This window comes from Paenibacillus sp. J22P165 (assembly GCF_059692015.1).
Genome location: NZ_JCAUAP010000009.1, coordinates 173014 through 288356 on the forward strand (window position 1 = coordinate 173014; position 115343 = coordinate 288356).

Annotated in this window: 103 protein-coding genes and 1 riboswitch (1 of these 104 running past the window's edge); of the genes, 31 read left to right on the plus strand and 72 right to left on the minus strand. The window is 47.7% G+C overall.

Annotation, left to right across the window (positions count from 1 at the left end; translation table 11 throughout):
* Positions 1–128 precede the first annotated feature (128 nt).
* The 4 genes from AC58QM_RS23295 to AC58QM_RS23310 all read right to left on the minus strand — a co-directional run bounded on the left by AC58QM_RS23295 (position 129) and on the right by AC58QM_RS23310 (position 3210).
* Positions 129–716, minus strand: a complete 588-nt coding sequence (locus AC58QM_RS23295) for a TVP38/TMEM64 family protein (protein ID WP_310500063.1) — start codon at positions 714–716, stop codon at positions 129–131.
* A gap of 165 nt (positions 717–881) precedes the next feature.
* A complete protein-coding gene (locus tag AC58QM_RS23300) occupies positions 882–1535 on the minus strand; it encodes a glycosyltransferase (protein ID WP_497287246.1) in 654 nt (217 codons plus the stop codon).
* A gap of 99 nt (positions 1536–1634) precedes the next feature.
* Complete coding sequence (locus AC58QM_RS23305) at positions 1635–2264, minus strand: LysE family translocator (RefSeq protein ID WP_497287247.1); 630 nt, start codon at positions 2262–2264, stop codon at positions 1635–1637.
* A gap of 31 nt (positions 2265–2295) precedes the next feature.
* Positions 2296–3210 carry an ornithine carbamoyltransferase gene (locus tag AC58QM_RS23310; protein ID WP_497287248.1) on the minus strand — a complete coding sequence of 305 codons (915 nt, stop codon included), beginning with the start codon at positions 3208–3210 and terminating at the stop codon, positions 2296–2298.
* Between the two features lie 228 nt (positions 3211–3438).
* On the opposite strand from AC58QM_RS23310, the gene dgoD reads away from it, so the two are divergent.
* A complete protein-coding gene (dgoD, locus tag AC58QM_RS23315) occupies positions 3439–4587 on the plus strand; it encodes a galactonate dehydratase (protein ID WP_497287249.1) in 1149 nt (382 codons plus the stop codon).
* Positions 4588–4947: 360 nt separating this feature from the next.
* Here the strand turns inward: dgoD and AC58QM_RS23320 are convergent, their stop codons facing one another.
* The 4 genes from AC58QM_RS23320 to AC58QM_RS23335 form a co-directional block, all read right to left on the minus strand.
* Complete coding sequence (locus AC58QM_RS23320) at positions 4948–6651, minus strand: glycerol-3-phosphate dehydrogenase/oxidase (RefSeq protein WP_497287438.1); 1704 nt, start codon at positions 6649–6651, stop codon at positions 4948–4950.
* 149 nt (positions 6652–6800) lie between these two features.
* Positions 6801–8309: a glycerol kinase GlpK gene (gene glpK / locus AC58QM_RS23325; protein WP_497287250.1), complete on the minus strand. Its 1509-nt coding sequence runs from the start codon at positions 8307–8309 to the stop codon at positions 6801–6803.
* Entirely contained in the window at positions 8306–8887 is a 582-nt protein-coding gene (locus AC58QM_RS23330; RefSeq protein WP_497287251.1) for a glycerol-3-phosphate responsive antiterminator, read from the minus strand. The genes glpK and AC58QM_RS23330 overlap by 4 nt, the downstream gene beginning before the upstream one ends.
* A gap of 202 nt (positions 8888–9089) precedes the next feature.
* Positions 9090–11090 (minus strand): GTP-binding protein, encoded by a 2001-nt coding sequence (locus AC58QM_RS23335; protein WP_497287252.1) that lies wholly within the window; start codon positions 11088–11090, stop codon positions 9090–9092.
* Between the two features lie 150 nt (positions 11091–11240).
* On the opposite strand from AC58QM_RS23335, the gene AC58QM_RS23340 reads away from it, so the two are divergent.
* Positions 11241–11927: a DNA-3-methyladenine glycosylase family protein gene (locus tag AC58QM_RS23340; RefSeq protein ID WP_497287253.1), complete on the plus strand. Its 687-nt coding sequence runs from the start codon at positions 11241–11243 to the stop codon at positions 11925–11927.
* A gap of 435 nt (positions 11928–12362) precedes the next feature.
* Here AC58QM_RS23340 and AC58QM_RS23345 read toward each other — a convergent pair whose 3' ends face one another.
* Together AC58QM_RS23345 and AC58QM_RS23350 are read right to left on the minus strand one after the other, a co-directional pair.
* The gene (locus tag AC58QM_RS23345; protein WP_497287254.1) at positions 12363–12941 is read right to left on the minus strand and encodes a TetR/AcrR family transcriptional regulator; all 579 of its coding nucleotides are present in this window, start codon (positions 12939–12941) and stop codon (positions 12363–12365) included.
* Between the two features lie 21 nt (positions 12942–12962).
* The gene (locus AC58QM_RS23350) at positions 12963–13688 is read right to left on the minus strand and encodes an MBL fold metallo-hydrolase (RefSeq protein WP_497287255.1); all 726 of its coding nucleotides are present in this window, start codon (positions 13686–13688) and stop codon (positions 12963–12965) included.
* Between the two features lie 290 nt (positions 13689–13978).
* Here AC58QM_RS23350 and AC58QM_RS23355 point away from each other — a divergent pair, with 290 nt between their 5' ends.
* The 4 genes from AC58QM_RS23355 to AC58QM_RS23370 all read left to right on the plus strand — a co-directional run bounded on the left by AC58QM_RS23355 (position 13979) and on the right by AC58QM_RS23370 (position 16821).
* The gene (locus AC58QM_RS23355) at positions 13979–15055 is read left to right on the plus strand and encodes a M42 family metallopeptidase (protein ID WP_497287256.1); all 1077 of its coding nucleotides are present in this window, start codon (positions 13979–13981) and stop codon (positions 15053–15055) included.
* Positions 15056–15098: 43 nt separating this feature from the next.
* Complete coding sequence (locus AC58QM_RS23360; RefSeq protein ID WP_497287257.1) at positions 15099–15770, plus strand: DUF1961 family protein; 672 nt, start codon at positions 15099–15101, stop codon at positions 15768–15770.
* Between the two features lie 181 nt (positions 15771–15951).
* Positions 15952–16395: a hypothetical protein gene (locus AC58QM_RS23365; RefSeq protein WP_497287258.1), complete on the plus strand. Its 444-nt coding sequence runs from the start codon at positions 15952–15954 to the stop codon at positions 16393–16395.
* A 54-nt stretch (positions 16396–16449) separates the two neighbouring features.
* Positions 16450–16821, plus strand: coding sequence for a DUF2500 domain-containing protein (locus tag AC58QM_RS23370; RefSeq protein ID WP_497287259.1), 372 nt, complete (start codon positions 16450–16452; stop codon positions 16819–16821).
* Positions 16822–17372: 551 nt separating this feature from the next.
* Here the strand turns inward: AC58QM_RS23370 and AC58QM_RS23375 are convergent.
* From AC58QM_RS23375 to AC58QM_RS23385, 3 genes are read right to left on the minus strand one after another with little or no spacing between them, the layout of a single operon-like run.
* Positions 17373–18515 (minus strand): HAMP domain-containing sensor histidine kinase, encoded by a 1143-nt coding sequence (locus AC58QM_RS23375; protein WP_497287260.1) that lies wholly within the window; start codon positions 18513–18515, stop codon positions 17373–17375.
* Positions 18512–19186 (minus strand): response regulator transcription factor, encoded by a 675-nt coding sequence (locus tag AC58QM_RS23380; protein WP_497287261.1) that lies wholly within the window; start codon positions 19184–19186, stop codon positions 18512–18514. Before AC58QM_RS23380 ends, AC58QM_RS23375 begins: the two co-directional genes overlap by 4 nt.
* A gap of 52 nt (positions 19187–19238) precedes the next feature.
* Positions 19239–20819, minus strand: a complete 1581-nt coding sequence (locus AC58QM_RS23385) for an MDR family MFS transporter (RefSeq protein WP_497287262.1) — start codon at positions 20817–20819, stop codon at positions 19239–19241.
* 159 nt (positions 20820–20978) lie between these two features.
* On the opposite strand from AC58QM_RS23385, the gene AC58QM_RS23390 reads away from it, so the two are divergent.
* The gene (locus tag AC58QM_RS23390) at positions 20979–21464 is read left to right on the plus strand and encodes a hypothetical protein (protein ID WP_497287263.1); all 486 of its coding nucleotides are present in this window, start codon (positions 20979–20981) and stop codon (positions 21462–21464) included.
* A 10-nt stretch (positions 21465–21474) separates the two neighbouring features.
* Here AC58QM_RS23390 and AC58QM_RS23395 read toward each other — a convergent pair whose 3' ends face one another.
* The gene (locus AC58QM_RS23395) at positions 21475–22014 is read right to left on the minus strand and encodes a PadR family transcriptional regulator (RefSeq protein WP_497287264.1); all 540 of its coding nucleotides are present in this window, start codon (positions 22012–22014) and stop codon (positions 21475–21477) included.
* Positions 22015–22130: 116 nt separating this feature from the next.
* Between AC58QM_RS23395 and AC58QM_RS23400 the strand changes: the two genes are divergently transcribed.
* On the plus strand, positions 22131–23618 hold the full coding sequence (locus AC58QM_RS23400; RefSeq protein WP_497287265.1) for an MDR family MFS transporter: 1488 nt from the start codon (positions 22131–22133) through the stop codon (positions 23616–23618).
* Between the two features lie 57 nt (positions 23619–23675).
* On the opposite strand, the gene AC58QM_RS23405 is transcribed toward AC58QM_RS23400, so the two are convergent.
* Complete coding sequence (locus AC58QM_RS23405; RefSeq protein ID WP_497287266.1) at positions 23676–24653, minus strand: Gfo/Idh/MocA family protein; 978 nt, start codon at positions 24651–24653, stop codon at positions 23676–23678.
* Between the two features lie 160 nt (positions 24654–24813).
* Between AC58QM_RS23405 and AC58QM_RS23410 the strand changes: the two genes are divergently transcribed.
* Positions 24814–25425, plus strand: coding sequence for an FMN-binding negative transcriptional regulator (locus tag AC58QM_RS23410; RefSeq protein WP_497287267.1), 612 nt, complete (start codon positions 24814–24816; stop codon positions 25423–25425).
* Between the two features lie 71 nt (positions 25426–25496).
* Here AC58QM_RS23410 and AC58QM_RS23415 read toward each other — a convergent pair whose 3' ends face one another.
* From AC58QM_RS23415 to AC58QM_RS23440, 6 genes are read right to left on the minus strand one after another with little or no spacing between them, the layout of a single operon-like run.
* Positions 25497–26135 (minus strand): ThuA domain-containing protein, encoded by a 639-nt coding sequence (locus AC58QM_RS23415; RefSeq protein ID WP_497287268.1) that lies wholly within the window; start codon positions 26133–26135, stop codon positions 25497–25499.
* Between the two features lie 22 nt (positions 26136–26157).
* On the minus strand, positions 26158–26877 hold the full coding sequence (locus tag AC58QM_RS23420) for an SDR family NAD(P)-dependent oxidoreductase (RefSeq protein ID WP_497287269.1): 720 nt from the start codon (positions 26875–26877) through the stop codon (positions 26158–26160).
* A 22-nt stretch (positions 26878–26899) separates the two neighbouring features.
* The gene (locus AC58QM_RS23425; RefSeq protein ID WP_497287270.1) at positions 26900–28099 is read right to left on the minus strand and encodes an MFS transporter; all 1200 of its coding nucleotides are present in this window, start codon (positions 28097–28099) and stop codon (positions 26900–26902) included.
* Positions 28100–28120: 21 nt separating this feature from the next.
* Positions 28121–28984: a carbohydrate ABC transporter permease gene (locus AC58QM_RS23430; RefSeq protein WP_497287271.1), complete on the minus strand. Its 864-nt coding sequence runs from the start codon at positions 28982–28984 to the stop codon at positions 28121–28123.
* Between the two features lie 13 nt (positions 28985–28997).
* Complete coding sequence (locus AC58QM_RS23435) at positions 28998–29963, minus strand: ABC transporter permease (RefSeq protein ID WP_497287272.1); 966 nt, start codon at positions 29961–29963, stop codon at positions 28998–29000.
* Positions 29964–30010: 47 nt separating this feature from the next.
* A complete protein-coding gene (locus AC58QM_RS23440; RefSeq protein ID WP_497287273.1) occupies positions 30011–31537 on the minus strand; it encodes an extracellular solute-binding protein in 1527 nt (508 codons plus the stop codon).
* Between the two features lie 328 nt (positions 31538–31865).
* On the opposite strand from AC58QM_RS23440, the gene AC58QM_RS23445 reads away from it, so the two are divergent.
* A complete protein-coding gene (locus AC58QM_RS23445; RefSeq protein WP_497287274.1) occupies positions 31866–34151 on the plus strand; it encodes a helix-turn-helix domain-containing protein in 2286 nt (761 codons plus the stop codon).
* Positions 34152–34179: 28 nt separating this feature from the next.
* On the opposite strand, the gene AC58QM_RS23450 is transcribed toward AC58QM_RS23445, so the two are convergent.
* The 3 genes from AC58QM_RS23450 to AC58QM_RS23460 all read right to left on the minus strand — a co-directional run bounded on the left by AC58QM_RS23450 (position 34180) and on the right by AC58QM_RS23460 (position 37659).
* Positions 34180–35961, minus strand: a complete 1782-nt coding sequence (locus AC58QM_RS23450; protein WP_497287439.1) for an ABC transporter ATP-binding protein — start codon at positions 35959–35961, stop codon at positions 34180–34182.
* Positions 35962–36208: 247 nt separating this feature from the next.
* Positions 36209–36604 carry a VOC family protein gene (locus AC58QM_RS23455; protein ID WP_497287275.1) on the minus strand — a complete coding sequence of 132 codons (396 nt, stop codon included), beginning with the start codon at positions 36602–36604 and terminating at the stop codon, positions 36209–36211.
* Positions 36605–36606: 2 nt separating this feature from the next.
* The gene (locus AC58QM_RS23460; protein ID WP_497287276.1) at positions 36607–37659 is read right to left on the minus strand and encodes a GGDEF domain-containing protein; all 1053 of its coding nucleotides are present in this window, start codon (positions 37657–37659) and stop codon (positions 36607–36609) included.
* 193 nt (positions 37660–37852) lie between these two features.
* Between AC58QM_RS23460 and AC58QM_RS23465 the strand changes: the two genes are divergently transcribed.
* From AC58QM_RS23465 to AC58QM_RS23490, 6 genes are all read left to right on the plus strand, one after another.
* Positions 37853–40111, plus strand: coding sequence for a helix-turn-helix domain-containing protein (locus AC58QM_RS23465; RefSeq protein WP_497287277.1), 2259 nt, complete (start codon positions 37853–37855; stop codon positions 40109–40111).
* A gap of 237 nt (positions 40112–40348) precedes the next feature.
* Positions 40349–41305, plus strand: a complete 957-nt coding sequence (locus tag AC58QM_RS23470) for an ABC transporter permease (RefSeq protein WP_420794146.1) — start codon at positions 40349–40351, stop codon at positions 41303–41305.
* 17 nt (positions 41306–41322) lie between these two features.
* On the plus strand, positions 41323–42201 hold the full coding sequence (locus AC58QM_RS23475; RefSeq protein ID WP_173119701.1) for a carbohydrate ABC transporter permease: 879 nt from the start codon (positions 41323–41325) through the stop codon (positions 42199–42201).
* A gap of 71 nt (positions 42202–42272) precedes the next feature.
* Positions 42273–43805, plus strand: a complete 1533-nt coding sequence (locus tag AC58QM_RS23480; protein ID WP_497287278.1) for an extracellular solute-binding protein — start codon at positions 42273–42275, stop codon at positions 43803–43805.
* 55 nt (positions 43806–43860) lie between these two features.
* Positions 43861–44586, plus strand: a complete 726-nt coding sequence (locus AC58QM_RS23485) for an SDR family NAD(P)-dependent oxidoreductase (protein ID WP_497287279.1) — start codon at positions 43861–43863, stop codon at positions 44584–44586.
* A gap of 186 nt (positions 44587–44772) precedes the next feature.
* Positions 44773–45936: an iron-containing alcohol dehydrogenase gene (locus AC58QM_RS23490; protein ID WP_497287280.1), complete on the plus strand. Its 1164-nt coding sequence runs from the start codon at positions 44773–44775 to the stop codon at positions 45934–45936.
* Between the two features lie 68 nt (positions 45937–46004).
* Here AC58QM_RS23490 and AC58QM_RS23495 read toward each other — a convergent pair whose 3' ends face one another.
* The 5 genes from AC58QM_RS23495 to AC58QM_RS23515 form a co-directional block, all read right to left on the minus strand.
* Positions 46005–48332, minus strand: coding sequence for an ATP-dependent DNA helicase (locus tag AC58QM_RS23495; RefSeq protein ID WP_497287281.1), 2328 nt, complete (start codon positions 48330–48332; stop codon positions 46005–46007).
* 83 nt (positions 48333–48415) lie between these two features.
* Positions 48416–48547, minus strand: a complete 132-nt coding sequence (locus AC58QM_RS23500) for a hypothetical protein (RefSeq protein ID WP_497287282.1) — start codon at positions 48545–48547, stop codon at positions 48416–48418.
* A 548-nt stretch (positions 48548–49095) separates the two neighbouring features.
* Positions 49096–50505 carry a M23 family metallopeptidase gene (locus AC58QM_RS23505; RefSeq protein WP_497287283.1) on the minus strand — a complete coding sequence of 470 codons (1410 nt, stop codon included), beginning with the start codon at positions 50503–50505 and terminating at the stop codon, positions 49096–49098.
* Between the two features lie 126 nt (positions 50506–50631).
* Positions 50632–50859, minus strand: a complete 228-nt coding sequence (locus AC58QM_RS23510; RefSeq protein WP_028555205.1) for a cold-shock protein — start codon at positions 50857–50859, stop codon at positions 50632–50634.
* A gap of 90 nt (positions 50860–50949) precedes the next feature.
* Positions 50950–51150 (minus strand): cold-shock protein, encoded by a 201-nt coding sequence (locus AC58QM_RS23515; RefSeq protein ID WP_056622333.1) that lies wholly within the window; start codon positions 51148–51150, stop codon positions 50950–50952.
* A 307-nt stretch (positions 51151–51457) separates the two neighbouring features.
* On the opposite strand from AC58QM_RS23515, the gene AC58QM_RS23520 reads away from it, so the two are divergent.
* From AC58QM_RS23520 to AC58QM_RS23535, 4 genes are all read left to right on the plus strand, one after another.
* Complete coding sequence (locus AC58QM_RS23520) at positions 51458–53569, plus strand: multicopper oxidase family protein (protein ID WP_497287285.1); 2112 nt, start codon at positions 51458–51460, stop codon at positions 53567–53569.
* Positions 53570–53794: 225 nt separating this feature from the next.
* Positions 53795–54202, plus strand: coding sequence for a hypothetical protein (locus AC58QM_RS23525; protein ID WP_497287286.1), 408 nt, complete (start codon positions 53795–53797; stop codon positions 54200–54202).
* A 141-nt stretch (positions 54203–54343) separates the two neighbouring features.
* The gene (locus AC58QM_RS23530) at positions 54344–54511 is read left to right on the plus strand and encodes a hypothetical protein (RefSeq protein WP_497287287.1); all 168 of its coding nucleotides are present in this window, start codon (positions 54344–54346) and stop codon (positions 54509–54511) included.
* Between the two features lie 126 nt (positions 54512–54637).
* A riboswitch (purine riboswitch) is annotated at positions 54638–54737 on the plus strand.
* A gap of 69 nt (positions 54738–54806) precedes the next feature.
* A complete protein-coding gene (locus tag AC58QM_RS23535) occupies positions 54807–56141 on the plus strand; it encodes a 5'-deoxyadenosine deaminase (protein WP_497287288.1) in 1335 nt (444 codons plus the stop codon).
* Positions 56142–56493: 352 nt separating this feature from the next.
* On the opposite strand, the gene AC58QM_RS23540 is transcribed toward AC58QM_RS23535, so the two are convergent.
* The 28 genes from AC58QM_RS23540 to AC58QM_RS23675 form a co-directional block, all read right to left on the minus strand.
* Positions 56494–56694 carry a cold-shock protein gene (locus tag AC58QM_RS23540; protein ID WP_028555213.1) on the minus strand — a complete coding sequence of 67 codons (201 nt, stop codon included), beginning with the start codon at positions 56692–56694 and terminating at the stop codon, positions 56494–56496.
* 169 nt (positions 56695–56863) lie between these two features.
* Positions 56864–57082 (minus strand): helix-turn-helix domain-containing protein, encoded by a 219-nt coding sequence (locus AC58QM_RS23545; RefSeq protein WP_497287289.1) that lies wholly within the window; start codon positions 57080–57082, stop codon positions 56864–56866.
* A gap of 12 nt (positions 57083–57094) precedes the next feature.
* Entirely contained in the window at positions 57095–57493 is a 399-nt protein-coding gene (locus tag AC58QM_RS23550; RefSeq protein WP_497287290.1) for a pyrophosphohydrolase domain-containing protein, read from the minus strand.
* An 84-nt stretch (positions 57494–57577) separates the two neighbouring features.
* Positions 57578–58117 carry a C40 family peptidase gene (locus AC58QM_RS23555; RefSeq protein ID WP_497287291.1) on the minus strand — a complete coding sequence of 180 codons (540 nt, stop codon included), beginning with the start codon at positions 58115–58117 and terminating at the stop codon, positions 57578–57580.
* 157 nt (positions 58118–58274) lie between these two features.
* Positions 58275–59471, minus strand: coding sequence for a response regulator (locus tag AC58QM_RS23560; protein WP_497287292.1), 1197 nt, complete (start codon positions 59469–59471; stop codon positions 58275–58277).
* Between the two features lie 9 nt (positions 59472–59480).
* A complete protein-coding gene (locus AC58QM_RS23565; RefSeq protein WP_497287293.1) occupies positions 59481–61319 on the minus strand; it encodes a sensor histidine kinase in 1839 nt (612 codons plus the stop codon).
* Positions 61320–61401: 82 nt separating this feature from the next.
* The gene (locus tag AC58QM_RS23570) at positions 61402–62283 is read right to left on the minus strand and encodes a carbohydrate ABC transporter permease (RefSeq protein ID WP_497287294.1); all 882 of its coding nucleotides are present in this window, start codon (positions 62281–62283) and stop codon (positions 61402–61404) included.
* Positions 62284–62300: 17 nt separating this feature from the next.
* Positions 62301–63191 (minus strand): carbohydrate ABC transporter permease, encoded by an 891-nt coding sequence (locus AC58QM_RS23575; protein ID WP_497287295.1) that lies wholly within the window; start codon positions 63189–63191, stop codon positions 62301–62303.
* A 109-nt stretch (positions 63192–63300) separates the two neighbouring features.
* The gene (locus AC58QM_RS23580) at positions 63301–64641 is read right to left on the minus strand and encodes an extracellular solute-binding protein (RefSeq protein WP_497287296.1); all 1341 of its coding nucleotides are present in this window, start codon (positions 64639–64641) and stop codon (positions 63301–63303) included.
* Positions 64642–64894: 253 nt separating this feature from the next.
* The gene (locus AC58QM_RS23585; RefSeq protein WP_497287297.1) at positions 64895–67195 is read right to left on the minus strand and encodes a DUF4962 domain-containing protein; all 2301 of its coding nucleotides are present in this window, start codon (positions 67193–67195) and stop codon (positions 64895–64897) included.
* 30 nt (positions 67196–67225) lie between these two features.
* The gene (locus AC58QM_RS23590; RefSeq protein WP_497287298.1) at positions 67226–69286 is read right to left on the minus strand and encodes a heparinase II/III domain-containing protein; all 2061 of its coding nucleotides are present in this window, start codon (positions 69284–69286) and stop codon (positions 67226–67228) included.
* Positions 69283–70050: an SDR family NAD(P)-dependent oxidoreductase gene (locus tag AC58QM_RS23595; RefSeq protein WP_310500012.1), complete on the minus strand. Its 768-nt coding sequence runs from the start codon at positions 70048–70050 to the stop codon at positions 69283–69285. Before AC58QM_RS23595 ends, AC58QM_RS23590 begins: the two co-directional genes overlap by 4 nt.
* Before the next feature lie 72 nt (positions 70051–70122).
* A complete protein-coding gene (locus tag AC58QM_RS23600; RefSeq protein WP_497287299.1) occupies positions 70123–71979 on the minus strand; it encodes a cache domain-containing sensor histidine kinase in 1857 nt (618 codons plus the stop codon).
* Entirely contained in the window at positions 71979–73016 is a 1038-nt protein-coding gene (locus AC58QM_RS23605) for a response regulator (protein WP_497287300.1), read from the minus strand. Before AC58QM_RS23605 ends, AC58QM_RS23600 begins: the two co-directional genes overlap by 1 nt.
* A gap of 88 nt (positions 73017–73104) precedes the next feature.
* On the minus strand, positions 73105–74694 hold the full coding sequence (locus AC58QM_RS23610; RefSeq protein WP_497287301.1) for an extracellular solute-binding protein: 1590 nt from the start codon (positions 74692–74694) through the stop codon (positions 73105–73107).
* Between the two features lie 168 nt (positions 74695–74862).
* A complete protein-coding gene (locus AC58QM_RS23615) occupies positions 74863–75744 on the minus strand; it encodes a carbohydrate ABC transporter permease (protein ID WP_497287302.1) in 882 nt (293 codons plus the stop codon).
* 18 nt (positions 75745–75762) lie between these two features.
* On the minus strand, positions 75763–76695 hold the full coding sequence (locus AC58QM_RS23620) for an ABC transporter permease (RefSeq protein ID WP_497287440.1): 933 nt from the start codon (positions 76693–76695) through the stop codon (positions 75763–75765).
* A 209-nt stretch (positions 76696–76904) separates the two neighbouring features.
* Entirely contained in the window at positions 76905–78131 is a 1227-nt protein-coding gene (locus tag AC58QM_RS23625) for a Ger(x)C family spore germination protein (RefSeq protein WP_497287303.1), read from the minus strand.
* A complete protein-coding gene (locus AC58QM_RS23630; protein ID WP_497287304.1) occupies positions 78115–79215 on the minus strand; it encodes a GerAB/ArcD/ProY family transporter in 1101 nt (366 codons plus the stop codon). Before AC58QM_RS23630 ends, AC58QM_RS23625 begins: the two co-directional genes overlap by 17 nt.
* 18 nt (positions 79216–79233) lie before the next feature.
* The gene (locus AC58QM_RS23635; protein ID WP_497287305.1) at positions 79234–80775 is read right to left on the minus strand and encodes a spore germination protein; all 1542 of its coding nucleotides are present in this window, start codon (positions 80773–80775) and stop codon (positions 79234–79236) included.
* Between the two features lie 10 nt (positions 80776–80785).
* The gene (locus tag AC58QM_RS23640; protein ID WP_497287306.1) at positions 80786–80998 is read right to left on the minus strand and encodes a hypothetical protein; all 213 of its coding nucleotides are present in this window, start codon (positions 80996–80998) and stop codon (positions 80786–80788) included.
* A gap of 137 nt (positions 80999–81135) precedes the next feature.
* Positions 81136–84246, minus strand: a complete 3111-nt coding sequence (locus AC58QM_RS23645) for an MMPL family transporter (RefSeq protein WP_497287307.1) — start codon at positions 84244–84246, stop codon at positions 81136–81138.
* 61 nt (positions 84247–84307) lie between these two features.
* Complete coding sequence (locus tag AC58QM_RS23650; RefSeq protein WP_497287308.1) at positions 84308–84931, minus strand: TetR/AcrR family transcriptional regulator; 624 nt, start codon at positions 84929–84931, stop codon at positions 84308–84310.
* Positions 84932–85056: 125 nt separating this feature from the next.
* Positions 85057–86094: a Delta(5) desaturase DesA gene (gene desA / locus AC58QM_RS23655; RefSeq protein ID WP_497287309.1), complete on the minus strand. Its 1038-nt coding sequence runs from the start codon at positions 86092–86094 to the stop codon at positions 85057–85059.
* Positions 86095–86565: 471 nt separating this feature from the next.
* A complete protein-coding gene (locus tag AC58QM_RS23660) occupies positions 86566–87177 on the minus strand; it encodes a flavin reductase family protein (RefSeq protein ID WP_497287441.1) in 612 nt (203 codons plus the stop codon).
* Positions 87178–87204: 27 nt separating this feature from the next.
* Positions 87205–87813 (minus strand): alpha/beta hydrolase, encoded by a 609-nt coding sequence (locus AC58QM_RS23665; RefSeq protein WP_497287310.1) that lies wholly within the window; start codon positions 87811–87813, stop codon positions 87205–87207.
* The gene (locus AC58QM_RS23670) at positions 87810–88769 is read right to left on the minus strand and encodes a ring-cleaving dioxygenase (RefSeq protein ID WP_497287311.1); all 960 of its coding nucleotides are present in this window, start codon (positions 88767–88769) and stop codon (positions 87810–87812) included. Before AC58QM_RS23670 ends, AC58QM_RS23665 begins: the two co-directional genes overlap by 4 nt.
* An 87-nt stretch (positions 88770–88856) precedes the next feature.
* Complete coding sequence (locus AC58QM_RS23675; RefSeq protein WP_497287312.1) at positions 88857–89300, minus strand: MarR family winged helix-turn-helix transcriptional regulator; 444 nt, start codon at positions 89298–89300, stop codon at positions 88857–88859.
* A gap of 229 nt (positions 89301–89529) precedes the next feature.
* On the opposite strand from AC58QM_RS23675, the gene AC58QM_RS23680 reads away from it, so the two are divergent.
* The gene (locus tag AC58QM_RS23680) at positions 89530–90723 is read left to right on the plus strand and encodes an MFS transporter (protein WP_497287313.1); all 1194 of its coding nucleotides are present in this window, start codon (positions 89530–89532) and stop codon (positions 90721–90723) included.
* Positions 90724–90800: 77 nt separating this feature from the next.
* On the opposite strand, the gene AC58QM_RS23685 is transcribed toward AC58QM_RS23680, so the two are convergent.
* The 6 genes from AC58QM_RS23685 to AC58QM_RS23710 form a co-directional block, all read right to left on the minus strand.
* Positions 90801–91238, minus strand: coding sequence for a cupin domain-containing protein (locus AC58QM_RS23685; protein ID WP_497287314.1), 438 nt, complete (start codon positions 91236–91238; stop codon positions 90801–90803).
* Between the two features lie 11 nt (positions 91239–91249).
* A complete protein-coding gene (locus tag AC58QM_RS23690; RefSeq protein ID WP_497287315.1) occupies positions 91250–91693 on the minus strand; it encodes an SRPBCC family protein in 444 nt (147 codons plus the stop codon).
* Entirely contained in the window at positions 91686–92006 is a 321-nt protein-coding gene (locus AC58QM_RS23695) for an ArsR/SmtB family transcription factor (RefSeq protein ID WP_310499993.1), read from the minus strand. The genes AC58QM_RS23690 and AC58QM_RS23695 overlap by 8 nt, the downstream gene beginning before the upstream one ends.
* A gap of 232 nt (positions 92007–92238) precedes the next feature.
* Positions 92239–92565 carry a hypothetical protein gene (locus AC58QM_RS23700; protein ID WP_497287316.1) on the minus strand — a complete coding sequence of 109 codons (327 nt, stop codon included), beginning with the start codon at positions 92563–92565 and terminating at the stop codon, positions 92239–92241.
* Positions 92566–92601: 36 nt separating this feature from the next.
* Positions 92602–94350, minus strand: coding sequence for an ABC transporter ATP-binding protein (locus AC58QM_RS23705; RefSeq protein WP_497287317.1), 1749 nt, complete (start codon positions 94348–94350; stop codon positions 92602–92604).
* Between the two features lie 18 nt (positions 94351–94368).
* Positions 94369–96111: an ABC transporter ATP-binding protein gene (locus AC58QM_RS23710; protein WP_497287318.1), complete on the minus strand. Its 1743-nt coding sequence runs from the start codon at positions 96109–96111 to the stop codon at positions 94369–94371.
* A 184-nt stretch (positions 96112–96295) separates the two neighbouring features.
* Here AC58QM_RS23710 and AC58QM_RS23715 point away from each other — a divergent pair, with 184 nt between their 5' ends.
* The 3 genes from AC58QM_RS23715 to AC58QM_RS23725 all read left to right on the plus strand — a co-directional run bounded on the left by AC58QM_RS23715 (position 96296) and on the right by AC58QM_RS23725 (position 99712).
* Positions 96296–96976, plus strand: a complete 681-nt coding sequence (locus tag AC58QM_RS23715) for a hypothetical protein (protein ID WP_497287319.1) — start codon at positions 96296–96298, stop codon at positions 96974–96976.
* 142 nt (positions 96977–97118) lie between these two features.
* Positions 97119–98507 (plus strand): threonine synthase, encoded by a 1389-nt coding sequence (gene thrC, locus AC58QM_RS23720; protein ID WP_497287320.1) that lies wholly within the window; start codon positions 97119–97121, stop codon positions 98505–98507.
* Positions 98508–99205: 698 nt separating this feature from the next.
* Complete coding sequence (locus AC58QM_RS23725; RefSeq protein ID WP_497287442.1) at positions 99206–99712, plus strand: hypothetical protein; 507 nt, start codon at positions 99206–99208, stop codon at positions 99710–99712.
* A gap of 52 nt (positions 99713–99764) precedes the next feature.
* On the opposite strand, the gene AC58QM_RS23730 is transcribed toward AC58QM_RS23725, so the two are convergent.
* The 4 genes from AC58QM_RS23730 to AC58QM_RS23745 form a co-directional block, all read right to left on the minus strand.
* Positions 99765–100418, minus strand: a complete 654-nt coding sequence (locus tag AC58QM_RS23730; RefSeq protein WP_497287321.1) for a stalk domain-containing protein — start codon at positions 100416–100418, stop codon at positions 99765–99767.
* A 154-nt stretch (positions 100419–100572) separates the two neighbouring features.
* A complete protein-coding gene (gene rlmN, locus AC58QM_RS23735; RefSeq protein ID WP_497287322.1) occupies positions 100573–101655 on the minus strand; it encodes a dual-specificity RNA methyltransferase RlmN in 1083 nt (360 codons plus the stop codon).
* A 183-nt stretch (positions 101656–101838) separates the two neighbouring features.
* Positions 101839–102684: an ABC transporter ATP-binding protein gene (locus AC58QM_RS23740; RefSeq protein WP_497287323.1), complete on the minus strand. Its 846-nt coding sequence runs from the start codon at positions 102682–102684 to the stop codon at positions 101839–101841.
* A 160-nt stretch (positions 102685–102844) separates the two neighbouring features.
* Complete coding sequence (locus AC58QM_RS23745; protein WP_497287324.1) at positions 102845–104629, minus strand: methyl-accepting chemotaxis protein; 1785 nt, start codon at positions 104627–104629, stop codon at positions 102845–102847.
* A gap of 245 nt (positions 104630–104874) precedes the next feature.
* On the opposite strand from AC58QM_RS23745, the gene AC58QM_RS23750 reads away from it, so the two are divergent.
* Positions 104875–105552, plus strand: coding sequence for an HAD family hydrolase (locus AC58QM_RS23750; RefSeq protein WP_497287325.1), 678 nt, complete (start codon positions 104875–104877; stop codon positions 105550–105552).
* A 43-nt stretch (positions 105553–105595) separates the two neighbouring features.
* Positions 105596–105922: an antibiotic biosynthesis monooxygenase gene (locus AC58QM_RS23755; RefSeq protein WP_497287326.1), complete on the plus strand. Its 327-nt coding sequence runs from the start codon at positions 105596–105598 to the stop codon at positions 105920–105922.
* Positions 105923–106710: 788 nt separating this feature from the next.
* Here the strand turns inward: AC58QM_RS23755 and AC58QM_RS23760 are convergent.
* Both AC58QM_RS23760 and AC58QM_RS23765 read right to left on the minus strand, forming a co-directional pair.
* A complete protein-coding gene (locus AC58QM_RS23760) occupies positions 106711–107076 on the minus strand; it encodes a DUF4180 domain-containing protein (RefSeq protein WP_497287327.1) in 366 nt (121 codons plus the stop codon).
* Positions 107073–107489 (minus strand): winged helix-turn-helix transcriptional regulator, encoded by a 417-nt coding sequence (locus tag AC58QM_RS23765; RefSeq protein ID WP_497287328.1) that lies wholly within the window; start codon positions 107487–107489, stop codon positions 107073–107075. Before AC58QM_RS23765 ends, AC58QM_RS23760 begins: the two co-directional genes overlap by 4 nt.
* 138 nt (positions 107490–107627) lie before the next feature.
* Between AC58QM_RS23765 and AC58QM_RS23770 the strand changes: the two genes are divergently transcribed.
* From AC58QM_RS23770 to AC58QM_RS23785, 4 genes are all read left to right on the plus strand, one after another.
* Positions 107628–108851 (plus strand): MFS transporter, encoded by a 1224-nt coding sequence (locus AC58QM_RS23770; RefSeq protein WP_497287329.1) that lies wholly within the window; start codon positions 107628–107630, stop codon positions 108849–108851.
* Entirely contained in the window at positions 108848–109690 is an 843-nt protein-coding gene (locus tag AC58QM_RS23775; RefSeq protein WP_497287330.1) for an aldo/keto reductase, read from the plus strand. The genes AC58QM_RS23770 and AC58QM_RS23775 overlap by 4 nt, the downstream gene beginning before the upstream one ends.
* A gap of 145 nt (positions 109691–109835) precedes the next feature.
* Positions 109836–110411, plus strand: coding sequence for a GNAT family N-acetyltransferase (locus AC58QM_RS23780; protein ID WP_497287331.1), 576 nt, complete (start codon positions 109836–109838; stop codon positions 110409–110411).
* A gap of 90 nt (positions 110412–110501) precedes the next feature.
* Positions 110502–112094: a catalase gene (locus AC58QM_RS23785; RefSeq protein ID WP_497287332.1), complete on the plus strand. Its 1593-nt coding sequence runs from the start codon at positions 110502–110504 to the stop codon at positions 112092–112094.
* Positions 112095–112508: 414 nt separating this feature from the next.
* Here the strand turns inward: AC58QM_RS23785 and AC58QM_RS23790 are convergent, their stop codons facing one another.
* Positions 112509–113411 carry a ketopantoate reductase family protein gene (locus tag AC58QM_RS23790; protein WP_497287333.1) on the minus strand — a complete coding sequence of 301 codons (903 nt, stop codon included), beginning with the start codon at positions 113409–113411 and terminating at the stop codon, positions 112509–112511.
* A gap of 184 nt (positions 113412–113595) precedes the next feature.
* Here AC58QM_RS23790 and AC58QM_RS23795 point away from each other — a divergent pair, with 184 nt between their 5' ends.
* Entirely contained in the window at positions 113596–114183 is a 588-nt protein-coding gene (locus AC58QM_RS23795; RefSeq protein WP_497287334.1) for a TetR/AcrR family transcriptional regulator, read from the plus strand.
* Between the two features lie 50 nt (positions 114184–114233).
* On the opposite strand, the gene AC58QM_RS23800 is transcribed toward AC58QM_RS23795, so the two are convergent.
* Both AC58QM_RS23800 and AC58QM_RS23805 read right to left on the minus strand, forming a co-directional pair.
* A complete protein-coding gene (locus AC58QM_RS23800) occupies positions 114234–115250 on the minus strand; it encodes an SDR family oxidoreductase (protein ID WP_497287335.1) in 1017 nt (338 codons plus the stop codon).
* Positions 115251–115275: 25 nt separating this feature from the next.
* A protein-coding gene (locus tag AC58QM_RS23805; RefSeq protein WP_497287336.1) for an SRPBCC family protein crosses the window boundary here: on the minus strand, positions 115276–115343 show its end. It continues 424 nt past the right edge of the window; 68 of the gene's 492 nt are visible here — the last part of the coding sequence; its start codon lies beyond the right edge, outside the window; its stop codon occupies positions 115276–115278.

Here is a 115343-nt window from a genome sequence, read left to right on the forward strand (position 1 = left end):
CTGGGGGACGCGACAAAACATTTTATTGTACAAATGCCTAAATAAATAGAAATGACCCCGCCTCAAGCATCGGCATCACCCCAGATATGGGCACTGTCCTTTGCTGCCGGCGGGGTCATCATCAACCCTCACATAAACCGCTTTTCTACCCTTTTGCTAATAACCAAAGAAATCGCAATGAATAAGGCCACATAAATAAGCTCATACGGATTGTTCACGAACCTCTTCAAATCGTAACCTATAAAGCTTACGGACATAACCATCACCGCTTTGCCTGCAGCAACCGCCACGAGGAATGATCGAAACCGCATCCGGACCAGCCCCGCCGCCATATTAATGACCACGAAGGGTCCCAGTGGAAATAAGCTAAGGATAAAAACATAGTTGAACGCTTGGCGCCGCGCCCAGTTGAGGCTTTTTTGGACTTTCGGCTTCTGCGACCAGCGTACGAGATAGGGGTGGCCTGCCACCTTTTTCACAATCGCAAATGTCACCAAGCATCCGCACACAATTCCGATCCATGAGTAGAGAAAGCCAAGCCACAGCCCATACACTGTCGCGTTCACACTAATGATCACTAGCGTTGGAAGTGGGGGAATGAAGGATTTCATAAAGGGAAGCAAAAGTCCCGGCAGTGGACCTAATGAGCGGTACTTGTCCAAAATCAGCATGAGATTCTCTTCAGTTAAATAAGATAAGAGCTCTTTGATATCCATATGGCGTGAAAAGTCGACAATCTTCGACCTTCCCTCTCCTCTCGTTCATATGGCACGATTATAGCACGACGGCCCCATCCGCGCACGATGAAGCACAAAACAAGCTGACACCGGATGCACCCAGTATCAGCTTAAGATTTTGATCTTATTTGAACGTAGAGGAACTTATTTGAACTTATCAGGGAACTGCTTGATAATCCCATCCGATAACATATCGGCATACATGATCATATGATCTTCGCCTTTATCATAAGCAAGGATATCAGCGTTCCAATCCTTTTTAAGTCTTGCTGTCACCTGCTCGGTAAGAAATTGCAAATGTCCATAAAGCATGTCTTGCTGTTCCTTCTGTGACCAGTTCGGGTTAGCAGCGCTTAGAAACTTGGCAATATCATCCGCATTCCGGTACCATTCTTTGTTGAATTTCGCGAGTTCGGCCTGATTACCAGCTTTGGCCGCGTCTATGACACCGCCTGCTAATTGGATGTGTTCCCGCAAGAGGTCAGCCAGCTTATTACCCGCCGCATCTCCATAGAACGGCTTCACCGCATTGCCGATATCCTGCTGATTCTTCAGCAGTCTAGCCAATACGTCCTTCTGATCCTCCACCCCAGCAATCGCACTGATGAGATAGCTCCTTGTCCAACCTACATGATCGATCCATAGTCTCCTTAGATCTTCCTTGAGCTTCACCTTGGAAGGGTTCATGCAAAGCACAGAACCAGGCTCTTTCACAGCTGCCTGTGCGCCATTTGGCGTCAATGTAAAAGAGAGAACCATCGCTACGAGCAGCGTTACTACTAGGAACCTTCGTTTCATAAAAACCTTCTCCTCTGTAAACAATTCTCGAACATGGTTTATTTTGAGGAGATACCACCGTTTTTATACCCAATCTCTGCCGCTATAAACATAAAGACCCTATTGTCTTCGCTCGAAAGCGAGACGCACCGCCAACCCCGTTAACACGCTCCCCATCAGCCACCGTTGGAACTTTAACCACTGCGGACGTGTGCCGAACCAACTCGCAATGTGACTTGCCGTCAGCACGATAAGAAGGTTGACGGTAAAGCTCACCGTGATTTGCGTGAGTCCCAGCGCAGCGCTCTGCAGCAGTAACGACCCCCTTGCTGGATCCTCGAATTGAGGTAGAAGAGACACATACAGGACCGCAGCTTTCGGGTTGAGCAGATTCGTCATGAAGCCCATCAGAAATAGCTTCTTAGGTGGGTCAACGGGTAGATCCCGAGCTGTCAGTACCGACCTAGCGCCTGGCTTCACAGCCTGCCATGCAAGCCATAGCAAGTAGGCTGCTCCGGCAAGCTTTACTGCATCAAACACAAAGGGAGCCGCCAAAAACAATGCCGAGAGCCCTAACATCGTAATCACGATGTAGACGAGGAAGGCAAGTACAATACCTAATAGTGAAATGATTCCCGCCATCCGCCCCTGAGTGATTGAACGTGAAATCAAATAAATCATGTTAGGCCCAGGCGTGCACACCATGCCTAGTGAGACTAGGGCGAAGGCTAGTAGCGTTGTATATGTCATATCGCGGAAATCCTCCCTCCCTCTTTTTCGTTTATACGTTTAGCAAATGTAAAAGCAGACTCTTCTGAACATGCATCCGATTCTCCGCTTGCTGATAAATGATCGAATTCTCCGACTCAATCACCTCTTCAGCAATTTCAAAGCCTGGATGAATCGGCATATCATGCATGATATAGGGTGCATACTTCCCAAGGCTTCGCTTATTGATCTGAAAAGGCATCATAATATCTATTCGTCTATGTTTCTCTTCCTGATAAGCGTCATCCGAGAAACACTCCATATCGACCCACGTGTCGGTGTAAATAAAATCGGCCTTCTTCATTGCTGCCGACAAAACTTCAACTTCCTCCACATACCCGCTCTGATAAGCCCGCTGCATCAGTTCTACGTCCCACGAAGCCTCATTGACAATAGGTGTGACCAGTATCAGTTTAATCCCCAAGGTCATACAACCTGCAACTAAGGAATTAGCCACATTATTATGAATACCAACATAGGCCAACGTTACACCTTCAAAAGATCCTTTTACTTCGTACATCGTCATAAGATCAGCAAGCGCTTGGCAGGGGTGGTATTTCTCACAGCAGCCATTAATGACTGGCACTTGCGAATAGGCAGCTAATTCTAGTAAATCCGTATGTTTTTTGAGCCTGGCCATGATGATATCGCAGTTCCTAGACACATAACGGGCTTCGTATTGAATGGGAGAGATCCGAAAGTTACTAGAATCCCAATCCATATTCACTGCATAACCACCCATCTGATGAACTCCTGATTGAAAGGAAAGAGCCGTTCGCGTCGATGATTTTTGAAAAAGCATAAGCAACCCCTTACGCTCGCAGTGGTCGTAGTACGCCTTGGGATTGTTTTTTATCTCAATACCCCTCGTAATAATGGACAACAAGGTTGCTTTATCAAGCTCTTGTAGGGTTAAAAGGTGCTGCAACTTCGTCACCGCCTTTGTATATTTATACGTCATTTTGCATTTTAATACATTCTATGTTGAGGAGAGCCATATGTCAATAGTTGTATATAGCAGGAAGTCTGACAACGTGTCACGAAATTTAAAAGGGTACGATTTTATTGCGATTGCCAACTACGCCGGACAGCTTCGACTGCCGTTCCTGCAGTGAACTGTCGAACATTCTAGGTAACAAGGAGAGGACGTATTTCCGTGAAAATTACGAAATTAGAATTGTTTAAAGTGCCGCCAAGATGGTTGTTTTTGAAAATCGAAACGGATGAAGGTATTACAGGATGGGGAGAACCTGTCGTAGAGGGGAAAGCCGATACGGTCGCAGCAGCTGTGATGGAAATGAGCGACCAAATCATCGGGAAGGATCCGATGCGAATCGAAGATATGTTTCAAGTGCTGTACCGCGGAGGGTTTTATCGGGGAGGCCCCATCCTTTCCAGCGCGATTTCTGGGATTGAACAAGCTCTCTGGGACATTAAGGGCAAGTTCTACAACGCCCCTGTTTATGATTTATTAGGTGGAGCTTGCCGCGACCGTACGCGTGTCTATTCCTGGATTGGCGGCGACCGCCCAAGTGACGTAGGTGAATCTGCGAAGCAGCAAGTTAAAGCTGGCTTCACCGCGGTGAAAATGAACGCTACAGAAGAACTTCATTATATTGATTCAATCCGCAAAGTAGATGAAGCCATTGCCCGTATAGCGGCCGTTCGTGAAGCCGTCGGAAAAGACATCGGTATCGGCATCGACTTTCACGGTCGTGTACATAAATCAATGGCCAAAATCATCGTGAAAGAACTCGAGCCTTATCGCCCGATGTTCATAGAAGAGCCTGTTTTGCCTGAAAACAATGAGGCATTGAAGGAAATCGCTCGCTATACCTCATGTCCCATTGCCACGGGAGAGCGTATGTATACGCGTTGGGGCTTTAAAGAACTACTCGCCCAAGGCATCGTAGATATTATTCAACCGGATCTTTCGCATGCTGGCGGGATTTTGGAAACTCGCAAAATTGCCGCAATGGCCGAAGCCTATGATATTGCCATTGCACCGCACTGTCCGCTTGGTCCTATAGCCTTAGCGTCCTGTCTGCAGCTGGATATTTGCTCGCCAAATGCGTTCATCCAAGAGCAAAGCCTCGGCATTCACTATAATCAAGGCAGCGATCTGCTGGATTATTTGAAAGATCCGTCTGTCTTCCAGTACGAAGCAGGCTTCGTGAAGAATTTGACCGCTCCCGGCCTCGGGATCGAAATCAATGAAGAGAAAGTCCGCGAAATGGCGGCCATCGGACACAATTGGAAGAATCCAATTTGGCGTCAAGAGGATGGTACTGTGGCGGAGTGGTAAAACCTCTCTAGCAGCACAAATAAGTCGTCCTACACTTCCTTGAGGAATTGTGGGACGACTTATTTTATTTGAATGACACTCTTGATAAATCCGCCACCATCTGCGGAATAGATGGAAAACCTCCAGTTAATTCCTGAGCAATTCCTCTAAATCGCAGATTAACTGGAAAAACTCCAGCTATATCAGCTGAAAAACCCTGATACACGGGGTATGACTCAATTTTAGCTGTAGAAATTCCAGTTAGTTTCGCAAAAAGAACTATTTATGCTAAATTAGCTGCAGGAAATCCAGTTATTTCATTTGATGATCTGAGAATGACATAAAATATGATTTAGAGGAGGGAAAGCCTATATCGACGGCTTAAGCCTCCAGCGGATGAACCGCCTCATGGAGCAACTGCTCCAGCTCGGCGGTGTAAGCCGCTGTCTGCGCTTCGCTCCAGCCGAAGCGCTCCGCCAGGAAGGCCGTCGCCGCAGCCTTCCACTGCCTTGCCCACGCGATGTCGAAGAAGAGGGCGCCCGTCCGGCGGATGAAGAAATCCGCCGGCTTCACGACCATCTCGCGCTCGATCGCGTACACGAGCGCAGCGAGCACCGCAGCGGGCATGCCCCGCCGCTCCGCCTCAGCCCGGTGCTGCTCCAGCAGCGCGAATACGGTGTCCACGTTGGACCCGTATCGCTGCGCGAGCAGCATCGTCTCTGACTCGGTCAGCCCCAGTCGCAGGCCTTGGCTGACCTTGCTGCGCAAGAACGGCGCCAGCTTCGCGGAGCCGCCCACATTGCCGCCAGATATCGGCAGCGTCTTCGTGCGGCTCGGCGGGAGCGCCGCCGAGACCTTGCCCTCCGCCACCAGCATGGCGGCGATCTGGTTCACGACCGACTCCGCCATTTTGCGGTAGCCGGTCAGCTTGCCCCCGGCCATCGAAATGAGGCCGGAGCCCGAGATGAAGATTTCGTCGCGGCGCGAAATCTCAGAAGGGTCTTTGCCCTCTTGATGGATCAGCGGGCGCAGCCCGGTCCAGCTCGATTCGACGTCAGCCTCCGTCAACCCGAGGGACGGAAACATCTCGTTCGCGGCACGCAGCACGTAGGCGCGATCAGCCAAAGTAATACGGGGATTCGCAATATCCCCCTTGTAGTTCGTGTCGGTCGTACCGACATAGGTTTTGCCATCGCGTGGGATCGCAAACACCATGCGCCCGTCCGGCGTATCGAAATAGATCGCCTGCCCCAGCGGGAACCGGCTCTGATCAAAAACCAAATGCACCCCTTTGGTCAAATGCAACGTTTTACCCTGTTTCGAGCGGTCCATTTCACGAAGGGTATCCACCCACGGTCCCGCTGCATTCACGATTTTACTCGCAGACAGCGTGTACGAAGCCGTGTGATCTTTCCCGCCAGCTTCGGCTAGTTGATCCACTACGCGCACGCCAACCAACGTGCCATCCTTCACGATCAATTCCTCGACCTTAGCGTAATTCACCGCCATCGCGCCGAGCTCCACCGCTTTTTTCATCACCTCAATCGTTAACCGCGCATCATCCGTACGATATTCCACATAGTAGCCGCCGCCTCTAAGATCCTTCTTCTTGAGCAAAGGCTCGTGCTGCAAAGTCACGTTAGGGCTGAACATTTTGCGTCGTTCCGAGCGTTTAACCCCTGCTAAGAAGTCGTAGACCCGCAAACCAAGCGATGTAGATAACTTGCCGAACGTTCCACCTTTATAGAAAGGCAGCAGCATCCACTCCGGTGTCGTCACATGTGGCCCATTTTCATAGACAATCGCCCGCTCTTTACCGACCTCGGCTACAACCTTCACGTCCAGCTGCTTCAAATACCGCAGTCCACCATGCACCAATTTCGTCGAACGACTCGACGTCCCTGAAGCAAAGTCCTGCATCTCAATCAACGCCGTACGAAGCCCGCGACTCTGAGCGTCCAGCGCAATCCCCGCACCCGTTATCCCGCCGCCAATCACAATCACATCGAATTGCTGCTGTGTCATTGCCTCGAGCGTCTCTTTTCTTTTTAACCCGCTAAATTGTGTATGTTGTCCTGTTTTCATTTGATCCGTCACCTTAATCTCTCCTCCATGTATGAAAAAAGGAAAAACCACAACAAGCCTATCACGTTTGCACGTAAAGGTCCGCTGTGGTTTCTCCTAGTCTCCAACCGAATATGAACTTGTTAGTTGTAGTATAACACTGTATGCCTTTATTTAAAAGCGATCGCGGCATTTACCGCCTTTTTCCATCCGCTATACAACTTTTCTTGTAAATCAGCTGCCATTTCCTGCTCAAAGGCCCGATCCACCTGCCACTGCGCCGAAATTTCCGCCTGATCCTGCCAGAAACCAACCGCAAGACCAGCTAAGTAAGCCGCCCCAAGCGCCGTCGTTTCATTAATAACTGGACGCTCCACCGTGACACCCAGCATGTCGCTTTGGAATTGCATGAGGAAGTCGTTTTTGACGACACCGCCATCCACCCGCAGCTTCGTAAGCTCAATGCCCGAATCGTCCTCCATCGCCTGCAGCACGTCTTTCGTCTGATAAGCAAGAGATTCCAAGGTTGCCCGGATAAAATGTTCCTTCGACGTCCCCCGCGTCAGCCCAAAAACCGCTCCCCGCACATCGCTGTCCCAATAAGGCGTCCCAAGTCCGACAAAAGCTGGAACCACGTACACGCCTTCTGTAGAGACAACTCTTTTGGCATAATCCTCGGAATCCTTCGCTGACTTGATCATCCGCAGCCCATCCCGCAACCACTGAATCGCCGATCCTGCGACGAAAATACTGCCCTCCAGCGCATACTCAACCTTCCCGTTCAAGCCCCATGCAATGGTTGTCAAAAGGCCGCTACGCGACGGAATCGCATGATTCCCTGTGTTCATCAGCATGAAGCAGCCGGTGCCGTAGGTGTTTTTGGCCATGCCTTTTTCAAAACACGCCTGACCGAACAAAGCTGCCTGCTGATCCCCTGCCGCACCCGCGATTGGAATCGCCGCTCCAAAGAAGAGGCTTTCCTGCGTATGCCCATATACCTCAGATGACGAACGAACTTCCGGCAGCATTGCTGCTGGAATGTCCAAATGACCCATGAGTTCCTCGTCCCACTTTAGCTCATGAATGTTGTAAATGAGTGTCCGCGAAGCGTTGGAGTAATCCGTGACATGCGCCTTGCCACCCGTCAGCTTCCAAATGATCCACGTATCCATCGTGCCGAAAAGCAACTCACCGCGCTCCGCCTTTGCTCTGGTACCCTCGACATGATCTAAGATCCATTTGATTTTGGTCGCCGAAAAATACGCATCAATCAGCAGCCCCGTCCGCTCCCGGAACAGGTCGCTAAGGCCAGCAGCCTTCAACTCCTCGCAAATGTCCGCCGTCTGCCGCGACTGCCAGACAATCGCATGATAAACCGGCATGCCCGTATGCCGATCCCAGACAACCGCCGTCTCCCGTTGGTTCGTGATGCCAATTCCCGCAATTTCCGTGGGCTGCACCCCGGACTCTGACAGCAAGGTCGCGATCACACTTTGAATGGACAGCCAAATTTCGTTCGCATCATGCTCCACCCAGCCTGGTTTCGGAAAATACTGCTTAAACTCCTGCTGCGCGGTGTGGATGATGCTCCCTTTTTGATCAAATAAAATGGCTCTAGAACTAGTTGTCCCCTGATCGAGGGAAAGCATATAAGAGGGCTTGGATCCCGTAGTTGTCATCGTTTGGAAGAGCCACCTTTCGTAGGTTCATAATGCTGCCATAGCTCATGGTTTGAGGTTGTCACAGCCGTGGCACCCGCCGCAAGCGCCTGCTCCACATCATCGACAGAACGAATCAGGCCACCTGCAAAAATCGGAATACCCGAGCGCTCCTTCACCTCTTTGATAATGTGCGGAATGACACCAGGCATGACCTCGATGTAATCCGGCTGTGAGCGTTCAAGCAACGTGTAGCTTTTATCCAGTGCTGAGCTATCTAGCAAAAAGAGTCGTTGAATCGCGATCAAGCCATTCTGCCTTGTCTTGGTAATCACATTGCCACGCGTGGAAATAATCCCCGCAGGACGAATGCTTTGACACAGAAATTCCGCTGCGAACTCGTCGTTTTTCAGACCCTCTATTAAATCCGCATGAAGCAGCATCTTCTTCCCGTTCGCTCTACCGAGGTCAACAATGCTTTTGAGCTGCCCAATATGACTGTCAAGCAGCACGATATACGTATAAGAAGACTTCATGAGCTTCTCTAAATCCTTCATTTTACGAATGGCTGGCAAAATACATTGATCCTGTAATGACATGCGCTTCACCTCGATTTCCTGAACCTATCTGAACGTATCTAAACAGGACGAACACGACAAAAAGACTCACCAAGATTCGCCTTCTCTATTCAAAGGGCAATCCAAGTGAGTCTCCTGTTCTCCGTCACATGTTATTAACTTACCTGTATTTTACTGAAAGAGGGGACACCATGTCAATGGCTGATGGATGCACCTGCAGAGCTTAATTGGCTAAGGCCTTGCGTACGGCCAAAATATACTTCGACTGATCCAGCGGGTTGACGCCGCGCCGCTTACGTTCAGCATGAACATCGGGAGGGCTTGGCTGATAGCCGGCAAAAGAGGACGTAATCACGCCACGCCCGCCTGACATGGCACTAAGCTTCACAGGGTATTCCAGAGATGTTGCCACTGGAAGTCGTCCTTCCAGGACGAATCGTCCTCCCGCTATGCTAGGCGGATCGAAGGTTGCCCGCATCTGTACCAGATCGCTGAGCACCTTGCCACCGAACTCTTCGGGTACGGTGATCCTTACTTGCAGCATTGGCTCCAGCAGCGTCGTGCCCGTCTGGCCGAGCCCTTGCATGATGCCCATGGGCGTTGCGACGGCAAAATCGAGCGGATGGGTGTGCCAGACGTGATGCTCACCCTCTAGAAGAGTCACCTTCACATCGGTGACTTCCCAACCGAGCAGCCCCTGCTGCAGCGCCTCCGGCACGCGGCGCGCCACTTCATTCTGGTACTGCACGAGCAGCTGCTCGCCGCGTACCTGAGACTGGTACACGAGCCCACTGCCCGGCGCACCTGGCTCGATATGAAAACGTAAGATCGCCCAGCACGGCTTGGGCATCGTATAGGCTATGAAGCCTTCACCTGCTTGCGAAGGCGTTTCTTTGTAGATGACGGAAGGTTGGTCGAACCTTACGTTTAAGTTGAAGCGCGAGCTTAAGAGACTTGTCAGAATCTCGAGCTGGATCGCGCCCATGACCTTGACGTGCAGCTCACGCTCGTCCTGCAGCCATTGCAGATCGAGCAGCGGATCTTCGTCCGTGAGCTCTTGCAGCGCGGCGACGAGCGCCGGATACTGTGCATCGCTCTCCGCATGCACCTGCACGGTCAGCAGCGGCACTGCCATGCGCGGCGCAGGCGGCACGCTGTCCGGTCGGCCGAGCACATCGCCGATCCGCACCTGCGTCAAGCCGCAGACGGCCGCGATGTCGCCAGCCGCAACAATGCCGAGGTCTTCGGCTTTGCGCCCGTCGATGCGGCGAATCTGGGTCACCTTCTCCTCCACGCCCTGCGTGGCGTTGACGACGGTGTCCCGGTTACGGATCGTCCCCTCGTAGAGGCGGACGTACGCCATGCGCCCCATGGTCTTGTCGCGCTCGACCTTGAAGACCACAGCCGACAGCGGCTGCTCTGCATCGCCGCGCGGCTCAGGCAAATACTCGAGGATCGCTGCGAGCAGCTCCTCGATGCCTATGGCTTTGCTGGAGGCTCCGACCAGCAAAGGAAAAGCTTCCCCCTGCCGCGCGTATCGCTGCAGGGCGGCCTTGACGTCGTGCGCCGTGATAGGCGCACCTTCGATATAGCTCGTGAGCAGCGGCTCATCGAGCTCGGAGAGCTTTTCGACCGCGGCTGCGAGGTCGAATCCATGGAGCGCGCCGGCTGCGGGCGGCGCGTCATCCAATACGTTCCGCGCGCCGCGGAACGTGTCCTCGATGCCCATCGGCGCATAGATGGGCACCGCCATCCCCGTGAGCTGCTTATGAATCTCCTGTAGGACGCGTTCAGGGTCAGCCCCGACGCGGTCTAATTTATTCATATATAGCAGCGTTGGGATTTTAAGCGATTGCAGCGCATGCCAGATCATTTCCGTCTGCGACTGCACGCCCTCCACGGCAGAGATAATCAGAATCGCTCCATCCATCACACGTAAGGAGCGCTCCACTTCCGACAAGAAATCGACGTGACCTGGCGTATCTACCAGATTGATCCATGTATTTTGCCACACTAGACTTGTCGTTGCGCTGCGAACCGAAATCCCCCGCTCACGTTCTACGTCCAGAGAATCCGTTTGTGCCGTCCCGCTATCTACACTGCCTAGCGCGCGAATGCGCCCGCTTAGATATAGCAAATGCTCTGTAGTTGTCGTCTTTCCCGCATCAACGTGCGCGAAAATCCCCACGTTCCTTCTCGACACTATGCGTTTCTCATCTGTCATTCCCGCTCCGGCCCCTTTGGCTTTCATTCTTTCTTCTATTATACTCAAAGAGAGTCCATTTGGATAAGCCAACCAATTCGCTCTTCCTGCTTGAAGATTTAAAGTGAAGGTGTCGCCGTTAGAAAATGATTTTTCTGAGGAGGAATTGTTATGCACCAGCCCACTGTGCCTACTACAACCATTCAACTTCATAATCAGCACCCTGCCATCATCGCTTTATCACAAGCTGACCCGAAATTAGCTAGGTTGATCGAGCTCATCGGTGAACTCACACTTACACCCAGCTTTCGCCCCTATGAGTCTCTCGTCATGTCGATTATTTCCCAGCAACTCTCAGCCAAAGCCGCATTAACGATCAAAACCAGAGTTAAAGCGATCATTCCCTCCATTACGCCAGAGGATGTTCTAGCTACAGACGAGGAAGCCATCCGCCAATGCGGTGTCTCTTATCCCAAAATCCGCTACATTCGCGACCTAAGCACCAAGGTGCTGAGCGGTGAAGTCATGCTGGATCAGCTGCAAGATGTAGATACCACAGAACTTCTGAAGCAGCTAACGAGTGTCAAAGGAATCGGAGTTTGGACCGCTGAAATGTTCCTTATCTTCACCTTAGGACGACCCGACATTTTATCCCTCGGTGATGCTGGTCTACAGCGTGCAGCCCGCTGGCTGCATGCACTTCCTGAGCGCCCAGACAAAAATTACTTAGGCGTCGCCGCCGAAGGATGGGCTCCTTATCGCAGCTTCGGTTCCCTCTATTTATGGCGTGCCATCGATACAGGGCTCGTGGATTCGGGCCTGCCGGTGGAAGCATGCGAGAAGCCGATGCAGGCATAGAAATGCCCAGTGTCTGCTAATTCTAGGGGGAGTAACGCGACCAAAGCTCGCCTCCCCGCTTCCACCAAAGCCCTTACACGAAAAAAAACGCAAGCAGTCATCCATCAGGACCCACTCACGCTCACTTTCACTAAAACTCACTAGCTCGCTTAGCTCAACCGCCCCCGATGCCCCTCAACAAATCTAACTGGATTTTATGTAGCTAATTTTGCTAATTTTCACCCAAAAACAAGAATAGCTGGATTTCCTACAGGTATTTTCAGCTTTTAGTTGCCATGTCACCAAATCAGTCTATATTAGCTGTACTTTTTCCAGCTAATCATCCAATTTTGATGAAATACACCTAAATTAACTGTATGATTTCCATTTAGTTAGCCTCCTAGGCAGCTTGCTGTTCCTCTACTTCAACTCACCTTGATTCCCAAGCACATCACGCTACTTCTCACGCGCCACATCAGCCCGCAGCCCTCGCAAATACGTCTGCAACAACCGACGCAAGCTCTCATCCCGATCTAGCCCCATGCGGAAGCCATTCCGATGCTCGAGGGAGGCGAATCCGTGCACCATGCTCCGAAAACCGCGCACCACGTGCAGTGCATCTTCCTCACTGAGCCCATACGGCGCAAGGATGCGCAACAGGAAGCTTACAACCCCAGCGCCGACTTCTTTCAGCTCGGGATCTTCATAATCAGGCAGCGCTGAGATCGCCTCGTACAGACCTGGCTGCTTCCGAGCGAAATCCACATAAGCTACACCAGCAGCCAATAAGGCTTCATCCTCTGCTTTACCAATCACGGCTTCGATCATCGCTTCCTTCACGAGGAGAAGCCCTCGCTTAGATAGCTGCTTGCGCAGATCAGGCAAGCCCTTGATGTGATTGTAAAGGGAAGGTGTTTTAATAGTCAGTTTGGTCGCCAATGCAGCCAGCGAAAGCTGCTCAATTCCTTGCTGATCTGCCAGTTCGATTGCCGCTTGCAAAACCGTTTCTGCATCTAATCCTTGTCGAATCGCCATCTTATCCTGTGCCCCTCTATTCTAAATAGTCGCTGATGTACCTTGGAATTTCGCTGTCGCTTCGTCGAGCGCAGCATCCATAATGGCGACCGGCTGCTCAAGCATCCGTCCATGTCCGACTGCCAGTATGCTAGGTTCTAGCTGTCTTAATCGGCGTGTACTCGCCAAGGAAGCTTCTTTACTCCACGTCGCCAAGGCTGGGAACGGGAATTTCCATTTCACCACACCGGATACCGCTACTCCGCCTCGCACTTGGAAAGCATCCCCGGCGATCAAAGCCCGACTCCGTACATCGAGGAAAGCCATGGAACCAGGGGTATGACCAGGTGCAGCGTAAGCTTGCAACGAACCAATCCGATCCCCATCGGCCAATAGCACATCAGGTTTCGTCTGAATTCCTTTCGGAACGCCACCTTTTATCGGCGTTTGAGGTTCATCCGCCTCCAACTCCACGTTGCCTGCCAACAGTTTCGCATCCCTTCTGGAGATGTATACTTGTGCATGAGGTAATTCCTTTTTCAAACCGTCTAATGCACCAATATGATCCCCATGCGCATGTGTCAGAACGATACGTGTAATTGGCTTCCCAATTTGCTTTGCCGCCTGCAGAATACCTTTCACACTGAATGGTAAAGCTGCATCAATCAAAGTTAATTCGGCTTCTTCCTCAACCAAGTAACAATTTACTGGGAAAAACCTCGGCATAAAAGCCAATTGGTACAAATGTCCGTTTTGCGTTATTTTCATATTCAACGCCTCCTCTTAACTACTTATATTAGTATAATAACTAATGTCATTAGTTTTGTAAAGAAACATTTTTCATCTATTTGAAATCTGTGCATTTGTCTGAGTGTTCTTTATTAGACTGTGGTGAGAAAACCCTTATCGAAGCAATTCATGGAGGAGCGACCGCGTTCAGATGTAGGTTTTATCGCCAATCTGTGCATTTTTCGGGTATCGAAAACTTTATCTTCCTTATGTGGTAAAATAGTTCTCATATTTGTCCTACAGTCCATTCCAAGTGAGTGAGGTTACCTATGAATACTGAAACTTTAGAACTTTTTAAAACGTTAACCGAAATGCAAGCTGCACCTGGCTTTGAGCGAGAGATCCGTGCATTTGTACGCGGCGAGTTAGCCAAATATACCGATGAGTTCGTGCAGGACGCGCTCGGCAGCCTCTTCGGGGTTGTGCGCGGCGACGAGACAGGACCGCGCATCATGGTGGCGGGCCATTTCGACGAAGTCGGCTTCCTCGTCACCGGCATCACCGAGCACGGCACGGTCAAGTTCCAGCCGCTCGGCGGCTGGTTTAGTCAAGTACTGCCCGCGCAGCGCGTGCAGATCATGACGGCGAACGGACCGATCATCGGCGTGATCGGCTCCGTGCCTGTGCACTTGCTGGACGAAGCTGCGCGCAGCAAGCCCGCAGACATCAAGACGATGTATATTGACATCGGCGCCGAAAACAAAGCCGATGCCATCGCCATCGGCATCAAGCTCGGGCAGCAGATCGTGCCGATCTGCCCGTTCACACCCCTGGCCAATCCGAAGCGGATCATGGCCAAAGCTTGGGACAATCGCTACGGCGTCGGCCTCGCGATTGAGCTCTTGAAGGAGCTTCACGGCGGGCCGAAGCTCCCGAACATCCTGTACGCGGGTGCCACCGTACAGGAAGAGGTTGGCGTGCGCGGCGGAAGAACGGCTGCGAATATGATTCAGCCGGATCTGTTCTACGCGCTCGATGCAAGTGCGGCCGGCGATATGACCGGCGACCGCCAGGCTTTCGGGCAGCTGGGGCGCGGAGCGCTGCTGCGGATTTTCGATCCCACGATGATTACCCACCGTGGGATGGTCGAGTTCATTTTGGATATGGCGGAGACGCATAAAATCCCCTATCAGTATTTCATCTCGCAAGGCGGAACTGATGCTGGGCAAGTGCATGTGCAAGGCAGTGGGATTCCATCCGCTGTGATCGGGGTATGTGCGCGCTATATCCATACATCTGCATCGATTCTTCACGTGGATGACTACGCTGCAGCGAAGGAGCTGCTGATCAAACTGGTGCAAGCCAGCGATCGCACAACATTAAACACCATTCTTGCCCAAGCTTAAGGGCACTAGGCAAGTTGCTCTTGCCGGAAACTCGGAGGCTGACATGATTCCAACAGGGTGGAAGTGTATTTATAAGAATCCGCTCTCCTCACCGCAGGAGGTGGAAAACTTTCGCATGGAAGGAGATGGAGCAGTCTCCTTCCCTATGGGTAGAATGCGGTTGGAAGGTACGCGCAGCCTGGAAGATGAATATAAAGCGAACATCGTCTATTGGTGTCCAGACATATTCCCTGCCGATGTAGCTATCACTTGGGAGTTTTGGCCGATTCGAGAGCCGGGACTTGCCATCTTATTTTTCGCCGCTAAGGGAATGGAAGGTTACGATCTATTTGATCCTAGTCTCCCTACGCGAACAGGCGAATATGATCAATACCATCACGGGAAGATGAATGCGCTGCATGTCTCTTATTTCCGCAGACGTTATGCATCAGAACGGGCGTTTCACACCTGCAATCTGAGGAAAAGCTATGGCTTCCATCTCGTGATGCAAGGCGCTGACCCTATTCCCGACGTAGCTGATGCCGTTGGCCCTTATCGAATCACCGTCCTTAAGCAAGGAGCGCGCGTGACATTCACGATCAACGACCTACCCGTTTTCATTTGGGAAGATCCCGGTACAACCTATGGTCCAATCCTTGGAGAGGGTCGCATCGGCTTCCGCCAGATGACCCCACTGATAGCTGAATACGCCAATCTTGCCGTCTATGCGCCTTAATTAGGTAGATGGCTAACACTTAGACCTCTGGAGCAAATAGCTCCAGAGGTCTTTTTGATCGACGAAAGCTTATTCTTCCTGATACAGTAAACTTTTGACATTTTTTTCATAAATATAGAACTAATGTTCCAATATATGGTACAATTAACAGCATAACTTGTTTTTAGAAAGAAGGATACCCATGACCTCTATCATTCGTGAAGCAACAACCCAGGATACATCAGCGATCAGCTCACTCGTTTCCCATCTCACCGGTAAGGTAATTTCTCCTTTACATATTGAAAATAGGCTGCATAGTATGCGAGATAACCCAGATGAATTGCTCTATGTCTATGAAGAGAAGAGTCGGATTCTCGGTACATTAAGCTTTCGGATCCGCAGAGATCATGATGCGCAGCATCTTACCTTTAGTGAAATCTCAGTTATTTCCTTCAAGCAGGATCCCGATAGTAAGCAAGCACCGATGGAGCAATTAAAGACATACGCTCAACAGCTTACAACAGATCATAATTGCTCGGGGATGATGTGGTTGACAGACGTAGAGTCTACTGATAAACCCAGATCAGCCCAACCCCCTATCGGTTTTCATGAAACCGGCTACCGCTTTGTCAAACGTTTCCTCTAACTACGCGAATTTCTACTATCAAATTCTATTCATTCTACAAAGGAGTGCTTACATGTGCTGATTGGATTAAATGACGGAGCTTTAAGTACTCTTGTTCTTATTGTCTTCATCATCATCCTTCTTTTCGTTGTTGGCATCTTTCTATCTATTATTATGAAATCGTTGTCGACTTGGACGTCCAATAACAACGCCCCTATTCAAGATCGAGCCTGTAGAGTTGTCGCCAAACGGATACAATTTTCCGGCAGCAACGGAGATATAGGCTCGAACACCTCCTACTACGTTACTTTTGAGTTTGATGACCTGAGTAGAATGGAACTATGGATAGGGCGTCAGCAATTTGGCTATATGATTGAAGGTGACACGGGAAATTTAACATTTCAGGGTACTCGCTTCAAGGAATTCGAACGCAAACAAGCCGTTTAAGCAATTCTACGCATACGCAAGCATTTACAAGAAAACGATAAAAAATAGACATATTAACGCCGATATTTGAATAATCTGAATATTTACAATATTTTAATAATGGGCTATTATAAATCCAAGGCAGACAGGGAGGACAACCCGCACCAATAGGTGCCATATCAACGAAGAGCCTTACAAATCAACTACGAGAGGGGATAGTCCATTGGACCATGTTAGCGAAGCATGCTACTCACTTCCGCTCTAAACGACAGGAGCCACGTGAAGGAAGAACGTCCCACTCGTTCAATCAGCATGCGGGAAATTAGATTAGGCAGGTCATCATTCGAAGAAAGGAACTATAGTGAGGGACTTGTCGTGAGTAGGATAACTGGGAAGATATACACGATAGAAAGGACACTTTAACTTTGATACGAACGTATGGAATACAGCAACTGATCTGCGACTTTTCGGGGAATGGAGTGTGTGGAAGAACAATTGAATAGGCAAAATGACTCATAGAGACCTCCGGTTATCATGGATAAGCGGGGGCCTCTATTTGCGTTCAGATGAAGTTATTTTTTCGTTATCTGTTCCTTCTGTACAATGGGTAATTGGACGATGAAGGATGTCATTTCCTCCTCCCCGCTTTCCACTGCGATCGTTCCGTGATGCATCTCTACAATTTTCTTTGCAATCGACAAGCCAAGCCCATTGCCGCCAGCCATTCGATTTCTAGACTTATCCGCTTTGTAAAACCGTTCAAAAATATGCGCCTGATCCTCTTCTGGAATCCACGGTCCATTATTCGAAATTCGCGTTACCGCCTCTTCCCCATTGCTAACCACTCGGACACGAATCGTTCCGCCAACAGGCACAAATTTAACCGCATTGTGGATGAGATTGATCCAAACCTGACTAAGCAGATCCTCGTCGGCCTCAAGGGTTACAGGATCCAGCTCAATATCCATTTCAATATCTTTATCTACCCACTGGGGCTCACAAGCGAGAATATGATTCCGCAATTGTTTATCCAAACGATAGCTTCTCGGTTCAAAAGGGTGATGCTGTGACTCCAGGGAGGTCAGTTTCAACAGATTTTCGCTGAGCTTGGATAAGCGTACACTTTCGGTTTCAATGATGGTCAAATAATGTTTACGCTCCTCAGGCGATAGCTGATCATTCTGCAATGCGCGGGAGAATCCGCTAATGGACGTTAAAGGCGACTGGATCTCGTGGGAGACGTTCGAAATAAACTCCTGCCTCATTTTCTCTAATTGCCCGAGATCGCTCGCCATTTGGTTGATGGACTCCGCTAACTCTACGAAGGGTCCATTCCGCGGGTTATCATCTACCGACACATTGAAATCCCCTCTCGACATGCTGCGTATCGCTTGATTCAAACTTTGGAAGAAAATCAACTGATGTTTTCTTAGAAATTGACCTAAAATGGCCATGGTCACTCCCCAGAGGAACATGCCGCCAATGCAGTTGATTAACTGCACAATAACTTCCGCAGGGCGTTTCCCTAAATGCGTGTAGAGATGCTCCATGCCATAGAAGGTAGCTAACCAATATACGATAATGAGAATGAAGATCCCTAAGCCAAAAAAGAAGCCCCCTATTCGCTGGAGAATCGTCTGATTCTTATGGTTCATTCGGCGTCGCTTCTGTCTTTCTCTCCGTTCTCTTCTCTCTGCTCTGTGCTGATGATTCACTTCAGCACCTCCAAGCGATAGCCCAAGCCTCGAATCGTAGCGATACGAAAAGCGTGCCGCTCCTCAGGAAATCGCTCACGCAGCCGATTAATATGCACATCGACCGTACGCTCGTTTCCTTCGTAGTCAAACCCCCAGATCTGCTCGATCAATTGGTCGCGTGAGAAGGTTTTGCCTGGATAGCTCGCAAGCTTATAGAGCAGTTCGAATTCCTTGAGCGGCAGCGTGATGCTCTCTGCACCAACGGTAGCTTCATAGGTTTTGCGATTCATGCTCAAATCACCAGCCTGAATCGTTTGCGAGGAAGCGATTCTGTAGCGCTTGAGCAGAGCTCTCACCCGCATCGCAAGCTCCAGCGGTTCGAAGGGCTTGGTGAGGTAATCGTCCGCACCCAGTTCGAAGCCCTTGACCTTCTGGGCGGTTTCACCTTTGGCCGTCAGCATGAGTATCGGCAAATCATAATGCTCTCGAAGCTCCTTGCATACCTCCCAACCGTCCATATTCGGCATCATCACATCGAGGATCACCATATCGACCTGGACGGTTTGCAGCTTCTTAAGTGCTTCGATGCCATCCGCGGCCTCAACGACATCAAAGCCTTCGTTCAGCATGAAAACACGGACAAGCTCACGAATATACGGGTCATCATCTACGATCATAATGGGTGCCATGATTCATTCATCCTCACTTCTTGAGTTTCTAATTTTACATCTATATCCGTATCTATGCTTGCAGTGGCGTATCTGTGGTCGTGCCTGAATCTTTATCTTGCTTCTTCATCGCATTTGGCAGCATTCTAGCCTTGCCAAGGAAGATCGCCGCAATAACTCCCGTGAATACGATGAGGCTCCCTGCAATAAATACACCGCTTAGCGAGTGGGCGAATACATGCTGCAGCTCCGTTAGAATGTCTATAGGCAGCTTTTCTCGTGCACTAGGATCCAACAATAACTGCGGATTAGCAAATTGCTTGAGCTGCTCTGCAGGGACTTGCTGAAATTTCTCTCCCATGCCACCAAGGCCATCCGTCATACGGTTCGTCATCAGAACCCCCATGATACTAACCCCAATGGTTGCACCAATGGATCGGAAGAACTGTACAAGTGAGGTCGCGACACCGCGGCTTGCAGGCCCAACTTCCCCTTGCACGGCAATGTTAAGTGTTGGCATAATGAGACCCATGCCTAGTCCGGCTACGATCATGTCCAAGATAATTACTAGTTTACTTGTTCCTACATCCATGGTCGACATAAATGTAAAACCTAATCCTATGAGGAACATACCTGTGATAATTAATGTACGGTAAGACACTTTACTCGACATCCGTCCGCCAATAATTGCCGTAACAACCACGGACAGCATCAACGGTGTAAGAATGTAGCCGCCAATCGAAGGACTCACACCGATGACCCCTTGTACGAATAACGGAATGTACGTAATGGCACCGAACATGCCCACACTCATGAGAACCGCAATAATACTCGTTACGGAAATGACTTTATTTTTGAATAAATGCAGGGGAATCATTGGTTCTGATGTTTTCGTCTCTACCCATAGGAACAGAGCAAGCATAATAGCGCTCACTGAGAACAAACCTATAATTTGTGGAGAGCCCCACGCATAATGTGTACTGCCTGCTGCTTGCGGATCCCCGCCTAATACGAGACCGAGCAAACCTGATACGATTGCGCTGCTTAGCGTGAGCGCACCGAGCCAGTCAATCGCACGCTTCACTTGTGTACGACTTTCTTTCAGGGTAACTGCGATCATGACCATCGCCGCGACACCGAAAGGCAGATTCACATAGAAAATCCAGCTCCAATTCAGATGCTCCACGATGAAGCCGCCGATTGCAGGGCCAATAATACTAGACAAGGCCATCACGCCGCCGAACATCCCTTGCATTTTACCTCGTTTCTCAATAGGCAAAATATCGCCAATGATCGTGATCGCAATCGGCATGAGCGCACCTGCGCCAATCCCTTGCAGACCTCGGTAAATAATGAGTTCCGTCATATTTGTTGCGAAGCCACATAACGCAGAACCCACGATGAAAATCCCGATACCCGTGAGGTAAATACGTTTCCTGCCGTATAGGTCGGCTAGCTTCCCGAAGATCGGCATGCTCGTTGTTGACGTTAACATATAGATGGAGAAAACCCAGCTGTACATGGCGATACCGCCTAGATCACGAATAACAGTCGGCATGGCCGTCGAGATAATCGTTTGATCTAGCGCGCCCAACAGCATCCCCAGCATGAGTCCAACGATGACCCATTTTACATTTTTCTGTTCACTGCTCATGTTCATTTCGCTCCTTTGCTGCTAGCTTTGCAAGCATAGTAACAAAGGAATATAAACTGAATTTAAACCACATCGCCATTTCATTATGAAAGGGCTTTATTTGGAAAATAATTTATGATAAATTTGGGGTAAGGAACAGTCTAGGGGGTTGTGGCCTGTATGACAAATAACACATTGGCGGATTTCAACAAGCTGACTACCGCGGAAGCGGAAGCCCTGTTTCAACGCGAGGTGCTCTCTGAAGGGTTCGCAGGCTTTAGGCGGTTACTCGACACGATCACGGAAGCGGTCAAATTCGCGGGAGACACGGAAATGGAAGTGGTAGAGCAGTCGGTTGCGAAAGCAAAGCGTCTTTTTCCGGAACCTGTTGATTTCAGTCCCTCTTGGGAGAAGGTTTGGCCAGAACTTGAATGTACAATAGCTGCCAAGAAACATATTTTCGCAAATATCCCCCTCGCAGAAAGAGTCGGCGAATGGCAAGTGATCATGGATAATCCGCTTGTCGTGCAAGAGGTTGTCTGTTACCCTGCGTTGACTTTTGAGGATGCTGCTTACCTTTATGCCTATTTCCGACCTCAATTGGAGAAATCCGAATACATTCGTCTTCAGAAAATCCAAACGGTGATTCAAGAAATCGGCGGTTAGCCTACTTTCTTCACTTCAGTTTCTCCTTCATCCAGTCACACCAATATAAATCCGTATCTACCTTCATCGTGGCTTTATGCACCAGTACATACATGCCAAATGTATCATCACCAATTTCTAATTGCTCGAGCGGTTTTGTACTTCCTTGTTGGATCTTATCCATCAGGAGGCAGAATCGCTCTTTTTTCTTCTTATAATACACTTCGCGTTCCGCAAGCATCTTCCTCGCCTGCTCTTTATCCACTAGCCCGATACAATACACCTTCAGTGAAAGCTCATCTCGCGTTATAGGCTCATCCGTTGGCATAGCAATCCACTCTCGCAAGGCATCCCTTCCTTGGTCCGTGATGGAGTAAACTTTTTTATCCGGCTTATCGGATTGAAGAACATGTACGAACGCGACGTGTCCCTTCTGCTCCAATTGTGCCAAAAGGGGATAGATTTGACTATGTTTAGCAGACCAAAAAGGCTGTATATGCTGCATGAGCTCATACCCCGAACGGGAGTTTTTGGTTAAAAGACTTAGTAATCCATATGAAAGGGTATTCATAGCCGCTCCTCCTTTATGTCATTATTGACATATAAACATATCGGTAGTATGATGATTTTCATTCAAATTATAGAGAATACTATCGTTAAGATCAATGATAGAGTGGAGGCATTATTTTGAGTAAGGATGAGTTACAGCAAGTGCGCTTCTGGCCAATCATGATTGCTATCTTCTTCGGATCGTTCGTGTCGATTCTAAGTATGAGCACAATTAATATCGCTATACCGATTCTTAGTGAGCATTTCCATACAGATTTGAGCAAAATCCAATGGACGATTACCGGATTTATGCTCGCAAGTGGTACGATTGCTCCGATTACAGGTTATTTCGGGGAAAAATTCAGCTACAAGCGTTTATACGCCATCGCGCTGATAGGTTTTACTGTATTTTCACTTTTATGTGCGCTAGCCTGGGATGCTTCATCACTGATTGCATTCCGTATTATTCAAGGGGCTTTCAGCGGTCTGATTATGCCGGCTACGATGACCATTGTTTATCAGGTTATCCCGCGCGATAAACAGCCAATTGCCATTTCCCTTTGGTCCCTATCCGCCATGATGGCACCTGCTATTGGGCCAACATTAAGCGGTTGGTTGTTGCAAAATTGGAGCTGGCACTGGTTGTTCCTTATGAACATACCTGTCGGCATTGTTGCTATTTTTCTCGTTTTCAAATTGATTCCTTATTACCGTCTTTCCGTTCCCAAAAGATTCGATCTCATCGGCTTACTCACTGTCGTTGTCAGCAGCCTTTCCTTGCTAGTTGGTTTCTCACAAGGGCATTCTTGGGGATGGACATCAGGCCGTGTCATTGGGCTATTTGTAACAGGCCTCCTAGTCCTTCTTCTGTTCATCTGGCGAGAACTTAAAGTGGATTCACCTCTACTGAACATACGTGTTTTGAAGAACTCGCGTTACACGCTATCGCTCATTATTTCAAGTATTGTTACAATAAGCTTGTACTCAGGTACTTTCCTGACGCCAATTTTCTTGCAAAATATTCAACACGTTACTCCGCTAGATACAGGACTAATCTTGTTGCCAGCTTCCTTAGTTATGGCGCTCTGCATGCCTCTCGTAGGCAAGCTGTATAGCAGTGTCGGGCCACGCATTCTTATTTTTATCGGTATTTCCTTGATTGCTGTTGGTACACTCACATTAAGTTGGTTGAGTACAGACGTCTCGCGCGGCTATATCGTGTTCTGGATGATCGTTCGAAACGTCGGGATTGCCTTCGCTACGATGCCTGCAAGTAATGCGGGTATGGAGCAAATTCCGCGAACTCTTTCGGGCCATGCCACTTCCATTAATAACTGGGTTCGTAACGTATTCGGATCCTTTGCTATTGCCTTATTCACATCCGTGTTATCCTCTCAAACCGTTACACACAGTAAGGAATTAGCGGCTGGCGGGTTGACCGATAAGGTTCAAATTGGATCGCATGCCTTTACAATGAGTGTCAACGATGTCTACTTGCTCGCAACATTTATCGTCTTAATTGCTCTGCCGCTAAGCTTGTTCATTCGCAAGCGTTCCATAGCGCCAGACAATCCTTCAGCGTCTGCACCCGCTCCTATCGTGGCAACGCCGAACCCGAAAGCCTAATAAAAAACCCCAGTCCGATGTGTGCTTATCACATCGGACTGGGGCTTTCGTCTTTTATTAGCTGAGATAGAAATCACGCAGCAGTTCGTCCATCACACGATTCGTACGTGCTCCTGTACGACCTGTGCTAGGGCTTTGCCCGATACCTCTAAGATCATCAACGATCATCTGAATCAGTGGCTGTTGAACATGTGGCGGGTTGGGGATCGTCAGTTCTTGGACCGCACCGTCTGCGGTTTCAATGCGCAGATCGCCACTGAACGTAGAGAACGACAATTTCCCGAGGTTGCCGACAATCTCATTCAAATCTAAATGTTTGTAGGCATTGAAGCTCCATACCCCTGTACCCATCACACCGGATTCGAAGGCGTAGCTTGTCGTCACGATATCTTCGACCTTATGTTTGCCCGTTTGATTACTTGCGAAGCCCTTCACCTCTCCGATCGGACCCAACAAATAATCTAGAATATCCAGCGCATGACTCGCCAAATCCACGAAGAGACCGCCGCCTGACAACTCAGGCTGAATGCGCCATGGTTCTAGTCCTTCTTGATAATCTCTCATTGGTTGCAAGTACGACGATTGGACAAATCGGACATCACCGATCACGCCACTATCGATCAAACGCTTGATTTCCACGAATTTCGGGAGTCCTCTGCGATAATAGGCTACGAATAACGGTACGCCGGCTGCTTCACAGGCGGCAATCATCTCTTGACACTCTGCGTGATTTCTGGCCATGGGCTTTTCCACGTAGACGGGTTTCCCTGCTTTTGCCGCGAGCAGCGTATACTCATGATGGAATCCTGGCGGCGTTGCGACATAGACCGCATTTACATCGGGATCATTCACTAACGCCGCGGCGTCATCGTACCATTTTGCCACACCATGACGCTTCGCATAGTCTTCAGCCAGCGCCCCATTGCGGCGCATAACCGCGACCAGCTCTGAGCCTTCTGCCTTCTGCAAGGCGGGGCCGCTTTTGACCTCCGTCACATCACCGCACCCGATAATTCCCCAACGTACCTTTTCCACTGTTGTAGCCTCCTCTTACATGCTTAGTTAATTAGATATTCGACATAGAGGTCGCGAGCTCCTGTACATGATGAATGGTCTATTCAAAACCATGGAAATTGGCACTTTGTATATCCCCTATAACTTGCTATTCTATACCTAAAACAAAGCAGGTGAAGCCATGTACACGCCCTCGCATTTCAAAATAGAAGACCGCTCGCAAATGTACGACTTCATTGAAGAACATAGCTTCGCTACCATCGTTTCGCAGCATCAGGGGCTTCCTTTCGCGACGCATATTCCCTTATTGCTTGATGTCACGGATCACTGCCTATATGGGCATTTCGCCCGTTCTAATCCGCAATGGATGGATATCCAGGGGCAAGATGTGTTAGTCCTCTTCCAAGGTCCCCATTGCTACATTTCACCATCCTGGTATGGAACGCCAACTGCAGTACCTACATGGAATTATACGGCCGTTCATGTCTATGGCCAGATCGAACTCGTCCACGACGACCAGGAAGTCTTTCGCGTCTTGCAGCAGCTAACCCACAAATATGAGGAGTGGGATAGCTCGTATACGTTAGAGGGCATCGATCCTCACTTTATAGCCGGAATGCGCCAAGGTATTCAAGCTTTTAAGCTGCCGATTTCGAGTATCGAAGGCAAAGCCAAGCTAAGCCAGAATCAGCCCAAGGAGCGCCAAGAACGCATTATTCGCGAACTGGAGCATAAGGGAGATGCGGAGCAGCAGATTGCTGTGTTGATGAAGAGAAATCTGTGCAATGAATGAGTGTACAAAGAAGCCGTCCTAAAGTAGAAACAACTACTTAGGGTACGGCTTCTTTGCGCATCGCATTGATCCTACTTTGCAGCAACCAACCAGCGGCAGCTGTTTCGAATGATTTCTCGGTACACAGGGTGCCTGAAGGATTCGGTCTGATGCCCCGGCATCAAATAAACGACTCGCCCAAGACCGAAACGATGGGCCCAAGCTGCCGGAACAACTTGATCCTCTTGGTCGTATTCGAGTAACACGGTTTTATCCGAATGCGGAATGAACGTAAACTGATACGGCTCGTCAGCGATTGTAAAGGACTCGATGCCCTCTATGATCTCATGCAGCGATGCACCTGAGGAAGGACGGATAGTGATTTCACGAAACGGCGGGTGCCCTGTAAAATAGCCGCCAATTAGCTGGCATAGATCAAAACGATGCTGCAAGGAAATACCGTTATGCAAGGCAAGAAGCCCGCCACCACCCGTAACGAAAGCAAGCAGACCAGCCGCCTGTTTATCCGTGATGGCGGTCCGCCAGCAATCCGTATAAGAGATGACGACGTCAAAAGCAGCGATGCGCTCTGGCAGGAGAACATCGTAATCCTCTGTGCACACGATATACCCCTCGTCACCGAGAATATCTTTCAATTCGTTATCGACACCATTCAGCGGATGGTGTTTTGGTTTCGTATAATGGCCAAGAACAAGTATGTTGGATTGCATATGGGCTAACATTCCTTTCTTTCTACCACAGCTGCCGCTCGCCCAAATAATCGAGATAGGCAGGGTGCTGATCCATGTAAGAGGCATGATCCAGAATCAGCTTGATCATGTTGACCGCTGAATCGTCCGGTGTTAGTGGTGATTTGGCATTCAGCGTACCACTTAGCCGCCCTTGGACAGCCCCAGGGTGAAGAATAAGTACTTGGCCGCCTTCGACTTTGATCTGTTTATGAATTAAGGCAGACTGCATATTGAGCGCAGACTTGGACATCGCATAGGCGAACCAGCCCGTCCTATGGCACTGACCGATACTTCCCGCTTCCGAGGAAATGTTAACAATAAGCTTATGTCCGCTGTTCATCAGCGGTTCAATGAATTGATTCGACATGCGCAGAGCGCCAAGTGCATTAACGTTGTATACCTGCTGAATACCCTCAAAATCAATGGCATCCGTAATGGTAGCCGTTTTGTTGCCAATAATAGCTGCATTATTGATCAAAATATCCAACGAATCGGTTATACCCGATACGAAGCTGCTGGCATTTCGCACGCTTTCTTCGCTGGAAACGTCCAGTTCGATTTGATATAAGCGATCGGGATACGTTTGTTTCAGCAACGCAAGCTCTTCATACTCCTTTAAGAAGGTACCGGCAATGACCGTAAAGCCGTGAAGCAGCAACTGCTTCACTAGTGCCGCGCCAATCCCTCTTTCGGCACCGGTAACGAAAGCATATTCAGGCATCTATGAGACCCTCCTGTAATCATTAAGTTTCTTTTGCGATTTTGCGATCTGATGGCAGAGCTAAAGTAAGTAAGCCTAGCAAAGGTAAAAAGGACGTTAGTTTAATAACAAACGCTAGACTGGTAGCATCAATTAATCCGCCTAATGCAACGGAGCCGAGGCCGCCCATGCCGAAAGCAAGCCCCGTAATCAGTCCGGACATGGTCCCGACACGTCCTGGAATTAGCTCCAGCACGTACACAACAGCGACGGAAAAACTCGACATTTGAATAAAGCCAATCACAGCAAGCAGCGGATACGACCACGTCGGTCCAGCATACGGAAGAATAAGCGTAAAAGGCAAAGAAATCAGAAGCGCGTACAGGACAGTTTTCCGTCCAAAACGATCCGCTACCGGCCCACCCAGGAAAGTCCCTACTGCCCCAGCGCCTAAGTAGACGAAGATATACACTTGAGCTGCGCTTGCACTAAGATGGTAAGTCTCCGATAGGTAGAAGATAAAATAATTCGTAATCCCCGCCCCATACCATGAGCGCCCGAAGATTAGCAGCACAACTAACGTAACAGCCATAACGATCTTTCGGCGTTGTCCTGACAATGCCGACGTTTTCGTAGTAGCCGCCTTCTTACGACCCGTCGCCAGCTGCCCTTTGTACTTGGCGGTAATGTACAAGAGTACCGCGCAGCCAGCAGCTGCAGCTATGGTAAACCAAAGCGAGCCTCGCTGCCCAAAGGGGTAGATCGTAATTAGCGCCAATATTGGCGCGAGAGCCTGGCCTCCGTTGCCACCGACCTGATAAATCGACTGGGCCAAACCACGGCGCGGTCCTGCCGCCATGTGAGCTACCCGTGATGCCCCTGGATGAAAAACGGCCGATCCAAGACCGACCAATGCAACCGACAGCAGAACCCACAAGTAGGAAGGCGCAAAAGCAAGTGCGATCATTCCCGCAAGAGATGCGACCATAGAGAGGGGCAATAAATAGGGCTTCGGATATTTATCTGTGTACATACCAACGAACGGCTGCAATACAGAGGAAGTTAGATTTAACATAAAGGTGATGAAGCCCAACTGGGCAAAAGAAAGCTGCAAGCTTCCCTTTAAGATCGGGAAGCTTGCTGGAATGATGGCCTGTAGGGCATCGTTAAATAAGTGAACGAGACTAATGGCGAAAAGCACACCAAACATGGCTGATTTGGCGGTATTTTGTTGCGCTGGCATGGTGAAGATCGGCTCCTTTCGTTAGCCTTTAATAGAACCGATCATGGCACCTTTGGCAAAGTACTTTTGCAAAAACGGATAGATGATGAGAATCGGCACGGTCGCAATAATGATCATGGCCATTTTAATAGAAGCACCGATATTGGGAATGTTACTTGCGGTATCTACGGCTTCGCTAGTTGTCTGCAGCAGCATCTGACGAAGCAGCACTTGCAGTGTCATCTGCTCGGGATTTCCATTGAACATAACGGCCTGAAAAAAAATATTCCATTTCGAAACAGCATAGAACAAGGTCAATGTGGCGATAACAGGAAGCGAAATAGGGATGATAATCCGCGCCAGAATGCCAATATCGTTAGATCCGTCAATTTTGGCAGATTCCTCTAACTCCGCTGGCAGCGATCTGAAGAAACTGACCATAATCATCAGATTGAACACGCTAAGCGCACTTGGCACGATCAAGGACCACAGTGTATTAAGCATGCCAAGCTCCTTCACCAGCATATAGGTCGGGATAATTCCCCCGCTGAACAGCATCGTGAAGAATGCAAGAAAGAGCATGGTTGAGCTGCCGATGATTGCTTTTTTAGATAGCGGATATGCCAATGAGATCGTCAACAGCATACTCAGCGCCGTGCCAGCCACCGTTACAATGATGGAGTTCTGTAGGGCACGAAGGAATAACGTGTTGGAAAATACAGCGGAATACGCCACAGTCGTCAAGCCCTTAGGCCACAGCAGAAACAAGCCTTCATAGACAGCTTCTGGCTTAGAGAAGGACATGGCGAGCACACTCCAGAACGGAAAGGCCATCAGCAAAGCCAGCAACCCGAGCAGGAGCCAATTAAGCCCTTCGAACCAGTTGAAGCCTTTACGTAATTTCAAGAGACATTCCCTCCTAGAACAAATAGTTATCGCTGGTTTTTTTGGCTAAGAAGTTAGATCCTAAGATCAGAACAAGACCTACCAGTGATTTAAATAACCCAACCGCGGCCGCAAAGCTGAAATTGCCCTGCAGAACCCCGACTTTAAACACATATGTGTCGAACACTTCAGCTACATTGTTGACCATGGGGTTACCCATAATGAACAATTGGTCAAAAGATAAATTCATAATACTGCCCATCCGAAGCAGCAGGAGTACGACAATCGTACCCATCAGCGCTGGAAGCGTAATGGCTTTCATCTGCTGCCAGCGATTGGCACCATCAACACGTGCGGCTTCGTATAGCTCCGGATTAATACCGGCAAGTGCAGCCAAGAAAATGATGGTTCCCCAGCCTGCATCTTTCCAAATGCTTTGCAGCGTAATAACGCCCCAAAATAAGCGCTCATCCAAGAGAAGTTGAACGTTCGCGATTCCGATTGCATGCAGAAACTTCGTCACAATGCCTTGGGAATTCATTAGCGTGACCGTCAATGAGCAAACGACAACCCAAGAAACGAAATGAGGTAAATAAATAACGGTTTGAATAAGCTTTTTATATAGCGCTCCACGTACTTCGTTTAGCAGAAGCGCAATCACAACAGGTGCCGGAAAATACAGCACCAGATTGAGCAGGCTGATCACCAGCGTATTGCGCAGCACCATCCAGAAGTCGGGATGATGAAATAACCGTTCAAAGTGCTGAAAGCCTACCCATTCACTGTGTGAAATACCGCTAAACGGATTATAATCCTGAAAAGCCATCAGAATTCCGTACATAGGTACGTAATCAAATAGTAGAATAAACAATATACCGGGCAGGGCCAGCAGATACATATAGCGGTCAGACCATAGCTTTCTCCTTAATCTGCTTCCTCGTGATCTGACCGGATCAGACTGCACATCCGTAACGATGCCCTTTCCCACCTGTGATAACACAACAACCCCTCCTTATCGCCCCCCGGGCAGTACGGGGAAAGGACGGCTTATTTGCCGCCCGTACCCGCATTAATTTCTTCCTGCCATTTGCTTCCTTCGAAGCGGTCATACCACTGTTTCACAATTCCGTCCCAGTCTTTCACATCAATCGTACCCATGATAACTTTTACGATATTTGTATTTATAAACGTATTGGCTTCAGCGCTGTACTTCGAGCCTGTCGGGGAGTATACCGTCGCAGAGGCATTCGGCATTTTCAAGTACTTTTCAAGCTTCTTATTCCCATCGATAATGATCTTCTGCGTAGCCTCTGAACGCTCTCTGCGCAAGTAAGTCTCTTCGGTCGGTTGAATTTGCTTTGCGTATAAGAAAGCTGCAGGCACATCACGGTTGAACATGCCGTTAATTGGAGCTGGTTTGTTATCCTTCATCGTATAATGAACACCTTCCACCCCATAGGTATAGAAGTTCATCCCTTCTGGACCTGCTCCCCAATCTAGCCACTCCATCAACTTATCCAGCTTGGCCTTATCCTCCGCTGTTTTCTTTGGAATGTACAGACCGCCGTAATTGACACGCGCACCAATTCCTTGGTCGCCATGAGGACCTTTCACTGGTTCGAAAGGAACCAAAGCCGCTTTCGGATTTGCTTGCGCATACGCTTCGAACTCATTAATACGGTCCATATCGCTGACATAAATACCAGCTTGGTTTTTATTCGTCACTTTGGCGTTAGCCGTTTTCCCGTCAGTCACCGCAAAGTCAGGATCAATTAGCCCTTCCTTGAATGCTTTAGCGAGCCAAGTTAAATACTCTTCGTAGACCGGTGTTGCAAAGTTAGGGACATACTTCCCATCTTGTTTAATCCACGAATCTTGAATCCCGTATGCCTGCTGAAAGCCCCACAGGTTGCCGAAATCATTGTTTGCATAGCTAATCTGAATGCCATAGGTATCTTTTTTGCCGTCTTTGTCGGGATCATTGTACGTAAAAGCTTTCGCAACTTCATAAAGCTCGTCGATCGTTGTCGGCGCTTTAAGTCCGAGATTGTCCAGCCAGTCCTGGCGAATCAGTGGTACCGCTGTCGTCATTGGGTTACGCACGTTGGCGAACGCCCACGTCTTGCCCTCGTATTTGGCAAATTCGTAATCTTTATGCTTTTTCAAATTTGGATATTTGTCGAGCAGTTCATCCACCGGCACGAGTTGTCCTGACTTGATCATCCCCACGATGAAACCGTCCATGCTGTTCCATGAGAAAATGTCTGGAATGTCACCGGAGGCAACCTGAACACGCAGCTTTTCTTTATATGTGTCGCTAGTATAGATGTTGTATTCGAGCTGAACACCCAACTTATCTTGCAAATATTTGACTGCTGCGTTGCTGTCAGCAGAAGTACTTGGTACGCTAAAGCCTGTTTCGTACATCATGTTTAACTTTATAGGTCCCTTACTCGCTTCTTTCTTAGGCGTAGCTTCTGTCCCTTCTCCACAAGCAGTTGCAACCACACTTAGTGCCACAATAAGCGACAAGCTCGTCGCTGTTTTCCAATAAACCTTATTCTTAGTCGTCAATGGGGTCAGACTCCCTTCATTTCTATAAGCGTATTATGGATGTTGATGATATCGCAGATCTGGTTAAGCTGTGCACTCCCACAGTATAGGCCTGCCGCTTAACACGCAGCAATAATCAGTTACGGAGTCCAACTTTTCATGAAAAGACCATTGCCGTACCGGGTAAAATGCGCCACCAAAGCAGGTTTAGGAAAGGTGTCATTTTGCAAAAACGAGGATTTCGAGAAATGATTACTTCACTTCCGGCCAGGCTTCTATATAATGATTTTATTAAGATTGCTTATCAGCCTCAAAGATATGTTCACTAGTAGAAGGGAGTCATTCCACCATGCGGCTGCAACGTTCTAAGAAAGCTCAGACCCTCATCATGATGCTGCTTGTGGCTTCCATCTGTATGACAGTCATGGGATTTGTCGTGTACCGCGTGTCGACGAGCACCTTGACGGAAGAAGCGCAGGACGCTTACAAAGTATCCTTGCTGCGTACACAGGATCGGGTTGAAAGCTATTTTAAACAAATGGATCAAGCCGTTCTGCAGTTTGAAAAGCTGCCTGCCTTAGACACCTTTTCTAAACTAAATGGGCAGGATCAGAAGCTCGACCTGGTAACACTCCGAGATACAATCGTACGGATGTATTCCTCTATTGATGATGTGGACAACGTTGCCTTATATAGTGTTGGGGATAAAAAGCTCATCGGTACCAGCCAGCAAGTCACAGCCGCCCAGGAAGAATATACGGAGGTCATCGCGAAATTCGAAAGTCTCCGTGTGGAGAAGGCTTTTTTTACAATTCCGGTCAATCAATCTCCGACCAGCATCTATATCCGAAAGCTGCCAATCTTTCAGGAGGAGAAGACCGCTTATCTTCTGTTCCATATCAACCAGCGCTTTTTTGACCATATTTTAGGGACCTATGACAATGTGAAGGGGAATTATTTCATTCTCGATCAAGATGGTTCCCTGATGCAGAACCGCGGCAAACTTACGATGGAACAGCTCTTAGAGGGCTTGTCATCCTATCACCAAGGCGAGAGCTCTCTAACATCATCCGACCTGTTTATCACGCAATTGAAAGCCTCCTATAACGGGTGGGTATTTGGCTTCGCGATTCCGAAGGACGATTTTTTTACGAAAATGAATCGAATTCGCAATCTCGCCTTTCTCCTTGCTGGACTATTGCTTGCCGCTGCGGCTGTCGGAGCTTTTCTGACAACCAATCGCTTGTGGAAAGGCTGGAGCGAAATTGTAAAGCTGGTCAACGACTCCTCCAGTACGGCGGAGCGCAAGGACGCTGAACGGCATCCAGGGGAACAACGCGATGAATTTAGTGCGATTTACGAGAAAATGCATCAGATTAAAGAATCCCGCGACGAGTTAAAAGAACAGATTAATGAATGGCGGCCGGAGGTCCGCGACTTGTTCATCCGTAATATGCTGCGCAAAGGCTTGCGATCGCAAGAGGATCGGAGCCGACTGGAGCAATATCACATCCAAATGTATCAAGGTGCCTATAGTTGTTTTTGCATTGAAATCGACCAGTATAAGAGCATGAAGGATTTGTACACCGACGTCGATTTATATTATTTCCGATACGGCATTTCTAAGGTCATTAAAGAAGTCATAGAGGAACACGGCGCTGGTGTCGTCACTGAGCATGGAGATGGCCGATTTCTAGCCCTATTCTCCTTGGAGGAATCGGTCATTGTGGAGGCACAGCAGCAGTTCCATCACTACGCCGAAATCATGAGGGATTTCATTAAGCAATATTTCCCGTTTACCGTGTCGATTGGGATGAGCTTAGTGAGAAAAGATTATGCTTATTTAGGCATTGCTTCCGAAGAAGCGGAAGAGACACTCAAGCATAAGCTTGTCGCGGGGGCTAATGAAGTCATTCCCTTCGAAGCTTACCGACGGGAACCCGAAGCAGGAAATCTCGATGCTGAATCGCTTCCGGTATCGTTTCGCGAGTTGGAGAACGATATCATCTATGCGATTCAGGCTTGGGATGTCGAATTAGCTTATGCCTATGCGGATCGATTGAACATGCTGCAAGGGATCAAGACACTGAATTATCACTGGTTGAATAATAAACTTACAGAGATGATCCTATCTATTTACTGGACGATTAACAAAACCAAGCGTCACGCCTCCACAGAGCTGTTTATGAACAAATTAGCTCAGTTAGCTACACTAGAGGACTGGATTGCTTGCTTGAAGTCCGATGTCATCGCCCAGTTAATTGAGAGCCTTCAGCTCACGCATACTGAGCATATGCAGAGGGTCGCGCAGCAAACTTTAGCCTTTATTGAAGCCCATAACGAGGAAGATCCAAGGCTTGAAGATTTATGTAAAATAGCGAATGTGCCTGCTTCCATCATCAGACAAGCACTAAAGGAAGTACATGAAGCCACCTACTCCGATCTTGTGCTGATAAGTCGAATCGATAAGGCGCAGAACTGGCTGAAGCATACGGAAATGAACATTGAAGAGATCGCATCGCGGCTGCAATATAGTAACGCTCAGAACTTCTCTCGCATCTTTAAAAAGGTGGTCGGCATACCGCCAGGCCAGTATCGCAAGGAAATGAAAAACGAGCAGAGCGACTACGTATAGTCGTTCTGCTCGTTTCTTTCTCATTCCCCTATGCCATAGGAGAATGTTCCGCAATCAGCTGCTCTTGTATCTGCAACTGCTGCGTGGCAAATTCGCGATACATGTCATGCGACTCAATGAGCTCTTGATGCGTGCCGCGGCCTGTGACGACGCCTTTATCGAGGAACACGATCTGATCGGCGTCCACGACCGTGGATAACCGATGGGCAATGACTAACGTTGTACGTCCTTGCATCAAATTCTGCAGGGCTTGCTGAACGACGACCTCCGATTTGCTGTCCAAACTCGATGTTGCTTCGTCCAGCATAAGAATCTTCGGATCGCGCAGCAGCGCCCTAGCGATCGCAATCCGCTGACGTTGTCCGCCTGACAGCTTAATCCCGCGCTCGCCGACTTCCGTATCGTACTTATTCGGAAGCTCTTCAATGAAACCATCCGCATAGGCCATCTCGGAAGCCCGCTTCAGCGCCTCATCTGTCACATCATACTGCAAGCCATAGCAGATATTATCCCGAATTGTCCCTGCAATGAGCGGGCTTTCTTGAGACACATAGCCAATCTGACTGCGCCATGAGACTAACGAGTACTGACCGATACTTTCGTCACCTAACGAAATCTTGCCTTCCTGCTGCGAGTAAAACCGCTCGAGCAACGAGAACATCGTTGTCTTTCCGCTTCCGCTCGGACCTACAATTGCGGTAACTTTCCCCGCTTCCATCGTAAAGCTTACGTCCTTGAGTACCGATTCGCCCTCTTTATAACCAAACGATACGTTCTCGAAATTTAGTGATTGAGAAGCATCCTTGACTGGTAAGCCTGCGTGCGGATCTTCCTCTTCATGATCTAGTACCTTGAGAATAGTGTCCGTTGCACCCATCGCTTTCTGCGTTTGCGTAAAGAATTGTGTAATTTGCGTAATCGGCATCACAATTTGAAATAGATACAGCATGAAGGCTACCAACTGACCCGCAGATATCGCACCCGACGCTACACGTGTCCCGCCATATCCGAATAGGACGACGAACATCATCAGCATCACAAACATAATCAGCGGTGACATCAATGCTTGAATCTTGCCTTCTTTAAGTCCAAATTTGAACAACGTCTGAATCCCTGTGCTGCCTTCCTTGTACTCCACTGGTTCTGCATTAGCAGCTTTCACCAAGCGAATTTCTGATAAAACCCGATTCAACACAGACGTGAAGTTAGCTGTTTCGGCTTGCATGCCTTTAGAGATTTTGTACATTTGCATACCTAATGGAAAAAGGATAAGAAAAGCGATTGGGAATATGCTAAACATGATCAGCGTCATTTTCCAATCCATATACAAAAGCACAACAATCGACCCGATAATCGAGATGCTGCCTGTAATAAAGCCAGCCATATGCTCAGCGATAAGTCCTTTGATAATTGCAGTATCATTCGTCATACGGGAGATGGTATCGCCTGTTTGATGATTATCATAGTAGCGAACCGGCAGCACCAGCAGCTTCTTCCATAAGCGATCTCGTATTCCAGCTACTACGCGTTGACCTGAATAGTTGAGCAGGTACGTAGCAACGCCGGAAGCCACGGCTGACAAGATGAAGGCAAGCGCCATCCCGCTAATTTGCCACCAATTGAGGGAAGAGATCGAAAAGTTATCCACCACATTTTTCGTGAATAACGGGATCACCAGCGACACCAGCGTGGCAATCACGCTTAATCCTAATGCTATACTCAACAGCAGCTTAGGCGGATTCGCTCCCTTTAGTAGGCGGAGGAATCCCCGCCAATCGTTTTTTTGTTTCGGTTGTTCTCGTTTCGTCATTGCCATCTATTTCTACTCCTTTACCCGATCGGATGTCATACTATTTTTCTAAAAAATCTTCTCTAACACTGATATGATCATACTCCCCTAATTTAAACAGAATATAAACAGGGTCGAATCGGTCCTTAGGTGGAATGATAGCTCTAGAAGGCGGCATCTATGTCCGTTAGAATTAAAAAGGAAAAAGCCCCCTCACGAAAGCCGAACGGCTTCTCACGAGGGAGCTTTCTTCTACCTTTGAAGTTGTTTAGGCTTCTGTGGCCACTTGCCACATAACCCCATACCGATCCCGCACACGACCAAGCATCGTACCCCAGAACATGCGCTCAAATGGCATGATGACATCACCATCTTTTGCTAAACCGCTATAAATTGAAGCAGCCTCCTCCTCATGCCTGAAGGTGAGCGCCAAGTCCATACCCGTACCGCGATCATTCGCCTCCGCACCTGCATCAGCCATGAAGAAACGCAGGCCCAGCGCCTGTATTTCCAAATGCATGATGAGGTGTTTCTTCGACTCTTCCATCCCTGGTAGATCACCATAGGACTGAACATTAGTTATTTCCCCACCAAATACACCTGCATAAAAGTCTGCTTGTTCTCGCGCGTTGGCGCTATAAATATAAGGAGATAATGTTGCCATCCCTATTGCTTCATCCCTTCTTCACGACCCCATAGCAGCTGATCTTTGCCATGTGTCTTTGCTTCATATAGCAATGCATCGGCAGCCGCGACCAATTCCGATTTACCTTGTCCCTGATCACGGAGTGCCGCCCCGAAGCTCATCGTAACTTGAAAGGCAGCTTTGCCATGTTCAAATACTTTGGCTTTCAGTTTATCCATAAATACTTGGAATAGCTCTGTCGCCTTCTGCTGATTATTCGTATATAAAATGATCGCAAATTCTTCTCCGCCATAGCGGAAGGCACGGCCTTGTGTATTGGGAATCGACTCGCTCAATAAGCTTCCGATCTCCCTCAAAACCATATCCCCCGCTTGGTGTCCATAGCGATCATTGATCTGTTTAAAACAGTCAATATCCCCCATCATTAGCGTAATCGCATGTTTACCCGCAACCGCTTCTCTCATCTGTTCTTGAAAGCTTCGATGATTATAAAGTCCTGTTAAATAATCCTGCTTAGCTAAATTTTCAAAAATTCCCTTCTCCACAAAATGCTTTCGCTCCCTTGCTACAATGATGCCCCCAATGACACCAAACATAAGCAGAAAGGCAAAATTTAATAAGTGCCGGGGCAATTCAATGGGATCAAACCCACCATCCACCATCTCTACCACGAAGCAATAACCTAGAATAACCATACCTGTCGCCACCATGGCTCCCCGAAAGCTCCAATATAACGAAGCGTGAAGAATAACCAAGTAAGCAATGGGGAGAAGTGGACTATGTGTCCCGTCTGTGAAAGCAATAATGGCGATGAAAGAGAAATAATCCATAACGACGCCGATTCTCGTCATAAAGCGATAAAACCCAGATGCAATAGGGGTACGATGCAGAGCAATCTCTGTCGTTGTCATATAGAGCATAGCAACCCCTACTAAGCTGAGAAATAGAGTTAAGTTCTGCGAGGCGCTATAGTAATAGTTCAAATACAAATAGGAAGAAGCAATGAGAAGGAACCAACGGACACAGCTATATGCCATTTCTAAGATATGGTCGGACTTTCTAATCTTCACCATGCTGCAATCACATCCCTACCAGATGACATTCTCCCTACTGATTCTATAAATTGACTGAAATGTCCTTCTTATGGGCTTTTTCGCTATTCCTCGACATCGAGATGGAGTGGAAATTTTATCCTAAAAAGCATTTCCTGAATAGTCTCTGTATATGTTACAATGGGAGGCATTATATCAACGTACGGAGGAATCTATGCTCCCGCGATACTCTTTTTTCATAAAATTGATGATATTCACGACATTGGTTAGTACGATTCCCTTGCTATCACTGGGTATCTACTCTTTCTTCCAATCGACCTCGAAGGTTCAAACCAAAGTAAATGAAGCAAACGTTTTCATTTTGCAGCAGTCCCAGAACCGCGTCGAACAGATTCTTAAAGTCATTGATCAAGTATCCGGACGTTACGCGGAAACACCGTTAGTCGTTAATTCGGTGGCGAAGCGACTGGAAATTGAAGATTTTCAGGAGATTGATTTGCTCGTTAAAGGACTGTTAGGTGTACAAACGTATGAGCTAGGCGTGAAAGCTGTTGAATTGCATAGTCTTCAGAATAGCTGGTACATCAAAGACGGCGGCTTTTACTTTGGGACGGATAAGACCAAGGAAACTAGCAATGTGAACGTCGCTTATAATTCACGTTGGGTGCCGGATGTGGGTCCATCCTTCTCAGGTATTAAGCTAGTCAAGAGTATTCCATCTACTGGATCTGAACAGAAGGGCTATTTGTCCGTTCATGTGTCCAATTCGGAGCTGGCTAAACTGTTGACCGGCGGATTTTCGACGCGTGAGACCATGATTCTAGATGACAAAATGAATGTTATCATTGACAGTAATCCGAATAAGGCGGGTCAAAGTGTTCGATCCGAGGCTTGGTCACAGGAATTGCTGAATACGGGCAGCATGCAGGGCTATTTCAACAGTACGATGCAAGGTAAAGAGTATAGCGTGATCTATAATCAATCCAGATATAACAACTGGACCTATGTATCGATTATTCCTTTGGAAGAAGCAAAAAGGGAATCTGCCTCGATCGGCTGGGCTACATTAACAGCTTGTCTGCTTCTGCTTCTTTTTACAGCGCTGCTCGCCTATTGGGGGTCCAGACGGATGTCCGTTCCCATACGCAGCTTAGTGGAATTTACAATGCGTCACAGCAAGCCAGCTAATGGCGGAACGGTTGTGAAGGATGAATTACAGTGGGTTGGCACTCAATTCGCATCCCTGCATCAATCCAAGGAACAGCTGGAAGGTCAAATGAAGAGCCAATTCGGCCAGCTTGTTGATTATTTCATGTTAAAACTGTTCCAAGGTGAGATGCATCGCGGAGAGCTGCAGGAAAAAGCAAGCCAGTTTCATATTCCCGTTTGGCGGCGCTATGCGGTCATGGTTTTGCAGATTGATACCTTAGAGCACACGCGCTATAAGCCCGGTGAGCAGGACCTATTGTTGTTTGCGATCAACAATATCGCCTCAGAACTCATCCCGCATCCCCACCGCATTCACGCCATGCCGATTGGTAACTATCAGGTGACGCTGGTGGGCAGTGAAATGGACAATCATCGGGATTTGCTTAGTCAGTTGAGTGAATTTGCCGAGTCTGTGCAGAAGGCGGCGGCTGATTTTCTGGAGCTTAAAGTCAGCGTCGGGATCAGTCGCCCCTATGAAGCCATTGATGAAACGCCGCAAGCGTTTCTTGAAGCCAAAGAAGCGCTGCAATATCGGATTCGTCTCGGGGAGAAAGCCATTCTGCATCTAGATGACTTGAAGCCGCAGCAAGCGTCCCGTCACTATTATCCGCATCATCTCGTTTCCGAGCTAACACAGGCGATTGCCTTCTTGGAAAAGGACAAGGCTGGCGATCTGCTCCAGCAGTTCATTCAAGAGGTGCTCCGCGTAGAAACCGATCCTAACCTGTATCGCATCTCCTTTGCGATGCTGTTGACTGATCTAGCTCGCATTGTATATGAGATGGGGGATACCGGGGAGCTCTTCTCCCATGATCGACGTAATGAATATGAGCAGCTGTTCAGCCTCAAAACACCGCAAGAAATCGAAGGCTGGTTCAAATCACACATCATTCATCCGATGATTGAGCTCGTCCGCAAGCGGCATGAATCATCTGGCAAAAGCATTTCCCGCTCGGTCATGGATTTGGTCCATGAGTATTACGACAGTGACCTGACACTGGATCAGTGTGCCTTACGGATGAATTACAGCACACATTATATTCGCCGCATGTTCCGGAAAGAAACCGGGATGAACTTCAGTGATTATCTAGCCAGCTACCGCCATGACATGGCGACCAGCTGGCTCAGTGGAACGGAAATGAAAATCACAGAAATTGCTGAACGCTTGCGATACACGAATGCGCAAAACTTCATCCGCAACTTCCGAAAGCTGGAAGGCATGACACCTGGTCAGTACAGAGAGCTCAAAAAGACTTCTGAATAATCATTCCCTCATACGTTATAAGTAGACAAGAACCTGGCCACTCGCCAGGTTTTTTTGTGTTGTGGTGCAGCATGGAGTCCATTCCAAATGATTATGGCCGAGGTCGCTAATGATTATAAATGGCGTAATTACGCTTGTTTTCGGTCCGTCTTGCATGTGGAGCGCTGCTGATTATTGAAGGCAATTCTGGGCTTCGATATGCTAACGCTGTCAAACAATCAAGGAGGACGATGACTCGTGGAACTGACTTCCAAACCGTTACGATCAGATGCGGTTGCTAAGAGCAAGGCACGCCTCAGGTTAAACCGTCTGTTGAAAAACAAATGGCTGTATCTAATGGCGTTACCCGGTATGCTCTACTTCATTATTTTTCGCTACTTTCCAATGTGGGGGCTGTTAATTGCTTTCCAAGATTATCAACCAGCATTAGGGATGCTTCATAGCAAATGGGTGGGTCTAAAGCATTTTGAGCGCTTCTTTTTCGATGCCTCCTTCGCCATGTTATTTAAGAATACGATTATTATGGCTGTCTATAATTTGGTATTCTTCTTCCCGCTTCCCATTATCTTGGCCTTGTTATTAAACGAAATTCGCCGAGAAGTCTTTAAACGAACGATCCAAACGATTGTGTATATTCCCCATTTTGTATCATGGGTCGTAGTCGTGGGTATTTCCTACATCTTCTTTACAACAGAAGGCGGCATTGTGAATGATGTGCTAGCCTCCATCGGACTTCCCAAAATCGAATTCCTTATTTCCAGTGAGTGGTTCCGAACGATGATCATTTCGCAGGTCATTTGGAAAGAAACCGGTTGGGGAACCATCATCTTTCTCGCCGCATTAGCAGGTGTTGACCCTCAATTATATGAGGCAGCGAAAATTGATGGGGCCGGACGTTTCCGGCAGTTGTGGCACATCACGCTTCCAGCTATACGAAGTGTCATCGTGATTCTGTTTATTTTGCGACTAGGTTCATTCCTGGATACAGGCTTTGAACAAATCTTCCTCATGCTGAACGCCATGAACCGCGACGTAGGCGAGGTATTTGATACGTATGTCTACAATGTCGGTATTCAGCAAGGTCAGTTCAGCTATAGCACAGCCGTCGGCTTATTCAAATCCATTATCGGACTGGCGTTGGTCGTTGGTGCTAACCGGATGGCCAAAAAAATGGGCGAAAGCGGTCTGTATTAAGGAGGGAATTCAGCAAAATGATCAATAAGAGCTTAGGCAGCCGCATCTTTGACGGCTTCAATTATACTTTTTTAACCGTATTCGCCTTAATTACCTTACTTCCGTTTATCTACATTGTATCCGTCTCGTTCGCAGAGCCAGCAGAAGTACTCAAACGCGGTTTTATCCTGTTCCCAACCTCTTTCTCCTTGGAAGGGTATCGCTATATTTTCTCCACACACATCATCGTCAACAGCTTATTCGTTACCATCGGAATCACGGTTGTCGGGACGTTCATTAATCTGCTGTTCACCACGCTGCTCGCTTATCCGCTATCTCGACAGGATTTCGCCGGCAGAAAACTCTTCATGATGATGATTGTATTCACGATGCTGTTCCACGGCGGTATTCTACCTACATTTCTGGTTGTTAAATCGCTTGGGATGCTCAACAGCTACTGGTCCCTGCTCATCCCGAATGCGATCAGTGCATTCAATTTAATCGTCGTCGTTAGCTTTTTTAGACAATTGCCTGAAGGACTGGAGGAAGCGGCGAAGATTGATGGCTGCAGTGACGTAGGACTGCTCTTCCGTATCGTTTTACCCTTATCAGCACCGGTTCTGGCTACCTTCGCCTTATTCTATTCCGTTGGACACTGGAACACCTTCTTCAACGCCATTTTGTACATCAACGATTCCAAAATGTGGCCCATCCAGGTCTGGCTAAGGCAAATCGTCATCCTATCACAAGGCGGAATCGGTGACTCTACGCAGTTCGATCAGAACTACATCGCACCTCCGTCCCAAATCATTAAAATGGCGGTCATTGTCATTTCCACGGTGCCAATTTTGATCGTGTATCCATTTCTGCAAAAGCATTTTGCCAAAGGTGTCATGCTCGGTTCTGTGAAAGGTTGAAAAGGCTCCCGAAAGCTATTGTGATTGGGATGCATTCATATACAATAAGAATATGGGGAGGCAATACCACGATGAGAACACATGCAGGAATGAGAAAAGCCGGAATTGCAACGATGGGTATGATGGTAGGCGCTGCTGCACTGCTTACTGGCTGTGGAAACGACGCAAGTCCTGCAACAGGAGGCACGAGTACAAGCGCAGCAAGTTCACCTGCCACCAAAGAGCCGCTGAAACTGAGTGTCATGACCCTCATGTATGCCGAGCCGCCGAAAGCGGACAGTGAAGTTCAGAAGCAGATCGAAGCCTACACGAATACCAAATTGGACATCTCCTGGGTCCCCAACTCCTCCTACAAGGAAAAGGTGAATGTCACGATTGCTTCTGGTGAGCTGCCAAAGGCGCTGCTTGTACAGAACAATAAGGATTCCAATATTTTGAGCGCTGTACGTGCGGGTGTATTCTGGGAAGTTGGCCCTTACTTGAAGGACTATCCGAATCTATCGAAAATGAACCCCTCTGTCTTCGACAATATTAAAGTGGACGGCAAAATATACGGCTTGTATCGGGCACGCGATTTAGCGACGTACGGCGTTATTTTCCGCAGCGACTGGTTGAAAAATGTCGGGCTCAGTGCACCGAAAACCATAGATGATTTGTACAATGTATTTAAAGCGTTCACATTAAACGACCCGGATAAGAACGGCAAAGCAGATACCGTTGGCTTAACCGAAGAGAAAACCATGGACGGGTTTGGTGTCATAGCTTCGATCATGGGCGCACCGAACAGCTGGGAAGTGAAAGACGGCAAATTAAGCCCGGATTTCTTAGCGCCAGAGTATTTTGAAGCGATGAAATTTTATAAAAAGTTGTATGATGAAAAGTTGATTAAACAAGACTTTCCTGTGCTGAATAACCAACAGAAGAAGGATGATATCAACCAAGGTAAGGCTGGGGCCGTTATCTCCAATTTAATTGACGGAGCCGCTTATCAGGCAACGCTTGCTAAATCCTTCCCGGGCTCCGATGTCGACGTTGTAAGTCGCATTCAAGGTCCTAAGGGCGAAAGACTGCCTGGCGGCGTAGGCTATAACAGTGTGTTCATGTTCCCGAAATCAAGTGTGAAAACAGAGGCCGAATTGAAACAAATCCTTGGCTTCTACGACAAGCTTTCCGATCAGAAGATGCTGGATTTGCTTGGCTGGGGAATTGAAGGCAAACATTATAAGACCGAAGACAGCAAGCCGGTATTTATTGATCAAAAGTTGCAAGACACCGAAGTAGGCTCCAGCTACCTGCAATTACAGATCGCCAAATATACAGCCAAAACAACAGGTAAAGAAACACCTTTGATGGAGAAATACGGAAAAATGATCAAAGAAAACGAAACGATTGCGGTTAACAATCCGACGAACCCGCTCGTGTCCGAAACGCAAACAACGAAAGGCACGGAATTGAAGCCGATCATTGACGATGCTCGCACGAAATTTATCCTTGGCAAGCTGGATGAAGCAGGTTGGAAGCAAGCGATTGACCAATGGAGAAAAGCAGGGGGCGACAAAGTCATCGAAGAATTCAGTGCGCAATACGCCAAGAACGGTAAATAAGTTCAGAACAAGAGGGGCAAATTTACCTCTCTTTTCTTTAGAGGAGAGAGTCGAGATGACAGTTCAGCGATCCGTATGTATTTCCGGCACAGACAGAGGCATCGGTTTGGCACTCGTGAAGAATTATCTCTTGGACGGGTATACCGTTTTTGCCGGTGGTATTTCGACAAAGAATGACGCATTAGCTCAGCTTAGCACCCTATTTCCAGATCACCTACATACGTCCTTCCTAGATGTAGGTAGTGACGAGAGTGTGAAGGAGTTCGCCGCGTTCATCGCAAGCAAGACCGACAAACTTGACCTGCTCATTAACAATGCGGCCATTCTCGGAGATATGAAGCAATCCATAGTGGATGTTATCGATTTCGATGAGATTCAGCGGGTATATAATATCACGGCCATCGGTGCTATCCGCTTAACGAACTTTTTAATTGAACCGATCATGCATGGAGGCCAGCTCATCGTGAATATTTCATCAGAAGCAGGCAGCATTCGGAAAAGCCATCGAGAGTCATGGTTCGGGTACAGCATGGCGAAAACAGCGTTAAATATGGGATCAACCATTATACACACTACGATTCGCAAACAAGGCGGACGTGTTCTTTTGGTACACCCTGGCTGGGTAAAGAGTGCGATGAACGGGACTTGGAGTGATACAGGTACCTATACACCAGAAGAGGCTGCAGACAATATCAGGCATACTATTAGGCTTTATCGTGATCAAATTCGTGAACAACCGCTTTATCTAGCTGCCGATACGGGCGAAGAATTGCCTTGGTAGGCGTATTTCAGGCTACTTAAGGGCAGTTTAAAAGGAGCGTTTAAGGCATCACGGAGGTGTGCGACTTGGTTAGAAAAACGTACACTTCGTGAGTTCGCACCGCTCGCTAGTTTTGTATTTGTCTGATGGTTACTATACAATAGTAAGAGGGAATCATTCCCTAGTTATGTTCGAGGAGGTATGATCATGAATAATTTCACATTCCATAATCCAACTACCCTACATTTCGGTCAAGGACAATTAGACAAACTAACGACCGAAGTACCGAAGTATGGGAAAAATATTTTGCTTGTCTATGGTGGAGGCAGCATCAAAGCCAATGGTCTCTATGACAAAGTCGTTACCCTCTTGCAAGGTCTCGATGCAACCATCGTAGAACTTAGCGGTGTTGAGCCTAATCCGCGATTAACGACTGTGCACCGTGGCGTAGCCCTGTGCCGTAGTAACAACATCGACCTCATCCTTGCAGTAGGCGGCGGCAGCGTTATTGACTGTGCCAAAGCTATCGCAGTTGGCGCCAAGTTCGATGGCGACTTCTGGGATATCGCAACCCGCAAAGCAGCAGCCACAGGTGCGCTTCCGTTAGCAACCGTGCTGACCATTGCGGCTACTGGGTCTGAAATGAACTCTGGTTCCGTTATTACCAATTGGGAGACCCAAGATAAACTTGGCTGGGGAAGTCCATTTTCATTCCCGAAATTCTCAATTCTCGACCCTGCTCATACGACATCCTTGCCTGAAAACCAAACTGTGTACGGCATGGTCGATATTATGTCTCACGTCTTTGAGCAATACTTCCATCATGGCACGAATTCCCCTATACAGGACGGGTTCAGCGAAACGATTTTGCGCACGGTTATCGACACAGCCCTACTCTTGTTGCAGGATCTGAACAATCTAGAGCACCGCGCAACCATTCTGTACAGCGGTACGATGGCATTGAACGGAACTCTAAGCATGGGAATTCGCGGGGATTGGGCGACACATAATCTGGAGCATGCGGTTTCCGCTGTCCATGATATCCCGCACGGCGGTGGCTTGGCCATCCTCTTCCCGAACTGGATGACCCACACCCTCGAGTCCAACGTGGGACGCTACAAACAGTTCGCACAGCGTGTCTTCGGCATTGATGCCGCAGGCAAATCCGACAAGCAAGTTGCTGAGGAAGGCATCGCGGCATTGCGGGCGTTCTTCACCAGTATCGGCGCACCTAGCCGACTGGCTGACTACAACATCGATGACTCCACGATTGAGCTTATGGCCGATAAAGCCATGATTTACGGCGATTTCGGTAACTTCCAGAAGCTGACTCGCGCCGATGTCGTGAAGATTTATCAGATGTCGCTATAAGCATAGCGAGCATGAAGAAGCCGCACTCCAAGGTCAACCTTGGGAGTGCGGCTTTTTATTTTATGATTCTAGCGCTGCACAGGCAGCACCTTATAGTCGCGCCACTCTTCTGGCAGCAGACGCTGATAACGCGGCTGCAGGTAGCGATCGTCGATCAGCAGCAGTACGCCCTGATCCGTTTCGGAGCGGATTAACCGTCCACCAGCCTGCTGGACTTTGTTCATGCCGGGGTAGACATAGGCGTAGTCGTAGCCGTTTTTGCCTGTACCCTCCATATACTCCTTGATCAGGTTGCGTTCCGGTCCTAACTGCGGCAAACCAACGCCCACAACGACGACACCCGTTAAGCGATCGCCAACGAGGTCGATGCCCTCGGAGAAGATGCCGCCCATCACTGCAAAACCCACTAAAGTCTGTTCTGCTCCTGCCTGAAACGCCGATAGAAAGTGCTCCCGCTCTTCCTCTGTCATTTTGGCCTGCTGAACGATTACGTTGAGCTGAGACTCATCTGCCTCTTCGCCTACAAGATCCGTGAAAGCCTCGTACACACTACTCATATACGCATACGAAGGGAAAAACACGAAATAATTACCCGCTCGTCCCGTGACTAGCTCATAGATTGAACGAGCAATCTGCGTACGACTGTGTTCCCGATCTTGGTAACGGGTCGAAAGCGGCTGCACGAAAACCTCCAGCTGCTCCTTAGCAAAAGGCGACGGCACCGTTACCGAATAATCGTCCTCTCCTGCCCCTAACGTGTCCATGAAATAGGACAAGGGGGATAGCGTCGCCGAGAAAAACACATGCGCCCGATACCCTTTTCCCATTTGCCGCAGCAGATGAGAGGGATCTAGACAAACGAGCTTCACGCTGACCTCGTTCCGATCATTGACAGCTAGCGTGACATATCGCTCGTCGTATAGCTTGGAAATGCGCACGAAATTTTGCGCACCAAAATACGCATCTAAGAGTACCGCACTCACAGCGTTACCACCAGCTGATCTTGCTAACCCCTTTTCAGCCTCCGATATAAATGCCTCCACATGCACCAATAAAGATTCCGGCATCGCCGACTCCACCATCATCTCGCGATCCCCAATCTGCTTGCGGAGCGCAATAAAATATGTGTTAATCGCCTTCGCCGCGTCATGCACCTCTTTAAGAACACCCTTGTACTCCCGCTGCAATATAAGGAAAACCGATTTATGAAGCTCACTTGCATACATTTCCCGTGCTCGATCTACCAGATTGTGTGCCTCATCAATGAGCAAGGCTGTTTTGCGCTTTTGCTCCTCAAACAGCCTTTTCAAATTCACACGCGGGTCAAAAATATAGTTATAATCACAAATCACCGCATCCGCCGCATAGGCCACGTCCAACGAAAACTCAAATGGGCACACCCGATGTTTCTGCGCATACGTCTCAATGACAGTACGCGTCATCACGGTTTCTTGCTTGAGCAGATCCAGCACCGCCCCATTCACCCGATCATAGTAACCATTCGCGAACTCACAGTGCGCTGGCGTACACCGGACCTCGTCCTTCAAACACACTTTTTCCTTTGCCGTTAGCGTAACCACATGCAGGTGCAAGCCTTTGTCCTGTAAATGGTAAAAAGCTTCCTCAGCTGCCGTACGCGTTATCGTCTTCGCCGTCAAATAGAAAAAACGCTGAAGCAACCCTTCCCCCATCGCTTTCACTGACGGAAAAAGCGTCGACATCGTCTTTCCAATCCCTGTCGGTGCCTTAGCAAATAACTTGTGCTCATCCTGGATGGTTTTGTACACTGCCCCAACCAGTTTACGCTGACCTTCTCGGTACTGTGGAAAAGGGAAGGGCAGCTCTTTGATGCTCAGATTTCTGCGCTGCTCATGGTCAAACTTCACTTGCGCATACGGATAGTAAGCCTGAATGACCTCATGCACAAACTGCTCCAGCTCTTCGTAAGTGGCTTCCCTCACAAAATGCCGAGTCTCCTCCGTATCCACCTGCGTATACGTAAGCCGCACACCCATATGGTTAAGCCGACGATCATGGGCCACCATGTACGCATAGCACATCGCCTGTGCCCAGTGCACAGGATAGGAATTCTCCTCTATTAGGGCAATATCCGAAGACGTTGATTTGATCTCATCCACCGTTAGCGCATGGCTATCTGGCTGGACAAGCAGCCCATCACAGCGTCCATCTATTTTAAATAAAAGCCCCTCATACGCGATCTCCGCAGAAACATATACTTCATGTTCATCGGATTCTCCATATTGCTTTTGCAGCCTCTGATGCGCCTTCGTGCCATCTCTCAGTGCCTTACTTGACCGAAATTCCGTATCAATACTACCACTGCTAAACACATATTCCACAAGCGAACGAACCGATATCTGAACAAGAGGTAGCATGCCACGTCTCCATTATTAGAACATTTGTTCCTTATTATACCATGTGTAAAGATGAAACACTACTTATCGCTTCTTTTACTCCTTCACTGCCCTTTCCTTCTTGTGGCTTGCTTCATCTCTATCTCTATCTCTATCTCTATCTCTATCTCTATCTCTATCTCTATCTCTATCTCTATCTCCATCCTCCAAGCACCAAGCTCCACACCATACTTCATACTACATGCTCCATGCTATACTACATACTTCATACTACATATTCCATGCTATACTCCATCCTTCATGCTCCATGCTCCATGCTATACTCCATCCTTCATGCTCCATCTCACACATACTCCAACCTGCTCCCCGCTCCCCCCCTCTTGCCATCTCGATAATATAACTGGATTTTGTACAGCTAATTTCGTCTCTCTAATCTCAATTCAGCATAATAACTGGAAAATATCCATCTAAATCTGAGCATACTGAAGAAAACATTCAAAAACCGCCGAATTAACTGCATATTTTACATCTAAACGTAAATTTCGGTAGATTACAGGTAAATTAGCTGCATTTTTTCCATTTATTTAAGTGTGCAAAGGATGTGGATGGAGGGGAGTGCACTATGGATGAGTGGGTGAAGAGTGTGTGGTACGGAAGAGTATCGATAGATCAATGAGTGGCGATGGTACCTCCAAACTCCAACCCCCACAAGCCAAAAACCCCTTCCACGGTGAGCCTAGCTCATACGCAGAAGGGGATGTCTTGTTGATGGCTTACTTCACGATCATTTCACCCACTGAAACGGGGTTGTATTAAAAAATAAGTCCGGATTAGCCTGAATATTATGCGCCCAAAATGTAAAGTGCAGATGCGGCCCTGTCGAGAACCCCGTCGTGCCGACAAGCCCTATAATGTCGCCTTGCTTGACGCGGTCGCCCGTTTTCACACGCAGCTCAGAGAGATGCGCGTACTGCGAGAACAGCCCCATCCCATGGTCGAGATAGATGGAATTACCGGTCAAATACAGCGATTCGGCTAGCGCCACGATCCCATCGTTCGTTGCCTTGATCGGTGTGCCTTCTTTGGCGGCCAGATCAAGGGCCATATGCGCGCTGTCGTATTTCCCGTTCACATAACGGGTGTACCCATACGGCGTGGTCAAAATCCCCTCGATCGGCTTCACGAATGGTCCGCGGAACAAAAAGGTTGGCTCCGACTTGCTGCGCGCTAGATCAATCTTCTTCTGATCGGCATTGATGCGCGCCGTATCTTGTTTCATGCTTTCCATTTGCTCCGTAACCTTCAAATACTGCGTCTCGAACTTCTTCGCCTTGATGGTCAGCGTCTGATCACCAAGCGGATATGTGCCTACTTTGACACTCATCGGGATTGGCAGATAAGTGAAGTACCCCGCCTCATAAGGCTGAAGCGTATACGTCTTTCCCTGCCAACTAATGCTGCCTGGCTCCTTATGACGCACAAGCACGATATCACCGGGTGAAGCCTGCTCCGGTATTAGCTTCCAGCTCGATCCAATGACCGCCTTTGCGCCCGCTTCATCTATATATAAAGAAGCCTCGGATTTGAGCTTGGCCAGATGCGTTTTCTCACCCAACATAATCGCCTTAGCGTCTTCCGTCATGCCATCTATCCACGTCTGTCCGCCATCCACGGTGAGCACGAGCGGGCTTTTGCTATTCGTTGTACTAGGTAAAAGAGCCCACCCAACCTTCGGCGTCACGAACTGCGACTGCTTCACATCAAAAACAGTCCCGTTCAGCGTAACGATATCTACACGCTTTTGAACTGTTGCTGCTCCCGGCACGGCCGGTGTCCCTTCAGCTTCTAAGCTTAACAGTTTGGCAATGGTGTCAATTCCCATCGCGTCTGCCCCGCCATCCACGGTTGGAGCTTCCGTCGCCACAGCTTCCTTCCAATGCGCGCCGCCATCCGAAGTTTGAGCCATCCCGTCCGCATACTTCACCCAGCCGCGATCGAAATCAAACATCCGAAACTCCAAAGCTTCACGCGGTGTTGGCGTTGGCACTGGGGTTGCAGCTACCTTGTCAGGTACATTCGTTTTCAGTGTAGCAGATGATCCAAAAGGGTTTTTCCCGATAAGAATCACCGCACATGCCGCAAGGATGCAAGCGCCGACCAGCAGTGGCCACTGACGCTTTTTTCTTGGTCTCACAGATGTTTCTACCTCCTTGAATGACGACGGGTTGTCCAGCTGCGCAACGCCTGCGTCTTCTGATTTTGCTCTTCTCATGGTAACACAAAAAACCCGAAGACAGCTATGCCTCCGGGTTTTACGACGCTATATTTGTACGCCCTTTTTGAGCGTTTTCTGATCACTATTCGTGTTATTAACTAATGGAAGTAACTTGACACTTCGAATCATTGTGGACTGACACAAATGACATGTCGGCACGTGATCGAATGCAAAATTATCTCGCATCCAGCCTTTACAGCCTTCATTTTCACAAGACCATACCGTCACATTTTCTAGAGGCATCTCTTCAAGCGACTTTTTTCTGGAATACATGGATAAACCTCCTTAGAGTACTAAGCGTCAGCTAGCTTTAAATTGAAAAAGACTGCCATTACTTAAGTAAAGGCAGTCTTTTTAATTATATTACAGTTTTACAACGTTTTCTGCTTGTGGTCCGCGGTTACCTTGAACTACGCTGAATTCAACGGATTGACCTTCGTCCAAAGTTTTGAAACCTTCACCTTGGATTGCGGAGAAGTGAACGAATACATCGTTGCCGCCTTCAACTTCGATGAAACCGAAACCTTTTTCTGCGTTAAACCATTTTACTGTACCAGTAGCCATTGTGAAATACCTCCAAAAATTATTAACATGTTTTTTATTCTTCAAAGAGAAAAAATTCACACATTGTATAAGGTTCACTAACAAAAATGAAAACCCTTTACAATATGTGAATTCAGGTTCTATTTGTCGATTGAATTTATCATAACACACCACTTATGAAAACGCAAACTATTTCCAGAGTTTACAAGTATAAAATCTAAAATGAGCTCCCCAACTTTAGTCTAGGATACCTCTTGGTCTCCAGACGGTTTGAGGCAGGAAGGAGGCGAACTATACTTGTTGTATAGAGTTTAGGAGGGTTTTGAGCATGTATAACGCAAGTATTCAAACGATATTAGCAGCAAGTGTTTTATTCGTCATTTTCACGTGGATCGGAGGCGTCAAAGCGTCCCGATTATTGTACAGCGGCAGCTTAGAGAGGCTGCAACGCAAAACACGCAAGCTTTTATTCTGGGCATGGTTTCCCATTCTTCCTGCAGGAGCAATTGCAGCTGCCATCGGCTGGTTGCAGGTGAACATGGACCCGATTTTTTGGAAAGACCGCATCTTCTTGCAAGCTCCATTAGTCGTTGTTCCTCTCCTGAGCATATGGTTCGTGGCCGTTCCTAAGCTGTTGAAGCTTCGTTCACTTACCAAGCAAAGCTTGGCAGAGAGTGGAATCGCAATCGAACCTGCCATGTTTCATAGAGCGGCTAGTCTTGGCATCATTTTTCCTTATCAATTAACTGCGCTTAGCGCTATAACTTCTCTGTATTTCTCTTTGGTACCGTCGGTTCCATTCCAATGGGTAGGGACGGCCGTTCCTCTCGCTATTCTTGTTATCCTTGCAGCTGGAATGTGGTTGCGGCATGACCTTCGGTCCAAGCAGGTACGTAAAGCTGACAACTATCAAGCACCGCGCATTTGGAGACGCATTGGTACCATGATAGGCGTGCTCGTCGTGATCGCAGGAATTGGCTTTTATTTGTTTACTTTTGCATTGAATAAAAGTGTACTCCCAGCCGAGATTGATATGGCCAGCGGAACGCATGATTACGGCGGTGGAGCAGCTGGAGAGCATGCCCATCATGATATGACCGCAATGGCAGGCATGGTGTCTGTCACCGACCTGACAGGTCCTAAAGAGGGGACGCCAGATCGCCGTTTTACACTCGTAGCACAAAAAAAGACAACAACACTCAGCTCAGGCAAAACCGTCGATGCTTGGACTTACAACGGACAAATCCCAGGGCCTGAGCTTCGCATGAAGGAAGGCGAGCTCATCGAGGTCACATTAACGAACAAAGATATCGATGTTGGCGTTACGGCTCATTGGCATGGACTAGATGTACCCAACGCAGAAGATGGTGTTGCCGGCGCCACGCAAAATGCGGTAATGCCTGGTGAGACTTACACTTATCGCTTCCGCGCTGAGCAAGTAGGCAGCTTCTGGTACCATTCGCATCAGGATTCCCAAGAGGCGGTCAGTAAAGGCCTTTTCGGAGCGTTAATCGTGGAGCCGCAGGAAGCAGCACAAGTCAGCAACACAACAGTTACTTCTACACAGCCGCTAAAAGATATTACGGTGCTGACTCACCGTTGGAAAGGTGCGCTCGCAATCGGTGCCAATGATCAACTTGACCGTCAGTCCGTATCACCAGGGACACCTGTACGCATGCGTCTCATTAACACTGATGACTGGGTAGATCAGGTGTATACATTAGTTGGAACGCCTTTTCAGGTGGCTGCGATTGATGGAACGGACTTAAATAAGCCAGATCTTTTAACGAATACGAATGTCATGGTTCCTACTGGCGGTCGCTATGATCTTACCTTCATTATGCCGGAACATCCGGTTTATTTAGATGTGCAAGGAAGCAAAAACGGAGGCATTCTGCTTTCTCCCGATGGCCAAGGGGAACTTCCTGTACTCCCGCAAACTGTCCGATTTGATCCGCTAATTTATGGTTCGCCTAAGGAAACACCTTTTAACGCTGATAGTAAATTTGCGAGAGATTTTACACTCATTTTAGATAATAAACTTGGCTTCTTTAATGGTACGTTTAATTTCCTCTATACATTGAACGGAAAAGTGTTCCCAGATGCCCCGATGTTCATGGTGAAAGAAGGGGATTTGGTCAAAACAACGATCATCAATCGCGGAAATGTCGAGCATCCGATGCATTTGCATGGCCATCATGTCCTTGTTCTTTCACGCAATGGTAAACCTTCCACAGGCAGTCCGTGGTGGTCAGATACGCTTGATTTACAGCCAGGTGAGACGTATGAAATCGCGTTTATCGCGAATAATCCAGGCTTATGGATGGATCATTGCCACAATCTTACGCATGCCGCTGATGGGATGTCGATGCATTTGATGTATGAAGGGGTGACGACGCCATTTTCCGTCGGAAGCGGTACACAGAATCATCCGGAATAACCTGAGCATGGAGGAACTATACACATGACAGAAGATCTATTTGGGGCCGCGGGTTTTAGTTCCTTTGGTCTCCTTTTTTTAGGGTCTATCCTCGCATATTTGAGCAGTCGATTGGCCCTACAGCTCAGGATACAAACAGCTGCGGCGCAGGTCTTTAGGTCTACTTACCCTCATCCTGCTAAGTGAGGTACTTGCCCTTACCAAAGCGGTCATCATGCTGACCTTATGGCCGACAGGATGGCCAGCCATGCAGGTACTTATTGGTACCATTCTCATCAGCAATCGTATGTGGGTGCTGGGAAAGGACTATTCGGTTCTTCCATTGTAGAGCCAGCTTTACCTATCTCTGATACCAAGACAAAAGAACTAGACACCCCGATTATGGCACACACATATTCAACCCTAGATGGCGACTCGAACACGATAACTTTTGGCGCGTCGGATACACAGAAAATCCAGCAGATTTCGTCGTGTACACCGGTTCGCTTACGTCTTATTAATGCAGACAATTCACCACTGACATTCCTATTAGCAGGAACGCCTTTTCAAGTGGCCGCCATAGACGGCACGAGCCTTCATGGGCCTACAGATCTAGTAAAAAAGATCTTCTCCTCGCAGCAGGAGGCGTTATGACATAACTTTTACGATGTCTGAAGGCGATGTGTTTTTAGGACCAAAGACTGAGAGGACAAACAGCAACCAAGCTGCCTTGCTAATGAGCCCAGATGGAAGAGAGGGTGACTTCAGCGATATGTTGCGCGAGGGGGGAGAGGTTTGGGATCCCCTAATCCGATGCATTTGTACGGATATCATATGTTGGTGCTTAGTCGCAACGGGCAGCTTTCAACCGGAAGTCCTTGGTGGGTGGATACATTGAACGTTGCCGCAGGTGAGACGTACGAGGTTGGTTGGCCGCAGCATGAGGAATCACCCATTTTCTAATCTGGCCACACAATTCGCACAATTGAAAGCTGTTTTTTCAAAAAAGAGGGAGGGCATGTCATATTAACTTACACATTGTTGACAAAATACCCCTTTGCCGTTTACTCTAAAAGAAGCAGGCACGACCTAATTGCATATGACTCCTTTCGTATAACCTTAATAATTGGATTAAGGGTCTCTACTTAGAAACCGTAAATTTCTAGCTACGAAAAATGTGCGCTGACAGGCATATTTTTCATGGCTAGTTTTTTTGTGCCTATATTTTCATATATTAGGGAGTAGGAGGTTTCATACGATGACAACTATTTTAATTAAAGATGCACAGATTGTGACCATGAACCGCAACGGGGATATTATTACTGGTGATCTGTTGATCGAAAATGACCGCATTACCGCAATTGGACCAGACTTGAATCCACCGCACGCTGACAAAATCATCAATGCCAAGAATCGCACGATTATTCCGGGCTTTATTCAAACACACATTCATCTCTGCCAGACATTGTTTCGTGGAAAAGGGGACGATCTAGAGCTCATGGATTGGCTAAAAAGGCGGATTTGGCCGCTTGAAGCCTCGCATGACGAAGAGTCGATCTACTATTCGGCGATGCTTGGCATCGGTGAATTGATTCAAAGCGGAACAACAACCATCGTAGATATGGAGACTGTGCATCACACGGATTACGCTTTTCAAGCGATTGCAGAGAGTGGGATTCGCGCGTTGTCTGGTAAGGTGATGATGGACAAAGGGGATGAAGTTCCTTTTGCCTTACAGGAAAATACCACAGACTCCATTCAACAGAGTGTTGATTTACTGGAAAAATGGCATGGTCACGACGACGGCCGCATCCAGTACGCGTTCTCTCCGCGTTTTGTCATTTCGTGTACGGAAGAGCTCCTGCGCGAGGTGCGCAGCTTATCAGAACAGTACCAAGTGAAGGTGCATACGCACGCTTCTGAAAATCTCGGTGAAATCGAGATCGTGCAAGCCGAAACAGGCATGCGCAACGTTGTCTACCTCGATCATCTCGGCCTAGCGAATGAACGATTGATCTTGGCGCATTGCATCTGGCTAGACGAGCAAGAAAAACGCATCATTCACGAGCGTGGCGTGCATGTCAGCCATTGTCCCGGCTCCAACCTGAAGCTAGCTTCAGGGATCGCCGAGACGCCTGAGATGCTTAAGCTGGACATCTCTGTCAGCTTAGGTGCAGATGGAGCGCCGTGCAACAACAATCTCGATATGTTCAACGAGATGAGGCTCGCTGCGCTCATCCAGAAGCCCGTACACGGCCCGACGGCAATGAATGCGCAGACGGTGTTCCGCATGGCGACCATCGGCGGCGCTCGCGCCGTGGGCATGGCTGATGAGATCGGTTCGCTCGAAGTCGGCAAGAAAGCCGACTTAGCGATCCTCGATCTCAACAACTTCCACACGTATCCGTCCTACGACGTGGATCCGATCTCGCGCATCGTCTACTCGGCGACGCGTGCTGATGTCGAAACGACCATTATTAATGGTCGCATCGTCATGGAAAACCGCATCATGCGGACGGTTGATAAGGACATCGTCCTGCCCGAGGCCAACCGCTCAATTCAGCGGTTGTTGAAGAGGGCGAACCTGCGCTAGTCGCAACCCGTGTCGAAGGGAACGTAGATGCCTTATTTCGCCGAGTAGGCTGTACCTTGCCGATCAGCGCCTCCTCAACGGTGGGCAGGCTTCACGCCCCGCATTAGCGAATGTTGGCCCACAAGACCGCGTAGCACGCGTTTAGCAGCTTGACCGGCAACAGCTGGGCGGATCAAAGATCGCCCGCTGCTGCCCGCTCAGAATCGGCTAGGAAAGCTTTGGCTGCCAGCTCCACCCCCATCACGGGAAAGATCACCCAGGCACTTTGGTAACGGAAGAACGAAAAAAAAAGAAAGACCCTTAACTAAAGTTAAGGGTCTTTCTAGAGAATGCTATATTTGCAAGCTGAAGCTTACAGTTTTACAACGTTCTCAGCTTGTGGTCCGCGGTTGCCTTGAACTACGTTGAACTCAACGCGTTGGCCTTCGTCCAAAGATTTGAAACCTTCGCCAGTGATTGCGGAGAAATGTACGAATACATCGTTTCCACCTTCAACTTCGATAAATCCAAATCCTTTTTCTGCGTTAAACCATTTAACTGTTCCTACTGCCATGGGTAATACCTCCAAAGTTTTATTAACATGTCTTTTTTCTTGTTTCGAACAAAAAAATTACACATTGGAAAAGGTTTCATTTACTTAAATGATAACCCTTTGCAATACGCAATTCAGGTTTTCCCTTTAAGACTATTAATACTGTACCACACAATATTAGGTATTGCAATTATACCTGAGAGGGATTTATTGCTAAAGCGATGAAGGATTCTCTGTCCTCAATTTTAAGTGCTATAGCTAGTGCTAATGCGACATCTTTCGACGGTACGATTCGACCATTTTCGATTGAATTCAGTATAGAATAGCTGATTCCCGCTTTCTCTCCAAGCTTGCGTAAAGTGAGATTTTGCTGTTGCCGCAACTCTTTGAGCCGAATATGGAAGGCCACGATCGCCTCACCTCAACTTTCTTTATTTTTTTGTCTATGAATTTCAGTTCTAATTTTGTCGAATGGGTCTTCCCAGGTTGGCGGCTTGATGGTTTTGCCCATTTCATTCTTGTGAACTTTGCCATCGGGCCATACCTTGGACATGTTCGCATGTTGGACGATATCAAAGATGGGTCCAGGTTCTACACCCATTTCAACAAGTGTCCCCAATACAAAATACAATTCATCGATCATCGCATCAACTTCATCTTCTAATGTAGCTGCTTCTTCAAATTCATTCAGCTCTTCCTGCATCCACGCCAAACGCGCGGCTTTACGCTGAGCGGATAGGCGCTGCGGTGATGCGCCCACCGGATGCTCAAACGTCTCATGAAACTTCTTAACAGCCTCAAAGGCTAGCTTTAATGTCATTATATAGTAGCTCCCTTAACCTAATAATAGTTTTCTACTATATACCATTAGGAGGGAGTTGTGGTCAATATGTCCGGGGTTTATTTAAAAATGACGCCCCATAATAAAACGATCTTTCCAATAACCTGAAGTCATGGAACGTATTACGACACCTGAGCTTGTTGTGTTGCTGATAAATTGCCCATTACCAATATAGATACCTACATGATTAATTCGACCTGGTGTCGATACACTGAACATCACAAGATCGCCTTTGCTTAGGCTTGTCTTCTTCGAGACTTTGGTTCCCAGCTTCGCTTGCGCCCCAGAGCCCCATGGAAGCTTGATACCATGCTTACTAAAAACAAGCTGCGTATAGGCAGAGCAGTCTAGGATAAGACGGCTAGTATTTCTAGTACCATATCGGTAAGTGACATCTCCGATGTACGACTTCGCTGTACGCACAATGCTGTCTGCACGGGACGTGCTCGTTGCCGTTGCTGTCGCAGCAGCTACCGCCCCATTCGTGGTTGTCGTGGCAGCAGAAGCCGCCTGAGGGCTTAACAACGCAGTTCCTGCGACTAGCAGGGAAAGACTTAGACCTAGGACAGATTGTTGAAGGCGGTTCTTTTTCACAAAAATCATGATTGATTTCCTCCTTTGGTATTAAATGCGAGTTTATTGGACCTGCTATTACCATAGCACATACCAAAGACCCTAATATTTAACAGAAAAGGAGGAAAGTCGCGTCACGCCTCATTGTAGGAACTATTCTGAGAATTCCATGAGAATTCACTGAGACTCAATCTCTTGACACCAATGAATCCGCTTTATCACCAGTATGTTCCTGCCGAAACTCCGACGGGGTCACGCCATACTTCTTCTTAAACACTTGTGAGAAATGCCTCATATCCTGGTAGCCCACACGCTCAGCGACGTCTGCCAGCTTCAGCTTCGGATTCATCAACAGCTGCTTCGCCTGCTCCAAGCGCAGGTTTATCACGAATTCTTTGAAGCCCTGGCCCGTTTTTTGCTTAAACAGCTGACTGAAGTATACAGGGTTCAAATACACAATTGATGCCACTTTCTCTAGGGAAAGGTCCTCTTGATAATGCGTGCGCATGTATTGAATAGCCACTTCAACGGAACGATCACTGCCGCTTGCATGATGCTCATAGACTTGTGTCGTGGAGGCCTGACGCATCTGTTGTACCTCCGCAGGTACTGATTGGAAATGCTCAATTCGTTCCGTGCTCATGATCTGGAAGGGTACTTTTAAATATTTAATGAGATGACTGCGCAGCTCCTCTATGAGTTGTGCCGTAGTCGTTCCTTCAGGCGGAGTGACGAGCCCTAGCAAGCTTTTGCTATCATGAACCGTCACGAATCCCTTGCCATAGCGTTCAATCAGCTCCAACAAGACGTTTTCGATAATGAAATTCTCTAAGAAAACGGCTTTATCGGTCTCCATTTTGACCATAATAAGGTAAAAATACGGATGTTGCTCCACAAAGGGTCCCATGTCGATACGCCCCGTATCCAAACCTTGCACCCATCGCTGAAAAACAGCTTCCTGCAGAAATTTGCGATTCGTTTTGAGTAGCTCCGCTTCCTCGCTCAGTTCAGTATCATGTGCGATTTCCTCGCTCAGCTTCCTTATCATTTCGCTCAGCACTTCTTTTCCAATCGGTTTCAGCAAATAGTCTTTCGCACCTAATCGCACAGCTTCTTGGGCATAGGAAAACTCCGAATAGGCGGAAATCACAACCCACTTCACATGGGGATGGCGACTCCGCGACATATTCATCAATTCTAAACCCGTCATCCCTGGCATCAGAATGTCCGTAAGCACGATATGAATGGTATGGCTGCGAAGTATATTGATCGCTTGCTCCGCATTCGTGGCCAGATGAATCATGTGTTCAGGGAACCGATTCTGAATGGTGCGTTGAATACCTTGTAGAATAATGGTCTCGTCATCAACGATAAGAATATCCATAATGGTCTGTTATACCCCCCTACGAGGAAGCGGCATCGCGATGATAACCGTTGTCCCTACCTCTGGTTTACTTTGTATCCGGAGTCCATAGGCTTCCCCGAACAGCAATACAATACGTCGATGCACATTGGTCAAACCAATACCTCTTCTCGTCATCTTGCTGCCCAAATCAGTCTTCGTTTCGCCAGCGCTGTCTTCCGCTTTATACGTGTACGAATCCCCAATGATACGCGAGTCTTCTTCTAGCCGCGCCTGCATTTGACGAAGGAGATCCTCTTCAATTCCCACGCCATTGTCAGAGATAATAATATGTAACTCTTGCTCATGCACCTCCGCACATACCCGCAGCACACCGAGTTCTCGCAATGGCTCCAATCCATACTTGACTGCATTCTCAATAATGGGCTGCAGTGTCATCTTCGGCAGAACGACATCCAGCCATTCGGAATCAATGTCAATCTCCGTGCTCACCCTGCCCTCCAAACGGTTCTCGATGATCGTCATATAATGACGCATCTGATCCAGCTCTTGCTGCAGTGTTGTTTTGGATGCTTCCTGCCAATCACTGCTGTAACGGAACATATGAGACAACGCCAGAATGACTCTGCCTAAACGATCATTCTCGCGTTCGTCGAGCATCCAATAGATCATATCTAAGGTGTTGTAGAGGAAATGAGGGTTTACTTGGGACTGCAACGCCTGTAGTTCAGCATTTTTCTCACTCATGGAAGCAAGCGTAATGCGTTCAATGAGTTCATCCATCCGATTCACCATGCGATTGAATGAGGATACCAGTGAATTAATTTCTTCAAATGATTTAACCGTCACGGAACCCTTAAAATTCCCCATCTCCACTTGCTTCATCTCACGGATCAGCAACTTTAGCGGGGACGCAATATTCTGCGAAATTAGGCTCGCTAAGGCCGTAGAAAGGATGATAAGGACAACGATGACGACGTATAAGTATTCCCTTGTTTTGACGACTTCTGCATTGATATCTTCTTTCGGCGTTAACCCAAATACGGTCCAATCCGACATTTTTGCTTTCGCCGCTACGATTAGCTGATCTGTGCGATCATCAATAATAATGTCGTTTTGTTGCGGGCGTGGAAGCCCACTGAACGATGGAAACAGCGCTTTATCTTCGGCTGTCGTAGCGATCATACGATTCTCTCGATCTACGATATATACGCGAGAGTTAGGGCTTATCGTCACGTTGGAGAGCGCGGCAAGGATCGGCTGCGGATTGGTCTCGATCAACATAACACCAATAACCCGATGATCCGTGAGATCGTAGAGCTTCCTGCCAAAAACGAAGAGCGGATCTCGTTGAAATTTGTTGATTACCGAGCCCTGTACAAGTCCTAGCCAGACCATCTCCCCTGTCGAGTCTTGCAACTTCTGGTACCAGTCCGTGCTCGAATAATTCATATCGATGACGGTATTAAAGCCGCGTTCGTAGTTATAGTTTTTACCTGCGTTCGTAATAACATGAATACCGATAATATCGTCACGCGAATAATAGATGGCTCCCAAAATATTCGTGATGGTACGTTCATTTAAGATGCTGGCTGTCAGATCTGGATTGACATCACGATCCTGGATTAAACGAAGCATTTCATAATTACTATTCAATGATTTTGTAATACTATCATAGCCCTGTAAGAGCAAATCAAATAAACCTACGGTTTGTGAAATATTTTTTTGCGCTAAGTCACTGATCTTACTATGTATAATTTGCGTTGTCTTCTGGTAGTACAACACACTAACAAGCAGTACGAGTACGAGCATGGAAGTAATGAATAGCATAAATAGCCGATTATGAATGGAATTAAGGCCCCGTTTCACGCTTGCGTGGTCCCCTTTCGATAGGCAGTATTTGCTATTTTAACATAGTCTCGGCATAAATAGAAAAAAGAGAGGGGTGAAGTTAACCCTTCACCGCTCCCGCTACCATACCTTTTGTAATTTTGTCCGCTAATAAGAAGTACACGATAATAACCGGCAACGCACCTAGTACAAGGAATGCGCCGATGGCACCATAGTTAACGGAATACTGACTCACGAAACTGTTAACCCCGAAAGGAAGCGTTTTGAGGCGCTCGGACGAGATAAACGTTGCTGCGAGGATGTACTCGTTCCAGATGTTGATAAAAGTAAGAATACATACTGTCATCATTGGAGGAACCGAAATCGGAAGAATAACCCCCGTGAATATTTTGAAAATCCCTGCGCCATCCACAACAGCTGACTCTTCAATCTCTGCCGGGATAGATCTCATAAACCCGCTGAGGATAAAAACCGCAACTGGCGTTTGAAAAGCAATGTACGGCAGTATGATGGACAGATGTGTGTTCAAGATGCTTAGGTTTTTGAAAATGAGCATCAGCGGCAGCAATGTCGCTTGCATTGGAACCATCATCCCGATAAGGAAAATGACCATGACGAGTGGACCATATTTCCATTTAAATCGTGTAATAGCAAAAGCCGTTAAGGAACTCAAGAACAAAACACTAACCATTGTAACTAAAGTAACAAAAAGGCTGTTCTTCAAGTACTGGAAGTAATGCCCCGCTTTAACTGCATTTGAGAAGTTACTCCACTGCAGCACATGCGGCAGTGCGAAAAACCGACCAGATAAGATTTCCTCATTCGTCTTGAGTGAATAGATGAACAGCCAAAGCAATGGATATACTTGTGTCACCACAAGTAAGGATAGGAATATGATCACAATCACTTTCAGGATAGAGAAGCTTTTGCGTCTCCGAATAATGGCAGGTTTAGCCGCAGCTGCATCCCTGGCGTTTAGCATGGTGACACTTCCCTTCCTCAGGTATATTTTTTCTCTAGTTTATTAAAGATGGAGTTAATTATAACTGTTGCTACAAGACATAAAACAACCAAGAAAGCCGCAATTGCACTTCCGTAACCATATTTCAGGGATAGGAACGAATTATTGTACATCAGGGTAGAAATCACATCTGTTGCATGAGCTGGGCCGCCGCCTGTCATGACCATAATCATGTCAAACGCTTGTAGAGACCCGATAAAAGCAAGGACAATCGATATTTTGAAAATCGGAATATTCATAGGGAAAGTGATATACCAGTCGGCTTTAAGGCCTTCTGCTCCATCGAGACGCGCAGCCTCATAAATATCAGCCGGAATGTTCTGAATGCCGGTAAATTGAATCAATGTGTGATAACCCAAGTACTGCCATAGGGCAACAAAATAAAGAGAGTACATAGCGATTTTCGGATCCGTTAACCATGATCTCGTCCAGCTATGTAGGTTAAGTAAATCTAGAACCTGATTGAGCATACCGCCCATAGACGCCGGATTGTAAATAGTTTTCCATAATTGCCCAACAATAACAACTGACAGAATAACAGGTAAAAAGTAAGCAGATACTAGGAAATTCGGTTTTTTGATAAAGCGATTTAGCAAAATAGCTACACCCAATGCAATTGGGATTTCACACATGGAAAATACAGCGAACATCAATGTGCGTTTGACAGATGGCCAAAATAAGGGATCATGAAACAACATGGTGCGGAAATTCTCTAATCCGATGAATTTCGAAGCGCCAATCCCATTCCACTCCAGTAATCCACTGTACATAGACACAAGGATAGGTACAAACACAAGACATACGTAAATCAACAAACAGGGCAGTACAAACATGGCAATCGTCCACTTGGAGACTCTTAACACATTCACTTGGCTCGCCTCCTTCATGGGGATATACCCATGGGGAACTTACCTTGAGCACCTTCGAGGCACTCGAGATAAATTCCCTTTGGGCTATTACTTTAGTATTGGATCGAACTTATTTTTTGTTCGTGTCGTAAGCTGTTTGGTGCTCTTTCGCTACCGTTGCAGCATCTACTTTTTGTACGAAAAGGTTTTGAATGCTTGATAAGTGGCCTTGAGCTGTACCTGGGTTCATTGTGTTATCGAACGCAAGGTCGCCGCCTTTAACTTTTTTGAACAGTCCAAGAACGTCCATTGCCATGTCGGAATAGCCAGCAGCTTTGAAGTCGCCGTCAACTTTTTGTGCAAGACCTACAGCGCCTTTAACTGCAAAAGCTTCTTTAGGGAAGTTCAACATGAAGTAGTTCAAGAAATCTTTTGTTTCTTTCAAGTTTTTGCTGTTTGCAGATACTGCGAATGCGGAACCTGGCGCCAACATGAACTCATCTGGGTTACCTTTGCCCTTAACTGTTGGGAATTGGAATACGCCAACTTTACCGTTAACGGAAGAAGTTTCGATACCGCCAGTTGCCCAGCTACCCATGTAGTACATTGCAGCTTTACCTGTTTTAAACAAGTTCTCACCAGCGTTGTAGTCGAAGGATGTTGCGCCCTCTTGGAATGCGCCAGCTTGGATCAAATCTTCGAAAGAGCTAACAGCATCTGTAAATGCTGGGTCATTAAATGTTTTCTTACCATCAACAACAGCTTGCAAGAATCCAGGACCGCCGTTCGTGCGAAGCAAAACGTTCATGAACAAGAAGGAACCCGTCCAGGAATCTTTTTCACCGATCGCCATTGGCTGAATGCCTTTGGATTTCAGGATTTTCACGTCCGCGACCATTTCTTCGAAGGTTTTTGGAACGTCAGCAATACCTGCTTGTTTGAACAAGTCTTTGTTGTAGTAAACAACACCGATGTTGTTACCGTCTGGCAATGCGTAGATATTGTTTTTGAAGCTGTACCAGTTAAGGATACCTTCTTGGAACGTTGCTTTAAGTCCGTTTTGCTCAACCATATCATTCAATGGAGCGAAAAGGCCCGCATCAACGAAAGGTTGCATTTGAGCAGCTGGGTTCACGACAGTGATATCAGGAACTTCTTTGGATGCTGCTTGAGTTTTCAATTTAAGCTTTTGTTGGTCCGTGTTCAAGGAATCAAGCTCGATCTTGATGTTTGGATTTTTAGCTTGGTAGTCGGCTACGATTTTCTTCAACATACCATTTTTCGGATCCGTAGGATCCGGATATATGTTTTGGAACGTGATAGTAATGTTCTTGCCCGTTGCTGGCGTAGCTGAAGCTCCTGCTGCTGGTGATGCAGTGCTCTTGCTATCTCCACCTGAACCACACGCTGTTAAACTAATGGCTAGTGCGCTTGCCGCAATGACTTGTAGTGACTTATACTTTTTCACCAATGTAAATCCCCCTCGTTTGAGTGAATGTCTTTATGTTCCTATTATGCCGTTTTATTGGCACCCCTTACAATGCGTGAACTTTAGGTATCATGTTTGATTTCTATAGATTTATCTACTCCAATAACTTTCCCATTAGGCTGTTTTTTTATGAGCTGATCCACCTTACAATCCATCTGCCAGGTAAAAAAGACACAAAAAAGCGACCCCTTGCCGGCTCGCGCTGACTTGGAATCGCTTGGGTAGAATGCTTATTTTAATAGGCCTTTGGTACTTCTACTCGGTTGGTAATCCCATCTTCCGTGAAATAGATATGAACGTCAAAGCCTTGATCATCCATAAAATACGACACATATTTCGGTTCGCCATGTTTGATTGGCACAAGAAGCGTCGCGATACGGTGGGTTCGTGCTGACTTCGTAGTTGCTTTCAAATGATAATGAGGTGGTAACCCTTCGATCTCGGATTGGTCGATGTCCGTGAAGCTTTGATGCTGTGACAGTTCTAACTCGCCTGATGAGCAGTAGACGAAACGACCGTCCATATCTGCTTTGCGGCCTTGGACCTTGAACGTTTGTCCGTTGAGCTTCATCTCATATAATGTTTGGAACAACCAGTCAACAGTACCTGCTTGTGCGAGATCAATATGATCTACGACCACAACGTACGTACCGAAGAAGTATAGTTCACGCACATATCGTTCCAGGTACGGCACGTATTCTTGGTATGCCGCGGTTGCGTTCGCACGAGAATAACCGTAGCCTTTCCGTTGTTCGGCAACCTCAACGAATCCGTTGGCCGCCATATTCAGCACTTTGTTCTTCTCCGCATATTGGCCTAGACCGTCAATCAAAATGTTATTGGTCGAACGCGTCTGCCTGCGCCAATTCATATGCATCGTGGAGCTGAACGCTACGTAGTAGCCGCTTTCAATGGCTAACGGCTCACCATAGGCATGCAGTAAGAAGCCGTTCTGGTCACCATGGCTATGGCTGACAGAACCGTATTTGCTGCTCTTCGTGAGAAGCATAATGTGCCGTTCTGGGTCTGCCATATTGGAATGGAAGGCAACCCAATCGATGTCGCGGAACCATTTTACGGATTGAATATTCGCATCTGTAGGTGCAATTGCTTCAATTTGCGGGTAATCGTGGCGGTACACCATTTCATCGAAGCGGAAATCCCACCAACCATAGTTGTAGAACTTCATCTCCGAATCTGTATCGGTCTCGCGAACACGCTCGAAATACCATTGATACAAACCGTTTCCTGTTACGCCTGCAAATTGACGGATGTTGAAGCCTGTTTTCAAACTGACGGGATCTCCCAAAGTGGACTGATCACCAAAACTTGCTCGCAATGTGTCCGGACTGAACGCATATAACGGGAAATCACCTGTTTTAGCGAAAAATGGTCGTTTGTAGAAATTGATGCCCGTAAATTTCTTTAATAAATTCATCGCTTCCGTGACGAATGCCATGCCTGTTGTCCAATACATCGGACCTTCCGCCCAGCCTCCGTCCGGCCCTCCCCAAGGGGAGTATAGACCTGCATAGTACTCAAGCGTGTAGTCCAACCACTCCTGAACCTCCGGCTCTTCCTGCAAGAGTACGATACAGCAAGGTACAAGTACACTGGATAAGGATCGCACAGCGTGACTGTCATAAGGCACATGATGGATTTTGGAATGCTCGATGACATGCTGAGCGATTTGACGTGTACGTTCGAGAAGAACGTGTCGAATTTGCTTGCGTTCATCTTCGGATAGCTCGTCGTAAAGCCAGTCATAACCCCAAGCGATAGCTCCTGCCATACGGAAGGAAGCCTCATCGTTATAATCGCGGCTTGTTGTGCCTTTAATGTCCCACTGACAGATGTGGAGCAGCCAGGTTTTGGCGCGATCTAATAAGGATGCGTCGTTCAAGAGCTGACCCGCTACGGCAAGGTGACGCACAGCATAAAGCACTTCTTGCGTATCCATGTACATTTGACGCCACAATTTGGCCACGCGTTTATTTCCTGGGTAATGAAGTGGTTCTGCGATCAGATCTCTTTCAATCCAAGGTCTAACGGACTTCTCGAAGAAAATATCAAATTCACAATACGATCGATCCGTCTCTAATGCGGAGCGAAAGGCGTCTAACTCGGAAGCTTGGAGCCATAATCTTGGATGCTGAGAAGATACTTCTTCATATCGCTTAGCTCTGCTTGGCAGCGGCGTTTCTGGCAAATCTGCCGGAACTTCAAAACGGCGAGTACAGCTCCATGCGGTTTGCTCTCCATTGTCTTCGAGTAACGCATAGCGCCAGTAATACGTGCCCGCCTCAAGCGCGGAATCTGGTGTATATAAATTATAGGGAATTGGTTGAATGGTTTGTGTTGATGTCGGCGAGAAATCCTCCGATTGCGCAATCTGCAGCACATAACGATCATGCTCCAATTGTGCTGGGATCCATGTGAAGCGCGGCGGGTTTTCCAGCAACACCGTCTTCTCATTCGGCTCGTATTGTACGGTTAACACACCGCTCTGCGGTTCGTAAAGTGGAGATAATGTCATGGGATTTCCCCCTCCAGACTATCTTTATAATTAAAGGATTTGTAATCCGTTATCTGTTCGTAACTGAATGCGGACAGCCGTACCGGATTGATCAGGCACGGTAATACTGATTTCATTAGTAGCCATTTGCGAAAGCTGAACGGCACTTCCCGCACGATAGACGTGAATAAAATCTGCTTTACGGTCATTCCGGCGATGAAGCATCGCAGTAAGTGAGCGGCTAGGATCAATTGCATCACCTGGCGTCTGCACGGCCACGACCTCGTCACCAGCTTGAACAAGCGCCGTATGGGAAATAACAGCGTCTGTTTCATTGAGCTTGTAAGCAACCTGCAACTGACCAGCATCATCACCTGTTGTAACAAATTGTCCAATGATCGGTAGTTGCTGCTCCTTAATCGTTGTAACGTCCCCTGCTTTCTCAGCGATAAACAGCTGATAAGCTGCTTCAGGACTAAGCGGTTGCTGTAGGCCATCAATGGCTACTACAGGATGCATCCACCATTCGATCGCTTGTGGTTGATCACCAGTAAGCTCCACTTGGAACCAGTCCAACATCCAATCTTCCGTTAGCAAAAGATGTCGATTCATCGTACAACCTTCGTAGCCTTCTGTCGATTGAATCCACGCATATACCGAAGTATCTGTCGCTTCGTAATGCTTCAGGCGCCCTTCATGCGGCGCTTGTGAATGGCCTGCCAGCGAGACCGTGTTGTGGCTGGCCGTCTCTGCGAACCACGATCTGCGCATGGACGAGCCGTAAGGCACCATCCCGAGATCGGGGGTTAGGGTTTGATCTTGGTGCATCAACGTTAGATGCAGCTTGTCGAAGTGGCCGTGGGAACCGCCGTGCTCGCCGAAGTCGGCGAGGAACGACAGCGGGTTCCCCGCTATGCGGCCGATGACGAAGCCGGCATCCGGCCAGAGCCGCGAACTGCGCGGCTCTGCCTGAGCGGCGCGGTCAGCGCCTCCGCCGTAGAGCAGCGCTTCCAGCTGCTCGTTCCCGGCAGCGCCTAGCTGCCGGGACGCTTCGCGCAGCACTGGCGCAAGGCCCGCGATGCCGTAGATCGTGAGCCCCTGCTCCGCGATCTCGGCGATTTCGCGGGCGTAAGCGCCCCGCGCAAGCGGCCCGTCATGCAGGGCCGGCAACGCGCCCTGGTCGTCGGCCAAGTCGGCCAACGCCTCGAGCATGCCGCGCATGGATTGCCCCTCTGCGCCAGTCGTGGCGTAGAGATCAATACCGAAGCGCTGCGCCATTTCGGCAGCGATCAGATAAGCACGAAGCACGAATACGTGATAGTACGTGCTTCCTTCGAATTCGAATTGATCGGCTTTCACGCCGATGGAAAGATGATGAATGAAGCCGCCTTGGCCTTCAATAAGTGCTTCAAGCAGCGCCTGCTCGCCTCGAGCCGCATACACACAAGATAAGGACGCATTCAGCCAAGCCGTATAATTGTTCTCCGCATTGTTCCTTTCATGGATCAAAATATGCCGGTACTCCTCCATACTTCCCGCCAACAAACCTAAGAACACGTCGATCGCCACTTGTTCCTTCGCATCGAAGGTAATACCTCCATCGCGAAGCAGTAAATAAGCGCGAATTAGCGTTGTAGACCAAATCGCCTCGGTCAGCGCTTGATGAAATGCGCGTCCCTTCAGCATCCAGCTCTGTGCTTCTGGATGCACCGGATAGAGCGGAAACTGCTCCGCGTATTCGACAAGCAAACGTTTGCTAATCTGTGCATAGGAAACGTCACCCAGAGCCGCATAAACAGCTGCCGACTGAAGCGCCACACGCGCCAAGGATTGGTGCTTAAACACGAGCCACGCACCGCGGTAGGCTTCACCTGTGATCACACAACCGTGTGGGCATAGGAATTCTGAAGCATCTACACCGACTTCATCGAACAACAGTTCGGTGTGATGGTGTGGACAAACATACTGGTGCCACCAACCACCAGGTTCTTTAGGAACGATCAGGCTGCCTGCTTGCTGCAGCCTGTCGATTTCTTCTTTAAGCTTCTGGGCGGTCTGACCCGCCCACGTCAATGTCTCTACTTTAGCGGCTAAGGGGATCGCGGTACTCATCGCATCATCATCCCGCCGTTGATTTCGATCGTTTCACCTGTTACATAACTAGCTAGGTTGGAAGCTAGGTAAAGGACAGCGCCTGCTACATCATCTGGTGTACCTTCGCGTTGCAAGGGAATACCGTTAATTGTTGCTTGTCGCGCAGCATCCGTTGTGAATGTCGCGTGGAACATCGTGTTGCCGATGAAACCTGGTGAAACGTTGTTCACGGTAATGCCGCTAGCTGCAACTTCTTTTGCCAAACCTTTAGAGAAAGTAAGAACTGCTGCTTTGCTTGCTGCATATACACTTCCGCCAGGTCCGCCACCGTTATGAGCAGCTACAGATGTCATGTTAATGATGCGGCCATAGCCTTTCTCTTTCATACCACCTAGAACTCGTTTGGACACGAATACCGTGCTTTTCAAGTTGACATCCATGATGCGGTCGTACATTTCTTCAGACATATCTACATTTGGAACGCGTTGTACAAGGTGACCCGCGTTATTCACAAGAATATCGATCGTTCCACCAAGCGCTTGCTCTACTTCACTCACTAATCTGTCGATTTGCTCGATATTGGTTACATCAGCTTGAACGAGGACAGCTTCCCCGCCTAATGCTTGGATCTCTTCAACAACTGCTTGCCCTTGAGCTACATTATTTAAACAGTTAACGCCAACTTTAGCACCATTACTAGCCAAAGCTAGCGCAATTGCGCGTCCAATCCCTGCATTCGATCCTGTTACAAGTGCAATTTTCCCCGTTAAGTTGATGTTCATTGTGTTATCCTCCCATGGATATAAATCTATATTTTTTATTTGATCGCTGCTTGTGCAGCGTAACTACCTGTCTTAAGAGTTCCGCAGCCGAGGCCGCACTGTCTCTGGCATCGTCATCGTGACACAAGTGCCGCGTCCCCACTCGCTGTCGACAGACAGCCCGTAGGCTTCGCCGAACACCATTTGAATCCGTCGATGAACGTTCATCAGACCAATACCACCGCCACGCTTGACCCCGGAGCTCGCTTCTTCCGGCTCGGCCAGTCGGTTCTCCTGTAGTTTCCTACGCAACTCAGCCAGTCTCTCTGGCATCATGCCCGTTCCATTGTCCTCAATGAACACCTGGAACAAGCCAGCCTCTTTGCGGGCATCAATTCGAATGGTATGACGCTCTTCCACACCATCTGGAAACGCGTGTTGAAAAATATTTTCAATCAACGGCTGTAACGTCAAACGGACCATTTTCTCAAGCAGCAGGCTCGGAGGAATCGCAACATCAATCTCGAATTCCCGCTCCGTACGATGCTGTAAAATAATCATATAGTTCCGTACGTGATTCAGCTCATTGGCAACTGTGATTTCCTCCAGATTGGTTTGAACCGAATAGCGAAGCATGAAGGCCATCGCTTCCACCATTTCCGTGATTTCATTAGAATCTTGTACAATGGCGTAACAGTTGATCGTTTCCAGCGTGTTATATAGGAAGTGCGGGTTAATTTGCAGTTGTAAGGCCTGAAATTCAGCCCTCTGACGCTCGAGCTTGCTTTCCCCCAGCTCCAGCGCGTTCTTCTGCTGATCCAGCTCTGCTTCATACACACGTTCGATCATATCGGACAATCGGGTCACCATCAGGTTGTAGCTGTGAATGAGTCCACCAATCTCATCGGTTCGGCCCGCATCTTCGATATACTGCCAGTTCCCCTTCTCGGTCTCACGCATACTGTCTTTGAGATCACGGATCGGCCTAATAATGGAGCGACCGAAGCGGAAAGAGAGCCATAGTGAAGCAGCCAACGTGACTAAACCTACAATAATCGTCGTTGTTCGAATCGTGTTGGCAGGACGGCGTAGTTCCTGGACTGGCATAGAGGCGACAAGATTCCAATCGGAGTAGCCCGATTTCCTTGATACAAACATACGTTCTTCCCCGTTGTATTTGGACAAAAACGTTTGATTTCCACTTGTCAGCACTTGTGAAGCTAACTCATCCTGCGATTTGCGCTCACTCATCTTACGCGGATAAATATAATTACCAGCGTCATCCACAATGAAGAAAAATCCCTCTTTCCCCAAGCTAACACGGTCCCACGTTTTCGCAAGTTCATCTAGCTTAATTTCAATAGCGACAACTCCGCGGTTGGCATCCCCATACGAAGGGCCTCTCACTTTACGTGCCATCGTGACAACGGATCCTTCATCAACAGGGCGGATGCTCATATTGAGCAGTGCAATTTTGCCATCACCAGGCGTTGATTTCATCAAGTAATCGTACTTTTCACGTACAAGCACAGGATCAAAATTCAGCAGGTTCTGATTCTCATAAATCACGGATCGACCGTGCTGACCAACGACGTAACTCATGTTTAGCTGTTTATACAAGGTAATGACTGAAGTAACCGAGATTCGGGCGAACTCCTTGATTTTTTCCGAATACACGTAGTATTCATATCCATCATCCGGCTTAATTTCCATAAACGCTCGTACGTCAGAATTCGACGAAAAGGCATTGCTGAGCAGCTCATACGCCTGTAAATAGCTATCCGTTTGATAGTTCGCACTATCGATCATCTGCTCCATATATTGCTTGACTTGGTCATCCAGCGCCCGCGAAGACTGCACGTAGGAAACAGCACCTACAGACAACAGCGATAGGACGATGACGATGAGAAAATACGCATAAATTTGACGCGATAGCGACTTTCTCTTCATTATCTAATCCCCATTCGCTGACGGTATTCCGAGGGTAGACAGCCTTCATACTTTTTGAACGTTTTCGTAAAATGCGGATGATCCGCATAACCAACCTCACCGGAAATATCGGTAATACGCCAATGCGGCTGCTGCAGCAGTTTCTTCGCTTTCTCCATCCGTCGTCGTGTGCGATATTGCACGAAAGTTTCTTGCGTATTTTGCTTAAACAATTGGCTAAAGTAAGAAGGATTCAGTCCAATGAATTCGGCTACCTCTTCTAACGAAACTTCCTCAGCGAGATGCTTCTCCATGTACTGCTTCGCTTCTTCAACGGGGTCCTTCTGTTTACCTTTACGCTTACTCTTCAGCTCTTGCAGCAGTCCTTTTACGGACGTCTCAAACCAACGCCATACATCTTCTTCATTAAACGAAGCGGAGATCTTCAGTTCCTCCTGAATCACATATACATCGCGAACGGTTAACCGCCCATGAACAAGTGTATAAATCTCCTGCACAATATCACTGATGCGATTCAGCTTTAGTTTATAGGTACTCAGCTCGGATTGAATCTCCGTTAGAATGCGCTCCAGTTCCTCTTGCTGCAGCATCCATACCGCTTGCTCCAATCGGGTAGCCCAGCTCTCCAGCTTTGTAACGGCGACGAAGGATTCTGAACTCACCTTGCTTTTGTTCACAATGAGCTTCTCCAACACCTGCTGAAAACCCTTAATATTAACTGGCTTCAACAAATATTCTTTCACCCCGTAAGACACACACTTCTGGGCATACTCGAAATCCCCATAGCCAGAAATCACAACCACTTGAATGTCTGCATCCATCTTAGCAATTTGCGCGCACAGCTCCAGACCATCCATCTTCGGCATGCGTATGTCTGTAAAAAGGAAGTCAGGTCGTTCCTCTTGAATCCGCTGTATTGCGACAACACCATTCTCAGCTGTTCGTAAGCTTTCAATGGGCAGCTCCGATTGTTCCACAAGCTTCTGTAATCCTCTGCGTATCATCGGTTCGTCATCGACAATGAGTATGCGGTACATGAGAAACTCTCCTTTCAAAATGGGATGAAATGCACGCTCCCCACGCACCGTTGGGTACGTGAGGAGGCGGCATGCTCAGGAACTGAGCTTATTTTCTTGGCATCGACACAGTCGTACCGGAATCTTTACTATTAAATTTCTCTGTTGCTTCCTTGATAACTTCGTTTCCACCTTTGGACTTCCACTCTTCCAATACTTTCGGCCAATCGGAAATCGGTTCTTTACCATAAACCATTTTCACCATGTGGGAAAGAATAACTGGAGGCGCTTGGTCAGAAAGCGGTGAAATATCAGGGTTTTTCATCAAAGATTCTAGACGAGGCTCGAAGTTGATACCATCGCGTCCTTCATTCTTCAATGTCGTGTCATACACGTTCATAAGTTTTTTACCATCTTCTGTCAAGCTAAGTGTACCCTTATTATATGTTGTATCTTGGACAAGCCACAAGAAGGATTGACGGTAACGCTCTTCATCGACAGCAGCAGGGTCTGTTGGCGCTTTGTAATCGATTTTGCCATTAGCTTCTGTGTACGTGTCGCCTGCGATACCGAAAGTGAAGAATTTCTCTGCTTCGTCGGACATCATCCAGTCATAGAACTTAATAATTTGCTCTGCATTTTTTACATTTTTATTGATGAAATAAGCACGCGGCGCTGGTCCATACAAGTAGTGACCACCTTTGCCATCCGGTCCTGTCGGGGAAGAAATAATTTCGATATCACCCGTTGGAACTGTTGCTTTCAATTGTGTTTCCCATTGCAGCATTTCGTTTGCATTCATAGACCACATACCTGCTTTACCAGCAAGAATCGTGTTTTTGAATACTGTCGCGTTAATTGTTGCAAATTCTTTGTTGATCAAGCCTTCGTCAAACATGGTTTTATACGTTTGCAGGGCTTTCGTCATGTTCTCTGTATCGAAGAATTTCGGCAAGATTTGATCGCCAGACTTCTCGAACATCGATAGGTATGGATACACATCATAAGCACCGAAGAAGGAATCGGCATATTTGAAGTTCTCACGGCCCATGTATGGGTTCTCAACACCCATTTCCTTGAACTTACGTAGAACAGCCATGTACTCATCTACAGTTTTCGGAACGCCTAAACCTGTTTTATCTAGCAGATCCTTACGGATAAAGATTGAACGACGGGATGGGTTCGACAAGTACTCTGGAATCGCATAGATTTTACCGTTGTACGTAACGTTATCCCACGCGTCTTTCGGAACTTTTTTCAGCAAATTAGGACCAAACTTCTTAAGCAGCTCATCCAATGGTTGGAATACGCCTGCCTTCACAGATCCTGCCATTTCTTTCCCGTTTACTCCACCGCTGCCTTGTACAACATCTGGAATATCATTCGTTGCAAACATTTGAATCATTTTCTGTTCATATTCTTTGTGAGGAACAAGCACGATATTCAGATCAGAGTTAGTTAACTCTTCAAGCTTCTTCACCCATTTGTCTTGATTAATATCAGGAGATTTCTCAACATGTCCGAAAGCAAGTGTACGTAGGGAGATGGAGAACTTCGTTTTTTCAGCTGGCTTTGCGCTAGCAGCACCTGGACTGGCAGCTGCACTAGATGATGGTTTATCTTCTGTCTTCGCCGAACAAGCAACCAATGCACTGGCCATTAACACCGTAGCCATCGTCGTGGGAATCCATTTTTTCATTTATACCCCTCTTTTCATTTCGACTAAGTAACGTGCGCGTTCACAACCTCATTGTAAAAGCGTTTACAATTAGCGACTATGGACTGTCTTTAGTTCGAATTGTCTTTTTTTTAGAGTTCAGTAAAAAGAGTTAATAAATCACTGATTTGTATAATTCTGTGGTCTCGATTAGGATTTAACCGAACCAACCATCATACCCTTGACGAAATGACGTTGTAAGAATGGATAAATAATAATGATTGGCAGCGTTGCAATGATAATCGTCGCCATTTTAATTCCTTCTGGATCCATGTGAGCTAGTCCACTAAACTGTGAGGCATTCGGATCAATACTGATATCCTCGGAAACAATCAGTTGGCGGAGCTTTACTTGAAGCGGCCATAGAGCTGGCTTATTTACATAGTACAATGCGGCTTGAAACGTATTCCAATGGCTGACCGCGTAGAAAATCCCTAGAGAAGCCATAACCGGTTTCGATAGCGGCAATACAATGTTCCAAATCATTCTGAGCTCGGAACAGCCGTCGATGCGTCCAGAGTCAATCAACTCACTCGGAATTTGCATGAAGAACGAACGCATAATAAAGAAGTTAAAAGCACTGATCGCACCTGGAATCATTAAAGCCCAGAGCGAGTTTGTAAGGTGCAAATTTTTCATCAAAATAAAGTTAGGAATAAGCGGTGCTGTAAAAACCATCGTAATCAGGACCATAATAACAACCACATTACGACCCGCATACTCTGGACGCGATACTGGGTAAGCCAGTGAGGCCGTCGCAATCAGATTGATGAGTGTTCCCACCACTGTAATATACACAGTTACTCCGAAAGAACGCCAGATTGCCGCATCACTAAATACATATTGATAATTGATTGATGTAAACTGAACAGGCCAGAACAATACCTTCCCATTCACAATTGACTCTGAAGAACTGAACGATTGAGCCAGCACGTTTAAGAACGGCAGGAGCATCGCTAGTGACAAGATAGATAGAAATAATATATTAAAGCCGTTAAACACTTGCCAGCCGGCTGTCGGCTTGCGATTCATATAGCGTTCACCTCCGTCTTAGTACAAGCTTTCACCCGTTGTTTTTTTGCTTAAAATATTTCCTGTAACAATAAAGATGACGCCTACAACGGCTTTGAAAAGCCCAATAGCTGTCGTATAACTAAATTGTTGACCTTGCAGACCCTGCGCATAAATATACGTATCTAGAATTTCTCCACTTTCTTTGTTGAGCGGATTTAAGAATACATACACACGCTCGAAGCCAAAGTCAAGGAATTTACCAATGTGTAAGAGGAACAAAATCATAATCGTCGGCAACAAGGAAGGTAGCGTAATGGATATCGTTTGTCTCCACCGATTAGCGCCATCCACTTCGGAAGCTTCATATAAATCTGGATTAATCCCAGCTAGCGCGGCTAAATAAATGATGGTTCCATAACCAGAATCACGCCAAATCCCTGAAGAAATCAACACGGTACGAATCCATGATTCTTCACCCATAAAATAAATAGGTTCAAAACCTAACCAAGTAATGAAGTGGTTAACTGCCCCTGTAGACGGGGATAGAATACCGATCGCAATCCCGCTCACGATAACCCAGGACAGGAAGTGCGGCATGTATACGACCGTTTGAAGCACACGTTTGTACACCACGATGCGAAGCTCGTTCAAGAGCAGGGCAAGAATAATCGGTGCCGGAAACCCTAACAATAGATCATAGACACCAATGAGTACTGTATTTTTTAAAATATTGAGAAAATCATAGTGAGCAAACATCCGGGTAAAATGTTCAAGTCCCACCCACTTACTGCCTGTGAAGCCGTCAAAAATGTTGTAGTCCTGAAACGCAATAACAGAGCCTAACAACGGTACATACTTGAAAACTATAAAATAAATAATGCCTGGCAGCGATATTAAATATAGCGCCCTATACTTCCAAAACGTTCGCAGCAAGGCCTTTCCCTTACTTACCTGCTTTCGCTCACTCATCTGCTTTACCGCTTGTGCGTTGACCGCCATCCTCTGGCCCCCCTCACTCATCATCGTCGATGTTATAGGTCTATCGTACCCGGATGTAGCGCTTTCAACAATGGAATGGCTTTTCACCGACTTGTGTTTTTTTTAGGTTTTCGGGAAAAAGCAAAGAGGACGATCATGCTTCATTACGTGCATCATACGCCCCCCTCACTTACATCTAATTAAGAATGATCAGACTTCACCCAAGGCGAATAGAGCGTTCTTGACGTTCTGCGAAGCTTGGAGATGACCTGTATGTCCAGTTCGGCCTCTGGCAATATCTCCTTCTCCCACCGATCTTTAATTTGCTTCCATAGTTTAGGATTTCGATCTTCAAGGCTATTGCCGAAAGCAAATATGTCCGAATGATAGTCGACAGCAACTTTGTGAAAAGCCATCTTCACTTCATTCTGTATCGTTTTGGAAAATTGATCTTGGACATAGGCGATCGTTTGGGGATTTGTTTTAAACTTGGTGCTCGCTTTATCTCCGATATTGAACTCCACGGTAATTCGCAGTTGAATTTTGGCTTTTCCATCCTGATACTCCACTCTTCGTTTACTAACCTTTTCACCGGATAATTCCAAGGATATGTGACAATCGGTTTCATCCGGACAGGGCACGACGACAAGTGCTGATTTTAATTTCCCCATGACCCATAAAAAGCCCCTTGTCTCCGTCCCATTCAATGTCCCTACCATCTTCCCGTCAGAGTACACGCCTGTTCCATTAGCATAAAATAACGTGGATTGTTGGGTGTCCCCCTGCTCATAGGGCTTCACACCAACAATCGTTTTGACGTACTCGCTTTGATCAATTAAACGTATAATCGGACTGAAGGGCTGAGCACCTGTTGGTTGTGCAAGCTTTCGAGCAAACTCAGATAGATACACCTGGGCAGCTTTCCCTTCCAAATCCGAGTTTTTTATGATTTCTTTCAAATAATTCGACGATAAAGCTGTAATGTCTGGACTGGATTCCAGCATATCCAGCGCACGTCCTTTTACCGTGGCAATATAAGCCGTACCCCGAAGCTCGGGATCCGACGAGAAGAAGTCAAAGTAATAACGCGCATCTGTTTTTGCAGCGGATTCCCCAATTAATAACATTTGCAAATGGGACCAGTACAGCTTTTTTCCTGTTATTTTTATGTAGGATCGTACAGCCTCGAATGTTGTATTCCCAACGACACTCAAGGTCTTCTTCTGCTCCCCTTTCAAACCACTCATCGGCTTTAATGCCTCCAATACAGGCGTAAGCACGGTAAGGACGATTTGTCCTTTATCATTAAGGTCAATGCCTGCGGCAAGGACGTATTCGACCTTATCCGGTTCTTGGCGATTCCAACAGCCTGTGGTTACGCTCAGCAAGAGGCCCAGCGATAGCACCGTTCTAAGTATTCTGTTCATTCGCGGTTCTCCTTGCTTTCATCTTACCTGCAATCCAAACAATGGCGAGAAGGATGAAGGCATACCAACAAAATGTAACTCCTTTCGCAATTTCAAAACTAACAATGGAAACGTAAATATTGTCAGGTAGTAACGAAATATAGAACATAATGACGGAAACAGGCATCATCAATTCCTTATAATCTTTCGTGCCGAACCAATCTCGTGTACCGATACAGCAGGCATAGAACGTTAATGCCCCCTTTGACACATTGATGAATACCCATAGCGCCAAGAAGATACTCTCCAGATGCTCGATAAAATCAAAGATCGCAATATCTTTGATTAACTCGACGACCGGAAACAAAAGCCTCTGCGTATACGCACTGCCAAAGGTTCCTATCGTAACTAGAAAGATAACCTCGAATAGAAACATAACAATGATCGTGCACCAGATCAGCTTCTTGAACATGTGGTTTTTATGCTTGATTTGCGGATAAATAAATAGCAACACACTAATCTCAGAGAAAACACTCCAAATAGCTAAAGAACCCCTAAACACATCCATAAAGGAGGCATTCACAAGTGGCAGTATGCGTTCCATATCCACTTTTTGAAAAGAGAGACCAAACATAATAATAATCAATACGACAACACCGGGCATAACCACTTCTCCCCAGCGTGCAATGGATGCCATCCCTCCTTTCGCCAGATAGTAGCGTAGGAGAATCAACATGATTGCAATCAGCTCCAATGGTGTTTCTGGAAGAATCAGCGTAACGAATAATTCGCCAACAAGTCTAATTGAGGTACCAGAAAGAAAGACCAGCGGCACCAAAATGAAGAGTGCATACACGCGGCCAAAGAACGGTCCGAATAAGCTCAGACAATAAGCGATAATGCTCATCTCTTGCATAGACGAACCGATTTGTGTGATTAGCCAGAGAAACGGAATAACCATCAGGCCGCCGAGCAGAATAGACACCCATCCACTGTGTCCCGAGGCCTGTGTTATCGTACGTGGAAGTGTAAAAAATATCGTACCAAACACAGTAAAGCAGAGAAGAATCATAATTTGCTTAGTTGTTAGTTGGGCAGATGACAAGGATGTTCCTCTTCTCACTTAAGGTTTTTGCTTCTTAGGACCAAGAAATGATTGACGATATTTGAGTAGTGGCGCCGGTTTCTTGAAGACAATGGAATCATCGACTGCTTTGAGCGATTGCGGAGTCAATGCTGCCAGATAACTGACGCCAAAAGAACGCAGATGAATCATGTGAATGAGTATCGCGCTGGTGCTGAATACGATACCAAAAATACCGAAAACAGCGGCTAGAATCATGATAGGAAAACGCAGCAAACGGATGGCTAAGGACGCATTGTAATTAGGTATGGCAAAGGCGCCAATCGCTGTAAAAGAAACGATGATGGTCAGTACTGGGCCAACAATATTCGCCTGAACCGCCGCCTGTCCAATCACGAGCGCGCCAACGATACCAATCGTTTGCCCCATCGTGCCAGGCAGCCGCAGACTCGCCTCCCGCAACAGTTCCATGCTGATTTCCATAATCAGCGCTTCTACAAAAGCAGGGAATGGAATACCGCTGCGGTTGCTCGCAATGGCAAGCATCAATTCCGTCGGAATCATTTCTTGATGATACGTCGTAATTGCGATATAGATCGATGGCATCGTAAGCGCCATCATCATCGCTAAGAATCGCACCCAGCGCAACATGGTAGCTGCGATATAACTCGTGTAGTAATCCTCTGTCGAGAGTAGAAATTCTGTAAAGGTGATCGGCATGGTTAAGGCAAAAGGTGTGCCGTCCACTAGAACGACAATTTTACCTTCCAAGATGGCCGCAGCCGCTTTATCCACTCGCTCTGTCGAGCTAATTTGCGGAAATGGCGAGAGTGGTGAATCCTCCAAATAATCCTCCAGCTGTCCGCTATCTAGGATTCCCTCGGTCTCGATAGCCATCAGTCTTCTCTTCACCTCACCAACAATGCTTGGATTGGCTACATCCTGTAAATACACAATAGCTCCATCCGTCAACGTGCGCGAGCCAATTTGAATCGGAAAAAGAACCAATTTAGGATCTTTAATTTTTCTTCTGACTAAGGCCGTGTTGGTGCGAAGCACCTCATTAAACGCATCCTGAGGTCCCCGAATAACCGGCTCGCTGGTCGGATTGCTTACAAAACGATGCTCCCATCCTTCCGAGGTGATGAGCAAGATTTCCGCATCCCCATCCAGTAAAACGAGCGTATTCGAATACAGCAGTCCCTTGATGCTCTCCGCAAGCGTGTTTACGCGCTTGATACCGCTAGCCGTTATCACAAATTTCTCGATATACGTTAAAGTAACTTCCGCTTGATGATCTATTTGCATCAAGGGGAGAATGACACATTGATGGACAATATCCTTCTCGGCAAGTCCATCGATATAGAGAACAGCTGCACGAATCTCCGACCCATCACCCCTCTGGAGGAGAAGTTCACGAACAATAAGATCGGATGGATGCTGAGTGGTCGAGAGGATTAACTGCAAGTCCTTATCGAGACTACCACTTAATTGTTGTTCTACGAGATCAGGAGCATCAAGAGCTTCAAATAGCAGTCCGTGCGTTGAGCTGGAGGCTGATTTTTTGAGGAGTTTTCCCAAGAACGACAAACTAACCGCCTACCTTTTCAACAAGACTATTCATTATGATTTGCATAGTGTCCGTTAGCACATAAGAGGTTCCCGTTGCATGTAGGACAGCAAGAATGAGAGCGATTAGCAGCAAGGTGACATAAGCAGGAATCATTCTGCGATCTTGCTGGCGAACACTTTTCTTTGGATGACCGATTACAAACAGAATAAGAGCAACAAACAGAGAAATCATAGTCATTCCCCCCCTGTGTTTTACGAGTAGGTTCTGCTTTTACTTCTAGTTTTATCCAATCATCACTTCGCGATTAACTTTTACACGCAAAAAAGTGCCCTCCCACAAAGGTGGGAAGGCACTTCTTTATACGATCGTTACGCTGTACGGCTCTCCGTCGACACTTTGTGCGCCGTGACGCCGCGCTTTGCCCGCAGCGCTTCTGGCATAGCCAGCAGCGCAGGCAGCAGCATCGGCAGCAAGACGAAGCAGAGCACGATGAGGCCAACGATGACGGCCACAGCTAGCTCGATCAACAGAACGAGACCGGATGGCACCAGTGTGGCGAAGGTTCCGCCAAGGATGACCATCGCCGAGATTACCACGCCGCCGATGTGCTTGGCAGCTTGCACGATCGCCTTCGAAGGCGATAGATCGCCAAGCTCTTTGTAGCGCATCATCAGGAAGATGCTGTAGTCGACGCCAACAGCAATAATAATGATGAAGGAGAAGAACGGTACGAAGGAGGAAACCCCATCGGCACCGATGATTTTATCCGTCACGACATTCGTCGCCGTCATCGCCACGTAGTAGGAAATGACTAGGCTCAGAATGATGTAGACAGCTGGCCAGAAGGCACGAATAACGAACAGCAAGACGATGAACACACCGATGATGACAATAATCGCGGTGCTATTGAACGACTTCAGCTGCGCCTTGTTCGTGTCGTACGTCGTCGAGCTCGGTCCTGCTGCGCCGAACTTCGCATGCTCGAGCACTGTGCCCTTCACGCTGGCAGCCAGCTCCGTGTTAATCCCTTCAATCGTATCCATCGCCGCCGATGAATACGGATCATCCTTCAAGATGACGATCATCTTCGTCATCGTCCGATCCTTGGACATGAAATTGTCCAAGGACTTCCCGAAATCTGCGCTCGACAGCGCTTCTTTCGGGATAAAGAACGTCTTCGAGCCATTCAGTTGCGTCAAGAACTGGCTCGTTTTACCCAACCCCTCGGACACGTCACCGAGTCCGTTGCCGCTCTGACCAAGGCCGTCCTTCAGCTGGCCCATGCCGCCGCTGAGACCCGACAAGCCTTCGCTCAGCTTCTGCTGACCGTCTTTGACGCTGCCTAGCGCAGCGTTCAGCTTCGCCATGTTCGCAGCGATCTCACGGCTGCCCGCGCTGCCTTGCTTCAGCCCTTTGGCGAGCTCAGCCGCTCCGCTCTCCAGCTGCGTAAGCCCTGCGGCAAGCTGCGCTTGCGCACCATTCACTTGCGCCAGGCCTTGCGTCGCATCGGCAAAAGCACCGTTCAACTTCGCAGCATTCTTGCCAAGCTCTCCTAAGCCGCCGCTCAACTGCGTCAAACCGGAGGCAAGACCTTCACCCGTTTGCTTCAGCTTAATGTAATCAGCATCTGTTGTTAGCTGGCTGTATTTGCTGCCAAGCCCGCCAATTAGACCATTCATGCCGACCAAACCTTGCTGGATGCCTCCAAGTTGCGTCTCAATCTGACTGTAACCATCACTCATAGCGTTATAGCCTTGACCAAGCTGCGTCAAACCATCCGTAATCTTAACGCTATTGGTACTCACTTGAGCCATGCCATCCTTCAGCGCAGCAATTCCCGAGCTTAGCTCACCTGCACCGCCGGCTCCTTGTGCGATACCAGTAGCCACTTGATCAAGCGCAGTCGTCAGCTTGCTATAGCCCTCCTGCACTTGACTCGTGCCATCTACCAGTTGGCCAACGCTAGACGTATCTGGCGCATCTAGCTTACTTTGCATCAGCTTAAGTCCATCACGTATTTGATTTACACCGTTTTGTGAGGCTGTAATACCATCGGCAACCGTCTTCGTTTGCGTAGAAATATAGAAGTCATCAATCGGCTTCGCTTGCGGCTGTGTCACGCTGGATACCATATCAACACCAGGAATGGTTTTCAGCTTCTCTGTCACCTTATCAATCGCCGCTAAACCTTCATTCGTGTTAAGCGGTTTGTCATTCTCAATGACGACCATGGTAGGGAGCGCCTGACCCCGGCTAAAATGCTCCGCCACAAGGCTAAAGCCTTTCGTGGATGGGTGATCATTCCCCAGCTCTTTCAACTGGTCAAAAGACAGCTTCTGATGGTTCGCAAGCGCAAGTGGAACCGTAATAATCAGAATGATGACGGTCGTAATAATCGGTCTTTTCACCGCGATTTTTGTCAAGCCCGCCCAGAATTTACTCTCTTTATGCCCGGTCGTTCCCTTGGAAGGCCAGAAGAGCTTATTGCCAAGCATTTTCATGAAAAATGGTGTCACCGTTACAATTTGGAGCAGGAGTATGGCCGTACCTATCGCCACGACATTCCCTGACTGATAAATTCCGAAATCCGAGAATGTTAATGCAGCAAACGCAATGAATACAGTCAAAATACTGTAAAAAATCGTTTTACCCGCTGTGCGGTAGGTCACAATAATCGCTTCATCCACGGATAAGCCATGGGATAATTCCTCTTTGAAACGGTTGAATAAAAGAATGTTATAGTCGGTACCAATCCCGAACAAAATCAAAATTAACAGCATCTGTGTGACACTCGTCACAGGGAAGTTAAACTTATCAATGAGCTGCGCGGCAATCCCCATGGACACGAGGTACGAAATACCGACCGCTAGCAAGGAAACGACCGGAATAATAACAGAACGGAACATAATTATCAGAACAGCTAGAATGAAAATAACCGTAAGTGCGGCACTTTTTTCAACACCAGACTCCGACACTTTAATATAATCATCCTGGATGAAATCCTCCCCAGAGAGGTAATACTCCACTTTTACGTCCTTCAAAACAGTTTCAAATTCTTCCTTAATGTCCTCGACGTGGCGCCCTCTTTTGTCTAAAGAGAAGCTTGCCATTAAGGTTGTGCCATCCCCAGAAATGAGTGATGACTTCGCCTCCGGCGTGGTGAATGGATCAATCAACTGATCGAAACCAAGCTCAGCTTGATGGCTTTTCAAATTCGTAATACCTGCCTCGATCGCCTTCATATCCGTATCCGACAGTTTGTTTGGGTTATGGAAAACCACGATATCACTCGTGCCCTCGACCCCATTAATTTTGTTCAAAATCGCTGAGGCAACCTTAGACGGTGCATCACTACGCAACGGATCCTGCCCTCTTAGGCCAAGAATCGCGTTCACATTCGGTTGGAAAACCGACAGCAATACCGTCGCCACCAACCATGCGGCTAGAATCGCCCAGCGCCATTTAATAATTGATTTCATTCTCTCTTCTCCTCCACTCACCCTGATAGTAAACAAGCGTTCATTATTGGGGCAAAAAATTTTAAGACTGGCTTAGCTTTATTTTTTCTGAAATACCTGTGCAATACAGGTACAACAGTTCATCAACAAGCATTTTAATCGTATCGCCATCTTCATGGTCACGCAAAATCAGACAAATACTTTCAATCATTGTCGTCGCAATCATCTGTGCAGTCAGCTGTTCCCTCTGTGGTAACGTGCCTGAAGGCGCTATTTCCGCGGTAAATACTTCCGAAATAATCTGATGTACTAGTGTAATCATGTCTTGTTTCGCCGATGCGAATCGAGAGCCCTCACTTAAGTTCAACAGAATGGTTAGTTCCGTACTGGACTCCTTGAAAAGAATCATTAGAGAGGCATCAATCCGGCGAAGAATGACCAAATGATTAGATAAAGCGGTACAAAGGGTATTATCTACCTCTTGCTTACTAACTCTAAGCACCTCAGCCAATTGCTCTTGAATCGGTTGGATAAGCTCATCGAAGAGATCATCCTTGCTCTTGAAGTAGCGATAGATGTTGCCAGGTGTAATGCCTGCGGCGTCTGCAATTTGCCGAATGGAGGCTTTCAAATACCCATGCTTCTTAAACTCGGCCAATGCCGCTTGGCGGATACTTTGTTTGACTTCATCTTTTAAAATTTGCATTAATAAACACCTGTTCACTTTTTGACGTTATAGTTGGATTATACAGTGCCCACTTGGGCATTTCAACGCTATTGTGATAAAAAAAAGCGCCCAACCTGAAGATGATCACAGGTCAGACACATTTCTTATTCAACATCTACGGCTTTAATAATACGCGGCTTCACTTTCACACGGAACTGCTTCAAATCCTTGAACTGAATGAACTTCTTGGTCTCCTCGTTCCAGATACGGAATTTCAGCGATTCCAGACTCGTTTTCAGTGTAATGGTCTGAACATTACGTAGTGCTGCATTCTTATTGTGCACTTCTTGCAAATGATAGTTGGGCACGCGCGGGCTTAAGTGATGAATGTGGTGATAGCCAATATTACCTGTAATCCAATGGAGAACACGCGGTAAATTATAGAAGGAGCTGCCATGCATCGCCGCTTTGACATAGTCCCACTCTTCATTATTCTCGTAGTACGTTTCCTCATAGTTATGTTGTACATAGAACAACCAAATTCCAGCCATACCTGAGAAGAAGAACATCGGTCCTTGAATCAGCAAGAACGACTGCCAGCCGATCCCCCAACAAAGTAAAGCAATACTGCCAACAATACCGATATTCGTTATATACGTATTGATTCTTTCTTTCATGCCTACCTTCCGGCGGTTAAACCGATAATCAATCAAGAAAATGAAGATCGGTCCGATAATAAACATTACGAACGGACTCCGGTATAAGCGATATGTCATACGTTTGAGCCATGTTGCTTGCATATATTCATCTACAGTAAGCGTCCAGATGTCACCAACGCCTCTTTTGTCCAAATTACCGCTGGATGCATGATGAACAGAGTGTGTATGGCGCCACTGATGGTACGGTACGAAGGTTAATATTCCTGTTAGTGTGCCAACAATTTCATTAGCGAGTTTGTTTTTAAAAAAAGATTTATGACAACAGTCATGAAAAATGATAAATATCCGGATTAAAAATCCAGCAGCAATTAAGTCAATCACGAAAGTGAGCCAAATGGAAACGGAAAGGCTTAGAAAAGCAAAATACCAAAGCACGAAAAAGGGTCCCACTGTATTGATGATTTGCCACACACTATGCTTCATATGTGGTCTTTCGTAAGGCGCGATATCTTTCCGCCACCCACCCTTATCCTCATGCTTCATCCTGTTAGAACTCCCTCTCTCAACGTCGTGTCGAATCTCGTAAGTTTAAAACCTTTGAAGTAGTACGTGACGAATCGAAATAAGTTCCCGTTATACGGTAACAAATATTACACAGCTATCTCATCATAAGTGGGTAACCCCTTTTTGTAAAATGCAATTTAAGTAAGTCGCTGCAAAAATCGAGCTATGCTGACTTTCAGCAGGGAAGGAATTTAAATAAGGGTGTGCCATAACGCTATTTGCTCTACATGCAGGTTCTATGTAGAAATAGAGCGATGAAACAGCGCTATTTCCATCAAAACGAGAGAAATATGGCCGTTTGGATCAAATAGCGATATATAATAACGTTATTCTCCTAAATACTCTCCCAAACTGGTAAATAAGGTGTTTTCATAATGTTACGCATCTATAACAAAAAAGAGACGAATCGCCTCTCGTTCTGCTTTTAGAACGAAGCGATTCGTCTCTCGATTATACCGGGCGATCTATGGCAAAAAGCTCTCCAAGCTTCGCATACGAACTGCCCGCTAGCCGACTTACGGGCTTCAGCTTGTGCGGGTCAATATGTCCGTTGTCAACTAAGTTGTCATCGATGTAAAAATAGACGACACGTCCGATTAGTAAATCTGCCGCGGGTACGTCCGGAGTTCCACCGAGCGGTATCGCCTGCTCGAGGACGCATTCCATGCGGATGCTCGCTTCAGCGATGCCAGGCACCGCGATGTGTCGGCTCGCAACAGGCGTTAGCCCTGTCAGCGTCACTTCGCTTTCCTCTGGCGGCAGCGCAGCGGCGCTCTGGTTGATCTGGTCGATATAGGATTCGTCCGAGATATGAACAACGAATGCGCCTGTATCGACCGCGTTGCGGGAGGTGTCCTTGCGGACACCCTGCTTCCGCTGCACGGAAACGGCGACCATCGGGGGATCTGCCGTCACGATGGTGAAATAGCTGAAGGGAGCAGCGTTCAAGACGCCTTCCGCGGATAGCGTCGAGACAAAAGCGATCGGCCGCGGAATAATGCTGCCAATGAGCAGCTTATAATTCTCTCGCTCGCTTTGAGCTGACGGATCGATACCTACCATTGTCATTGTGACGATCCCCCCTTTCTATTAGAGTGAGAGCCCTTTAAGCCATTCTGCTGCTGCAAAAACTTCTGAGCGGGTCAATTGGTGGCCGGAGTTTTCCCAATGCACATGGACATCCGAGCCCGCATCGCTCAATAAACGCTCAAGCTCCTCTGACTCCTCTGGGGAGCAGATTGGATCGTTTTTGCCTGCGCCGATAAAGACAGGCGTATTTGAGAGATCAGGCAGCGGGATGCCGCGGCGCGGCACCATTGGATGATGCAGAATGGCTGCGCGAAGCGCATTCGGATAGTGGAACAAGAGGCTGCCCGCGATGTTCGCGCCGTTCGAGTAGCCGATCGCAACAACGTTGCTGCGATCGAAGCCATGCTCTATCGCTGCTTCATCGATGAAATCGTACACTTCCTTCGTGCGGAAGATAAGATCCTCTTCATCGAAAATGCCTTCAGCTAGCCGACGGAAAAACCGCGGCATGCCGTTCTCTAGGACGTTCCCCCGTACACTAAGTACGGAGGAAGTTGGTGAAATTGCCTGCGCCAAAGGCAGCAGATCGTTCTCTGTCCCGCCCGTTCCGTGAAACAGAACGAGCACGGGAGCAGTCAAATCAGATCCTTGCTGATAGATATGTCTCATTTCCGGTCACCTTCCAATACGCGCACTTCAATTGGCGGTAGATTTTTCACGATTTGATCACGGCTTGCTTCGAACCACTCTGGCAACATTAATTTCTCACCAAGTGCTTCCGGAGCTTCATCTCTAGCAAAGCCTGGAGGATCAGTAGCAATCTCAAATAGGATGCCGCCTTCTTCACGGAAATAGATCGCATTGAAGTATTGACGATCCACGATTGGTGTTGGGTGGTAGCCGTTATTCGCTACATGACTTCTCCAAAGTGCATGCTCAGCATCATCTTTCGCACGCCATGCGATATGGTGAACAGTTCCCGCTCCGCCAGCACCGTAATCCATTGGCGTTACGTTAATATCGATGATGTTCCCCAAATCCCCGAAGGAAGTGAAGCGTGCATAGGCGCCTTCTTGCCCTACTTTTTTCAGACCCATGACATTCACAAGGAGCTCTGAAGTTTTGTCAGGTGCTGTGCTGTAAAGAACAGCCCCGCCGAAGCCTTTGATCGCTTTGTCCACAGGGACGCCGCCAAATGCCCACTGACTTGGCGCACCTTGCTCGCGCTCAACAATCTCTAGTCTTAGACCATCTGGATCTTTAAACTGTACATATGTTTCGCCGAATCGAGCATTTTTCTCAAAAGCAACACCGAATTGTGTTAGGCGTGCTTCCCAGAAAGATAAACTGCCTGTTGGCACTGCATAAGTCGTAATACCAACTTGACCGCCGCCGACCCGACCTTTACGAGAACCTGCGTAAGGGAAGAAGGTAATGATCGTACCTGGGCTGCCTGCTTCATTACCGAAATAGAGATGATAAACTTCCGGCGCATCGAAGTTGATTGTTTTTTTGATTAAACGTAGTCCTAAGATACCTGAATAAAAATCAACAGTTGCCTGTGCATGTTGAACGAAAGCGGTGATGTGGTGGATACCTGCGGTTTGTTGTTGTGTTGTTGTCATAATAGCCAACTCCTTCATATTTAAGAATCTTTATTTTAAGATACCAGATCTAAGAAAATGCGAGACATGCAATGAGGGACATTTCTTCTATTTAAATCCCTCTTGCGCATACCTGCCGAGTTTCTTCAGCAATCGACTTGCCATCATCTTCTCTTCATCCGTCAGCCCCGCCACGGCCTGTTCAATCACTTCGGCGTGCTTCGGAAATACTTCCACAATAAAATGTTTCCCTTTTTCCGTTATTTCAGCAAAAATCAATCTACGATCTTCCGTCGATGTATTGCGCACGACGAATTCCTTCTTGACTAGCTTATCTACGACATAGGTAATGTTCCCACTACTCATCAATACCTTACTGCCAATTTGTTGAATGGCTTGTGCTCCCTTATGATACAGTAGTTCGAGAACACCAAACTCTGTTCGGTTCAGTCCATGCTTGCGAATATCTCGATCCCCGTGGGCATTCACCCACTCACTCGCTCTAGAAAGGGCGATATAAAGATCTAGAGAATTATTTCTTGTTTCGCTCATGTTTGCCTCACCTCGTTTCTTGTTTGCCTCGTTTATCTTAATTTAAAGATACTTTATTTAGAGATAAAAGTCAACAGGTATTTTACGATTTGAACATCACCTAAATCTAGCTTGCCCTATCCCCCTTTCTCTACAAATGGAAAAATAATGAACAGAATGTCACACCTTTTCCCATACGACTCGTGTTATGATTAAGGCTTTAAGAAAGAAAGGTGGGTTCTACGCAATTATGAACACTTCACAAGCTTTACAAGGGACAGTGACCGAGAAAGAGCGGTTCCCTATCTCCCTTTTCTCCCTAACGGTTGGCGCTTTCGCCATTGGTATGACGGAGTTCGTTATTATGGGGATTCTGCCTAATGTGGCCGATGATTTGAACGTTAGCATTTCGCAAGCGGGGCAATTGATCACCGGTTACGCACTTGGCGTAGCATTCGGTGCGCCAATTCTCGCTATGTTGACACATAAACTCCCGCAAAAACGCCTTCTACTCGTGCTGATGCTCATCTTCATCCTAGGCAATGGCTTAGCCGCGCTAGCTCCGTCCTACGGGATCGTACTTGTAGCACGCTTAATCACTGCTTTGGCTCACGGTACCTTCTTCGGGGTTGGTTCTGTCATCGCGGCGAATCTTGTTCGGCCTGAAAAGAGGGCTAGTGCCATCTCAGTGATGATGGCTGGTCTAACCATCGCGAACATTCTTGGCGTCCCGCTCGGAACCTACATCGGTCAACATCTCGGCTGGCGGGCATCCTTCGGTGCCGTTGTCATCATGGGGATCATCTCTTTCATTGGTATTCTCATTTTCATTCCACAGATTGCTCAGAAAACAAACAGCAGCCTTGTGAAGCAAGTTCGTTCTCTTCTACAACCGCGTTTGTTACTTGTTTTTCTAATTGGGGCATTAGGCTGCAGCAGCTTGTTTGCGGTATTCACCTACATCGCGCCAATCCTTATCAACATTACAGGGTTTAAAGAGAGCAGCGTAACGTGGATTCTCATTTTATTCGGCTTTGGGGTTACTCTAGGTAACATACTCGGGGGAAAAATGGCGGACTGGAAGCTCATGCCTTCCCTCATCATTAACTTTGCAGCGTTGGCGCTTATTCTAGTTGTATTCGCCTATACCGATCAATTCCCGGTTGCCGCCGTTATCACCCTATTCATATGGGGAATTGCCTCGTTCGGGATCTTGCCTGGCCTGCAGATTCGCATTATGAATCTAGCCAAAGAGGCGCCCGAGCTGGCAGCTACCTCAACACACTCAGCGTTGAATCTTGGTAATGCCGGCGGTGCTTTCCTTGGCGGCTGGGCGATTACGCACACAGGCCTGGCGTCTCTGCCTTGGATCGGCGCGGGATTGACTGGTGCGGGGTTTGTCTTAATACTGTGGAGCTATCTGCGGGAGCGTAAGGTGAAGTAAGAAAATAACGAAACAGCGGCAAGCTAGGACTTAAACATAAGTCTTCGCTTGCCGCTGTTTTTTTTGTAGGTAAATAACTAGTGCGTATTCGCCCATTCGACTTGTTGTTCCAGAATGATTCCGTCTGACTCCACCCATTGGGTGAGGCTGTTCTCCTTGGCTTGAATGACAATAAAATGCAGACCTTCTGTCTTCGACGTGTTCCGCAACACTCTCACACCGTCAGGTGCAATGCGAATGGACGTGCCTTCGTGCACATCTATTTCGTTTCCGTCCACTTGGATTTGACCTTGCCCTTGAAGAAAAATGTAGAGCTCTTCATTCTGTTGGTGCTTATGATAAAAGGGGATCTCCCCTTGCGGGGATAAATGATTAAGTGAAACTTCCATACTCGTCAGTTGTAAGGCGTCTTTTAGAAAGGATTTACCCTTCAACCTGCCTTCCGTCACACTTGCAAAATCAGAAAATGCACCCGCGTTGTTAACGGAGTAATTCAATGGATTTGCGCTCATCATTTCGCTCTCCTTTAGAATGCTGGTAGTGTTTTGCCTGTTTCGAGCAGACTCTTCAAATTGCTGAGAATGACAGGCCAGCCATTGTTAAATCCTTCGATCTTGCCTTCATCCTTACGAATATCCTGTTCTAACAGCTCTTCATGACGAAGTGTCAGCTTGATCGTACCGTTCAATGGCGTTAATTCATATGTCACGTTGGACATCCGATCACCTTCCGCGTCCTTGATGCTCCAAGTAATCGCGAGCAAGCGGTACGGCTCATAGATAAGAACTTCACCGTAATGCTCCGTCTTGTCTTTATTCATTAAGTGAAAGCTCGAACCGACTTGCCAATCTGAGATGATTTCCCGACCAAAAAAATACTGCTTCGTAAATTCACTGCTCGTCAGGGCTGCCCACAGCTTCTCAGGTGTGGTAGCGATGTAAGTCACGTACACGAAAGACTTTTTATTCATGATTCGAATCCTCCTCAAGGGCTTGCTTCAAATTGGTTAACGCCTCGATTCGGCGTTGATCAAACTTACCGATCCAGCGATGGTAAATCTCCCCGATGGGCACCGGGTTCAGATAATGAAGCTTCTCGCGGCCATGCCATATGACCGTAACCAGATTTGCCTCCTCCAGCAGCAAAAGATGCTTGGTAACAGCTTGACGACTCATCGTCATTTGCTGACAGAGATCTGTTAAGGATAGTCCGTTATTCACGAACAAGATGTCTAGTAATTCTCTGCGTGTTCCGTCTGCGAGTGCTTTAAAAAGTTTGTCCATGCGCCTATTATATGCAACAATTTAGTTGCATGTCAAACAAAATTTGTAAATATTGGTTCGATTTTCGTGTGATCATTGGCTAGCGGGGGCTTCTTCTACACACTACTTACGCTATTCGCTATCCACTCCCCCTTGCCCACAATTCCATCTCACGCTCGCATTTTATCTGTAAAAAGTACATTTAATTTCGCCACTTTCCTCACTTCAGAGAACTTAACTGTATTTCTTGTAGTTATTTTGGCTGTATTTGCCCACCAAACCTAAAATCGGCGATTTTAGCTGGAGGTTTTCCATCTATTCGTCCATCAGGGGCAAAATCCCCGAAAATAGATGGAGGTTTTCCAGTTAATCCGACGGTTGACGATGGCGGAGGCTGACGCCGAGGGCGTTGGATAGGAGGCGTAGTCGCTTCAGCGTTAGAATTGGCGCTACTGCTGACATCCAGAGCCACGGGCAACGCCAGATGAATCTCAGAGCAAGAAGCCACTCCACCGCTCCCGAGAGACGCCTTCTCCATCCCTCTGACCGGCGTCACGCACAGGCCCGACCACAAACACAAAAGGCGCCTCCTCATCAACCGAGGAAGCGCCCTGCCTTACCCTACAACTGCCGAAGAACCCTTCTGCAGTTGGTACATTTTCGCGTAGCGCCCGCCTAGCGCCATGAGCGTGTCGTGATTGCCCCGCTCGGCGATTTCGCCGCGGTGCAGCACAAGAATTTGATCCGCGTCGCGGATCGTGGACAACCGATGCGCGATGACGAGTGTCGTCCGCCCTTCGCTAACCACTTTCAGCGCCTGCTGAATGAGCCCTTCCGTCTCACTGTCGATGGAGGCCGTGGCCTCATCGAGAATCAGGATCGACGGGTCGAACGCCAAGGCGCGCGCGAACGAGATCAACTGCCGCTGACCGGAGGACAGCGTGCTTCCCCGCTCGACGACCTGCTCGTCGTAGCCTTTCGGCAGCTGCTCGATAAAGCCAGCAGCTCCAACATCACGCAGTGCAGCCTTCACTCTGTCCAACGAGATATCAGGATTGTACAGGCTCACGTTGAACTTGATGTCTCCCGCGAACAGGAACGGATCCTGCAGCACGATCCCCATATGCTTGCGCAGCGCCTGTTTCGACATTCCCTTGATGTTATGCCCATCAATCGTGATGGCGCCCTCATTGGGCTCGTAGAAGCCTAGGAGCAGGTTTAGAATGGAGCTTTTGCCTGATCCCGTGTGCCCGACTAAGGCGATGGTTTCCCCTTTTCGCGCCTCAAAGGAGATGCCCTTCAATACGTTTTCCCCTTCTTTATAAGCGAAGGTAACATTGTCGAACTTCACGATCCCCTCAGGACGACGAACGTGATCCGTTTCCTCTACATCTTGACCGTCCATATCAAGGATAGTGAATACCTTCTCCGCTGACACGAAAGCCCGCTGAGCATTTGTCAACTGATCGAATATCCCGATGATCGGCTGAAAAATCCGACCCAAATAATCAATAAAGGCATAGAATACGCCGAATGAAATCGCGCTCTCTAAAGATTTTCCGCCAAAATACCATATCACCATTGCCGTTACCAAACTACCTATCGTGCCCACCACATTCCGAGTAGAAAGGCCGTAGATTCGAAACTGCTTCCGTTGATTGACATAACGATCCATGTTCAGCACTTCGAACTCATCCAGCGTAACTTTCTCCCGACGAAAAGCCTGAATGATCGGCATCACGACAATCGACTCATTGATCATCGCATTCATATCGCTGAGTCTAGCACGCATGATGGTAATAAAAACCTTTGAATATTTGAGATGGATATACATAATCATCACAAATATCGGCGGCAGCACTAAGCAGAACATCGCTAGTTGCCAATCCAACAAGAAAAGTGCGATGTAAATACCAACTAACTGCAGCATGCTAACAACGAAAGTTGCCATGAAGCTCATAAAGAGATCACGAACAGCCTCCGTATCATTCGCGATACGAGATACAACCTGACCGATCGGTGTGTTATCGAAGTAACGCAACGAAATGCGTTGAATGTGCGCCATCAGATCCATCCGCATGTTTTTAATAATTTGCAGCGCGGTAGATTGGAGGATATAAGCCTGCGAGTAATTACATAGACCCGCTGCCAACAGTAATCCCAGATAGATACCGAGCAATTTAAGCACAGGCGCCATTTCATGAGCACCGGTGGAGAGGTATTTATCAATAATTGTTTTCGTTATATAAGGCCCGCCCAGCTCGGCAGCTACTGAACAGCAAAGAATCAGCAGCGCTCCGAGAATTCTGAACTTGTAGACGAGCGCGTAAGAAATCAGTCGTCTTGCCGTTGTCGGTTTAGACAAAATAATCGTCCTCCTTTCTCAATCCTCGAGACTTGCTTCCATCTGTTGACGATCCCATTGCTCGCGGTACCAACCTCCGAAATGCATGAGCTCCTCGTGCGTGCCCTCTTCAATGACTCTGCCCTCATCAAGAACGAGAATCCAGTTGGCATGGCTTACCGCAGATAGACGGTGTGTGGAAATAAGCGTTGTACGCCCCGCGCGCTCTTTACGAATGTGTTGAAGAATGCGACTTTCCGTACGTGCATCTACAGCAGAGAGCGAATCATCGAGCAGCAAAATCTCCGAATCAATCAGTAATGCTCTCGCAATCGCTAAGCGCTGTTTCTGACCACCGGACAACATCACACCATTCTCACCGACAATGGTCGCTAAACCTTCTGGCATCTGAGCAATGTCTTGGGTAAAAGAGGCCATTTCCACGGCGTGCGCAATCTCTTCTGGTGTAGCCGTATGTTTGCCTAGCGCTACATTATCCCGAATGGATTTCGAGAGCAATAAATGCTCCTGTGGCACATAAGCGACCCAACGTTTCATTTGGTCAATCGCAATTTGCTCAATCGGTACACCCGAAATGCGCAGCTTATCTGCTTCTAAAGGATATTGGCGCAGCAGTTGCTTAAGCAGCGTGCTTTTACCGCTGCCGGTCCGACCGACGATACCCAGTGTTTGACCTCGCTCTAGCTGAAAAGAGACATGAACGAGACTCGGATGGTTCGCTGTCGGATAAGTGAACGTCAAATCGTTCATCTCAATACGTTCTGGTACAGCGATATGGACTGGCTTCTCGGCATCGACGAGATCTGCCTTCTGCATCAGCGCCTTATCCAAACGATCCGCCGAGGCACTACCACGTTGCAGAACGTTAATAAACTCACCGAAGGAAATCATCGGCCAGATCAGCATACCGAGGTAAATATTGAAGGAAATGAGTTGCCCCAATGTGATTTCACCTTGAAACACAAGATACGAGCCGTATCCGATGCCGATCGAATAGCTGATGCCAACGATCAACGAGGTCAACGGTTGAAATAGCGCATTGAGCATCGAGACGCGGCGGTTTTTGTTCATCACATCCGATGTAACAGCATCGAATGCCTTCAAATCTTGCGCCTCTTGCACGTAGGAGCGAATGACTCTTATGCCAGAGATCGATTCCAAAGCATGATCATTCATGACACCGAAGGAAGCCTGTGCTGCTAGGAAGCGTACGCGGACCTTTTTGCCTAATAGATTAATCACCAAAGCCAGACAAGGCAGCGGAATTAGCGCCGCAAGCATTAATTTAAAGGAGATCAACGACACCATCATAACGATGACAACTGAAGCACCTACAATCGTCGATACGAGCGTCATCACCCCGTAACCGGAGGTTTGACCAATCGCTAGAATATCATTCGTCGCGAGTGCCATCAGTTGTCCCGTTGAGTTGCGTTGGAAAAACGGTGGAGACATTTTAGACAAATGCGTCAACAAACGCCCTCGAAGCAATTTCTCTATTAAAGCAGAGTTGCCGAATAGGTTCGTGATCCACAGAAAGGTCATGACATACAGAAGCAGTGAAAGTCCAATCAGCATGAAAACCGTATGATGAAGCCCGGAAGCTGTTAAATCCTCAGTACGAATATGGTCAACTATATTCCCAATCATTTTAGGCGGAATCGTCGCTAATAGATTCACACCGATTAATAGGGAGACTGCCAGTACATAATACTTCCATCTCTCTTTGAAAAACCAGCGAAGCTTCATAACAAAAGACACATTTCCCACCTCTTTTTGAATTCTTGGCATACTCATTGATTCTATAGTTTAAGACAAGTGAAGTCCACACCCGCTCTCTTATAAAATAAAACTTTCGCCTCTTCCGCAATCTTCTTACATATACGAACGCCAAAGGGAACAGACTATACCTATATTTTACATATAGAAAGGAAGTTTACCAACAATGAAACCGATGATACGTAAAACGCTCGCGATCCTCTCCCTATCCAGCATGCTGACAACTGGAACGGCTTATGCAGCCGCAATTGCACCTGATATTCCTAATTCGCACACGATTGCGATGTCGATGAAAGAGGAGGCTAAAAAGGTGCAATCAACTGGCGTTATTACTTCAATCCGTACAAATGGAGATAACGCAGCGATCCAGATTCAAGACACCGGCACGGGTGGTATTGTCCTCAATGTAGGCCCAGAAACAACGTACCAAATGCTAGATGGTTCCAAACTAACGCTTGCAGACCTTCATGTAGGCTTGACGATCACTGCTGAGCATTCCATGGCAATGACGATGAGCTTGCCGCCGCAGACGTCCGCATCTAAGATCACTGTGCTCGACAGCACTAGCCACAAGGGCGCGCTAGGAACTGCAGGAATCATTGAAGATGTGCGTAAAGATGGCAGTATTCTTATCAAAGGTGAAGGTCTTACCGACCTTGCGCAAGATGAAATTGTTCTGCAAATCGGAAAAGATACCGCTATTGTTGATGGCAAAGGTGATCCTGTAGAGAGATCCTCCCTCGTTAAAGGCACGAAAGTGATCGGGTTCTATAGTCCTGTCATGACGAAAAGCTTGCCGCCCATCAGTAACGCTTGGAAAATCGTTGTAGCGCCTAAAGAAGAGTAAGCTTAGATTAGAACCTTCCCTATTCGTCTTCGGGAGGGTTCTTTTCATTTTCTAAGAAGCGCATCCATGATGGATGTACACTGTCCAAATGTTCTGTTTTTTGATACAATAACTGAAAATTCAATCGTATAAGGGGACTCATATGGAATACATTAGCACTCGCGGCAAAGTAGCACCCATCGGCTTCATCGATGCGATCCTCATGGGATTGGCCAATGACGGCGGTCTACTCGTACCGAATAACATCCCACAGCTATCTGCTGAAACACTTCAAAGCTGGTCGAAGCTCTCCTACTCAGAGCTGGCTCTTGAAATTTTCTCTCTCTATGTGAACAATGAAATTCCTCGCGATGAGCTGAAACAGCTTGTTGATGAAAGCTACGCAACGTTCCGCGACGAAGCCGTAACACCGGTTAAACGCCTGAGCGATGATACGTATGTGTTGGAATTGTTCCACGGGCCTACTTTCGCTTTTAAGGATATTGCGCTGCAATTCCTCGGCAATCTATATGCTTACGTTTCACGTAAAACGAATTCGATCATCCATATCCTCGGCGCTACTTCCGGTGATACAGGTGCTTCTGCGATCGAGGGCGTTCGCGGCAAAGAAGGCATTCGGATTTGTATCCTGCACCCGCACCAAAAGGTTAGTCAGGTACAAGAATTGCAAATGACAACTGTCAATGATGCAAATGTGTTGAATCTATCCGTTGAAGGCACCTTCGATGATTGCCAACGCATTATCAAGGAACTTTTTGCTGATGTCGAGTTCAAGCATCGCTATCACTTGCGTGCGATTAATTCCATCAACATTGCTCGTATTTTGGCGCAAACGGTGTATTATTTCTACGCCTACTTCCAATTACCACAAGAGCAACAAGCAGCGAAGGTGAACTTCAGTGTGCCGACTGGTAATTTTGGCGATATTTTTGCTGGCTACCTAGCTCAAAAAATGGGCCTTCCTATCCATAAGCTTATTCTTGCTACGAATGAAAACAATATTCTTGAGCGCTTCGTGCAAGAAGGCGTGTACCAACCTGGCGAGTTCCGCGGCACCTACAGCCCGTCCATGGACATTCAAGTGGCAAGCAACTTCGAGCGCTACTTGTTCTATCTGTACGGCGAAGACGCTGCGGCTGTTAATGCCATCATGGAGCAATTCAAGGCCGAAGGCCGCGTGGTGATTCCTGCCGATAAGCTGCAAGCGGTGCAGGCTGACTTCGCTGCGTATGGCGTGAAGAACGAGGAGTGTCTCGACACGATCAGCGCCTACCACGCGAAGTACGAGTACCTGCTCGATCCGCACACAGCGTGCGGTGTGGCCGCTGCAGACAAGCTCGCTGCTCCTGGCGAGGTGACCGTGTCCTTGTCCACTGCGCATCCGGCGAAGTTCGATGAGTCGATTCGCTTGCGCGGTATTGCTCAGACATATCCGGAGCAAATCCAAGCACTGTTCGACAAACCACAGTTCCAGAAGGTGGTTGGCGGTTCCAACGATGCGATCAAGGATGAGCTCGTGAAGTTTTTCTAGTAAGGGGTTATAGGGTCCATCTATAGAAGCCTTCCTTCCATGTTTGTGGGGGGAGGGCTTTTTTGGCGTGAGGGGGAGCTGCTTGCTGCTACCATTACCGCTACGGAACCCACTCCACCTGCATGCCCACTTTCACGTTCTCTTCTACCTCTACTCTACCTGTATTTCCCTATATTCTGCTCACTCCGTTACTCCCACCAGTAGTAGTTACTCCCCCATCCATCCCGTCCACTCCTCCTCAAGCTCCTCTAACAATTGCACGACCAGCTCCCCTGCCAGCAACTTGAGTAGATTGTAATTGAATTAACTGGAAAAACTACATCTAATACAGGGCAAATGATCGCATTTGTTCATTTAGATGGAAAATAGGTAGCTAATTTTCAGCTTTAACCCTATATAGACCAGATTAGGCAAAATTAGCTGTAGGAAATCCAGTTATTTTCTTTTTGACGATGTTCTGAGAAAATTTAGCTGTAGTTTTTCCAGTTAATCGCAACGGAAGAGCATCCGCAAAGGCGAAATCAGGATATTTTTCTCCATGCTCAAGCCTAACTCCCCCCCATCTACACCTAAACATGAACCCAACAAATCAGTCCTCAGACCGATCTTCGTCCTTCCCTATAGTCGGAAGACACGTGTACCCTGTCATGGTATTCTTAGAGTAATGAATCCAAACAGTAGGAGTGAACCAATTGAATATGAATATGAATCGCAGCGCTTTTCTCGGCCCGATCTTAATTCTGTTAGGTGTTTTTATGTTTCTAAAAGGGGATGTATCGTTCAGCTCAGGCACAATATTTCAGTATTTCTGGCCGACACTGTTCGTTATACCCATCGGAGTTTTCTTTCACTGGTTATACTTCTTCATCATGCAACGACGTGGTGTAGGCGTACTCGTTCCCGGTGGTATCTTACTAACGGCAGGAATCGTGTGTCAAATCTCCGCCCTCTTCAATATTTGGCATCTTATGTGGCCAGGCTTCATGCTGGCTGTCGCTGTCGGCCTGTTCGAATTGTATTGGTTCGGTGGTCGCAATAAGTTTTTGCTCATACCGATTAATATTCTTACGGTGATGTCGCTGCTGTTCTTTGCGATATTCTCCATCAGCTCGATCTTTGGAACGCTCTTCCATAACAATTCGATCATCGCAATCGGGCTCATTGTCGTTGGCGGCCTAATGATGGTCATTCGTGGTCGTAACTAGTCATAAACGAGAAAGCCGTCCCGCAGGTTCACTGTAAGGACGGCTTCTTGTATCATTGGAGCTTATATTTGCCAAGCAAGACACTGTCGCGTTCATGTATGCTCAATATATGGAAGAGTGATACACGACCTCCCTCGTTCGTTAACAAACCAAACCTTGCGTTCTTCCCTAACCAGCCATCGATCCCATCATCTTGATAATCCCCAGAAACATACGTCTGAGCTAGCTCTTTATTCGCCCAAAACTCGATGCGCTTATTCGGTAAATCCCCTAGTTGATCAACTAGCAATAAGAGATACAGCTTCTGAAAATCAGTGTTTTCGGGTACATCGACATAACCGTCTGCGAACACGACCGTTGTATCTGATTGAGCGCCGAGGTTCTCTCCCATGACCTCAAATTTCAAGCTATATCTACCATGAAGAAGTAAGGATACATACTTATCGTAGGACAAACCTTTGTCCTCTTTACTCCGAATGTCAACTCTGTTCAAAGGTTCGTTCCAGTTCACCTCTGCACCAAGCGCCTGTGCAATTGCCCGCGTAGAGGTCATTGTCGTCCCATCTTCGGCTACTTGAACTTGCGTATCGAGCACAGTCCCATTTACCGCAACTTGTCGGCTCGTATGAACCACATCTGACGCAGAGACCACTGTTACACCTGTTAAAGCAGCACCGCAGATCACACCGAGGATCCATGCCTTCACAAACGACCACTCTCCCTCTTCTAACTTGAAAAGTTCGCTACGCATCTTAATGAAGAAGTTACTGCTAATTCAATTATATGCCAAATCTGTCCACATCAGCCGTTCAATGTATGCAAAAAGGCCTGCGAATGTTATTCATCCACAGACCTTACTTTTAACCTGCCACAACGTTATCCCCTGTGGTTTTTTTAATTTGTTTGCTTCGCAGTTGTCCACAAGCGGCATCGATGTCCGTCCCGTGCTCCAAACGCACGCTGCAGGAGATACCTTGCTTCTTGAGTGTATCATAGAACGCTCGCACGGATTCGCGCTCACTTCGCTGATATTGACTGTGTTCATCCACCGGATTGTACGGAATTAAGTTCACATTCGCCAATTGGCGGATATGCTGAATTAACTCAGCCAGTTGAAGCGCATGCTCTCTGCCATCATTCACGTCTTTGAGCAAAATGTACTCAAGCGTAATTCGACGATTCGTTTTCTCCAAATAGTACTCGATCGCTTCCATCAACGTCTCGATCGGGATCGCTTTGTTGATTTTCATGATGCGCGTACGCAGCTCGTTCGTCGGAGCATGCAAGGAAATCGCTAGATTCACCTTTAAATCGGAGTCTGCAAACTCTTTAATTTTAGGCGCAAGACCACTGGTGGATACGGTAATGTGTCTGGCAGCAATGTCCAGACCCTTCTGATCCTTTACGACACGGATAAAATCAACCATATTCACAAAGTTATCGAACGGCTCGCCAATCCCCATGACAACAATATGGCTAACGCGCTCATCTTTACCCACTGCGTCCAAGTGGAATTGGACCTTCATAATTTGTTCCACGATTTCCGCCGCGGAGAGATCACGACTTTTGGCCAATAATCCACTCGCACAGAAGCTGCATCCAATGTTACAGCCTACTTGTGTCGTCACGCAGACCGATAGGCCGAATTTATGACGCATTAATACCGTTTCGATCAAATTACCGTCCGATAGCTTGAACAGAAACTTCATCGTACCGTCGGCCGATTCTTGTCTCGTATGTTCATGCAAGGTGTGGATGGCAAAATGCTCCTCTAACGTTGCAAGGCAATCCGCTTTTACATCCGTCATTTCTGCGAACGAAGCGACGCGCTTACGATACAGCCAGTCCCATACTTGTAGGGCGCGTGACTTTTTGTAGCCTTTTTCGGCCAGCCAAGCGACCAATTGATCAAATGTTAATCCATAAATGGATGAAGTATTCATTGGGTTATCCTCTTTTCGAGACTATCACGTGCAGTCTAATTCTTTCTAAGCAGCCGAAGCGTACCATCTATAGTTCATATTGTGCCAAAAATCCTTCCTGAACACAAGGGAAGACTCATTCCAACAAAGAAAAGGCACCTCCGAATCCCGGGGGCACCTCGTATTCCGTTCATTTTAAGTGAATTAAGCGATCGTTACTTCTACTTTACGTTCCTCTTCCATCGCGACTTCATCATCAGACACCAAGCCATAAGGAATACAGAGCGGGACACCAGCCCGTTTATCCACGATAACATCCGCATGGATGGCGAAGACATCGAGCAACATTTTCGGTGTTACAATATCCATCGGTGCGCCTTCATAGACAACATTGCCTGATTTAATCGCGATCAAATGATCCGCATAACGCGTCGCATGATTCAAATCATGCACAACCATTACGATAGTCGTTTGGTGACGTTCGTTGATCTCTTTCAACAAACACAGGACTTCCAACTGATGCGCCATATCCAAATAGGTCGTCGGCTCATCCAAGAACAGCATATCCGTTTGCTGTGCTAACGCCATCGCGATCCATACACGTTGACGCTGTCCGCCAGACAAGTGATCGATTGGACGATCTTTGAACGGTGTCATTCCTGTCACTTCGAACGCCCAATTGATAATGTCGCGATCGGCGCTGGACATCTTCTGGAAGCCGCGCTGATGCGGGAACCGGCCATATCCGACTAGCTCTTCAGCGGTAATGCCTTCCGGAGCCGAGGGTGATTGTGGCAAAATCGCTAATTTCTTCGCAATTTCTTTCGTTGATTGATGATGAATGGAATGACCATCAAGGAATACGGTCCCTTCCGTTGGCTTCAATAATCGCGACATCGCCTTCAGAATCGTCGATTTTCCCGAACCATTCGCACCAACTAAAGCCGTGATTTTGCCCGTAGGAATCTCAATGCTCAAATCATTAATGATTTTCAATTTATCATAAGAAACATGCAGCTGTTCAGTATATATTCGTGTAGGCACCGCCATGAGGAACATCCCCTTTTCCAATATGTATATAGGGTTAAATGATCGTATAATTTCTCTCCATTAAATAGAAATGATAATCATTATCAATGAAAAAGTCAAGACTTTTCATACAAAAATAGGATGCCCACAGGCATCCTACTTCTTCCATTCGCTTTGACGCTTAGACTTTAAATCGAGCTACTGCCAATTGTAGGTCATTCGACATACCACTCAGCTCATTAGCCGTTCTGGAAACCTCCGAAATCGTCGCCAGTTGGTGCGCTGTTGCAGCTGCAACAGCTTGCGTAAGCTCCGTCGTCATCCGTGTTAATTCGGCCATTTCCACGATACCAGCTAAGACTTCCTCTGAACTTGCAGACATTTGCTCAGATACAGCCGACACATCCGTCATCTGGTCCACAACTTCCTGAACCGTGCCGGAGAGATCCTTGAAAGTACCGTCTGTTTGTTCAACGACAGCCTGCATGGCCTCTACTTCACCAAGGCCGCGATCCATCGCGATAACAGCCGCGCCTGTCTCATGTTGAACACGCTCAACGAGCTCCGCGATACGTTCCGTTGCAAGTCGGGACTGATCCGCAAGCTTGCGAATTTCCGTGGACACGACCACGAAGCCTTTGCCGTGCTCGCCTGCTCTCGCTGCCTCAATCGATGCGTTCAACGCGAGCAAATTGGTTTGTCTCGTTACATTCGTGATGAGGACTGTAATTTCGCCGATTTCCTCAGACATCGATTTTAAGCTCTGGATCGCTTGCACCGCCTGCTGGACGGAACGCAGCGCTTCACTGATTTGCTCCATGCTTTGCCCCATTCGAGCATTACCCTCACTGGTATGCGTACGCGCATGTCCAGAAATATCTGTAGCATGCCCTGCGGATTCCGCTACGCGCTGAATGCCTACAGCCATCTCATTCATAGCATGACTGCTTTCCTCTGTGCCCTGACGTTGCTGCTCCGAGTGCGAAGCAAGCTGCCCCATCATATCCGAGACAGATGCAGTAGATTGACTGGTCTCCTGCGCACCTGTTTGTAAGGATTCCGATGCCGCTGATACTTGTTGCGCTGCTTGTGCAATTTGAACAATTAGTCCCCGCAGATTGCCGACCATATCCTTCAAATGATTGCCCAATATCCCCAATTCATCCTTGCTTTTGCTCTTGGTCAGCGCTGAATCTGAAAGATCCCCTGCCGCCGCCGCTTGCGCCAGCCTAACTAGAGGGCTGATCTGACGCAGATACAATCGTACAATGATGACGATGAAAAGCGTCCCGATAACAATTGCGACTAATCCAACCCATAGCGACTGCAACGTATATTGGTTCATCTGTGTTTTAATAACGTTATAATTGAAATCTAACCCCGCAAAAGCAACGAGCTTGCCATCCTTATCTCGAATTGCACTTACTGCACTCTTCCATGTTCCTAGTGAATCTTGGTAAGTACCCGTGATAGCGAAGCCTGTTTTTTCTGCTTGCTCGAGAGCCTCGCGCAACTCCGGAACTGGTACATACGGATCTGCCGGTTTCTCATCGACATATAGCTCCGAATTGGATAACAGATTCAAGAGCGCTGGTTCTCCATCCACCGTTGTCCATTCTGGGTAAAATAGGTACGCGTTCTCCACCAAATCCCCTTGTGAAACGCGGTCCATATCTTCCTGAACGTTCATGATAGCAGGCTCATATTTGTAGGCTTCTTGATTTTTCTTTAATTCTGTCTTGGCTTTCTCAATGTAATCAAGTTTCTGCAGGAGTGGTGCATGGAAAATCCCCTCAAGTGCGGTTAAATTATCTGCCATTTGCTGTTGATGCTGTTGATACGAAACGAAGGTAAGCAACACGCAAAGCAGAATATAGCAGGCCGCTGTCCAGGCTGAAATTTTGAAAGAAAGAGATCGAAAAAACCTTACAGATGCTTGCTTGCCTTGTGATTTAGCTTGTGACATGATTAACAAAAACACCTCCAGAATTGTACAGCACTGCAGATAGGGAAAATATTGGTCATATCGTTTATCTTCTAGATTTCGACAAAGTTTTTAGAAACCCTTCCCTTTTTTATGTAGAATTTGTTTTCAATCCACACTTCGTGGAGGTATTCCTATGTCCAATGGAATTGGGAGAGATTAAGTTTTATGAGAGTTGGCATCAAAAGGACTAACGGTTCTATGAAAACCCTGAGGAGGATGGCAGTATGTCGACGATAAAAGCACTTATTTTTGATTTTGACGGTACGATTCTGGATACCGAGACCGCTTGGTATGAGGCTTTCCGCGAGATTGCTCTTGAGCATGACATTGAACTCACCTTAGACATGTACGGGCAATGTATCGGCACTTCTCTGCATGTGTTTGATCCCTATGACTATTTGATTACGGATAAACAAGTACCCATGGATCGCGAAACACTTAACAAGCATGTCCATACGCGACATACGAAAATGATGGCCCAAGAAGGTATTCGGCCAGGTATTCTTGACTACTTGGCTGGAGCACAAGAATTAGGTCTGCGAATTGGCTTAGCCTCCAGCTCTAAGCGCTCTTGGATCGACAAATACCTCGCGCAACTGGGAATTGCTCACTATTTTGAAACCATTCGCACCGCAGAGGATGTCGAGCTAGTGAAGCCTCACCCTGCGCTCTACGAGCTAGCGCTGCAAGACCTTGGCGTTCAACCGCATGAGGCGGTAGCGATAGAGGATTCGCCGAACGGTGCCCGCGCCGCGGCTGCGGCAGGCATGCACTACATCGTGGTGCCTAACCCGGTTACGAAGTTTTTAACTTTCGACGGGGAGCCGCATCGTTTGGAGTCTTTGGCGGAGCTTGCGCTGCGGGATATGTTGAATCGCGTCTTGACGGGTCCCCCTTTATAATTGATAATGATTCTCATAGTCAATTGAAAAGGAGCTGACACTCGTGCTAATTCAACAAAGAACTATTATTGTACAACCTGGTAATAGTGACAAAGTCGTGGAACGTTTCAGTAAAGAAGGCCCATTAGACGGCATGGAAGGTCTCATTGATGTGACCGTGATGGTCAATAAACGCAGTAAAGAGTCCGAAGAGGTTGTCGTCTTCATCCGTTGGGAATCCGAACAAGCGTGGAAAAACTGGGAGAAAAGTCCCGAACATCTCGCTGGACACCGTAACAGCAAAGGTCAGGAGCGGCCAGAATACGTCATCTCCTCGACAGTGAGTATGTTTGATGTGAAAAAAATTCGTCCCGGCCAGTTCGGGCGATAAGAAGGTCGCGCGGGTGATCCCTGCGCTGCTTTTTTTGTTTTGGTGGTGCCGAAGCGACGGCGCGGTGTGGAGCGAGCGACCGAATGCGCGGCGGCGGTAGAAAGCGATAAGAGTGCCGATGGCGGAGCGAGAAGGCGGTTGGCGGTGTGAGTGGCTGGAGGCGCGACGACGATGGCGGTGGCGAGCGAGCAGCGATGGCGGGTGCGGGTGCGGGTGCGGTGACGAGCGCGAGCGAAGTGCCGATGGCGGAGCGAGAAGGCGGTTGACGGTGTGAGCGGCTGGAGGTGCGACGACGATGGCGGTGACGAGCGCTACCGAAGCGCGGATGGCACGGTGAAGGAGGAGACGGCAGCGGGCATAGGCGCGGCGGAGCGAGTGACCGAAGTCGTGGCGATGGCGGAGCGTGGCTGTGGCAGGACGGCTGGAGCGCACGGCCGCCACTCGGGCGACGAGCACGGCGCAGAAGCCACAAGCCCGAGCCTCGCAAAGCCCCGCCACACAAATTAGCTGGAAAAAGTACAGGTAATATTGCAGATTTCCCATAATAAATACAATTAAATGGATTTCCTACAGCTAATTTCGGCGCACCTCACCTTTTTGCCCAAAATGCACGACATTAGCTACATAATTTCCAGTTAAATCGCGTTTCAAAGGAAAAGTTGCCGAATTAGCTGTATATTTTCCAGTTAGTCGTTTCCGCGGTGATTGCTAACCAGTAAAATGATGCTGGTGCTGAAAAAGTAGAAGGACATTTTTTGAGTAGCTACTGTTTTGAGATCGCCTCGCTACTACACACCGTGCAGTGCGTCCAACGCAGCCTGCTCGTCCTTGACGAAAAAGAATTGCTTACCATGGTTGCATTCGTAGATGAAATCGCGGAGGCTTTTGCTGTCGTATTGATCGAAATCGCCGACAATGGCCATTTTCATATGATAGTTCGTGTATTTCTGCAGAACATCGCCAGCGAGTTTCGTTTTGAGCTCGAAGAAATCCTCGGTCACATTCCACTGATGAATAATAAACTTATCGCATCCCGACAAATATCGAACCGTCGCCATTAAATCCAGTGCATCCTGGCCGTTACTGATAAGAATATCGGTACTCTCTACGATGGCAATTTGGGAATCGCCCCTCTGATTGATCGTTGTATTCATGTCATTTCTACCTCTTTCTCCATTAGTTCATCTATTAGGACTTCATCATCCCGTCTATTCAGTACATTTTCCTCAAGTACAGCGAATTTATCGCCGTATTCCTTAATGATATGCGTTTCTCCCCACATACAGAGCGAATCCAGAATGGGCTTCAAGCTTAATCCGTAGTCGCTTAGCTCATATTCCACTTTTGGCGGTACTTGATTGTACACGATTCGCTTCACGATTCCGTCATCTTCAAGCTCTCTGAGCTGTTGGGTCAGCATTTTTTGTGTGATTCTCGGCATGAGACGTTTGAGATCACTTGTGCGCCTCTTCCCATGAGTTAAATGGCAAAGTATGACGCATTTCCATTTCCCGCCTATCACTTCCAGGGTGGCTTCCACGGAAATATTGTACAGTTTTTTTCCCATATGCGCGCTTTCCTCCTATCACATCTTATAGGCACTAAAAAGTACCTACCGCACATAAAAGTACGTACTAGTCAATTTCTCTATAATGTCTGATAATAGCACTTACCGGCCGGGACATACAAGTTTGGAGTGATTGCTATGAAACAAAATATGAATCGAAATACGCTGGCGCTGCTTGCCCTTGCGGTTAGCGCCTTCGCCATTGGCACAACCGAGTTTATCAGTGTCGGACTGCTTCCGCTCATTGCTGAAGACCTTCATATATCCATCACAGGCGCAGGATTAACGGTGACACTATATGCCCTAGGCGTTACTTTCGGAGCACCGATCTTAACGTCCCTGACTTCCACCATTTCACGCAAAACGTTGCTGCTCTGGATCATGCTTGTCTTTATCGCAGGCAATCTATTAGCTGCCACAGCAAGCGGCATCGTTATGCTGCTCATCGCTCGGGTCGTATCCTCGCTGGCGCATGGCGTCTTCATGTCGATTGGCTCGACCATCGCCGCGGATCTCGTACCCGAGAATCGCAGAGCCAGCGCGATTGCGCTGATGTTCTCGGGGCTTACCGTCGCTACCGTAACCGGTGTGCCGATCGGCACATACCTCGGCCAACAGCTAGGTTGGCGGGCTGCCTTTTTCGCCATTGTCGCAGTCGGCGTCGTTGCTCTCATCGCGAACCTCATCTTGGTTTCTGCGAATTTACGCAAAGGCACGCGAACTCGGTTTAGCACACAACTGAAGTTGGTCACCAATGGCCGACTGTTACTCGCTTTCTCGATTACAGCCTTAGGCTACGGTGGAACCTTCGTGGTGTTCACGTATTTATCTCCGTTATTAAACGAGATTACTGGGTTTAAAGAGCATACCGTAGCGCTAATACTACTCCTCTATGGGGTTGCCATCGCGATCGGGAATGTCATCGGAGGACGCGCCGCGAACCGAAAACCAAGCCGAGCATTGCTCATCATGTTCTTATTACAGTCTCTGATTCTGTTCCTGTTTATGTTCACAGCGCCTTTCAAAGCTGCGGGTTTAATCACCCTATTTTTCATGGGATTACTCGCTTTCATGAACGTGCCCGGGCTGCAGATTTATGTCGTTCAGCTGGCTGAGCGATTCGCCCCTGAGGCCAAAGATGTCGCATCCGCCTTCAACATTGCAGCTTTTAACCTTGGTATTGCTGGCGGAGCATTCCTCGGCGGTCTGATTACCGACTCCATCGGGTTAATTCATACTACATGGGTCGGGGGACTAATGGTTTTAGGAGCCGTCCTTCTTACGATGTGGAGCATTAAACTCGAAAAAGCAGATCAAACAACACAATCACAACCCATTATTCTAGGAGGAATACCACAATGACAACTAACCTTCAGCAAACAATTACCCTTCACAATGGCGTAACCATGCCCTATATCGGTCTTGGTGTATTTAAAGTAGAAGACGGTCCAGAAGTCGTGCAAGCCGTGAAAGCAGCTTTAAAAATCGGCTATCGCAGTATCGATACCGCGGCAATTTACGGCAATGAAGCCAGCGTAGGACAAGGAATTCGCGAGGGATTAGCAGAGAATGGCTTAACTAGAGATCAAATTTTTGTTACATCAAAAGTTTGGAACGCGGATCTCGGCTATGAGTCCACCCTTGCTGCCTATGAAGCAAGCTTAGCGAAGCTGGGCTTGGATTATCTTGATCTTTACTTGATTCATTGGCCTGTAAAAGGAAAATACGTGGAGGCATGGCGAGCCCTAGAGACGCTATATCAAGCGGGCCGCGTGAAGGCGATCGGTGTGAGCAATTTCCAAATTCATCATTTAGAGGACGTAATTCGTACGGGGACGATTACACCGATGGTCAACCAAGTAGAGCTTCATCCCCTACTTACTCAGACAGATGTACATGACTTTTGCAAAGTGAATGGTATTCAGTTGGAAGCATGGTCGCCTTTGATGCAAGGTCAGCTTCTGGACAATCCCGTTCTCAGCGTGATCGCTGCTAAATATGGTAAATCCATCGCTCAAGTTATCCTTCGTTGGGATTTGCAACGTGGCATCGTCACAATTCCTAAGTCAACGAAAGAACACCGTATCTTGGAAAATAGTTCGATCTTCGATTTCGAGCTTACGAACGAGGATATGGCGGCGATCGATGGCATGAATCAGAATCTGCGTGTCGGTCCGGATCCGGATAATTTTGATTTTTAATCGACGAATGGTGATGAAGCCCTGCCCCCTTTCTTCAGAAAGAGGGTAAGGGCTTTTCTTAAAATTTATTTATTTTTAAGCCTTCTTTAATCCCCTAAGTGTAAAATTTCGGTAACTACTATCCTTAGAAGAAGGTACGTGACCGATGTCTATCACAGAATTATTTCATTCCTTCCCCTCCCTGCACACCAAACGACTCCAATTGAGGCAAATGGATGCATCCGATGCAGAAAATATATACCGTTATTATACAAACCCTCTGATATCCAAGCATTTGGATTGGCAGGGCCCCGCTTCCGTTGAGGAAGCTCGAAACCTAATTACATCTTGGAATCAGGCATTTGTCGCGAAAAGACTGTTACCCTGGGGAGTTTCTTTGGGTACAAACACCCGTTCAGACATTGTGGGAACCATTCTGGTAATGCCAACACGAGGCAGTTTCGAGAATAATCCCCTTTTTCCCGTGTCCATAGGTTATGAGCTTCAAGCAGAATATTGGAATAAAGGCATCATGTCCGAAGCACTGGAAGCCGTTATCGATTTTACACGAAAGCACGTTGAGATCCGTAGAATACAAGCCGAAGTGTATCCTGAGAATACAGCTTCACTTAAACTTCTGAAAAAACTTGGTTTCCAAGAGGAAGGCCTTTTACGGCAATATATGATGCACGAGGTAACGAAAAAAATGCTAGATGTCGTCATGCTTGCTTTACTTTGTTAGCCCCATTCTCCAACCGATCTTTCAAGGAATAATTTCCCTCATCTTGGTAAAAGTTACTTTTAACTAAGGATGAGAGGATGCTCCAGACAGATGAACAATGAACAGTCGGGTAATAACGATCAAACAAGTCCAGCAAATATGACCTTAACAAACCGTCAAGGCCATCCGATTTCGGATAATCAGAACATCCGCACGATTGGTAATCGTGGCCCGTCCACACTCGAGAATTACCATTACATCGAAAAGATTTCCCATTTTGATCGGGAGCGTATTCCAGAGCGTGTGGTGCATGCGCGTGGCGCTGGGGCTCACGGGTATTTTGAAGCGTATGGGACGGTCGGGGACGAGCCGGTCTCTACATATACGCGGGCTAAGCTTTTTCAGGAGAAGGGGAAGCGCACCCCTGTGTTTGTTCGGTTCTCGACCGTGATACACGGCACGTATTCACCAGAAACATTGCGGGATCCGCGCGGCTTCGCGACGAAGTTTTATACAGAGGATGGCAATTGGGACTTAGTGGGCAATAATTTGAAAATCTTTTTCATCCGCGATCCGTTGAAATTCCCAGATATGGTGCACGCGTTCAAGCCTGACCCTGTTACGAACCTGCAGAACCCGGAGAAAATGTTCGATTTCGTCTCCAATTCACCCGAAGCGACGCATATGATCACCTTCCTCTTCTCGCCATGGGGGATTCCGGCTAACTATCGGCAGATGCAGGGGTCGGGCGTCAATACGTACAAGTGGGTAAACCAGAACGGTGATGCCGTACTCGTAAAATACCACTGGGAGCCGCTAAAGCAAGGGATGAAGAACTTAAAGCAGTCCGAAGCCGAAGCGATTCAGGGTAAAAATATTAGTCATGCCACGCAAGATTTGTACGAAGCCATTGCGCGCGGTGACTATCCAGAGTGGGAGTTGTGCGTGCAGATTCTAAGCGACGACGAGCATCCCGAGCTCGATTTCGATCCACTCGATCCGACGAAGCTGTGGGACCATGAGAAAATCCCTTTTCGGAAAGTAGGCAAAATGGTGCTGGATCGCAATCCGGAGAATTATTTTGCTGAAGTGGAGCAGGCCGCTTTCGGGACCGGGGTACTCGTCGATGGCCTCGATTTCTCGGACGATAAGCTGCTTCAAGGTCGGACCTTCTCCTACTCGGATACGCAAAGGTATCGCGTGGGAACTAATTATTTGCAGCTGCCAATTAATGCCCCGAAGTCGCCTGTCGCGACGAACCAGCGGGATGGGCAGATGACGATCATGGTGGACAAGGCCCCTGGCCAAAATCCACATGTAAATTACGAGCCCTCCTCACTGGGCGGGTTGCAGGAAGCGGCTCCTTCGGGCAAAGAGCATCAGCCGATGTACAATGACCGGTTGGTTCGGGAGAAGATTAGCCGCCCGAACGATTTTGGACAGGCGGGCGATACGTACCGCAAGTTCGAGGATTGGGAGCGCGATGAGTTGATCGCGAATTTGGTCGATGCATTGAAGATCTGTAAGCCTGTGATACAGGCGAACATGATCAGCTATTTCGAGCAGGCCGATCCGGATTACGGACGGCGTGTGTCTGAGGGACTTGCTCACGCGAAAGTTGAGCAAGAGCATTTGGGCTCCGTCGCGGCAAAAGCCGGAGCAGAACTAGCGGAGGACGCCGGTCAGCGGACGGACGGCTATTAGGATGGAAAGGCACCCTGGATGGGTGCCTTTTTGGTTTGAGCTGCCGCCGCGGTGCGGGTGGCGGGTTAGCGCGCGGGGCGCGGCGGAGCCGGGCACGGGCCCGAGCGCGGCCACGCGAAGCGGTGCGCGGGGCTGCTGGCGGATTAGCTGTAAAACCTACAGCTAATCTCTGCCCTTTTCGCCAAAAGCGCCAACTAACTGGAAAAACTCCAGTTAGTTCAGCCGATTTTGGCCATTCTACAGAATTCCCCTTGAATTACCTGTAGAAAATCCAGCTATTCTCTTAAAGAAGCCCAATTCGGCAAAATTAGCTACAGAAAATCCATCTATTTATTTACAGCAGCGCGGGTGCGGGATTGCTTAACTTGTTCTGCTTCCTCTGCCTACCCTACCTGCTCTACTTGCTCTGCTCGCTCATCTTGTCCTTTGCAGAAAACCAACTAAATCTCGATGCAAAGCCTCTATTTCCGCTTTCATATTCATGGCGTGACTGCTGAAGAGGATATCCTTCACAAGCTTGGTCTGCAAAACCTTCCTCAGCACAAATGCCAACAGCCAGGTTGGGATACGTTGCAGGATTTTGAGCTTCGATGGGGTAATCGCTACGCCGGCCTGCTCTAAGGAGCGCAGGTACGACTGAAGTGTCACCGTAATCTCACGCACGGAAGCTTTGCTCGTCGCCCCAGCGTGATCTTTAAATCCCTCTTCAGCGTAGAGGTCTTTCGATATGGCTACGACTACCGCGACATGCGTCTTTTGCATAGCGTCCATATCGCTCGAAATCGTATAGGGCAGCTGACTCCTCATGAAGATCGTGCCCAAAGCTCTCAGTCTGTCGGTTGTCTGACCGTTGATTTCGCCGAACATTGTAGCCTGCAGCGCTTTTGGACCAAATTGGGCGTATAGGATGCCGTCTTTAATTTCTCCGCCAGCGGCTGGAAAGCCGGGTATAAGCTTCCCTGCACCTACGATCTGTTCCCAAGCCGTATACCCTATCGGATTATTGATCATCGTCACGATGTTGGTACTCTGATTATCTTGGAGTGCCCTAAGCGCAGATTCTGCTTGTTCATAGCGAACTGGCACAAAGATATAGTCGTAAATATCCGTCGGCTCCAACTGTTCAATGACTTCAACATGGACGCTTCGAATAGACCCTTTCTCGTAGTAGCGCAACTTATGGTCTCTTAAATCTTGCAATCTCTTTCCTCGAGCCAGGAGGGTGACGCGATAGCCAGCTTTGGCAAATTTCACGGCATATGCGCCACCGATCACACCTGCTCCAAAAATCAAAATCCGCTCACCTGTAGCTGACATCTATTTGTATCTCCTTCTATGATTAAGATTCCCCATCTATTGAACATCTGTTGTGAAAGCAACTCGTGTATGATAGGATCTTAATACATTAAGATCGGCAATACAACCAGCAATGTTGCCCTTGTGTTGCTTATTAAACACGAAGAGCATTGTGTCGTTTAACATAGAAAGGAATTGGAATCAGATGCAAGTAACTGAAACAGATCCGCGCGTCCTACGCACACGGAAATTGATCATCGATGCCTTCCTCACTTTGATTAATGAGAAAAGCTTTGAGACCATCACAGTGAAGGATATTTCTGAGCGAGCTACGGTAAATCGCGCAACCTTCTATGCTCATTTTCAAGATAAGTACATTTTGTTAGAACACCTCATCTCTGAGGCATTCCAAATGATGGTTTTTAACCGGCTCCAGTCTAGCCAAATCTTAACGGAAGCCTCTGGTCGAGAACTCATTTTGGCGATTTGTGATTATCAAGATGCTGTCTATAAGCAATGTAGGCTCGATACCTATCCATCGATGGTTTCCGTGGTCGAGTCCACCGTCCGGTCACACATCCAACAAATGGTACTAAATATGCTAAACAGCAATCCTTCTTTCACGGGAAGAGATCGCAATCAAATCGCGTTGGTTGCTACCATGATCAGCAGCTCCATCTTTGACGCTACAAAGTTGTGGATTATGGAAAAACAACCAGAAGCGCCAGAGACGTTGGTGGCGAATATCCTGCCTTTTGTTTTGGCGGGGATGCGGGCCGCTTTAGCGCTATAAAAGAACAGGAGACACCCATTTGGGTGTCTCCTATTCTTCTATCCATTCAATTAGTCCAGTATTGCCTGACGAGCGGCCTCTAGCGCGCCAACTACTTTATCGCACCAGACATCGAACTCGGGATCTTCACGCTGCAGCTCTGGATTAGCCAAAATGTTCGCAATCGTCCCCTTCATCCCCTGATCGAACCGTGTTGTAGCCACGAATTCAGGTACAAGCCGCTTTAGCTTCGAGTTGTCAAAAACAACAGAATTGGCTTTGTCTCCAAGCAATCCACCCCGATAGTCCTGCGCACTGCAAGCATCCAAGAACTCCGACGCTACATGTACGGCGTGCAGCTTCACACCTAGCGCATCTGCGATAGCTTCATAGATTTGATTCCAAGTTAATGTTTCATCCGACGTGATATGAACAGACTCTCCAATGGCATGAAGATTGCCCATAAGGCCAATAAAACCTTTAGCAAAATCACTATTGTGCGTCATCGTCCATAAGGATGTACCGTCACCGTGAATGATTACAGGCTTATTCTCCAGCATCCGCTTCGCTACCTGCCAGCTGCCTTTTGTGCCGTGTACACCAAGTGGGATCGAACGCTCATCATAGGTATGACTAGGACGAATGATCGTGATGGGGAAGCCTTGCTCTCTATATTGTTTTATCAAGTATTCTTCACATGCGATTTTGTTTCTGGAATATGCCCATAAAGGATTGGATAATGGCGTGCCTTCCGTGATGCGATAATCGGATAATGGTGTCTGATAGGCAGAAGCTGAACTTATGAAAATGAATTGCTTCGTCTTCCCCTGAAACAATCTATAGTCCCGCTCCAACTGAGACGGTTCAAAGGCGATAAAATCCGCGACAACATCAAACGATAAGTCCTCAATCAGCTTTGCAACGCGCTCCTCATCGTTAATATCCGCTTGCAGGATACGCGCACCTTCAGGTAAATCTGCATTGCGTGTGCCTCGATTCAATAGGTAAAGCTCACAGCCTGTAGCAAGCAATTGTTTCGTAATTGCCGAGCTGATAGTTCCCGTTCCGCCAATAAATAGTGCTTTCATTATGTCGCCTCCATTACTAAATGTACTACGCCTCATTCGTCAAGACGGCATCTGTCAGTTGTTTGTACTCCCCGTACCACGCATTCCACATCT

Bases quoted from the DNA above. Each gene is read 5' to 3' on its own strand.
- AC58QM_RS23295 (WP_310500063.1), bottom strand. From the start codon at position 716: ATGGATATCAAAGAGCTCTTATCTTATTTAACTGAAGAGAATCTCATG.
- AC58QM_RS23300 (WP_497287246.1), bottom strand. From the start codon at position 1,535: ATGAAACGAAGGTTCCTAGTAGTAACGCTGCTCGTAGCGATGGTTCTC.
- AC58QM_RS23305 (WP_497287247.1), bottom strand. From the start codon at position 2,264: ATGACATATACAACGCTACTAGCCTTCGCCCTAGTCTCACTAGGCATG.
- AC58QM_RS23320 (WP_497287438.1), bottom strand. From the start codon at position 6,651: ATGAAAACAGGACAACATACACAATTTAGCGGGTTAAAAAGAAAAGAG.
- glpK (WP_497287250.1), bottom strand. From the start codon at position 8,309: ATGACAACTACGGGATCCAAGCCCTCTTATATGCTTTCCCTCGATCAG.
- AC58QM_RS23330 (WP_497287251.1), bottom strand. From the start codon at position 8,887: ATGTCATTACAGGATCAATGTATTTTGCCAGCCATTCGTAAAATGAAG.
- AC58QM_RS23335 (WP_497287252.1), bottom strand. From the start codon at position 11,090: ATGACAGATGAGAAACGCATAGTGTCGAGAAGGAACGTGGGGATTTTC.
- AC58QM_RS23340 (WP_497287253.1), top strand. From the start codon at position 11,241: ATGCACCAGCCCACTGTGCCTACTACAACCATTCAACTTCATAATCAG.
- AC58QM_RS23345 (WP_497287254.1), bottom strand. From the start codon at position 12,941: ATGGCGATTCGACAAGGATTAGATGCAGAAACGGTTTTGCAAGCGGCA.
- AC58QM_RS23350 (WP_497287255.1), bottom strand. From the start codon at position 13,688: ATGAAAATAACGCAAAACGGACATTTGTACCAATTGGCTTTTATGCCG.
- AC58QM_RS23355 (WP_497287256.1), top strand. From the start codon at position 13,979: ATGAATACTGAAACTTTAGAACTTTTTAAAACGTTAACCGAAATGCAA.
- AC58QM_RS23360 (WP_497287257.1), top strand. From the start codon at position 15,099: ATGATTCCAACAGGGTGGAAGTGTATTTATAAGAATCCGCTCTCCTCA.
- AC58QM_RS23365 (WP_497287258.1), top strand. From the start codon at position 15,952: ATGACCTCTATCATTCGTGAAGCAACAACCCAGGATACATCAGCGATC.
- AC58QM_RS23380 (WP_497287261.1), bottom strand. From the start codon at position 19,186: ATGGCACCCATTATGATCGTAGATGATGACCCGTATATTCGTGAGCTT.
- AC58QM_RS23385 (WP_497287262.1), bottom strand. From the start codon at position 20,819: ATGAGCAGTGAACAGAAAAATGTAAAATGGGTCATCGTTGGACTCATG.
- AC58QM_RS23390 (WP_497287263.1), top strand. From the start codon at position 20,979: ATGACAAATAACACATTGGCGGATTTCAACAAGCTGACTACCGCGGAA.
- AC58QM_RS23395 (WP_497287264.1), bottom strand. From the start codon at position 22,014: ATGAATACCCTTTCATATGGATTACTAAGTCTTTTAACCAAAAACTCC.
- AC58QM_RS23410 (WP_497287267.1), top strand. From the start codon at position 24,814: ATGTACACGCCCTCGCATTTCAAAATAGAAGACCGCTCGCAAATGTAC.
- AC58QM_RS23415 (WP_497287268.1), bottom strand. From the start codon at position 26,135: ATGCAATCCAACATACTTGTTCTTGGCCATTATACGAAACCAAAACAC.
- AC58QM_RS23420 (WP_497287269.1), bottom strand. From the start codon at position 26,877: ATGCCTGAATATGCTTTCGTTACCGGTGCCGAAAGAGGGATTGGCGCG.
- AC58QM_RS23425 (WP_497287270.1), bottom strand. From the start codon at position 28,099: ATGCCAGCGCAACAAAATACCGCCAAATCAGCCATGTTTGGTGTGCTT.
- AC58QM_RS23445 (WP_497287274.1), top strand. From the start codon at position 31,866: ATGCGGCTGCAACGTTCTAAGAAAGCTCAGACCCTCATCATGATGCTG.
- AC58QM_RS23450 (WP_497287439.1), bottom strand. From the start codon at position 35,961: ATGACGAAACGAGAACAACCGAAACAAAAAAACGATTGGCGGGGATTC.
- AC58QM_RS23455 (WP_497287275.1), bottom strand. From the start codon at position 36,604: ATGGCAACATTATCTCCTTATATTTATAGCGCCAACGCGCGAGAACAA.
- AC58QM_RS23460 (WP_497287276.1), bottom strand. From the start codon at position 37,659: ATGGTGAAGATTAGAAAGTCCGACCATATCTTAGAAATGGCATATAGC.
- AC58QM_RS23465 (WP_497287277.1), top strand. From the start codon at position 37,853: ATGCTCCCGCGATACTCTTTTTTCATAAAATTGATGATATTCACGACA.
- AC58QM_RS23475 (WP_173119701.1), top strand. From the start codon at position 41,323: ATGATCAATAAGAGCTTAGGCAGCCGCATCTTTGACGGCTTCAATTAT.
- AC58QM_RS23480 (WP_497287278.1), top strand. From the start codon at position 42,273: ATGAGAACACATGCAGGAATGAGAAAAGCCGGAATTGCAACGATGGGT.
- AC58QM_RS23485 (WP_497287279.1), top strand. From the start codon at position 43,861: ATGACAGTTCAGCGATCCGTATGTATTTCCGGCACAGACAGAGGCATC.
- AC58QM_RS23490 (WP_497287280.1), top strand. From the start codon at position 44,773: ATGAATAATTTCACATTCCATAATCCAACTACCCTACATTTCGGTCAA.
- AC58QM_RS23495 (WP_497287281.1), bottom strand. From the start codon at position 48,332: ATGCTACCTCTTGTTCAGATATCGGTTCGTTCGCTTGTGGAATATGTG.
- AC58QM_RS23500 (WP_497287282.1), bottom strand. From the start codon at position 48,547: ATGAAGTATGGTGTGGAGCTTGGTGCTTGGAGGATGGAGATAGAGATA.
- AC58QM_RS23510 (WP_028555205.1), bottom strand. From the start codon at position 50,859: ATGTATTCCAGAAAAAAGTCGCTTGAAGAGATGCCTCTAGAAAATGTG.
- AC58QM_RS23515 (WP_056622333.1), bottom strand. From the start codon at position 51,150: ATGGCTACTGGTACAGTAAAATGGTTTAACGCAGAAAAAGGTTTCGGT.
- AC58QM_RS23520 (WP_497287285.1), top strand. From the start codon at position 51,458: ATGTATAACGCAAGTATTCAAACGATATTAGCAGCAAGTGTTTTATTC.
- AC58QM_RS23525 (WP_497287286.1), top strand. From the start codon at position 53,795: ATGGCCGACAGGATGGCCAGCCATGCAGGTACTTATTGGTACCATTCT.
- AC58QM_RS23535 (WP_497287288.1), top strand. From the start codon at position 54,807: ATGACAACTATTTTAATTAAAGATGCACAGATTGTGACCATGAACCGC.
- AC58QM_RS23540 (WP_028555213.1), bottom strand. From the start codon at position 56,694: ATGGCAGTAGGAACAGTTAAATGGTTTAACGCAGAAAAAGGATTTGGA.
- AC58QM_RS23550 (WP_497287290.1), bottom strand. From the start codon at position 57,493: ATGACATTAAAGCTAGCCTTTGAGGCTGTTAAGAAGTTTCATGAGACG.
- AC58QM_RS23555 (WP_497287291.1), bottom strand. From the start codon at position 58,117: ATGATTTTTGTGAAAAAGAACCGCCTTCAACAATCTGTCCTAGGTCTA.
- AC58QM_RS23560 (WP_497287292.1), bottom strand. From the start codon at position 59,471: ATGGATATTCTTATCGTTGATGACGAGACCATTATTCTACAAGGTATT.
- AC58QM_RS23570 (WP_497287294.1), bottom strand. From the start codon at position 62,283: ATGCTAAACGCCAGGGATGCAGCTGCGGCTAAACCTGCCATTATTCGG.
- AC58QM_RS23585 (WP_497287297.1), bottom strand. From the start codon at position 67,195: ATGACATTATCTCCACTTTACGAACCGCAGAGCGGTGTGTTAACCGTA.
- AC58QM_RS23590 (WP_497287298.1), bottom strand. From the start codon at position 69,286: ATGAGTACCGCGATCCCCTTAGCCGCTAAAGTAGAGACATTGACGTGG.
- AC58QM_RS23595 (WP_310500012.1), bottom strand. From the start codon at position 70,050: ATGAACATCAACTTAACGGGGAAAATTGCACTTGTAACAGGATCGAAT.
- AC58QM_RS23600 (WP_497287299.1), bottom strand. From the start codon at position 71,979: ATGAAGAGAAAGTCGCTATCGCGTCAAATTTATGCGTATTTTCTCATC.
- AC58QM_RS23605 (WP_497287300.1), bottom strand. From the start codon at position 73,016: ATGTACCGCATACTCATTGTCGATGACGAACCGATGATACGCAGAGGA.
- AC58QM_RS23610 (WP_497287301.1), bottom strand. From the start codon at position 74,694: ATGAAAAAATGGATTCCCACGACGATGGCTACGGTGTTAATGGCCAGT.
- AC58QM_RS23615 (WP_497287302.1), bottom strand. From the start codon at position 75,744: ATGAATCGCAAGCCGACAGCCGGCTGGCAAGTGTTTAACGGCTTTAAT.
- AC58QM_RS23620 (WP_497287440.1), bottom strand. From the start codon at position 76,695: ATGAGTGAGCGAAAGCAGGTAAGTAAGGGAAAGGCCTTGCTGCGAACG.
- AC58QM_RS23625 (WP_497287303.1), bottom strand. From the start codon at position 78,131: ATGAACAGAATACTTAGAACGGTGCTATCGCTGGGCCTCTTGCTGAGC.
- AC58QM_RS23640 (WP_497287306.1), bottom strand. From the start codon at position 80,998: ATGATTTCTCTGTTTGTTGCTCTTATTCTGTTTGTAATCGGTCATCCA.
- AC58QM_RS23645 (WP_497287307.1), bottom strand. From the start codon at position 84,246: ATGAAATCAATTATTAAATGGCGCTGGGCGATTCTAGCCGCATGGTTG.
- AC58QM_RS23650 (WP_497287308.1), bottom strand. From the start codon at position 84,931: ATGCAAATTTTAAAAGATGAAGTCAAACAAAGTATCCGCCAAGCGGCA.
- desA (WP_497287309.1), bottom strand. From the start codon at position 86,094: ATGAAGCATGAGGATAAGGGTGGGTGGCGGAAAGATATCGCGCCTTAC.
- AC58QM_RS23660 (WP_497287441.1), bottom strand. From the start codon at position 87,177: ATGGTAGGTATCGATCCGTCAGCTCAAAGCGAGCGAGAGAATTATAAG.
- AC58QM_RS23665 (WP_497287310.1), bottom strand. From the start codon at position 87,813: ATGAGACATATCTATCAGCAAGGATCTGATTTGACTGCTCCCGTGCTC.
- AC58QM_RS23670 (WP_497287311.1), bottom strand. From the start codon at position 88,769: ATGACAACAACACAACAACAAACCGCAGGTATCCACCACATCACCGCT.
- AC58QM_RS23675 (WP_497287312.1), bottom strand. From the start codon at position 89,300: ATGAGCGAAACAAGAAATAATTCTCTAGATCTTTATATCGCCCTTTCT.
- AC58QM_RS23680 (WP_497287313.1), top strand. From the start codon at position 89,530: ATGAACACTTCACAAGCTTTACAAGGGACAGTGACCGAGAAAGAGCGG.
- AC58QM_RS23685 (WP_497287314.1), bottom strand. From the start codon at position 91,238: ATGATGAGCGCAAATCCATTGAATTACTCCGTTAACAACGCGGGTGCA.
- AC58QM_RS23690 (WP_497287315.1), bottom strand. From the start codon at position 91,693: ATGAATAAAAAGTCTTTCGTGTACGTGACTTACATCGCTACCACACCT.
- AC58QM_RS23695 (WP_310499993.1), bottom strand. From the start codon at position 92,006: ATGGACAAACTTTTTAAAGCACTCGCAGACGGAACACGCAGAGAATTA.
- AC58QM_RS23715 (WP_497287319.1), top strand. From the start codon at position 96,296: ATGAAACCGATGATACGTAAAACGCTCGCGATCCTCTCCCTATCCAGC.
- thrC (WP_497287320.1), top strand. From the start codon at position 97,119: ATGGAATACATTAGCACTCGCGGCAAAGTAGCACCCATCGGCTTCATC.
- AC58QM_RS23725 (WP_497287442.1), top strand. From the start codon at position 99,206: ATGAATATGAATCGCAGCGCTTTTCTCGGCCCGATCTTAATTCTGTTA.
- rlmN (WP_497287322.1), bottom strand. From the start codon at position 101,655: ATGAATACTTCATCCATTTATGGATTAACATTTGATCAATTGGTCGCT.
- AC58QM_RS23740 (WP_497287323.1), bottom strand. From the start codon at position 102,684: ATGGCGGTGCCTACACGAATATATACTGAACAGCTGCATGTTTCTTAT.
- AC58QM_RS23745 (WP_497287324.1), bottom strand. From the start codon at position 104,629: ATGTCACAAGCTAAATCACAAGGCAAGCAAGCATCTGTAAGGTTTTTT.
- AC58QM_RS23750 (WP_497287325.1), top strand. From the start codon at position 104,875: ATGTCGACGATAAAAGCACTTATTTTTGATTTTGACGGTACGATTCTG.
- AC58QM_RS23760 (WP_497287327.1), bottom strand. From the start codon at position 107,076: ATGAATACAACGATCAATCAGAGGGGCGATTCCCAAATTGCCATCGTA.
- AC58QM_RS23765 (WP_497287328.1), bottom strand. From the start codon at position 107,489: ATGGGAAAAAAACTGTACAATATTTCCGTGGAAGCCACCCTGGAAGTG.
- AC58QM_RS23770 (WP_497287329.1), top strand. From the start codon at position 107,628: ATGAAACAAAATATGAATCGAAATACGCTGGCGCTGCTTGCCCTTGCG.
- AC58QM_RS23775 (WP_497287330.1), top strand. From the start codon at position 108,848: ATGACAACTAACCTTCAGCAAACAATTACCCTTCACAATGGCGTAACC.
- AC58QM_RS23780 (WP_497287331.1), top strand. From the start codon at position 109,836: ATGTCTATCACAGAATTATTTCATTCCTTCCCCTCCCTGCACACCAAA.
- AC58QM_RS23785 (WP_497287332.1), top strand. From the start codon at position 110,502: ATGAACAATGAACAGTCGGGTAATAACGATCAAACAAGTCCAGCAAAT.
- AC58QM_RS23790 (WP_497287333.1), bottom strand. From the start codon at position 113,411: ATGTCAGCTACAGGTGAGCGGATTTTGATTTTTGGAGCAGGTGTGATC.
- AC58QM_RS23795 (WP_497287334.1), top strand. From the start codon at position 113,596: ATGCAAGTAACTGAAACAGATCCGCGCGTCCTACGCACACGGAAATTG.
- AC58QM_RS23800 (WP_497287335.1), bottom strand. From the start codon at position 115,250: ATGAAAGCACTATTTATTGGCGGAACGGGAACTATCAGCTCGGCAATT.